The sequence below is a fragment of the Pseudomonas sp. MG-9 genome, from assembly GCF_018729515.1.
Taxonomy (GTDB): Bacteria; Pseudomonadota; Gammaproteobacteria; order Pseudomonadales; family Pseudomonadaceae; genus Aquipseudomonas; species Aquipseudomonas serboccidentalis.
On sequence record NZ_JAHHZH010000012.1, the window covers coordinates 115,343 to 204,752 of the forward strand.

An 89,410-nucleotide genomic window follows, 5' to 3' on the forward strand; every position below is an offset into this window, starting at 1 on the left:
GATACCCAGGGCTTCGAGGTTGAACTCGATCTGACCGAGTGCGTGGGCGCCGTCGAGGATGATGTCCACGCCATGTTGTTTCGCCAGCGCGGCGATGGCCTGCACCGGCATCACCAGCCCGGTACGGTGGGTCACATGGGTCAGAGCCATCAGCTTGAGTTTCGGGTAGCGGATGAAGGCTTCGCGGTAGGTGTCCAGCAGGCTGTCGAAACTGGCCGGGTGGGTGTGGCTGATCTCGATCACGTCCACGCCACGATGCCGCGCCAGCCAGCGCATGGCGCCTTTGACCGTGTCGTATTCGAGGTCGCAGATCAGCACCTGATCGCCCGGTTGCAGGCGGTTGTAATTGCGGATCAGCGACTGCAGGGCGTCACTGGCGTTACGGGTGAAGGCCAGGCTCTGGGCGCGCACGCCGATCGTCTCGGCCAGTTGCGCACGAATGTCGAGGCTGTCGTGCTGCTCGAAACGCTGGCGCACATACACCGAGTTGCTGGTGTTGATCAGCTCGATGTTGCGCTGGTAGTCCTCGATCACCGTGCGCGACATGCGTCCGAAATAACCGTTCTCCAGGTTCAGCGGGCCGGTTTGCGCTTCGTAGCGATCGGCGAAGGTTTGCCAGAACGCTTCGTCACGGGCACGGCGGGTGTTGTCAGGCATGGTCGATTCGGCTCAAGAGAGGAGGGCGCTTCAGTGGCGCGGGGCAGGTTTGCCGTGTTTGGCGCGTAACGGCTCGAGCAGGTCCGACAGACCGTTATGGTCGATTTCCTGCATCAGCGCCAGCAGTCCACCGAGTTCGCCATGCGGGAAGCCTTCGCGGGCGAACCAGTTCAGATAGGGCCCCGGCAGGTCGGCAATGATCCGGCCCTTGTACTTGCCGAAGGGCATTTCACGGGTGATCAACAGTTCAAGCTTTTCGGGATTCATCAATGGCAATCATCTGGATTCAAAACACTCTGGAAAATACAGGCATTCTGCATGCAGGCCAAATGACAGATCATGCAAATAACCGTGATACAGATGGTTCATTTATTTTTAAGTCATTGATAAATAACTAAAATAATCTGTTTGGAAAGCTGGCACGCACACTGCAATAACCCTTGCATCTTCAACCAACCGCAAGGAATTGAAAAATGACTGACATGAATAAAGAAGCCATCTCTGTACTCAACGACCTGATCGAAACCAGCAAGGACGGTCAGGAAGGGTTCAAGACTTGCGCCGAAGACATCAAGCATCCGGAACTCAAGGCGCTGTTCGCCAAGCGCTCGGCCGATTGCGCCACCGCCGCTGCCGAACTGCAAGCCACCGTGCGTTCGATGGGCGGTGATCCGGAAACCTCCACCAGCGTCAGCGGTGACCTGCACCGTCGCTGGGTCGACGTCAAAGCCATGTTCACCGGCAAGGACGAAGAGGCTGTGCTCAACGAAGCCGAGCGCGGTGAAGACCACGCCCTGAAGGCTTATCGCGAAGCCATCGAGAAAATCAACAAGCACAGCCTGGTCGGTATTCGTGACCTGGTTGAGCGCCAGTACCATGGCGTGCAACGCAATCACGATCAGGTGAAAGCTCTGCGTAACCAGGCTCGTGCCCGTTCGTAAGGGTTCGCAGGTTACAAAAAACGCCAGCTAGTCTGGCGTTTTTTTATGCGTGAGGGAAAAGCCAAAGATCGCAGCCTGCGGCAGCTCCTACCTTGGAATGCGTTCCCCTGTAGGAGCTGCCGAAGGCTGCGATCTTTTCAATCAGCCGATGCTGATCGCCGGCAGCGTCGGCAATGTCACAGTCTGCTGCTTGCGCGGCGCGAGGATCTCAGCCTCGCCATCCACGACCAGTTCATCACGCTGGTTGAACACGCGAGTGGCGATGCGAACGCGAAACTTCGGCAGCTTCTCGAGAATTTCCAGGCGCACGGTCAGGGTGTCACCAATTTTCACCGGCTTCTGAAAACTCATCTGCTGACCGATGTAGATGGTGCCCGGCCCAGGCAGCTCGCACGCGACCGCGGCGCTGATCAGTGCACCGCTGAACATGCCGTGGGCGATGCGCTCCTTGAACATGCTGGCCGCAGCGAACTCGGCGTCCAGGTGCACCGGGTTGTGGTCGCCCGACATCGCGGCGAACAGCTGAATGTCGCGCTCTTCGACGGTCTTGCTGTAGCTGGCGGTCTGGCCGACTTCGAGGGCTTCGTAAGGGATATTGGTAACCTGGGTCATCGGTCTTGATTCCTGTGACGAATTAAAGTGAATCCACAAAAAATTATTCGCTGCGGTGAGGGCGCCGATGGCGCAGGGCCTGGTCGATCCAGGTCAGCACATCGGCAATCACTTCGTCGCGATTGGTTTCATTGAACAATTCGTGCCGCGCCTGCGGGTAGATCTTCAGTTGCAGGTTCTGGCTGCCGGCCGTGCGCAAGGCATTGGCCAGATCTGTCAGACGCTTGCCTTCGCTCACCGGATCACATTCACCGCCGATCACCAGCAGCGGCAGGCCCGGGTCGATCTGGGCGAGATTGGACGCTTTGCTGATCTGCTGCAAGCCACCGAGCAGATCGATCCACAATTGATTGGTGCAGCGAAAGCCGCATAACGGGTCGTTGGCATACCGATCGACCTCGACCGGGTCGCGGCTCAGCCAGTCGAACGGCGTGCGTGCCGGTTTGAATTGCTTGTTGAACGAGCCGAACGACAACCACTCGATCAACGCGCTGCGCCCCTTGCCGCCCTGACGCAGTTTCTCGAAACGGGCGATCTGTCGCGCTGCGCCGTAGAGCGCCACTGGCTGGAAATTCGAACCGCTGAGAATCGCCCCGTGCAGGCTGGCGCTGTGATGCAGCAGATAGCCCTGGGCGAGGTAGCTGCCCATGCTGTGCCCGAGCAGGATGATTGGCACATCGGGGTGCTGCTGGCCAATGTGCTGATTGAGGCTGGCCAGATCGCCGATCACCTTGCACCAGCCATCGTCATCGGCGAAATGCCCGAGCGTGCCGTTATCAGCCGTCCTGCCATGGCCGCGCAGGTCCGGGGCGTACACCCCGTAACCTTGTGCGCAAAACGCTTGCGCCAGGCGCTCGTAGCGCGCGCTGTGTTCGGCCATGCCGTGGGCCAGCAGGATCACCGCTTTCAAGGGTGCGGCCGGCAGCCACTGGTTGACGAAGAGGCGGCTGCGGTCACTCGCGTCCAGCCAGAAGGCGTGGTGGATCATGGCAATTCCTTTTTATCGAGCGGTAACGGCCCGCAGTCGTAGCATTGTATAGCGCGTCCGATCAGCTCACGCCACGGCAGGAAGATTCATACGATCAATGTCGCCATCGCCCATATTTGCCTCAATGGCCATAACTGCTAGTGTCCGTGAAGCTCCGCTTTTTGCTTTTTGCTTTTAAGGGATAACAGCGAAAGAGCAGAAAAGCGGCTCCCGGATCGATTCAGGTAAAGAGGACAAGAACAATGCAACCTGATTTCTGGAATGACAAACGCCCCGCTGGCGTACCGCTGGACATCGACATGGGCGAGTTCAAGTCGGTGATCGAGGTGTTTGAGCGTTCCTGCAAGAAGTTCGCGGACCGTCCGGCCTTCAGCAACATGGGCGTGACCCTGACCTACGCTGAGCTGGAGCGCTACAGCGCGGCGTTCGCCGGTTACCTGCAAGCCCACACCGATCTGGTGCCGGGGGATCGCATCGCGGTGCAGATGCCCAATGTGCTGCAATATCCGATTGCCGTGTTCGGCGCCTTGCGCGCCGGGCTGATCGTGGTCAACACCAACCCGCTGTACACCGCGCGCGAGATGCGCCACCAGTTCAAGGACTCGGGTGCGCGGGCGCTGGTGTACCTGAACATGTTCGGGCAGAAGGTCCAGGAAGTGCTGCCCGACATGGACCTGCAATACCTGATCGAAGCAAAGATGGGCGACTTGATGCCCACCGCCAAGGGCTGGCTGATCAACACCGTGTTCAGCAAAGTGAAAAAAATGGTCCCGGCGTATTCGCTGCCGCAGGCCATTTCCTTCAAGAGTGCGCTGCGCCTGGGTCGCGGCCTGGGCATCAAGCCGTTGAAAGTCGGCCTCGACGACATCGCCGTGTTGCAATACACCGGCGGCACCACCGGCCTGGCCAAAGGCGCCATGCTGACCCACGGCAACCTCGTGGCGAACATGCAGCAGGTGCGCGCGTGTCTGGCGCAGTTGGGGCCTGACGGCCAACCTTTGTTGCGCGAAGGGCAGGAGGTGATGGTGGCGCCGCTGCCGCTGTATCACATCTATGCTTTCACCGCGAATTGCATGTGCATGATGGTGTCCGGCAATCACAACGTGCTGATCACCAATCCGCGAGACATCGCAGGCTTCATCAAGGAGCTGAAGAACTGGCGCTTTTCGGCGTTGCTGGGGCTCAACACCCTGTTTGTCGCGCTGATGGATCACCCGGACTTCAAGACCCTGGATTTCTCCAGCCTCAAGCTGACCAACTCCGGTGGCACCGCGCTGGTCAAGGCTACCGCCGAGCGCTGGGAGCAGATCACCGGTTGCCGCATCACCGAAGGTTATGGCCTTACCGAAACGTCGCCAGTGGCCTGCACCAACCCGTATGGCGACAAATCGCGCCTGGGCACAGTCGGCCTGCCGGTGCCGGGCACGTTGTTGAAAGTCATCAATGACGAGGGTGTCGAGCAGCCGATGGGCGAGCGTGGCGAGTTGTGCATCAAAGGCCCGCAGATCATGAAAGGCTACTGGCACAAGCCCGAAGCCACCGCCGAAGTGCTGGATGCCGAAGGCTGGTTCAAGTCCGGTGACGTCGCGGTGATCGACCCGGACGGCTTCGTGCGCATCGTCGACCGCAAGAAGGACATGATCATCGTCTCCGGTTTCAACGTGTACCCCAACGAGATCGAAGACGTGGTCATGGCCCACCCGAAAGTCGCCAACTGCGCGGTGATCGGTGTGCCGGACGAACGTTCGGGGGAGGCGGTGAAGCTGTTTGTGGTGGCGCGGGAAAGCGGGGTCAGCCTCGAGGAGCTCAAGGCGTACTGCAAAGAGAATTTCACCGCCTACAAGGTGCCGAAACACATCGTGCTGCGTGAGTCATTGCCGATGACGCCGGTCGGCAAGATTCTGCGGCGGGAGTTGCGCGATATCGCATAGAAAACCCGGAAGCGAAAAGATCGCAGCCTTCGGCAGCTCCTACATTGGAATGCGTTCCCTGTAGGAACTGCCGAAGGCTGCGATCTTTTGCTTTGAAGTCCCCTGAATCCGGGGCTTTCAGGGTGTTATAGGATTTTTGCTCTAAAATGACCGTTAGAAAGTCTTGAGTCATTAAAGTGACCATGAAGGCCGCTTTTGGCTCTAGTCGGCCCTTGCCAAAGCTGCTACTCTCGGCGCGCTTTGTGACTTCTCGGCCTGTATAAAAGCCAGATTCACCAATACAAAACACACACCAATAATAATCGCATCAAATGCGGTGAAGAATTCGCGTTGCTGAGGAGTGGGCTTCCATGATCGAAGACTTTTGGAAGGATAAATACCCGGCTGGAATTGCTGCCGACATCAATCCAGACGAGTACCCGAATATTCAGGCAGTGTTGAAGCAATCCTGCCAACGCTTCGCCAACAAACCGGCTTTCAGCAACCTGGGCAAGACAATCACCTACGGTGAACTGTACGAGTTGTCCGGTGCGTTTGCCGCGTATCTGCAACAGCATACCGACTTGCAGCCCGGTGATCGAATCGCCGTGCAACTGCCCAACGTTCTGCAGTACCCGGTCGCCGTCTTCGGTGCGATCCGCGCCGGGCTGATCGTGGTCAACACCAACCCGCTGTACACCGCGCGGGAAATGGAACACCAATTCAACGACTCCGGCGCCAAAGCCCTGGTTTGCCTGGCGAACATGGCGCACCTGGCCGAAGCCGTAGTGCCGAAAACCGGGGTCAAGCACGTTATCGTCACCGAAGTCGCCGACCTGCTGCCGCCGGTCAAGCGCCTGCTGATCAACAGCGTGATCAAGTACGTGAAGAAGATGGTGCCGGCGTATCACCTGCCCAAGGCCGTCAAGTTTAACGACGTGTTGAGCAAGGGCCACGGCCAGCCTGTGGCCGAAGCCAATCCGCACAGCAGCGATGTCGCGGTGCTGCAATACACCGGCGGCACCACCGGCGTGGCCAAGGGCGCGATGCTCACTCATCGCAACCTCGTCGCCAACATGCTGCAGTGCAAGGCGCTGATGGGCTCCAACCTCAACGAAGGTTGCGAGATCCTGATCACGCCGCTGCCGCTGTACCACATCTATGCGTTCACCTTTCATTGCATGGCGATGATGCTGATCGGCAACCACAACATCCTGATCAGCAACCCGCGCGATCTGCCGGCGATGGTCAAGGAACTGTCGAAGTGGAAGTTCAGCGGTTTTGTCGGCCTGAACACACTGTTCGTGGCGCTGTGCAACAACGAAGGCTTCCGCAAGCTGGATTTCTCCAACCTGAAAGTCACCCTGTCCGGCGGCATGGCCCTGCAACTGGCCGCCGCCGAGCGTTGGAAAGCGGTGACCGGTTGCTCGATCTGCGAAGGTTACGGCATGACCGAAACCAGCCCGGTGGCCACGGTCAACCCGATTCAGAACATCCAGATCGGCACCATCGGCATTCCGGTGCCGTCGACCCTGTGCAAAGTCATCGACGATGCCGGTGTCGAGCAGCCCATGGGCGAAATCGGCGAACTGTGCGTCAAGGGCCCGCAGGTGATGAAGGGCTACTGGCAGCGTCAGGAAGCCACCGACGAGATCCTCGACAGTGAAGGCTGGCTGAAGACCGGTGACATCGCGCTGATCCAGCCCGATGGCTACATGCGCATCGTCGATCGCAAGAAAGACATGATTCTGGTCTCTGGTTTCAACGTCTATCCGAATGAGCTGGAAGATGTGCTGGCGACTTTGCCGGGCGTGTTGCAGTGCGCCGCCATCGGTGTGCCGGACGAGAAATCGGGCGAGGCGATCAAGATTTTCATCGTCGCCAAGCCGGGCGTGACCCTGACCAAGGAAACCGTGATGGAGCACATGCGCGCCAACGTCACCGGCTACAAGGTGCCGCGTTCGGTGGAGTTCCGCGATGCACTGCCGACCACCAACGTCGGCAAGATCCTGCGCCGCGAGTTGCGTGACGAAGAGCTGAAAAAGATCAAGGCGAAGAACGCCGCGTAAAACAAAAAGCCCCGCAGATGCGGTAATGCTGCTCACTTAAGAAATTTTGCGTTCAATTGAAACCCGTGGCGAGGGAGCTTGCTCCCGCTGGGTCGCGAAGCGGCCCCAAAAGAGGGACTGCTACGCAGCCCAGCGGGAGCAAGCTCCCTCGCCACAGTCACAGTGTCGGGCTTAAGTGAACAGCATTACGCAGATGCGGGGCTTTTCTTTGTAAAAAAAGATCAAAAGATCGCAGCCTTCGGCAGCTCCTGCAGCGTTCAGTGCAGGAGCTGCCGAAGGCTGCGATCTTTTGCTGTTACTGGCGGAACGGCGCGAAGTTCACGTTGGTCCCCGCCGGACGCATGTCCTGCAGGTACGAATCCTTGTCTGCACTCAATTCCAGGCTCAACGCTGCCTTGCGCTTGCCTTCGTTGCGAATCACCAGGCCTTCGAGCTTTTCACGCAGGAACACCGTTGGCACTTTCAGGTGCAGCAGTTCGTCGGTGGCCGGGGTGTGCATCAGCAGGTGAATCCACTCGTACTGACCGATCGCCAGGCGCGACACCGGCAGGTCGAACCACCAGATGTTGCGGTTGCGGTTCAGTTCGGCGAAGTGGCAGTTGTTGGTGCCGAGCACAGCACCGCCCAGTTCCTGGTTGCGACGGGCAATGGCCTGCTTTTTATCGAGTTTCATAACATTCCTGCGGGATCTGATCGTTGGCGCACGGCGCCCATAGGTGCGCATTCTCGGGGCTTGAGGGGCAAACATAAAGCCCAACCTGCGTTGTACGACGAAATGAAGGGCGAAAATAAATGAAACTCGTGGCAAACCCGCCCGGTCAACCTTTACGTACTGACTTTTCCCCTTCAATGCACCCAGGAGAAACACCATGAGTAGCACAGGCGATAAAGTAAAAGGCATGGCCAACGAAGCCGTCGGCAACGTCAAGCAAGGCGTCGGTAAAGCCACCGACAACACCAGACTGCAAGCCGAAGGCAAGCTGCAAGAGAAAAAAGGCGAGGCCCAGCAAGCGGTGGGCAAAGCCAAGGACGCCATCAAGAAAGGCGTCGACAAGGCGTAATCGAGCCTTGCTTGAACGAATGACAGGAACGGCCATCCAAGGATGGCCGTTTTTGTGTCAAAACCAGACGATCATCCACGAAGGTCGCCAAGTAGGCTACCGTGATGTAAAAAACGGCCCCTGAGTCGCCACGACTTCAACCTGTATTGCGGCGAAAGGAGACGCGAATGATTTTTCCGGACATGAAAGGTCTGCCCCTGCACCGGGTGATGGTGCGCACGGTCACCGAATTCATCGACGACGAGATGTCGACCTACGCCTCGGCACTGGCCTACCAGATGCTGTTTTCGCTGTTCCCGTTCATTTTGTTCCTGATTGCCCTGATCGGTTTCCTGCACCTGCCGGACTTTTTCAGCTGGTTGCGCCTGCAATCGGAACTGGTGCTGCCACCGCAGGCGCTGGAGCAGGTCAACCCGGTGATCGATCAGTTGCAGCAGTCCAAGGGCGGCTTGCTCTCGGTCGGTATCGTCATCGCCCTGTACACCGCGTCTGCCGGCGTGCGCCTGATGATGAGCGCGATGAACGCCGCCTACGATGTGGTCGAAGGCCGGCCGATCTGGAAGCGCTTTCCGCTGTCGGTGTTCTACACCATCGGTATTGCCGGCATGTTGCTGGCGGCGGCGGCGCTGATGGTGCTCGGGCCGCAGGTGATGGGCTGGATTGCCGCGCAGGTGGGGCTGGAAGACTTCATCGTCACCGTGTGGACGATTGCGCGCTGGCCGGTGATCGTGATTCTGATGATGGTCGCCGTGGCGCTGATCTACTATGTGATGCCCGACGTCAAACAGGAATTCCGCTTCATCACCCCAGGCTCGGTGCTGGCCGTGGTGGTGTGGATCATCGCCTCGCTGGGGTTTGCGTTCTACGTCAAAACCTTCGCCAACTACAACGCGATGTATGGCAGCATCGGGGCGATCATCGTGTTGTTGCTGTATTTCTATATTTCGTCGGCGGTGCTGCTGCTCGGGGCCGAGATGAATGCGGTGATCGAACACTTGTCCAGCGAGGGCAAGAACTCGGGAGAGAAAGTCCCGGGCGAACTCGATGAACATCCCAAACAACATGTCTCGGGCCTGGGGCGCGATCATTCGCTCAAGCCGGACACTGACGAAGCCTGATCATGATTCGTGAAATCCTCAAAATGGGCGACGAACGTCTGCTGCGCATCGCCCCGCCGGTGCCGGCCGCGATGTTCGACAGCCCTGAGCTGTGGCAACTGATCGACGATATGTTCCAGACCATGGAAAGTGTCGGTGGCGTTGGCCTGGCTGCGCCGCAGATCGGCGTCGACCTGCAACTGGTGATCTTCGGTTTCGAGCACAGCGAACGCTACCCCGACGCTGAAGCGGTGCCGCAGACGATCCTGATCAATCCGCTGATCACGCCGTTGAGCCCGCTGACCGAAGAGGGCTTCGAAGGCTGCCTGTCGGTGCCCGGTCTACGCGGCGCGGTGGATCGTTATCAGCAGATTCGCTACGAAGGCTTTGATCCCAAGGGTGAACCGATCGTGCGCGTGGCATCGGGCTTTCATGCGCGGGTGGTGCAGCATGAGTGCGATCACCTGATCGGCCGCTTGTATCCGTCGCGCATCACCGATTTCAGCAAGTTCGGTTTTACCGAAGTGATGTTCCCGGATCTCGATCCCACAGCTGACGATTAAGCAAAATCAAAAGATCGCAGCCTGCGGCAGCTCCTACAGAGATTGGTGTAGGAGCTGCCGCAGGCTGCGATCTTTTGATCTTCAAACAAGCCCCATCGCAATCATCGGCTTGCTCCGCGCATACCGGCTCAACCGCTCGGCCAGCGCGTAGGGCAGGATGGGGTCGAAGCTGAAGCCGCGGCGCTCATAGAACCCGCGCAAATCCGGATGGCAGAACAGCCACACCGGCTCCTGCAAGTCCTTCACCGCAGCAGCGATCAACTGCGCGGCAATTCCCTGTTCACGGCAGCCCGGATCGACAAACAACCCGGTCAACCAATACCCGCCCGCCACCGACCGCAAGCACAACGCGGCGACGATCTCCTCGCGCCGTGCCACCCACAGTTGCGCATCGCGCACGGCCTTCATCGACGATTGGTGGCTGCGGTAGAACTTGTTCATCAACGGCCATAGGGAGGCGTCTAGCAGACTGTACTGGGTATCGGGCATGGGATCGGACTGGCGGCGGGCAAAGCGCCGATTATAAAAGAACGGGCGACGCTGGATAGGTGTATACCTGAGCCTACATCCCTATGAGTGGAGTACGCATCATGTCCAAAGGTATGGATTCAAAGAAAGCCGCGAAGAAGAAGCCGGCCAAGACCGCCATTGAAAAACGTGCAGAGAAGAAGGCCAAGAAGGTCGATATTTTCGGTCATTGATCACGTCCCTCGGGAGCCTGGTTTTCGGGCTCCCGCCTCAGCGAAAAGTTCTGCAAGATGGCGCAGCATCGTTGCACAGAAGGGGAAGATCCCCGTTCCGAGCAATGCCATGTCCCATTATTTCGACGCCGATCATCGGCAACAGATCGAAACCCTGCGCCAACGCTTCACCGCCCGCACCGAATGGCCGACCTGGTTGCTGCTGATCGGCGTGTACAGCGGCTGGTTCGCCATCATGCTCAACAGCCATTGGCTCGGCCGTGGCTTTAGCACGCTTCCGCGGCCAACGCCGCCATCACCGTCGGCCGCTGCTCAACCCGTGCCTGAAACCGCGCCAACGCCGGCCACTGCGCCAGTTCAATGTCAAACAATCCCGCCCAGCGCAGCACCACAAACAGCAATGCATCCGCCACGCTGAAGCCGCTCGGCAGCAAATAGTCCTGCTGCTCCAGCACCGCAACCAACACCGCAAAGCGCCTGAACAATTTCTCCTTGATCACCTCGCCCGGCAGACGTTCGTCAAACAGTGCACCGAGGCCACCATGGATCTCGCTCGAAACGAAGTTCAGCCACTCCTGCAAGCGCACCCGTTCGAAACTGCCGGGCGCCGGTGCCAGCCCCGATTGCGGCTGCAGATCCGCCAGGTATTGCAGGATCGCCGGGCCTTCGCTCAGCACCGCGCCGTTGTCCAGTTGCAGGGCTGCGACGTAACCCTTGGGATTGATCGCGAGGAAGTCTTCGCCGCTGGCGGTGCGCTTGCTGCGATTGTCGACGCGGATCAGCACGAAGGGCAGTTTCAGTTCGCGCAACACAATATGCGGCGCCAGCGAACAGGCTTGCGGGGCGTAATACAGCTTCATCGGCAGCTCTCTGGTGGGGATCTGACGCCAGTGTCATAGTGCCGCGTACCCTCGGTAAAATTAATCTTTCAGAAAGCAGCCATAAGGACAGCTACTGGCATGATGAACCTGATGCATTGGCGGCTGGTGGTCGCCGTGGCCGATCACGGCAACATCACGCGCGCGGCCGAACGGGTCGGCATGACGCAGTCCGGCGCCAGCCAGGCCCTGGCATTGATGGAAGAAACCCTCGGCGTGCAGTTGTTCAGCCGCGAAAACCGCAAGACCTTGCCCACCGCGATTGGTCTACCGGTGATCGAACAGGCGCGGCTGATGCTCGGCGCGCTGGAAACCATTCGCCAGACCGTCGACAGCGTGCGGCCGATGCTGCGCGGGACGATCCGTCTGGCGAGTTTTCCCATGGTGCTGGCGAGTTTTCTTCCGCCGCTGCTGCGCCAGTTCAATCGCCTGTACCCGGGCATCGAAGTGGTGGCGCTGGAGGTCAGCGACGACGAGGTGGAGACCTTGCTCGCGGCCGGTCTGGTGGACGTCGGCGTAGTGCTCAACCCGGCGCCCGAGCGCAATGCCGGGCCGTTGGGTCGCGACGCCTGGGTGGCGGTGGTGCCGGCGGGGCATCCACTCGCGCTGCGAGGCGCCGAGCAAGGCGTCAGCCTGCAAGAACTGGTGGCATTGCCGTTTGTGCTGGCCACCGGTGGTTGCTCGACCAACGCCCGCAGCCTCGCCGTCGCCGCGGGGTTGCAGTTGCAAGATGTGCGGGTCGAGGTGCGCGAGTGGAACAGCGCCTTCACCCTGGTCCGGGAACACCTCGGCGTGACCCTGGTGCCGGAAATGACCTTGCCGGCTGACCGGCAGGGGTTGCGGATCCTTGCCCTGACGCCACGCATCGAACGAGTGTTTTCGCTGGTGCTGCCTGCGGGGCAGACGCCTTCACCGGCGGTGCAGGCCTTGCTGGATCTGGTGGCAGATACGGCTCGCGCGACGATGCGCTGAACCGTTTCTTGTGCAAAAAGTGCCAGATACTGGCCGACTAGTGGCCTTGCGCACCGCATGGCGCTGGCTATGCTAGCTGTAACTAACTATGTCGACCGTCATGTTAGCCATGATTCAACGCTGCCAGAGTGCGCATTCAAAGGCACCGGACACTGAACCAACAAGGAACCTGTTTTTACATGGAAGTTCTTCTGCACGTTAGGGCTGGCCCGCTCGCGGGCTATCAAGAGAAGGATGTCTTGATGAGAGCGTCGTTGCATGGATGCTCGGATTAAACATCATTTATCACCTGACAACTTCCTCCAGTGGAGGAATGCGTGTGCCTGTTCTGTGGAACGTAGTGGTGGATTCTGAAAGACCTGAACTTTCATCAAATCAAAAGACCGCGCGGAAGGTGAAACAACCATGTTCAACCTACATCACAAGGCTGACCTGCAGGAAATCGAGCGTTTCAGCGGTGCCTTGACCGAAGCCAATGCCAAACTCGAAGCGATCAGCCGCTCGATGGCGATGATCGAATTTACCCCCGAAGGCATTGTTCTGGATGCCAACGACAACTTCTGCAAGACCATGGGTTACAGCGCCGAGGAAGTGCGTGGCAAACATCACCGGGTGTTTTGTGAAGAAGCGTTTTACCGCAGCGAGGAATACGCCAGATTATGGCGCGACCTGGCCCGGGGAGAGCCGATCAGCGGGACGTTTCTGCGCTTGAACAAAAGCGGCAAGGAGATTTGGCTCGAAGCCAGTTACATGCCGGTGCACGGCCCGGACAAACAAGTCAAAAGTGTGATCAAAGTGGCGGCGGACATCACCGCACGGGTCAACAAAGAGCACGAAGAAGAAAGCATGCTGGCGGCGATCAGTCGTGCGATGGCAGTGATCGAGTTCACCCCGGAAGGCAACGTGATTACCGCCAACGACAACTTTCTCAGAACGATGCAGTACTCGCTCAATGAAATCGTTGGCCACCACCACAGCCTGTTTTGTCATCGCTCGGAATCTGAGTCGGCGCAATACAAGGCATTCTGGGCGTCGCTCAATCGCGGCGAATATCACTCGCACCGTTTCGAACGCAAGAACAAATCCGGGCAGATGGTTTACCTCGAAGCCTCGTACAACCCGCTGTTCGACGCCAAGGGCCGCCTGTACAAAGTCGTGAAGTTCGCCAGCGACATCACCCAGCAGATGACTACGCTGCAGAACGCCGCGGAATCGGCCCACAGCACCTCGGTACAAAACGACGCCTGTGCACAAAAAGGCTCACAAGTCGTGCAGCAGACAGTGCAGATCATTCAGGACATTTCCCGCGACCTCAACGAAGCGGCGCTGAGCATCGACGCGGTCAGCAAGCAATCGGACATCATCGGCACCATCGTCCAGACCATTCGCGGGATTGCCGATCAGACCAATCTGCTGGCGCTCAACGCCGCCATCGAAGCGGCCCGGGCCGGTGAGCATGGGCGCGGGTTTGCGGTGGTGGCGGATGAAGTGCGAAGTCTTGCGGCGCGCACCAGTCAGGCGACGCTGGAGATTGTCGAGGTGGTGCGCAAAAACCATGACCTGTCACTGAGTGCGGTGTCGAGTATGCAGTCCAGTCTGAGCCGCACCGGGTTGGGTGTGGAGCTGGCGAACGAGGCTGGGGAGGTGATCCTGGAGATTCAGCAGGGATCGCGGCATGTGGTGGATGCGATCGGGCAGTTCAATGAGACGCTGCAACTGAACTGACAACCCAAAAACGACTGTAGGCGCTGCGGCACGCTGCGATCTTTTGATCTTGATTTTAAAGTTCAAAAGATCGCAGCGTGCCGCAGCTCCTGCATGGGTTTCTATGCCGCTTTGAAATCAAAGCGCCGCAAGAAACTTGTCCGCCATTTTGTCGCTGTCCTTGACGTCATTGACGTTCTCTTTCTCCGACTGAGCCAGTTGCATCTTGTCCTGCAGGCGCTGGGCGATCTCTTTGCCGATGGCCAGTTGTTTCTCCGGCGGCATGGCCTGGATGTCTTCCTCGCTAATGCCCATGTCCTTGAGAATGCTGTCGCGCAGACGCTGTTCCGGCGATTTGCTCATGTAGTCCTTGAACGCGTCGGTGGCCGAGGTGCCGGCGGTGCTGCTGGCGCCCGTGGCATCGGTGGTTTGCAGACCGACGCGGGTCTTGGCGAACGCCTCGTCGACGTTGTCGCTGATGCGCGTGGCGGCGGCCACCTGTTGGGTGGCGATCTGCGTGGCCGAGTCCTGGACCCTGGAGGTCGCGTCGGTGGCTTGCGATCGGGTCTGGTTCTGCAGCGATTGCAGCATGGCGCCGTGCAGGCCGCTTTGCAGACCGGCAGCGGCGGTCGTGGTCGCGTCTTCCGCCAGCCGCTTGGGCAAGTGGATGAGTTGCTGCTGTTTGGCACTGACCAACATCATGATGGGGACCTATGAATAATTGCTGACGAGCGTATCCGAGCAATTACCGTGCCTTTCATGAAAATCCTTTTATTTCAATGACTTGATTATTATTCGTGTGAAGTGCGGCGGTCATCCCTTGCCGTCAGGCGGCAGAGGATGACCGCGCGGTGATCAGCGATGGGCAATGTTTTCCAGTGCCAGGTTGCGCGTGCGCGGGCCGAAATAGCCGATGGTCAGCATCACGATCAGCATGCTGCTGACGATGAACGCCAGCACCCCGGGCGTGCCGAAGTTATCCAGGAACAGCCCGATCAGCAGGCTGCTGAATACCGTCGACAGGCGACTGAACGAATAGCAGAACCCCACCGCCCGGGCGCGGATGTTGGTCGGGAACAATTCGCTCTGGTACGAGTGATAACTGAAGCTCAGCCAAGCGTTGCAGAAGGTGATCATCACCCCGCAGAAAATCAGGCCGAAGGCGCTGGTCTGCAACGCGAACAAGGTACCGAAAGTCATGGAGCCGAGGGCCGAACCGACGATCTGCCACTTGTTCTCGAAACGGTTGGCGAACTTCACGAACAGCAGCGGCCCGAGCGGGTAGGCGAGGGTGATGATGAACGCGTACATCAGGCTGTGGGTGACGCTGACGCCTTGGCCCGACAGAAGCGCCGGCAGCCAGTTGCCGAAGCCGAAGAAACCGATCGCCTGAAACACGTGAAAGACGATCAGCATCAACGCCCGGCGGCGATACGGCGGTTGCCAGATATCGGCGAAACGGCCCTTGCCCTCGACGTCGACGGGCACCGCTTCGGGGGCGTCCAGCGGTTGGCGGTGATCCTTCTCGCAGCGTACTTCGATGTCATCGAGAATCCGGTTCGCTTCATCGAATCGACCATGTTGTGCCAGCCAGCGCGGCGACTCCGGCAGACGCTTGCGCAGCCACCAGATGAACAGCGCGAACACCGCACTTGCCAGCACCACCCAACGCCAGCCTGACACCCCGAACGGCGCCTGCGGCACCAGCCACCACGACATCAGCGCCACCGCCGGCACCGACAGAAACTGCACGAAAAAGGCGAAGGCAAACGCTGAGCTGCGCATGCGTTTGGGCACCAGTTCCGAGAGGTAGGCGTCGATGGTCACCAGCTCGATACCCAGACCGATGCCCACCAGAAAGCGCATGCAGATGATCCCCAGCGCCGAGCTTTGAATGCCCATCAGCACCGTGGCGACCGTGTACCAGACCAGCGCAAAGGTGAAGATTGCGCGGCGGCCGAAACGATCAGCCAACGGGCTGAGCAGGCTGGCGCCAAGGAACAGACCAAGAAACGTCGCCGAAGCAAACGCCGCCTGATCGGAGAAACCGAACACACCCTGATTGCCAGTGGCGAAGATCCCGTCGCGGATCAGCCCGGGGCTGATGTAGGCGGTCTGGAACAAGTCATAGAGTTCGAAGAAACCGCCGATCGACAACAGTGCCACCAGCCGCCAGATCGTGGCGACGGCAGGGAGGCGGTCGATGCGGGCGGAAATCTCGGCGGCGCGTATCGGGTCAATGCCATCGCGTTGCGCGGCGGCGGGGGTGTGAGCAGTCATGGGCTGATCCATTTTTTATTGATGGAAAAGCTTAGCCTGCTATCGGAGTTTACGGATTGTGAATATCGGCGGTTTGCCCCTAAAAGCCGCCGATTTCTTGCAATAACTGTTTGCCAATTAACGATTTATGCCGCAGCGGCGGAATCGGGCAGCGCCGACGCCGGCAAGCCGAAGATGCGATCGAACAGCCAGTTGAAGGCGAACGTGTAGCACGGGATGAAGATGATCAGCGCCAGGTCCAGCAGGAACGCCTGCACCAGGCTGATGTTCATCCACCACGCGATCAGCGGGATCAGGAACACGATTAACGTCAGTTGGAAACCGACCGCGTGGGCGATGCGCCGTTTGACCGTGCGCGTGCGCGACTTCTGGCGGCTTTCCCAATGTTCGAACAGCGAGGTGTAGATGAAGTTCCAGGTCACGGCGATGGTGGTGATGATCACCGCCAACGGCCCGGTGCTGCCCGGCGAGGTGCCGGACAACAGCGCCAGGCCGAGGGCGGAGAAGGTCATGCCGATCACTTCGTAGAGCGACACATAGACCAGTTTGCGTTTGACACCTTGCATGCGGATTTGCCTCTGTTTGCAATCGATGGCCAGCGGAACTGGCGGAGGCGGCAAAAGATAGCTTCAATAGTGGTGACAGAAAAAGTCAGTAGCTTTCAGTTTTGATGATAGGTGGTGGTGTGAATTTCAACAGCGACAGCATCGAATTGTTTCTCGCGGTGATCGAACGCGGCTCGTTCTCCGCCGCTGCCCGGGCGCTGGGCCGGGTGCCGTCGGCGGTCAGCATGGGCATCGGCAATCTGGAAGCGGAACTTGGCTATTCATTATTCGACCGTAGTCATCGCGAACCGCAGCCAACAGCGATGGCGCTGTCACTGGTGCCCCATGCGCGGTTGATTGCCGAGCAGCTCAAGCAACTGCAAGTGCATGCGGTGGAGTTGTCGCTGGGGCTGGAGAGCAAGTTGTCGATCGGTGTGGTTGCGGACATCGATCGTCGCCGCTTGCTTGCCGCGATCAAAGTGATTGCCGAGCGCCATCCGCTCCTCGACATCGAAGTGCTGACCGCGCCGCAGGACGATGTGCTGGCGATGCTGCACAGTGGCCGCGTCAGCGTGTGTCTGGCGTTTGCCGGGTTGAGCATGAACGTGCTGGAGCGTTTTCAGTTTGTCGGCAGCGAACGAATGATCGCCACGCTGGCGGCGGACAGTCCGTTGTTGCAGGGGCAGGATCTGTTTCTTGAAGACCTGGTGCACGTGCGGCAGATCTTCGTCGCCAGCCGCGACCTGCCGATCAGCGAAACCCGGCCACTGGTGGCCGAATCCCACTGGCGCACCGACACTCTGGAGGCGGCGCTGGAGATGGTCGAGGCGGGACTGGGCTGGGGCAATTTCCCGTTGTCGGTGGTGCAGCCGTGGCTGGACAGCGGGCGCTTGAAGCGGCTGAACTTCCGCAACATCGAAAACGGCCTGGTGCTGCCGGTGCACGCGGTGTGGCTCAAGAGCCAGCCGTTGCAGAAGGGCGCGTTGGCTCTCGTCGAACTGCTCGGTCACTGAACCCAACACCTGTTTACTGTAGGAGTGAGCCTGCTCGCGATAGCGGTGTGTCAGTCAATTAACCTGTCACTGCAAAACCGCAATCGCGAGCAGGCTCACTCCTACAGGATTTTGCAGCGTGCAGGCGATCCTTGTAGGCGTTGTCAGGTACTCTCGCGAATCTTCAGTTCAAAGCCCATGTCTTGCACCGGCCGCGCCACGCTGTTGCCGGCCATCAACGTCAGCATCTGCTCCGCCGCGCGCCGGCCAATCGCCTCGCGCGGGGTGTTGATGCTGCTCAGGCGCGGCACCATGTGCTCGGACATCGGCAAGTCGTTGAAACCGAGAATCGCCACCTGCTCGGGAATCTTGATCCCGTTGCGCAGTGCTTCGAGCAAGGCACCCTGCGCGAGGTCGTCGTTGCCAAAGAAAATCGCATCAACGTCCGGATGCGCCGCCAGCAATTGCAGAAACAACTCACCGCCCAGGCCCACCGACGAGGAGCGCGGGGTCAGCACTTCCAGGTCGGGGTCATAACGCCCGGCCTTCTGCAGAGCTTTGCGGAAACCCTCGCCGCGCAACAACGTGCGCTGATCGAGTTGCGCGCCGATGTAGGCCAGGCGCTTGCGGCCGCGAGAGAGCAAATGCTCGGCCGCCGTTTCGCCGGCGCTGAGCTGGGAGAACCCCACGCAGTTCACCCCGGCGGCGCTGTCCAGTTCCATCATGTACACGCAGGGAATGTTGCTGCTCTCAATCATCCGCCGCGAACTTTCCGTGCGATCAAACCCGGTCAGCAGAAAGCCACGGGGCTGATAAGCCATGTAGTTGCGCAGCAGGTTTTCTTCTTCATCGCGCGAATAGTGGAAGTTGCCGATCAGCACTTCGAAGCCCTTGGGCGTCAAAACCCGATGAATGGCTTCCAGCGTATCGATGAACAACAGGTTGGACAGCGACGGCACCAACACCACCACCGAATGGCTCTGCGCCGAGGCCAGGGCGCGGGCGGCAGGGTTGACCACGTAGTTGAGTTCGAGTGCGGCTTTCTGGACTTTTTCCACCAGTTCGGTGGCCACGGTACTGACCCCGCGCAAGGCACGGGAGGCGGTAATCGGGCTCACGCCGGCGAGGCGGGCAACTTCATTGAGGGTGGGACGGCCGGTGGTGCGCGTGTTTTTATCGTTTTTGGGGGTGGTCATCGGGCGGCTTGCCAAACAAAAATCAAGGCACTAAGGTAGCGCTGTCCTGATGCAGCTGCAAATGCGTAAGCGAGGTCCTGCCTGATCTTCGCTTTTTGGCGTTGGGCGCAAACCTGCTGCAACCCAAAAAAACGACAAGAAGGCGTCGGCAACTTCTGCCTGTGCACTAGAGTCATAGCTAGCAAAGGTAGCGCTGTCTGCGCGCTGAGGTGTTATATGAGTCATCCCATCACCGCCCTGGTCATCATGGGCGTTGCCGGTTGCGGCAAGACGTGCGTCAGCGAGGCCCTGTGCCAATTGAGCGGCGCCACTGCCATTGAAGGCGATACTTTTCATCCGGCCGCCAACATCGAAAAGATGAGCGCGGGGATCCCCCTGAACGACGACGACCGCGCCGGCTGGCTCGACAGCCTGTGCGATGAGTTGCGCCGTGTCGATGCACAAGGCCAACGCCCGGTGCTGACCTGCTCGGCCCTTAAACACAGTTATCGCGAAGTGTTGCGCAGTGCCTTGCCGGGCCTGGGCTTCGTGTTTCTTGAATTGACCCCGGAAGTCGCCGCCGACCGTGTATCCCACCGGCCGGGCCACTTCATGCCGGCGACGTTGATCGAAAGCCAGTTCGCCACCCTCGAGTCGCCCAAGGGCGAGCCGTTGACCCTGGCGTTGAATGCTTCGATTCATAGCGTTGAAGAACTGGCAGCACAGGCTCACGTCTGGTGGCAGGCCCACGGTCTGAAACAGGCGGTATGAGTGTGTTGAAAGAGATAGCGCTGTCCTCACGACTTCTGTTTAACCCGCTTTAATAACAACAACAATCCAGGAGACACCCCCAATGTTTGGCATGTCCCACGACGCCTACCTGCTGCTCGATGCAGTGGTCACGGTAATCGGCCTGATTATCCTGATCACCAAATTCAAGCTTCACCCGTTCATTTCCCTGACCATCGCTGCGGCGTTCCTCGGTCTGACCTCCGGGATGCCGATCGGCACCATCATCAAGGCGTTCCAGGACGGCTTCGGTGGTGTGCTCGGTTTCGTCGGCATCATCCTCGCGCTGGGCACCATGCTCGGCAAAATGATGGCCGAATCCGGCGGGGCCGATCAGATCGCCCAAACCCTGATCCGCGCTTTCGGCAAGGACAAGGTTCAGTGGGCGATGATGTTCGCCGCGTTCCTGGTGGGCATTCCACTGTTCTTCGAAATCGGCTTCGTGCTGCTGATTCCGCTGGTGTTCATCGTCGCCCGGCGTACCGGTGTGTCGATCATCAAGATCGGTATCCCGCTGCTCGCCGGCCTGTCCGCCGTACACGGTCTGGTGCCACCGCACCCGGGGCCGCTGCTGGCCATCGGCGTGTTCGGCGCCGACATCGGCAAGACCATTCTCTACGGTCTGATCGTTGCACTGCCGACCGCCATCATTGCCGGTCCGATCTTCGGTACGTTCATTGCCAAGCACATCCCCGGCCACCCGAATCAGGAACTGGTCGATCAACTGGCCCGTGAAAACGATGACTCGGCGACACTGCCGAGCTTCAGCATCACCCTGATCACCGTGCTGCTGCCGGTGTTCCTGATGCTGCTGAAAACCTTCGCGGACGTGGCGCTGCCTGACGGTCACTTCTTCCGCACCTGGATGGACATGATCGGTCACCCGATCTCGGCACTGCTGCTGGCGTTGCTGCTGTCGCTGTACACCTTCGGCCACAAGCAGGGCATCGGCTCCCAGCAGATGCTCAAGTGGCTGGACGCGAGCCTCGCACCGACCGCCGCGATCATTCTGATCATCGGTGCCGGTGGTGGCTTCAAGCAGATGCTGGTGACCAGCGGCGTGGGCGACGTGATCGGCCACATGGCGGTCAGCGCGCAGATCTCGCCGATCCTGCTGGCGTGGCTGGTAGCGGCGGTGATTCGTATCGCCACCGGTTCGGCGACGGTAGCGACCATCACTGGCGCGGGTATCGTGGTGCCGGTGGTAGGCATGATTCCGGGCGTCAACCGTGAGCTGCTGGTACTGGCTACCGGTGCCGGTTCGTTGATTCTGTCTCACGTGAACGACGCCGGTTTCTGGCTGGTGAAGCAGTACTTCAACATGACCGTGGCCGAAACCTTCAAGACCTGGACGGCGATGGAAACCATCCTGTCGGTGGTTGCGTTGGGCTTTATCCTGCTGTTGTCGCTGTTCGTGTAAGCAGCTTCTTGCAGGCACAAAAAAACCGCAGCGATGCGGTTTTTTTGTGCCCGAAATCTCAAGGTTGAACACATTCCCCTGTAGGAGCTGTCGAGTGAAACGAGGCGGCGATCTTTTGATCTTTGAAAATCAACAGCAAAAGATCGCAGCCTTCGGCAGCTCCTACAGGAGATCTACGTTAGTTGCCGGTTTTCGGGGCCAGCCCATCCGCCCGGAACATCCCGCGAATCCCGCGCACGGCCTGACGAATCCGGTCCTGGTTTTCGATCAGCGCGAAGCGCACATGGTCGTCGCCGTACTCACCAAAACCAACCCCCGGCGAGACGCAGACCTTGGCCTCGGCCAGCAGTTTCTTGGCGAATTCCAGCGAGCCGAGGTGTGCATAAGCCTCGGGAATCTTCGCCCAGACGTACATCGAAGCCTTCGGGTTCTCGACCATCCACCCCAGCTCGTGCAGGCCTTTGACCAGCACGTTGCGGCGCTGGCGGTACTGCTCGGCGATGTCGCGCACGCACTGCTGATCGCCTTCCAGCGCGGCAATCGCCGCCACTTGCAGCGGGGTGAACGTGCCGTAGTCGTGGTAGCTCTTGATCCGCGCCAGCGCGTTGACCAGCTCCGGGTTGCCAACCATGAAACCGATGCGCCAGCCGGCCATGTTGTAGCTCTTGGACAGGGTGAAAAACTCCACCGCGATGTCCTTGGCGCCCGGCACCTGCATGATCGACGGGGCTTTCCAACCGTCGTAGACGATGTCGGCGTAAGCCAGGTCGTGAATGACCAACACGTCGTACTGTTTGGCGAGGGCGATCACCCGTTCGAAGAAATCCAGCTCCACGCACTGCGCGGTGGGGTTGGACGGGAAGCCGAGGATCATCATCTTCGGCTTCGGGATCGATCCGCGAATCGCGCGTTCCAGTTCAGCGAAGAAGTCCACGCCCGGCACCAGCGGCACCGAACGTACCTGGGCGCCGGCAATCACTGCACCGTAGATGTGAATTGGGTAGCTCGGGTTCGGCACCAGTACGGTGTCGCCCTGATCCAGGGTCGCCAGCATCAGGTGCGCCAGGCCTTCCTTGGAGCCGATGGTGACAATGGCTTCGCTCTCCGGGTCGATGTCGACCGCGTAGCGCTCCTTGTACCAGTTGGAAATGGCCCGACGCAGGCGCGGAATGCCCTTGGACGTGGAGTAACCGTGGGTGTCTTCGCGCTGCGCGACCTGCACGAGTTTTTCGACAATGTGCGGCGGCGTGGCCCCGTCGGGGTTGCCCATGCTCAAGTCGATGATGTCTTCACCACGACGCCTGGCGGCCATCTTCAGCTCGGCGGTGATGTTGAAAACGTAAGGGGGGAGTCGATCAATGCGCGCAAAGCGGCGCGGCGAACCTTGTTCAGCCATTGTTGCCTCGGATAACGTAAGCGCCCGGAACCGTCCGAGCGACGCTGGTCACTGCGGTGACCTGTTGGCGAAGATAAGGGCAGTGATGGCAGACTGTCCAGCCTGTATGTAAACAATTTTTTCCCAAGGAAATCGGTAGATGGAATTCACCAGCGGCTTCTTGCTGAGCCTCTCGCTGTGCCTGGACATCGGCGTGGCCAACATCGCGATGATCACCCTGGCGATGCAGCGCGGTTACTTTCAGGGTTTCGCGTTGGGCCTCGGCACCTGCGTCGGTGACTTGATCTACGCGGTGCTGGCGCTGGCCGGGATGACCGTGCTGCTGCAGTACGAAAGCGTGCGCTGGGTGCTGTGGATCGGCGGTTCGGCACTGCTGATCTATTTCGCGGCGAAGATGATCTATTCAGCGATTCACCACGAGGCGCAACTGGCGGCGACTGCAGAGGTAGGGCAGAACTCGCACCGCAAAGAGTTCTTTCGCGGGATCTTCCTCGCCATGTCCTCGCCGAGTGCGATTCTGTGGTTCGCCGCTGTCGGCGGCACCTTGATCGCCCGCTCCGGTGGCGGTGGTCCGGTGAGCTCGGCGCTGTTCCTCGGTGGTTTCCTTTGCGCCGGGCTGCTGTGGTCGGCCGGTCTGTGCTTTGCCGCGAGCCACGGCGGCAAGCTGCTGGGCGACAAGCTGCTGCGCTACTCGTACATGGCATCGGCAGCGATCTTCTGCTATTTCGCTGTTTACGTGATCGTATCCGGTTATAACGAGTTCGTTGGCTCCGGGGCCGCCGACCAGTTGCACGCCTTGTAACATTGCGATTCGGGTTTGGCTTCTATACTCACCAGCCGAACCCCTATTTTTTGTTCCAGGAGTCGAGTCATGGATGAGCAAAAACGCGTCGAAGTGGCTGAACCTCGCTTCGAACATGGACACTTCCTGCTGATTGCAGGATTTCGTGGTCGATTTACCCAGGACAGCGCCAAGGACATTCCCGCGCTGTGGGAAAAGTTCTTGCCGCACTTGGGAAAGATACAGGGACAAAAGAACGAAGTGACCTACGGCGTCTGCAGCAATTTCGACGGCCAGGGTGGCTTCGATTACATCGCCGGGGTGGAAATCAGCAAGCTCGATGACCTGGACCAGAAGGTCTACCAGTGGATCGAAGTGCTGCCCCGCCAATACGCCGTGTTCGAGCACAAGGGACCGCTCGAACAATTGCCGCAGACCCTGCAATACATCTACAAGACCTGGTTGCCGACCTCCCACTATGTGGAGCTCAACGCCCCGGAGCTGGAGCGTTACAGCGCCGATTTCAATCCGCGGCTGCACACCGGCAAACTGGAAATCTGCGTGCCGGTCGATACCAAGGCCTGAGCCACAACCCGAGGCGGATCACTGATCCGCCTCAGGTTGTTCAACCGCGTTTACCCTTGCCCACCCGTCGCGCCCGCAACAGGTCGATGCCCAGGGTGATAAAGCCGAACGTACTGATGCCCAACACCATCAACAGGCCGATTTCAACGCTGCTCATAAGCGGTTTCCCCCAAGGGTGATCAGAGACACACCTCAGAAATAGCCCGCCACCAGCACGAAGAAAAGCGCTTATACGCAGGCTTTACGCCGCCCATGCGGATCGATATGAACACCTTATTCCTTTATGCTTTGTGCACTTTTCTCCGCTGATTTTCGAGCCGCCATGAACACCGTCATCCGTAATGTCACCGCCGCCGACCTGGATCGCTGCTACGCCATCGAAACCGTTGCCTACGAAGGCGATGAGGCCGCCACCCGCGAGAAGATCGCCACGCGCATCGCCACCTGGCCGGACGGCTTCATCGTGGCGGAAGTGGACGGGGTGGTCGCCGGTTTCATCAACTCGGGCGCGGCGTTTGATGTGCAGATGTCGGACGAGGCGTTCAAGGAACTGATCGGCCACGATCCGAAAGGGCCGAATGTGGTGATCATGTCGGTGGTGGTGCACCCGGACTATCAAGGCCAGGGCCTGGCCAAGCGGCTGATGGCCGAGTTCATCGAGCGCATGCGCGGGATGGACAAGGCGACGATTCATTTGATGTGCAAGGAACAGCACATCCCGCTGTACGCCGGGTTCGGCTTTGCCTACATCAAACCGTCGGAGTCCGACCATGGCGGGATGGCGTGGCACGAGATGATCCTGACCCTGTAAACACGTCCCCTGTAGGAGCTGCCGAAGGCTGCGATCTTTTGATCTTGATCTTGATCTTGAAAAACCAAAATCAAAAGATCGCAGCCTTCGGCAGCTCCTACCGGGGACCGTGGTGGGTCAGTAGAGGCTGTCGTGCACCCGCTTCGGCGCTTCGCGATCGTAGGTTTCGGCATCGAACTGGCCGTCATTCAGGCGCTTGTGGAAAGCGCCGGCAGAGGGCAGGGCGGAGCGCGGCAGGTGGGTTTGCAGGTTCCACGCATCGGAACGGACGAAGGCTTTCGAGCAATGGAAAAACGCCGCTTCCACCGTCACCCGCAACACCGTTTTCGCCGGTTTGCCGTTCACCGCGAAGCTTTCCAGCAGCTCTGGATCGGCGCTGATCGTCGCGGTGCCATTGACCCGCAACGTCTCGCCAATCCCCGGAATGATGAACAGCAGCGACACCCTTGGATCGTGCAGCACATTGCGCAGGGTATCGATGCGGTTGTTGCCCGGGCGATCCGGCAGGGCCAGGGTGTTTTGATCAATGATCCGCACAAACCCCGGCGCATCACCGCGCGGCGAATTGTCGAGGCCGTCGGCGCCCAGCGAGCTGATCATCACCAGCGGCGACAGGCGCACCATCGCCTGATAGTCCTCGTTGAGAAAACCGATCTGCTTGCGTACCGCGCGCTCGTGGGGCAATCCGTAAATGGCTTCCAGCGCTTCGATTGAATCGATCATCGTGCATCCCTCGATGACTCAGAAAAACAGGCCCATGCGCCGCTCGTAACCGATTCGCCCCTTGTACGCTTCGCCGCTGTCGACGAAACCGTGTTTGGCATACAGCGCGATGGCGGCGTCGTTATCGGCGTCCACCGACAGCTCCAGGCCCTTGATTTCCGGCCATGCCTCACGCGCAATCTGCGGCAACGCTTGCAGGCAGGCCTTGCCGTAACCCTTGCCTTGTGCCCGATGATCGACCTGCAAGGCGTGCAAGGTGGCGCTGTGTTCATCGGCCCAGGCCGGCAACACGGGTGGGCGCTTGAGCAGCAGGAAGGCCATCGGCACTTGATCCGCCAGCAGCGCGAAGCCCTTCACGCCGGGGCCGGGTCTGGACAGCAGCGTGTGCAGCGCGCCGTGGATGTCGCCGGAAAACTTGATCTGCTCGGGATGGATTTCAATCGCCTCGACTTGCTGACGCTGCAGGGCGTTCAGGCTGTCGTACGGCACGAGTTGGGCTGACACGGGAATTTCCTTTTTCCTACAAAGATGAGCCTCGGATTCTAGCGATTTTGTGTTCGGCGGAATTTTTTTTGTTTTGTCTGTCGATCGACTCGATTGCCGAACGACTAAGGGTGTCTTCACAACAAAAACACGGAGAACACCATGAGCGCACAAACTGACATCCAGACCCTGATCAACACTTACCGCGAAGCGGTCATGACCAAGAACGTCGAGAAAGTCATGGCGCTGTACGCCGACGACATCGTCTCGTTCGACGCGATCAAGGCCCTGCAATTCAAGGGCAAGGCGGCCTACCGCAAGCACTGGGAAGCCTGTATGGAGATGTGCCCCGGCCCGCACGTTTTCGAGTTCCACGAGATCGCCATCGAAACCGCCGACAACCTCGCCTTCGCCCATTGGGTAGCCAACTGCGGCGGGACCAACGACAAGGGTGAAACCCAGAGCTGCTGGATGCGCGCCACCGCGTGCTATCGGCAGGTGGGCGGGACGTGGAAGATCGTCCACGAGCACTGGTCGGCACCGTTCGATCCGATGAGCGGCGCCACGCTGTTCGATGTGCAGCCCTGATCTTCAGCCATAGTTGATCCGTTCGAATCAGGAGAAAGCCATGAAGTATCTATGCCTGGTCTACAGCGATGAGCGCCTGCTGCACACGCTGCCCGACAGCCCGGAAGACGCCGAATGCTGGGCCTACGCCGAGTCGATTCAGGGCTGCGGGCGGATGGTCGCGGCCGAAGCGCTGGAATCGGTGCAGACTGCCACCACGGTGCGCATGCGCAACGGCAAGCTGTCGATCACCGATGGCCCGTTTGCTGAAACCAAAGAGCAACTGGCCGGTTTCTACCTGATCGACGCCAAGGACCTCAACGAAGCGATTCAGGTCGCCGGGCACATTCCGGCGGCCCGGGTCGGCAGCGTCGAAGTGCGCCCGGTGCGGCAGTTGAATGTCTGAGGTTCGGGCGCGGGTCGAGCAGGTCTATCGCGAAGACTCGCGGCGGATCCTTGCGACGCTGATTCGCCTGCTCGGTGATTTCGACCTCGCCGAAGAAGCCTTGCACGAGGCGTTCTTCGTCGCGGTCGAGCGCTGGCAGCGCGACGGCGTGCCCGACAACCCGCGCACCTGGCTGGTGTCCACCGGGCGCTTCAAGGCGATCGATGTGTTGCGCCGGCGCGCCCGCTTCAAGGCCTCGCAACCGCTGTTGCTCGCGCAACTCGAAGAACTGGAACAGGCCGACTGGAGTGGCGAAGACGTGGAAGACGACCGCCTGCGGCTGATCTTCACCTGCTGTCACCCGGCGCTGGCGGCGGATGCGCAGGTACCGCTGACCCTGCGTGAAGTCTGCGACCTGACCACTGAAGAAATCGCCCGCGCGTTTCTTTCGGCACCGGCAGCGATTGCCCAGCGCATCGTGCGGGCCAAGGCCAAGATCCGCGATGCGAAAATCCCTTATCAAGTCCCCAGCCTCAACGAGTTGTCCGAGCGCCTCGACAGCGTGTTGCGGGTGATTTATCTGGTGTTCAACGAAGGGTATTCGGCGTCGATGGGCGCTGAGCTGACCCGTGAAGACCTGACGCGCGAGGCGATTCGGCTGGGGCGGTTGCTGATGGAGTTGCTGCCGGAGCCGGAGGTCATGGGCTTGCTGGCGCTGATGCTGCTGCACGAGTCGCGGCGGCCGGCGCGCACCTCGCCCAGCGGGGAATTGGTCCTGCTGGACGATCAGGACCGTTCGCGCTGGGATGCCGGGCTGATTGCCGAAGGCTGTGCGCTGGTGGAACGTGCGCTGACCACCCGGCGCTTCGGGCCGTATTGCCTGCAAGCGGCGATTGCAGCGGTGCACGCCGAGGCGCCTTCAGCGGCTGAAACGGATTGGGAGCAGATCGTCGGGCTGTATGACGTGCTGTTGCGCGCGGTGCCGTCGCCGGTGATCGAATTGAATCGTGCGGTGGCGGTGGCCAAGCGTGATGGGGCGTTGGCCGGGTTGAATTTGATTGAAGGGATTCTGGGGCGGGGCGAGTTGCAGGATTATCACCTGGCGCATTCGGCACGGGCGGAGTTTTGTCGGCAGTTGGGAAGGGGGGAGGAGGCGCGGGCGGCGTATCGGCGAGCATTGGAGTTGACGCGGCAGGAGCCGGAGCGGCGGTTTATCCAAGGGCGGCTGAGCGAACTGGATTGATCCGCGATCTTCATTGGCAGCGCCGGCCTCAAATCATCAGGGTTGCTGCCGGTGATCGAAGCGGCTTGAAGATCAAAAGATCGCAGCCTTCGGCAACTCCTACAGAAGAATGCATTCCTATGTAGGAGTTGCCGAAGGCTGCGATCTTTTGATCTATTCCAGCATTTTGCTCAATAGCCAGCTCCCCGCCGGCCCCGGCGGATAAATCCGCGACCACAACGCATCGACATACACCGGCCGCGGCCAGCCGCGCACCGTCAATTCCACCAGCGAGCCATTACCGAAGCGCCCCACCAGCCAGCGCGGCAGCGCCGCCCAGCCGAAGCCCATTTCCGCCATTTCCATCAGCATCAGGTAACTCGGCGCCGACCACACCCGACCTTTCGCCCGGCTGTCGTAGGGATTGACGATGGTCGCCAGCCGCAACTCCCGATGCTGTTCCAGCACTTGCTGATCGATACGTTCGATATGGGTCAGCACATGATCACGTTTGACGAACAGCGCCAGGTCAGTGCGCTCGGCAACCGTTGACGTCACCAGATCCGGCGGATAGCTATCGCGCATCTCGGCGAACGCCAGGTGCGCGCGGCCACGCTGAACGAGTTCGATCAGGTCGTCGCACTCGGCGATCAGGCATTCCAGTTCCAGGTCCGGATAACGCTGTTCGAAGTCGACCAGTGCCGCTTCGAAACGCGCCGATTGGTAGGTGTCGGAAATCGCCACGGTCAGTTTCGGCTCGACGCCTTGCGTCAGTTGTCGGGCGGTCATTTCCAGACGGCTGGTGGCCGCCAGAATCGCCTCGGCCCGTTGCAGCATCACGTGGCCGGCCGGGGTCAGGGTCGGTTTGCGGCTGCTGCGGTCGAACAGGATCAGGTCCAGATCAATCTCCAGACTCGCGACGGCGGCACTGATGGTCGACTGACTGCGCCCCAGTTTGCGCGCCGCTGCCGAGAACGAACCCTGAGTGGCGGCTTGAACAAACGCCAACAGCACTTCCTGCGAGGCCATGAACTATCGCCTTGGTCGATGGTTATTGGTTATGAAGTATCGGTGTGAGGATGGATCATGGCAACCATCTTCACTCAAGGAGTCAGGCCATGACGGCTAACAAGTCCATCACTGAACGTATCTTCCAGGCCATTGGTTTCGAGTTTCTGGCGATTCTTATCTGCACGCCGTTGCTGGCGTGGATCATGAACAAGCCGCTGCTCGACATGGGCGCGGTGACCGTGCTGATCGCCGTGTTGGCGCTGGCGTGGAACGTGGTGTTCAACGGTTTCTTCGACCGGACGCTCAAGCGCCTGAACGTTGGGCACAACGCCTGGACGCGGGTGGTCCATGCGCTGCTGTTTGAAGGCGGCTTGATCGTGATGGGCGTGCCGCTGATTGCCTGGTGGCTGTCGGTCAGCCTGTGGCAGGCGTTTTTGCTCGATATCGGCGTGCTGCTGTTCTTCCTGCCGTACACCTACGTGTATCACTGGGGCTATGACGTGGTGCGTGCGCGGTTCATGCAGCGCAGCGCCTGTCAGGGTTAACCCAATCCCACTGTAGGAGCTGCCGCAGGCTGCGATCTTTTGACTTTGATTTTTTAAAAACAAGATCAAAAGATCGCAGCCTGCGGCAGCTCCTACAGGGACGGTGTTTGAAGTTAGAGAAACATCCCGCCCGACGCCTCGACCCGCTGCCCGTTGATCCACTGTGCCCCCGGCGCCAGCAACATCGACAGCGCACCACCAATGTCATCCGGCTGCCCGGCACGGCCCAGGGCGGTGTTGCTGGCGACCATCGCGTTCAACGCCGCGTTGTCGCGCACGGCGCCGCCACCAAAGTCGGTCTCGATCGCACCTGGCGCCAGAATGTTCACGCCGATCTGCCGCGCGCCCAGCTCCTTGGCCTGATAGCGAGTCAGCACTTCCATCGCCCCTTTCATCGCTGCATAGGCGGCATACCCCGGCAGGCTGAAGCGGGTCAGGCCACTGGAGATGTTGATGATGCGCCCGCCATCGTTGATCAGCGGCAGCAGTTGCTGAGTCAGGAAGAACGGCCCTTTGAGCTGGATGTTCATCAGCAGGTCGAACTGCTCTGGTGTGGTTTCGGCGAATGCCGCGTGCACACCGATCCCGGCGTTGTTGATCAGAAAGTCGAAGCGCGGACGCTCCAGTTGCTGCAGCGCTTGCTCAACCCGCGCAGCGAAATCAGCGAAGCTGTCGCTGCGGCCCACGTCCAGTTGCAGCATCACGGCTTTGGCGCCGCGTTGTTCCAGTTCAGCCACCAGGGCTTGAGCTTCATCGGCGTGGCTGTTGTAGGTGCCGATGATGTCCACACCTTCGGCGGCGAGGTGCAGGGCGGCGTTCTTGCCCAGGCCACGGCTGGCGCCGGTGATCAATGCGATTTTGCGGCTCATGTGAAGTCCTCGATTGCGGTGAGTGGTGATGAGCAAAGTTTATTTATCCGCCAGGGGGTGATAAACAGACTGAAACCGGAATCACTGGTCGATTAAGCCGAACAATCAAGGGGTGTCCTCATGAACAAACTGGAACTGCTGCGCACCTTCGTCCGGGTCAGCGAACTGTCGAGTTTCACCCTCGCCGGCGAGAGTCTGGGGCTGCCGCGCTCGACGGTGTCCGAGCATGTGCAGTCGCTGGAAACCCTGCTCGGCACGCGCCTGCTGCAACGCACCACGCGCAAGGTGCAGGCGACGCAGGACGGCCTGGTGCTGTACGAACGCAGCAAGGATCTGCTGTCGCACATGGACGAGATCGAGGGCCTGTTTCGTCAGGATCCGGCCTCGCTGACCGGACGGATTCGCGTCGACATGCCGAACATTCTGTCGCGCCGCCTGATCATGCCGCTGCTGCCTGAGTTCATGGCGCGCCACCCGAATCTGGAGCTGGAGATCAGCAGCACCGACCGCCGCGTCGATTTGCTCAGCGAGGGCTTCGATTGCGTGGTGCGCATTGGCGCGCAGCCGGATCAGTCAGTGGTAGCGCGGCATTTGGGCGATTTCCCGATGATCAATTGCGCGAGCCCGGCGTACCTTGAACGCTACGGTGTGCCGCGGACGCTGGAGGATCTGGCGCAGCATCGGCTGGTGCATTACGTCGGTGTGCTGGGCTCGCGCTCGGAAGGGTTTGTGTATGAACAGGACGGTCAGGTGCGGCGTCTGCCAATGGTAGGCAGCGTTACGGTCAACAGCACTGACGCTTACGAGTCGGCCTGCCTGGGCGGCTTCGGTCTGGTTCAGGTGCCGCGTACCGGCATGCAGCCGCATCTGGACACCGGCGAACTGGTGACCGTACTGCCGCAGTTCACGGCGCCGGCGATGGGGATTTCAATCCTGTATGCGCGGCAACGGCACTTGCCGCTGCGGGTGCGGGTGTTCATGGATTGGTTGGGCGAGGTCATCCGTTCGACGCTCTGACCAACACCACTTCCCCCTGTAGGAGCTGCGGCACGCTGCGATCTTTTGATCTTGTTTCTATAGAAGCAAAATCAAAAGATCGCAGCGTGCCGCAGCTCCCACAGGGGATTTGTGGGGTTAGAAGATCTGGGTGAACAGCCAATAGAGGCTGCCCGATAGCAGAATCGCCGCCGGCAATGTCAGCACCCACGCCATCAGCAGATTGCGGATGGTCTTCATCTGCAAGCCGCCGCCATTGGCGACCATGGTCCCGGCCACGCCCGATGACAACACGTGGGTGGTCGACACCGGCAAACCGAACATGTCCGCCGCGCCGATGGTCAGCATCGCCACGGTTTCCGCCGAGGCGCCCTGGGCGTAGGTCAGGTGGGTCTTGCCGATCTTCTCGCCGACCGTCACCACAATCCGTTTCCAGCCGACCATGGTCCCCAGTCCCAGGGCGATGGCCACGGCGATCTTCACCCACAGCGGAATGAACCGCGTGGCGTTGTCGATCTGCTGCTTGAACAATTGCAGCTTGTTGTGGGTGTCGGCGTCGAAGTTGCCGACCTTGTTCTTGTCCATCAGGCGAATTGATTCGCTGGCCAGGTACATGTCGTTACGCACGTTGCCCATGGCTTCAGCCGGGACTTTCGACAGCGAGCCATAGCCTTTCACCTCTTCGCCAATATGCCCGGTGAGGGCGGCGAGGGCGGGGATCAGTTGCGGGGTGGCTTCCTTGTTGCGCACGTAATCGGAGAGCACCGGACGTGGATCGGCGGGGGCCGGCAGCGGGGTATTTTTCACCAGTGCTTGCTGAGTGACTTCGGCGACAGCGGCAAACTGCAACGCCTGATCGGCCGGCATGGTGCGGTTCAACGCATAAGCCATTGGCAGGGTGCCGACCAGAATCAGCATGATCAGGCCCATGCCTTTCTGCCCGTCGTTGGAGCCGTGAGCGAAGGACACGCCGGTGCAGGTGATAATCAGCAAACCACGGATCCACCACGGTGGCGGGGTGTTGCCTTGCGGTGCTTTGTACAGCGCACGGTTTTTCACGAACGCACGCAACGCCAGCAGCAACAGCGCCGCGCAGCCGAAACCCACCAGTGGCGACAGCAGCAAGGCGTAACCGATCTTGGTCGCTTGCGCCCAGTCCACGCCGCTGGTGCCGTCGCGCCCGTGCATCAAGGCATTGGCCACGCCGACGCCGATGATCGAGCCGATCAGGGTGTGCGACGAGGAGGCCGGCAGGCCCAGCCACCAGGTGCCGAGGTTCCACAGGATCGCTGCGATCAGCAGAGCGAAGATCATCGCGAACCCGGCGGACGAACCGACCTGCAGAATCAGCTCCACCGGCAGCAGGGCGATGATGCCGAACGCTACAGCGCCGCTGGACAGCAGCACCCCGAGGAAGTTGAAGAAACCCGACCAGACCACGGCCACATTCGGCGGCAGCGAGTGGGTGTAGATCACTGTCGCGACCGCGTTGGCGGTGTCGTGGAAACCGTTGACGAACTCAAAGCCCAGCGCAATCAGGAGCGCCACGCCGAGCAGCAGGAACGGGGTCCAGGTGGTGACGGTGGTGCCCAGCTCGTGCATGTCGTGCATCAGGCTGTAGGCCGTGAACAGCATCCCCATTGCCAGCACGGCAAAAAACACCACGTAAGTGAAGGGGCCGGGTTTTTTATCAAGTGCAGGCCGGCCGCCGTGGACGGACGTGGGGCGGGCGGCGGTCAGGGAGGGAGTAGCCATGAGCGGACAGTCCTGAGCGAGGGAAGGAGTGTCGGCCATGATCGTTGCTAAATATTACAGAGAGACTGCGGCAGGTCAGTGTTTGGCGGATTAGTCTGACCATTGATCAGAAGGGAAATGAACAACCCCTGTAGGAGTGAGCCTGCTCGCGATGACGTTGGTACATTCAAAACAGAGGTGTCTGACACACCGCTATCGCGAGCAGGCTCACTCCTACAAGGGATCTGTGGTGGGGCACAGTAATTATTGGGGTTAGTAATCCCCGCGTTTACGAAACGCCCAGCGCCCGGCAATCACGGTAAACGTCGCCACCAACGCGACCAATATCCAGAACCCCTCCGGATCCGTTGCCAGCGGCACGCCGCCGACGTTCATGCCGAAGAAACCGGCAATGATGTTGATCGGCAGCGCCAGCACCGTGACCACGGTCAGGGTGAACAGCGTGCGGTTGCTCTGTTCGTTGAGGTTGGCGGCGATCTCTTCCTGGAGCAGTTTGATCCGTTCGCCGAGGGCGGTGAGGTCGTTGATGATCAGCGCGAACTCCTCGGTGGACTTGCGCAGCTCCTTGACGTCCTCCTTCTGCAGCCATGGCGGCGGACGGTTGAGCAGGCGCAGCAGCGAACCCGGTTCCAGCGCCAACAGCCGTTGCAGGCGCACCAGCACGCGGCGGTTGGCGCCGAGTTCGGCGCGGTTGGTCGACAGGCGCGAGGAGAGCAATTCGTCCTCGACCTGATCGACGCTCATGCTGGTCTTGCGCACGATCTGCGTCAGCACTTCACCCTGATCGCGCAGCAGGTGCACGAGCAGTTCCGACGGCGAGCGAAAGCATTCGCCGGCCTTCACCGACGAGCGCAGCTTGTCCACCGAGTGCAGCGGTTGCAGGCGTGCGCTGACGATCAATTTGCTGCGCACGCAAACCCACAGCGTCGAGACATCCGAAGAGACCATGCTGCTGAGGTTGAACACCACATCGTTGACCACCGCCAGTAATGCTGAGTCAACGTGTTCGATGCGCGTCGAGCGCGAACCTTCGTGCAGCGCTTCGAAAAATTCTTCGGGCAATTGCAGATGGCTTTTCATCCAGCGCTCGCACGCGGCGTGGGCCAGGTTCAGGTGCAGCCAGAGGAATTCATCACTGTCGCTGTCGTCTTGCAGGCAGCGCAGGGCGGTCGCCGAATCGACTTCGCGGCCACGTTCACCCGGGCGGAAACGGAAGCCGTAAAGCAAACCGAACAAATCAGGATCGCGATGACTGATATCGAGGCTGTGGTTCATGGAGGCTCGCTGCGAGGAGGCGGACGTCGGTCGCGGAATGGCAGGTTCACTGAGCCGCATCATCGCAACCGAATGTGACACTTGCGTGACGATAAAGTGACGCCAGATCAATGTCTTACCGGCGGTCGGAATTTCTTCAAGAAGCGCTCTGGCACGCCGATCACGCTTAGGTTACGTTGCGCGCGCTTGGCCATGAGCCAAGGCGCGCCGACACGGATGTCCGGCAAAATCTCACGCCTTATCGGGCGTGCCTCATCCCTGTCCTGAGTATCTTGCGATGCTGCAAAAATCCCTGAGAGCGCAAATTCTCGCCCTGCTGAGCGGCAGCCTGCTGGCGACGCTGTTGATCGCGCTGGCCTGCTTTCATTTCCTGTCCAATGGCGTGCAGAACTACAGCCAGTTGATCGCCGGCCCGTTGCACACCTCACAACTGATCGACGAGGCCAACCTGCAATTCAAGGTGCAGGTGCAGGAATGGAAAAACGTCCTGCTGCGCGGCAAGCAACCGGCGGATCTGGCCAAATACTGGAGCCAGTTCGAAGATCGCCAGCGCGATGTACAAAATATTCTCGGTGAACTGGCCAGCCAGAAAGGCATCGAGCCGGCACTCAAAACCCGCATCGAACGCCTGCGTGAAGAACACCGCCTGCTCGGCGCCGCGTACCAGAAAGGTCGCGATGCCTACGTGGCGGCCGGTGCCGATCCAACCGCTGGCGATGCCGCCGTCAAAGGCGTGGATCGCGCCGCCAGCGACCAGATGAGCGAGCTGGTGGCCGAGCTGCGCAAGCAAGGCAGCGAGCAGTCGGCGCAGATCAGCGCCAGTGCCGACAGCACCGTGTTGCTGGGGATTCTGGTGATGCTCGGCTCGGGTCTGTTGATCGGTCTGTTGAGCCTGTGGCTGGTCAACCGCAATCTGATCGAACCGATCCGCAAGCTGATCGATTACGTCACCCAATTGAGCCGTGGGCGCCTCGCTGAACGTGTCGCCAACGACCGTCACGACGAGTTGGGCAACCTTGCGGCGGCCGCCAATACCCTGCGTGATTTCCTCGCTGAGACGTTCACCCACCTGCAACGCAGCGCCAGTGATCTGGACAGCGCCAGCGGCGAGCTGAACGCGATTGCCACGACCATGGCCGGCGGCACCAACGAGCAGTTCAACCGCACCGATCAGGTGGCGACGGCGATGAACGAAATGTCCGCCACCGCCCAGGAAGTCGCCCGTCATGCGGCGGACGCGGCGCGCGCGGCCGACGATGCCGACCAGTCCGCTCAACAGGGCGAAAAGGTCATGCAGAGCACCATCCATTCCATCACCCAGATGCGCAGCGAAATCGCTAACACCGCCACGGTGATCCGCCGTCTGGAAGCGGACAGCGGCCGGATCGGCAAGGTGCTGGAAGTGATTCGCGGCATCGCCGAACAGACCAACCTGCTGGCACTCAACGCGGCGATTGAAGCGGCGCGGGCCGGTGAGGCCGGGCGTGGTTTTGCCGTGGTGGCCGATGAAGTGCGCAACCTGGCGCAACGCACGGCGGAGTCGATCATCGAGATCAACCAGATCATTCAGAGCGTGCAGACCGGCGCAGTCGATGCAGCCCAAGCCATCGATAGCGGTCAGTCACGCAGCGATGAAAGCGTCGAGCAAGTGACCCAGGCCGGCGCCATGCTCGAGCGCATCACCCACGCGGTGGAAGCGATTCGCGACATGAACCGCCAGATCGCCACCGCCGCCGAAGAGCAGACCTCGGTGGCCGAAGACATCTCGCGCAACCTCACCGAGATCACCTCGATCGCCAGCACCAACCTCAACAGCGTGCAGCGCACCGAAAGCGCCAGCCAGAACCTGCATGGCCTGTCCGGGCAACTCAATGAAGTCACCGCGCGCCTGAGCGCCTGATCGAGCCTGGGTGTACCGATTCGGCTACCGAGTCGGTACACCGTCGATCTCTAATCAGTGCGCGTGCCGCCGTAGGGCGGGCATGAAAAAGCCGCACGATCTTTCAATCGTGCGGCTTTTGATGAGCGGTGTATCAAGTGTCTTGCTTGTTGCTCAGCACCTTGCCGGTGGTGGCGTCAAAGTCCACGTCGAACTCTTTGCCATCGGCGGTTTTCAGCTCGACTTCGTACTCGTAACCGTTGAAGTGGTTGTCCAGGTCGGTGTCGGTGATGGTCGCACCCGGGTGCAGTTTCAGCGCCTCGGCGTTCATCGACTCCAGCGACTTGATCTTGCCTTCCTTCACCAGTTGCGGGATCTGGTCGACGCGGACGTCAGCCTGGGCCAGGCCAGCGGTGAGAGTCAGGGCAGCGGCGGTAAACAGGGCAGTCAAAGTTTTCATCGGTTCGATCCTTGGTTTGCTTAAGTGCGTGTTCTGTTGAAGTGGGTTCAGATTAACCACCGCAACTTAATTCACCCTTAAAAGCCCTGAATGCCAAGCGGGCAAGCCGCACCCTGCACAGAACCTGTGGGAGCGTGGCTTGCCCGCGATGAAGGCGCCTCGGTTATCGATCAGAAACCGTTGTTCTTCAACACCTCATCAACACTGGCTGCCGCCGGACGCTTGTAGAACTTCAACAGTTCGCTGGCGCGGTTGGTGAAGATGCCGTCGACGCCGGATGCCATGACTTTCTTGAAGTCCACCGGCTCATCGACGGTATACACGTGCACCAGCATGCCCTGATCGTGGGTGTACTGGTTCATCCACGGTTGCACCAGATCCGAATAGCTCTGATCGCCGCCCTGGGTCAGCTTGGCCGAAGGGCCGGTGCCGATGGCGCCCTGAGCCTTGGCGAAATCCACCCACTGCTTGAATTCAGCTTCGGATTTCGGTTCCTGCTTGCCGTAGAAAGCGTTCTTGTCCTTCTCGCCGGATTCGGCAAAGGTCACTGTCGATTTCGGCTCGATGCTGCCTTCACCGACCCACAGCAAGAGGATCTTCGGCACTTGTGGCATTTCCTTTTGCAGCAGTTCGAGGCTGTTTTTCTCGAAGGTCTGCAGGATCACCTTGCCTTTGCCCTGGCCGACGCCCAGCTCGCTTTTCGCCAGTTTCGAACCGGCCGGGCTCAACCAGCCACGGTCCTGCAGCTTCTCTTTGAGGTCATGCTCGATCCCGGGGAACAGTTGTGGCTCCTTGGTTTCGATGTACAGACCCGGCTTGTGTTTCGGGTTGGCCTGGGCGATGTCGATGATTTCGTCCAGGGTCAGGATTTTCAGCCTGGCGTAGGACGGGCGCGCGCGATCCGGGTAAGCCTTGTTGTACCAACTGCCGGCGTCGAGGGTTTTCAGTTCGGCCATGGTGAAGGCATTGGCCGGGCTGTCCTTGCGGTCCGGAAACTTGGTCGCGACGTCGGTGGTGCGTTGCAGGTTGTTGTCGTGCAGGGCGAACAACACGCCGTCCTTGCTGCGCTGCAAATCCATTTCCAGGTAGTCGGCGCCGAGGTCGCGGGCCAGTTTGTAGGAGGCGGCGGTGGATTCCGGTGCATCGAAGGACGCGCCACGGTGAGCGATCACGGCTGGATGCGGGATGCCATGGGCGGCGGCAAGCGCGTTAACGTCAGTCTGGGCGGCATGGGCCTGGCCGAGACCGAGCAGCAGGCTCAGCATGAGGGCGCTTCTGGTGAAAGTGGCGGGCATGTTCGAGTTCCTTTCGCAGGGCATTTTCAAAGACGTACCTTTTAGCAACTGAAGCGATTACGTGCTATCGCCAGACCGACATAAACGTATTAAAAGCGATTTTTCCTGCACTTTTGTGGCGCTGTTTGCAGTACGCTTGCCGGTGGCAGACGCCCCGGCAGAGGGCGCGCCGATTCCTGTGCCCTGCGTGTAAACCATCGATGATTTTTCGTGAGGTTTACCATGCGCATCACTTCCCAACTCATCTGCCAGGCCACCGACGACCTCAAAGGCTTTGTCGGCCTCAACCGCAAGACCGGTCAGTACATCGTGCGTTTCAGCGAAGATTCGTTCGGCATGGACGTGGCCGATGACGGCATCATTCCCACCAGCGAATTTGTCTGGGTGGCGGTCTCCGATACGACCATGACCTTGAAGCGCGAGTTGATTCAGTTGCTGCTGGATCAGAACATCGACGACCGGATCAACATCACCGAGCCGTTGCGGGTGTACATGAGCAAGGTTGAGGTGCCGGAGATTGTGGCGGTGCGCAGTCTGGTGAAGGGCTGAGATTTTGCGCTGACTGTGTAGGCCTCTTCGCGAGCAAGCTCGCTCCACAAGGTATGCGTTGTGCTGAAGATCACACTGGCTTGCCAGTGATGAGGCCTGTGATAGCAGCACCCAACTCACTGCCCAAACGCTGTACCTGTGGGAGCGAGCTTGCTCGCGAAGGGGCCAATCAGTGCGCCGCTGCACTCACTGCCCAAACCGATACTCCCGCTCCACCCGACACACTCGCGTCTGAAACTTCGAATACCACTGCGCGCGTCCTCGCGCCTGAATCACCCGGTGCTCGGGATGCTCGCGCCAGGCCAGAATCGCCGCCTCGCTCGCCCAGTACGAAATGGTGATCCCGACCCCGTCCTCGCCCCGGATCGAATCCACGCCGAGGAACCCCGGCTGCTGCACAACCAGCTCCATCATCCGCTCGGATGCCGCCGCGTAGCCGTTGTCACCCTCGGTGCGGGTCGAGGTGAAAATCACCGCGAAGCAAGGCTCGTTCGGCTTCATTGGCGTTGCTCCGCACACGCTTCGACGAACGCCCGCACCAGCGGCGGAACCAGCCCCTTGAGCGCCGCTCGTTCCGGTTGAAACAGCGTCGCGACAAAGAACACATGGTCGTTCAATTCGATCGCGCGTAAATCGCCTGCCGAATCATGACCCACGGCGTGTAGCCGATGGGTCAGTAACTCTCGCTCGAACTGCGGATTCACACCGAAGCGGCAGCGATAGGCTTCGTGAATCTCGGACGTTTCGTACGCCTTGGCGATCAACGAGCCTGCGACCAGATGAATGCTGTCCACGGCTTCCACCAACGAACAGGTCAGCGGCGTGAGCACCGCTCGCTGCGAATCGGGTGATGTCTCGCCATGTTCGGCATCGGCCCAGCCCAGCACGTTGCGGGAAAATTCCAGCACCGCATGCTGAAAACCGCCGCAGGTGCCGAGGAAAGGTCGCTGTTGTTCGCGGGCAAAACGAATGGCGCGCAAGGCACCCGCTTCGCTTTTGTAGGGGCTGGCCGGTACGCACCAGAAACCGTCGAAATCTTGCAGGGGGGTATCGACGTGGATTCTCTCGGTGGGCAGCCATTGGAATTGCACATCGTGGCCGCTGTGCTCGGCGATCATGCCGAGGGCAACGGGGATCGCTTGGTGCGCGGTGACTTGGGGGTCGTAATCGCCGATCAGGGCGATGCGGATGGCGCGGTTTTCCATGAGTGTTCTCTGCGCTTGTTGATTGATGGGGCTCACTATAGATTGGCGTTCACGCACTCAATATTGGCGTTTCCCCAAGTGATCAATGCAGTGACGCACTATCGACTCGACTACCCGGATCTGGCGCTGATTCTCGCTCTGGTGCGCGGAGGCTCTCTGGCTCGGGCTTCGCAGTTGCTCAGGGTAGACGTGTCGACGGTGTTTCGCGCCGTGCGTCGTCTGGAGGCGGCGCTGGGTCAGCAACTGTTCGAAAAGAGCCGCGCGGGTTACCTGCCAACCACACTTGCGCAGTCTCTCGCCGAGCAGGCCGAACGCGCCGAGCAGGCGCTGGAAGCAGCGCGGATCGGTGTCGAGCAGGGTGGGGAAGTGGTCAGCGGCACAGTGCGCCTGACCTGTACTGATTCGGTATTGCAGGGCTTGCTGTTGCCGGCGCTGGCGCAGTTCATGCCCAACTACCCGGCGCTGACCATCGAGCTGAGCACCTCCAACGATTTCGCCAACCTCAGTCGACGTGACGCCGACATCGCCTTGCGCCTGACACGTACACCGCCGGAGCATCTGGTCGGACGGCAACTGGCGAAGATTTCCTACCGCGTCTGTGCCAGTACGCGTTATCTGCAAAACGTTGATGCGACGGATCTGGCGGCGCTGACCTGGATTGCCCCGGACGAGTTTCTGCCGGATCACCCGACCGTCGCCTGGCGGCGCCAGCAGTTGCCCGGCGTAACCCCGGGTTATCGCTGCAACAGCATGCTTTCGGTGACTGAGCTGGTGCGTGCGGGACTCGGGGTGGCGGCGTTGCCGGACTTTTTGATCACCGAAGGGTTGCAGGCTCTCAGCGAACCGTTGCACGGCTACGATACCGCGCTGTGGCTGCTGACCCGCCCGGACTGCCGGGCGTTGCGCTCGGTGGTCACCCTGTTCGATGAACTGGGACGGGCGCTGCGTTTGCCGTGATCAGCGTTGCGGGTTCTGGCAGATGTGCGCATGCAGCTCGCGGGTCAGGCCTTCAATGCGTTCCGTCAGGTCCTTGGTCATTTCAGTGAGGCGGGTGTTCTGCTCCAGCAGTTCGAGCAGTTGCGCGGTGGTCTGCGCGGCCTGAGCCTGGCGCTCGCTGTTGGCCACCGCCAGCGCTTCACGGTGCTGTGCGTCGGCGTCCGATTGCGCCTTGTCCCGCGCGGCCTGACGGGTTTGTGCCAGCAGAATCAACGGCGCAGCGTAGGCGGCCTGGAGGCTGAACGCCAGGTTCAACAGGATGAACGGGTAGACGTCGAATTGCGTCACGCCCGCCACGTTGAGGCCGATCCACACGGCGACGATCACGGTTTGCGCGCCGAGAAACAGCGGCGTGCCGAAGAACCGCGCGAAGGCCTCGGCACGCAGGGCAAACTTGTCGTTGCCGAACGTGGTGTTGAGGTGGGCGTGGGGGCGATGGAAGCGCAGGTGATCGACGGGGCCGGTGGCGGGGGAGGCAGGTTTTTCGGTGGTCATGATGGGCTCGGCAGGGCTTGGGACTGAAGTCACTATAGTCCTGCCGAGCCCATCATGGCCCTTTCGCGAGCAAGCTCGCTCCCATATTGGAATGCGTTTCCCTGTGGGAGCGTGCTTGCTCGCGAAGGCTGCAACGCGGTCTAACGGCCGGATACATCCATTAGCCCGGCGCCCGCTCATTGGCAAACATGCTCACCGCCTGCACCGCTTCACTGGCGCCATCACGAATCTGCAGAATCACGCTGCCGGCCTGATCGGCCAATTCGACGCCTTGCGCCGCTCGGCCACGGGTGCCTTCCATGCTCTTGATCGCCTGGCGGGTTTCGCTCTGGATCAGACCAATCATGTTGGAAATCTCCGCTGTCGAGCCGCTGGTGCGCGCCGCCAGCTGCCGCACTTCATCCGCCACCACCGCAAACCCGCGGCCCTGATCCCCGGCGCGCGCTGCTTCAATGGCGGCATTGAGTGCCAGCAGATTGGTCTGGTCGGCAATCGCGCGGATGGTGTTGACGATTGTCGTGATCTGCTCCGAGCGTTCGCCAAGCTGTGCGATCAAGGTCGAGGACTGCGCGATGTCGTCTGCGATTTCGCGCATTTCGCTGGCGGCTTGCTGGATCACCTGGGTGCCTTGCTCGGCGACTTTCCGAGTTGCCACGGAAATGTGATAAGCCGCGCTGGCGCTGCGTGCATCCTGCTCGTGCTGTTCGACACGGGCGCTGACGTCCGTGGCGAATTTCACTACTTTGCACAAGCGCCCGGAGGCGTTGTACACCGGGTTGTAGTTGGCCTCCAGCCACACGGTCTGCCCGCGCTTGTCGACGCGCTCGAACTGGCCTTGAAACAACTCACCCTGATTCAGCCGCCGCCAGAAATCCTCGTAGGCACTGCTGTTGACCAACTCCGGCCGGCAGAACAAGCGGTGATGTTTACCCTTGAGCTCCGCGAGCGTGTAACCCATGCGCGTCAGAAAATTCTGGTTGGCCGTGAGAATACCGCCGTCGAGATCGAATTCGATCACTGCCATTGCCCGGTCGATCGCCTGCAGCTTGGCGCTGGCCTCGCTTTCCTGCTGGACCTTGGTCGTCACGTCCAGGGCGTACTTGACCACTTTCACCACACGCCCCGACGCATCCTTGATCGGGTTGTAACTGGCCTCCAGCCAAATTGGCTGGCCCTGGCTGTTGACCCGTTCGAAGGTGCCGGACTGGAACTGGCCGTTTTTCAGGCGCGACCACAGCTCGGTGTATTGCTCGCTGCGACCAAATTCTGCGGGGCAGAAACGCCGATGGGGCTGGCCAATCACCTGTTCAGCGCGGTAGCCCGTGGTTTTGAGGAAATTGTCGTTGGCACTCAGCACCACACCGTCGAGGTCGAACTCGATCACGGCCATGGAGCGGTTGATGGCCTCGAGCAGGCCATTCTGTTGGGAGATGGTGTGTTGAAGGTCGTTGAGGGCGGACTGGTGGCGATTGAAAAACATGTGAGCAGTACCTGGAAGTAGGGAAAGACGAAGTTTGTGTCCCTGTTTCCGCGCTGGCAGAGCAAATGCTGGATGAGCATTTGCCATTGACTGCAAAGTGCCAGCATCCAGGCTGGCGGACTGATCTTATACAAACTATTTTTAGTTGTACAAGAAAATGCGAGTCAGCAGGGTTGCCGGTTTTCAAAGGGTGATTGAGAGGGTGTCGTTGCACCTCGGACGGTTTAGCGCCACGCCCGGATTTATCCCTGAAATACTTTGCAGTATTTTTTTCAGGGCGACCGTCCGTCGGCTCTTTGTCGGACGTTGTCATTTATTCCAACGGGAATAATCAGCGTCACTTAAGCGTGGCAGGCGCGAAAGAGGGGCGGTTTAGAGCTGGTAACGCGCCAGAAACATCTCCACTGCCGATTCGGCCACGGCTTTTTGGGTTGCCGCGTCCAGTGGTGGCTGGCCCATGGAAATCTGCGGCCAGAAACCGAACGACTTCAACAGCCCTTGCACCTGCTGTGCGGCGAAATCCGCCTCCACAGCTTTTAGCCGGCCATCCGCCTGAGCCGCGCGAATCCACACCGTCAGGCCTTCTTCGCGCTCGCCCATACGCGCCACCATGTCTTGCGCGCGCTCCGGGGAATGGATGGTGGCAGCAATCGCCACCCGAGCCAGACCGAGAAAGTTGTCATCGGCCATCATCTGCAGCTTAGCCAAAAGCATCTGCTGCAATTGCTCGCGCAGTGGCTGATCCGCGCGATAGGCCACGGCCTGTTCGGCGGTGATGCGTGCCCAGAGTTGATTGAGAATTTCGGCGAACAGCTCTTCCTTGCTGGGGAAGTGGTTGTACACCGTGCGCTTCGACACCCCGGCGGTGGCCGCGATCTTGTCCATGCTGGTGATCTCGAAACCGTTGGCACGGAATTCGGCAATCGCCGCCTGAATAATGGCTTCGCGTTTGCGGTCGGTGAGGCGCTTTGGAGCTGTCATAAGTACGCTTCGGCAGGAAAAAGGTGAAATTACACTTGGAAGTTTACTTGTCATCACGTTTCATGCAACCTAGAAACTACACCGTCCAGTGTAATGTTGCGTTAATCCGCGCAACCTAAAAAACAGTCGTTCGGCCTATGCGTGCAGCTTTGGCCATTTATCGTCCCACCGTGAAAAACCGCGAATTGCGCGGTTTTTCTGGAGTCATTCAGTCATGGCCAATCCAGAGTTCTCTGCGGATCAAACTTCCACGCCTGAAGCCTCTCGCCAGGATCAAGGGCTGTTTCGTAACCATGCGCCGGTGCAGCGCGAAGGCTTTCGCAAAATGCTGCGAATCATGTGGAACATGATCTTCCACAAACCGCGCAATACGCGTCCGACCGCCGCGATCCCGGTACAACCGCTGACGCAGGAAGACCTGCTGGCAGCGCCTGATCACAGCGTCTACCGTCTCGGTCACTCGACCCTGCTGCTGAAGATGCGTGACAAGTTCTGGATTACCGATCCGGTCTTCGCCGAGCGCGCCTCGCCCGTGCAATGGGCCGGCCCGAAACGCTTCCACCAGCCGCCGATCAGCATCGACCAGTTGCCACCGATCGAAGCGGTGATCCTGTCGCACAACCACTACGACCACCTCGATTACGAAGCGGTGCTGAAACTGGCGGCCAAGACCAACTACTTCCTGACCCCGCTGGGCGTCGGCGACACCCTGATCAAATGGGGCATCGACGCCAGCAAAGTCCGCCAATACGACTGGTGGGAGGGCGCCGAAATCGCCGGCATCCGCTTCGTCGCCACCCCGTCGCAGCACTTCTCCGGCCGTGGCCTGTTCGACGGCAACAGCACGCTGTGGGCCTCGTGGGTGATGATCAACGACGACACGCGGATCTTCTTCAGCGGCGACAGCGGCTATTTCGACGGCTTCAAACGCATCGGCGAGCAGTACGGCCCCTTCGACCTGACCCTGATGGAAACCGGCGCCTACAACGTCGAATGGCCACACGTGCACATGCAACCGGAAGAAACATTGCAGGCCCACATCGACCTTAAGGGCCGTTGGCTATTCCCAATCCACAACGGCACGTTCGACCTGGCGATGCATGCCTGGCATGAACCGTTTGACCGGATTCTGGCACTGGCTTGGGAACGCAGCGTTTCGATTACCACGCCGCAGATGGGCGAGGCGTTTAATTTGGCCCAGCCCAAGCGTGGACAGACGTGGTGGCTTAATTTGGAACATGAAGTGTCGGAAAATTCCTCTTCTGCCTGTAGCGGCTACAAGTCAGGATGACTTTTCCTACCATTTGAGGGGTATGGGGCTGACAGCTGTTTCCTTCGTTCTCGGTAGGCTTGGTCGCGAGTGAATGACTCACTCGTGACTAGCCTAAACAAGGACGATAAATATGAAGTACCGCATTAAACAACGAGCGAATTTGCTGGCCCGAGCCATTGTGATTGCGCTGGTGGCGCCAAACATTGCTGGCGCAGCCGATGCGCTTGAATACACGAGCGCCAGTGAACTCAGCAGAATGATGACCAGCAACGAACTGACCGCGGTCACGCTGGTCGAGCATTTGACGGCTCGTATTGCGATGCTGGACAAGCAAGGGCCATCCCTTAACGCAATCATTGAGCTGAACCCTGATGCGATCGAAATCGCGACGGCTCTGGACAGGGAGCGCGCTTCAGGCCAGATCCGCGGTCCGTTGCACGGTATTCCTGTCTTGCTCAAGGACAATGTCGATACGGCTGACAAGATGCAAACCAGCGCTGGCTCTTTGGCCATGGTGGGGCAGTCAGCGGCGAAAGATGCGTTTATCGTTAAACAACTGCGCGCAGCCGGTGCAATCGTGTTGGGCAAAACCAACATGAGCGAATGGGCCAATGTGCGTGACATGACGCTGCCCCATGGCTGGAGCGGACGTGGCGGCCAAAGTAAAAATCCTCATGTGCTGAGCGCCGGGGTCTGTGGCTCCAGCGCGGGGTCGGCGGTTGCCGTTGCGGCGGGTTTTGCGCCACTCACGATCGGTACCGAAACCAACGGCTCGATTACATGCCCGGCAACGGCCAATGGTGTGGTGGGTGTCAAACCGACGCTAGGATTGTTCAGCCGATCGGGCGTGGTGCCCATTACTCGTCTGCAAGATACACCCGGTACGTTAACCCGCACGGTGATGGACGCCGCGCTGATGTTCAACGCGCTTCAAGGTGTCGATGTTGCCGATGCCGCCACCACAGACGCGCCTGCCGGTATCGATTACACCGCATTACTTGCCAGGGATGCCTTGAACGGCAAGCGCATTGGATACCCTGTCGCCTACGCGGGAACCTACGGCGTGCCGCTGACCCCCAGCTTTGAATTCCTGATGGCAATGGCCAACATGCAGGAGCAGGGTGCGACCCTGGTTCCGTTGACGATTCGCATGCCCGACATGGATGGCTACTTTGACGCACTGATGGGCGGCATGAAGCATGAACTGCCGGAATACTTCGCCAGCCGCACTGGCTTGCCTGTTCAGTCGTTGCAGTCGTTGATTGAATTCAACCGGATTAATCCCGGCCATGAAGGCTACGGCCAGGCAATGCTCGAAGCGATAGAGGCTTCGACCACGACAGCGCAGGAAGCGGCCGCGATCATCGAAACCCTCCGCGCAAATTTCAAAGAGGCCATCGACGAGCAACTGCGTGAACACAATCTCGACGCGCTGGTTTCCGAGGACGACGGCTATTCGCAGTTTTCTGCCGCCGTCGCGGGTTATCCAGCGATCACCTTGCCATCGGGCATGAGGGCTGACGGCATGCCGACCTCGGTTTTCTTTTTCGGCACACGCTGGAGCGATCCGCAATTGCTGGCCATGGCTTACAGCTATGAGCAAGAATCGGCCGAGCTCAAGCACCCGGCATTCAAATAACGCTACTGCCATAGAACGGCGTCGCTCTCACGGGCGATGCCGTTCTGTCAAACGCGTGATGATTCAATCGGCCATCGCGAAATCTTCGCGATCCACCCGGTGTGGCGTAACCCCTTGCACATTCATGCCACGCCCCGGCGCAAACCCCGGAAAAAACACCAGCCCCTGCGCCTCAAGCCGATAAGCCAACGCCAACCGCGCCGCATCCGTCACCTCTTGCTGCGCCTCGAAGCGTTGGATGTCGTCTACCGCCACCTCCGCCTCGCGTGACAGCTGTTCCACGCTCCAGCCAAGCATCGCTCGGGCCTGGACGCAGTGCGTCGGGGTGAACTGGAAAAGGGCAATGCGTTCGAGGATGTGGTTCATCGCAAGAGAGGCCATGGTGTGCTCCGGGCTCAAGAGTGCTGATTGAAAATGTACTGTGTTTTTGTACAGTTGTTTTCGGCCGGGATCAAACGCATTTTTTGATTTGCCCTAGTTCGCCGCCTCCAACCAGACGGACGGTGCCTGTCCGAGGATGCGCCGGAACATCGTCGAGAACGCCGCGGGGCTCTCATAACCGAAGTCCAGGGCGATCCGCGTCACCGCTTCACCGGCCGCCAGCCGTGCCAGTGCCAGCACCACGCAGGCCTGTTGCCGCCATTGGCTGAAGCTCAGCCCCGTTTGCTGGCGAAACAGTCTGTTGAAGGTGCGCAAGCTTATGTGCAACTGCCCGGCCCAGTGTTGCGGCGACTGATGGGCGTTCGGTTGATGCAGAAAGCTCTGACACAAAGCCAGGAGCTTTCCGTCAGTCGGCAGTGGAATGTGCAAGGGCAGGGGCACGCTGCCCGCCAGTTCATGCAGCAACAGCTCGATCAGCACACCATCGCGTCCGTTGAGGTCATAGGCCTGCGGCACTTCCACAGCCTCCATCAACAAGTGCCGCATCAACGACGAAACGCTGATCACCTGGCAGCGCTGCCCCAAGTCCACCGTCCCCGGCTCGATGTACAAGCTGCGCGTGCTCACCCCCAGCATCAACACCTCATGCGCCACCCCCGGCGGAATCCACACCGCCCGTTGCGGCGGCACCACCCAGTTGCCGTCATGGGTGCGGACCTGCATCACTCCGGTCGCGCCGTACAACAGCTGCGCCCGCCGATGCGTATGAAATGGCAACAGATGGCCGTGGGAATAATCCGTACCGATCGCCACCACCGGGCGTGGCGTGTCATCCAGCAGATTGATCGAAACATTGCGCATCGAGCGTTTCCCGGTAGTTGGCGTAAACGCAAACATTATTGGCTGAGTTGCTGAAGCAGGCCAAGTCGCGCCGCTCTATCGTCGACTGCTCCCCATCACCGGAAGACGTGCCATGTTTTACCTATTACTGACCCTCTTCGGCTGCCTGACCGGCGTCACCGCCGTGCTCTTCGGCTTCGGCGGCGGCTTCGTCGTCGTGCCGCTGCTCTACCGCCTGCTCACCGCCAGCCACGGCGCCGACGACCCCATCGGCCAATCGGCAATGCACATCGCCGTCGCCACCTCGACCTGCGTAATGATCGTCAACGCCCTGATCGCCACCGACAAACACCGCCGCGCCGGCAACCTGATCCGCCATTACCTATGGCCACTCGGAGGCTTCATCGCCCTCGGCGCGATCATTGGCGCGATAGCCGCGGTGTGGGTCAGTGGCGACGTCATTCGCTACGCCTTCATCACCTACCTCGGCGTGACTATCATCGACTGCCTGCTCAGACGCGGCTTTCTCACTCGCACCGAAGGCGTCATCCCACGCCGACTCAGCAGTACAGAAACGTATGGCGGCGGTGTAGGCATCGGCGCCATCGCCACGTTCCTCGGCGTAGGAGGAAGCGTCATGACCGTGCCGCTGTTGCGTCGGTGCGGGCTGAGCATGTCGCAAGCCACGTCCATGGCTAACCCATTGAGCGTGCCGGTGGCAGTGGCCGGAACGTTGACCTACATGGCACTGGCCGGTTTCAGCGAAACGGATCTGGGCGCGTGGTTTGTCGGTTATGTGGATCTGCTGGCGTTTGCGGTGTTGACGCTGGGGTCGTTGCTGGGGATTCGAATGGCCACGCCGTGGATCGGGCGGATACCGGATCGGGTGCATGCTTGGGTGTACATCGCGCTGCTGATCATCGTGATGCTAGGCATGCTGCTCAAGTAGAGCCTCGATTCCTGCGCGCATCCTCTGCATACTCCGCAGCCTCATTCATTCAGGGATCGATCCATGTTCAAGGGACTGTTGCGTCTGGCGCCATACGCCGCGGCGCTGTTCACACTGATTTCCGCTGCCCATGCCGAAGATGGCCGCCGCGTGTTCACCGGCACGCTGGGCAAGATGCCGATTGTGGTTGAGCTCAACACCACGCAGCAGGACGAAGTCACCGGTCGCTACTTCTATGAGAAGTATCACCGCGACCTGGAACTTAGCGGTTCGCTGCAAGACAGCACGTTGAGCCTTGTTGAAGGCAACAACCGCTATGGCGACGACAAACCGCTGCCGACTCTGAAGCTGGAAGAGACTGCCAATGGCTGGCAGGGTGAATGGCAAAGTCCGCAGGGAAAGAAACTGCCGGTTAAACTCGCCGAGGCCAAACTTCCCGCGCCAACGTCAGCAACTTTGCCGTTCATTGCCGCGCTGCCAAACGGCGAGCCTTACGAGTATCTGCGCCTGCAGGGGCTCAAGCTCAAGCCGGAGAAGAAAGAAAACTTCATGGGCTACGACCTGCAATGGTGGACGGAGCCTGAGACAAAGATCTCACTGTTCAGCGTGGAGTCCGGATTGTCGAAAGATGATCAGCAGCGGGTAAACCAGCAGTTGCTCGGGCGACTCTGGAATGAAGTCATCAGTTACCATAGCTGCCAGTTGCGGGGTGGAGAAAACGTCGAATTCATGCAGCAGGCAGAGCCGAAAATGATCTCGCCAGCCGTGGTCAGCCTGAACATCTCCACCAGCTATTACTGCGGCGGCGCGCATCCGGATTTCGGTGATTCCCCGCTCAACATCGACGTGAAAACCGGTCACCCACTGTCGCTTGAAGATGTGTTGTGGGTCGGTGAAGGCAAACCATTGCTACACGCCGAGCGCGACAGCCTTGGCGACAAACCGCTGAGCGAGGCCGAAAGTGACGTGCGTTATCGGTATGTCAGCAAAGAGCTGGTGCCTTGGGTCATCAAGCAATTCACCGCCCTGTACCCCACGGAAATGAAGAAACCGGCGCAAGATGACGACTGTGATTTCACAGATGAAAGCATCTGGGGAACTTCACCGTGGTACTTCACTGATAAGGGCCTGTACCTGGGTGCTTACTTCGCTCGAGTACAACGCTCTTGCGACAGGCCCGACTGGTCGATCCTGCCGTACGCCGTCGTCAAACAACACCCCGGTGCCGTCAAACTGCAATTGCCCAAAGACTAACCGTCACGCCAACCCTGGTGCTTCCCGCACAATGAAGTGATCCAGGTTCTCGATGTTGGCACTGAACACCCCGAACGTCTGTTCGGGGTTCTTCTTGCTCGGCACCTGCTTCAACTCCGGCGTCACGCCATAGAAGAAACAGAACAACTCCTTATCGCTGTCGATCGCGTGCTTGATCTCTTCCAGAAACGCCTTGCGCTTGCGGTAGTTGTCGATCAACTTCTTGCTCAAGTAAACGTTCACCGAATACGGCTTCTTCTTCGCCTCATCCGCCTGCTTGAACCAGACCTTCTGCTCGAAATCGATGCGAAAACTCTGGGTGTAATCCTTGATCTCCTTGATCTTGCCCCAGTAAATCAGCCCCTTGTTGTCCGTCAGATACTCAATCTTCTTGAAGAACGACCCATAAGGCGCCGTGTGCTCACCGATCTTCAACGGCATGCGCTTGAGCAACTCCTTGTCGGCGAAGTTAGACACAAAACACTCCACCGGATGCGCAAACACACTGGTCTTGTCCGGCGCCGTCTCACGCCCCGGCGACTCTTTCGAACTCACCTGCGCCACCCGCACCGGATCATCCCGCAACACATCCGCCACCCCCGCGGGCGCAGCAGGCTTGCGCGCATACTCACGGCGGGTCAGCAACAACTCTGATGGGAAATGTTCTTCACGACCGTCATCCGCCTCGCCATCCGCCGTCTCAACGCCAGACGCTGAAGCCCTCAAACTCACATATGGACAACCCACCACATGTTGCGTACCGGGCAAGTTCTTGAAGTGCGGCGTGCGCACGTAATTCACATTCTTGGCGTTGAACGTGCCCAGTTCATTCGACGCATCAAACGCCAAACGACAGGTATCGTTGGGGCACTGGAAATGCTCCTTGGCCGAATCGAACGCCACCGTCTCATCGAAATTGAGATCGCGAACGTCATAGATCGACAACTTGTCGTCGAGGCTGAGGCAGTAGGCGAGATCGAATTTCATGGTGAGGGCTCGGATCCTTGAGGAGAAGATGGAGAGTTAACGAGTTAGGGGAGCACGTCGCTATTTAAATGTAACGCCTATAAATAGTGGCTCTTTGCTCTGTCATGTATTGAAACCCTTTTGGAGTTTGGAGACTATAGGAATTTTCCTACAGCCATTAACTACAAAAGGCGGCACTCGTGGTGATCAAGGCGGTCTCGAAGGAACGAATAGGCAGCGCGATGCTGGAGTTTGATCATAAATTTCGGAGTAGGTCTGAGTGGCGAGACTGGGAAAACAACCAAGCTCATCGTTATGCCATTAACGCTGGAGGTGAGCTGTACCCAGTGAAGAAAATCATCTCTCTGGCGACTGGTATTTCCGTAGGCGAGTTTTCGGGCGGGCATCCTGCCAACAGTTACCTTAAGAAGCGAGGCTTCACTGTTGTGGAGTTGCCGCGCGGAGAGGGTGAGCTAGTGTTACAGTTCACGCCGGAGGCTATTTACGATCGAAAAACTGAAATCAATGGTCCGTTCGGCGGTAGTCGGCAGAGCGGCATTGCAGCATCAGCTATCTATCCAGTGATTTTTTTGTTCACTGGCGATAGCGGTGAACAATACGGTTATGCAGATCGTTGGGACGACGGCGCCTACCTTTACACGGGCGAAGGGCAGCGAGGTACGATGACTTTGACTCGTGGCAACCGCGCTATTGCTGAGCATGCCGTGGATGGCCGAGCACTGCATTTGTTTAAGTCACTCGGCAAAGGAAAAGGCTGCGCTTATGTGGGTGAGTTTTCTTGTGCTGATATGTTCACGCGGACTCAACCGGATGTAACTGGCCAGGATCGTGCGGCTATTGTTTTTCGACTAGTCCCTGTTGGTATTTCTGGCGGAACGATTGAGGTTGGTAAAGAGGACGAGGATAAGGCTGACCTTCCTGAGTCTCTGGCTGCTGCGCGGCTGGTAGCGTTGGCTGCATGTAAGCTTGCCAGTGATGGAATCGTGCAATCCGCCCCGCGTAAGATTTATGAGCGTAGTCGGAAGGTCTCGTACTACGTATTGATGCGTGCTCAGGGAATATGTGAAAGCTGTGAGATGCCAGCTCCGTTCTTGAAGAAAGATGGCACACCCTATTTAGAGCCGCATCATGTGAATAGACTCTCCGATGGCGGTTTAGACCACCCACGGTTTGTGGCTGCTGTATGTCCAAGTTGTCACCGGGAAATTCACTCTGGGGTGCATGGCGCATTGGTGAATCAGAGATTGAAGCTTCGCTTGGAAGCAATTGAAGGTTGAGTATGCCCATCACGGGTTTTCTTTTTCGTACACATATGTACGCCGAGGGGGCAAACCCTCGGTCGATATTGATTGGTTGCCATGAACTCCTTACGAAGAGTCGGTATGGGGCTCGCAAGTGCTCCTATAAACACGTCACCTAACCCATTGAGCGCTTCGAAGATTGGAGCGCCTGAGCAACTCGTCGCCACCAAGGTCGAATCGTAGTGATTCTTCGCTGAGTCTGATCCCGCAACAGATAAGGCATATCCCGCAGCCGAATCCAGCCCTCATCCTGCCAATGCAGCAGACTCAACGACATCTCTGGCCAATCCAACAAGCTCAGCATTGGCCGATTTGAATCTCCCGAATCTGCTGCGTCGCGCAAGGTCGGCACTACCTCATTGGTCAGCCACTCACGCAACAACCGATTCCCCGGAACATAGTGATAGACCAACAGCGCGTACACCCCAGATTCACTGAGCATCAACTGCTGTTCTGGTTCTCGAAAGTACTCAATCCACAAGACGCGGCGTTGATCGCTATCTAGCTTGTTGACCACCCGCTCATTCAGATGGAAACCCATCAAACGGCCGACATCTCGGGCGGAGAACCATGGCTGGTTTTCGAGTAAAAGGGCATGTAGAGAAAGATTGTGGCGAGAGAACACTATTACCGGGAGCGGATCAGACATATCTATGACCTCTACGTTTTAGATTTTGGGAGGCCTGACCCCAACGTAGAGTGGACTTAAGAAATCCCAACGAGCAGAGCAGTTGCCACCGACGAATTACACGTCTGTGTCACTGACCAAGCTTTCTACGTTGGGCGTTTCTTAGGCACCTGTGATGGAGCTTAGTAGTGCTCGTGGCAGGCTTCAATGGGAAGCGACTGTAAGTGCTGTAGGAGATTGAACGCTGTGACGTAGGCATAAAAAGGATTACCGATCGCCCATAAAAAAAGCCCCGATCATATCGGGGCTTTTTTGCTTTCTCGATTCACCGACTCAGGCAGCAATCGTCAAATCGTGCCAAGCGAGACCATTAGTCCCAGCTCAGAGCGCCACCAGTTTGGTATTCGATCACTCTCGTCTCAAAGAAATTCTTCTCTTTCTTCAAGTCCATAATCTCGCTCATCCAAGGGAACGGGTTAGTCGTCCCTGGGTATTCCTCTTTCAAACCAATCTGCGACAAACGACGGTTAGCGATGAACTTCAGGTAGTCCTCCATCATCGCCGCGTTCATGCCCAGTACGCCGCGAGGCATGGTGTCACGTGCGTATTCAATCTCCAGCTGAGTCCCTTGCAGAATCATCTGGGTCGCTTCTTCCTTCATTTCGGCATCCCACAGGTGTGGGTTTTCGATTTTGATCTGGTTGATCACGTCGATGCCGAAGTTCAGGTGCATGGATTCGTCGCGCAGGATGTACTGGAACTGCTCGGCGACGCCGGTCATTTTGTTGCGGCGGCCCATGGAGAGGATTTGGGTGAAGCCGCAGTAGAAGAAGATGCCTTCCAGCACGCAGTAGTAGGCGATCAGGTTGCGCAGCAGTTCTTTGTCGGTTTCCGGGGTGCCGGTTTCGAACTTCGGATCGGAGATCGAACGGGTGTACTTCAGGCCCCAGGCTGCCTTTTTGGCGACCGACGGGATCTCGTGGTACATGTTGAAGATTTCGCCTTCATCCATGGCCAGCGATTCGATGCAGTACTGGTAGGCGTGGGTGTGGATCGCTTCTTCGAAAGCCTGGCGCAGGATGTACTGGCGGCATTCCGGGTTGGTGATCAGGCGGTACACGGCCAGGACCAGGTTGTTGGCAACCAGGGAGTCGGCGGTGGAGAAGAAGCCGAGGTTGCGCATCACGATGCGGCGCTCGTCGTCGGTCAGGCCTTCCGGGTTTTTCCAGAGGGCGATGTCGGCGGTCATGTTGACTTCTTGCGGCATCCAGTGGTTTGCGCAACCGTCCAGGTACTTCTGCCAGGCCCAGTCGTACTTGAATGGCACGAGTTGGTTGAGGTCGGCGCGGCAGTTGATCATGCGCTTTTCGTCAACGGCGACACGGGCGGAAGCGCCTTCGAGTTCGGCGAGGCCTTCGGCGACGTCGAGGGAGTTCAGTGCAGCCTTGGCGCGGGCCACGGCGGCCGAGTCGTCGGCGGTCACGGCGCGGGCTTCGAGCGCGGCGGCGCCGCCGGCGTTGTCGAGGCGGTCCATGTTGGCTTCAGAAGCGTGGCCGGCGTTGGCGCCTTTCACTGCTGCTACTTCACTGTCTTCTTTGTCGAATTCGTCCCAGCTCAGCATGACGTGTCGTCTCCTGCGTGAGGGCCTGTCGCCCCGTGTGAAACCTGATGGTTGGGTGGTTCACACGGTCGTACAGACCGCGTTGGATCTTAAGGAATCGTTTTTTGCAGCAGCTAAGGCAGGCAATAAAACAGAATTTTGTACGGGTTTCCGAGAGCCTCTGACGGGCGCAGATCAGCGTTGACGCTGCTGCGGGGCTTCAGAATGGCTTTGATCCCTGTAAGGGAATATTGCTGACCCGATTAGGGCGGCATTATAGGGAAAAAAACACGGCTGTGCTGAGGCGAATCCGCGCATGGAGCGGTCGAGGAGGGTGGTTTTTCGATGAGAGTGCGGGTTTACAGGGCTTTGCCGGGGATAGATTTTTTTTCGTAAAAATCTCGCCGTTGTGGATTTGCTCAAAAAACGAACAAAAAAACGCGTTTTTCACTACATCTAGTGTTTTGCAAGCATTTTTGACGACTCCAGACACAACTGAGCCCGACCGAAGCCGGGCTGGAATCGACCCTCAATGACGCGCTGAGAGATCCAATTCGGTGCAGTCTTGATCAGCCATTGGAGCAGCCGTTGCCCATCACGCTGTAGCGCAGGATGTGACGCTGGCCTTTGGAGTCGTCGTACTCCATTTTCATCGGTACCACTTCGCAGACATTCGGAACTTCGCTCATCGATACAACTTTGGCGATGTCCAGGTGAGTGGAGTAAGTGTATTCCTCGATCACCGGTTGTTGCTGTGCGACATCAGTCGGGACCTCGTCTGCCATGGCGGTTGCGCACAGACTGCTGAGGGCCAGAACCAATAAAGCTTTCATTTCAGATTTACCTTCTTGAGGTCGAGTGGGGTCACGCAACCTTTTTAGGGTTGCGTGTGGAACTTCATCGTTTGCACTTATTACTTGAGAGCTGGATTAACGGCCTTCGTGGGGGCTGTAACGTTGTTAATCGGTTTGCCTTGTCGGCGAGGTGGATTTTAGGGAGGTGGGGTGAGGGTAAACAGGTGGGGTTTTGATAAACACTTTTGGCAGATTTGGTAACAATCCCCGCAAAACACCGCGCAACCCTTGTAGGAGCTGCCGAAGGCTGCGATCTTTCGCCTTTGATTTTGCCAAGCAAGATCAAAAGATCGCAGCCTGCGGCAGCTCCTACAACCATCGTCGAATGGTTCTATGGGGCCGGCCCGGCTACAACGGAGTCATACAAAAACAACTATTCCACCGAGGTAAGAAAGATGAGTGCGGCTTCTCTGTATCCCGTTCGTCCCGAGGTTCTGGCCAATACGCTGACTGACGAGGCGACCTACAAAGCCATGTACCAGCAGTCGGTCGTCAACCCTGACGGCTTCTGGCGCGAGCAAGCCAAGCGCCTCGACTGGATCAAGCCTTTCACCACGGTGAAGCAGACGTCCTTCGATGATCACCATGTCGATATCAAATGGTTCGCCGACGGCACCCTGAACGTTTCCTACAACTGCCTCGACCGTCATCTGGCCGAGCGCGGCGATCAGATCGCAATCATCTGGGAAGGCGACGATCCTTCCGAAAGCCGCAACATCACCTACCGCGAACTGCACGAACAAGTCTGCAAGCTGGCCAACGCCCTGCGTGGTCAGGACGTACACCGCGGCGACGTGGTGACTATTTATATGCCGATGATCCCCGAAGCCGTGGTCGCCATGCTGGCCTGTACCCGGATCGGCGCGATTCACTCGGTGGTGTTCGGCGGCTTCTCGCCGGAAGCCCTGGCGGGGCGGATCATCGACTGCAAATCCAAAGTGGTGATCACCGCTGATGAAGGCATTCGTGCCGGCAAGAAGATCCCGCTGAAGGCCAACGTCGACGACGCGCTGACCAACCCGGAAACCAGCAGCATCCAGAAAGTCATCGTGTGCAAGCGCACCGGCGGCGACATCAAGTGGAACCAGCATCGCGACATCTGGTACGAAGACCTGATGAAAGTGGCGGGCACCGTGTGCGCGCCGAAAGAGATGGGCGCTGAAGAGGCGCTGTTCATCCTTTATACCTCCGGCTCCACCGGCAAGCCGAAGGGCGTGCAGCACACCACCGGCGGTTATCTGCTGTATGCGGCGATGACCCACGAGCGCGTGTTCGACTACCGCCCGGGCGAAATCTACTGGTGCACCGCCGACGTCGGCTGGGTCACCGGCCACACTTATATCGTCTACGGCCCGCTGGCCAATGGCGCGACCACCGTGCTGTTCGAAGGCGTGCCGAACTACCCGGACATCACCCGGGTGGCGAAGATCGTCGACAAGCACAAGGTCAACATCCTCTACACCGCACCGACCGCGATCCGCGCGATGATGGCCTCCGGTACCGCTGCTGTTGAAGGCGCTGACGGCAGCAGCCTGCGTCTGCTCGGTTCGGTGGGCGAGCCGATCAACCCGGAAGCCTGGGACTGGTACTACAAGAACGTCGGTCAGTCCCGTTGCCCGATCGTCGACACCTGGTGGCAGACCGAAACCGGCGCCACCCTGATGAGCCCGCTGCCGGGCGCCCATGCTCTGAAACCGGGTTCGGCGGCGCGTCCGTTCTTCGGCGTGGTGCCGGCGCTGGTCGACAACCTCGGCAACATCATCGAGGGCGAGGCCGAGGGCAATCTGGTGATTCTCGATTCGTGGCCAGGCCAGGCGCGTACGCTGTATGGCGACCACGATCGTTTCGTCGACACCTACTTCAAGACCTTCCGTGGCATGTACTTCACCGGTGACGGTGCACGTCGTGACGCCGATGGTTACTACTGGATCACCGGGCGTGTGGACGACGTGCTCAACGTCTCCGGCCACCGCATGGGGACTGCCGAGATCGAAAGCGCGATGGTCGCCCACCCGAAAGTCGCCGAAGCGGCGGTGGTCGGTGTGCCGCACGACATCAAGGGGCAGGGCATTTATGTCTACGTGACCCTGAAAAACGGCGAGGAGCCGAGCGAGCAATTGCGCCTGGAGCTGAAGAACTGGGTGCGTAAGGAGATCGGCCCGATTGCTTCGCCGGACGTGATCCAGTGGGCGCCGGGGCTGCCGAAGACCCGTTCGGGCAAGATCATGCGCCGGATCCTGCGCAAGATTGCGACCGGTGAATATGATGGGTTGGGGGATATCTCGACCCTGGCGGATCCGGCGGTGGTGCAGCATTTGATTGATACGCACAAGACGATGAATGTGGCGTAAGCCTGTCTGATGCATTGAAGAGCCCTGTCCGGTGATTGCCGGGCGGGGCTTTTTTGTGTCTGGGGGTTTTGTGGTGGCTGTGCTGGCCTCTTCGCGAGCAAGCTCGCTCCCACAGGTTGATGGTGTTCTGCCTGAAAGAACGTAATCCTATTCTGTCTTGGGTTTTGTGGTGGCTGTGTTGGCCTCTTCGCGAGCAGGCTCGCTCCTACAGTTGATCGGGTTTCTTCAGGTGGAGCGCGATCCACTGTAGGAGTGAGCCTGCTCGCGATAGCCATCTGTCAGACACCGGTGCACTCCGCTGTCGGAACCCAAACCCGTCAACCAATAATTATCGATTTCTCGCACAAGCCCCTTCCCGCTGTTACCCACACCCACCCGAGTAACCAAATGTGTAACCGCCCGCCCCGCAGCGGGGCGAAGGGAAACGCATCGCCCCGTTCTAGAGCCTCAAAACCCCCAATGAAAAATAAGACACAACGCTGCGCTTGCCGGATTAGAAGGGTTTGCGAATAATAGGCCCGCAATTTGCAGCATAGATCGGTTCACTGTCTTTCGCTCTTGCATGAATTTGCAAGGCTGTCAATGCGCTCAAGCGGGTTTCTCTGTGCATCTGTAATTAGTTGTCGCATTGAAGAAATATCGGCTTCGGGCCTGTCGTTAGAATGCCGATCACTCGCTCATCGTGGCTGACGTTGAAACCCCTGGTGGTTTCAATGGGAAATTTCCCACCGATGCTGCGCCGCTTTTCCGATTCACCCATTCGCATATTGGGCTGTCGCTCACTCTGCCGTTTTTGCCCTTTACCGATGGAGTCCCAAGATGAAGAAACTTGTGCTGCTTGGCGCCCTGGCACTGTCCGTGCTGTCGCTGAATTCCTTCGCTGATGAAAAACCTCTGAAGATCGGTATCGAAGCGGCTTACCCTCCGTTCGCTTCCAAAGCGCCGGACGGCAGCATCGTTGGTTTCGACTACGACATCGGCAACGCCCTGTGCGAGCAGATGCAGGTCAAGTGCGTGTGGGTCGAGCAAGAGTTCGACGGTCTGATCCCGGCACTCAAAGTGCGCAAGATCGACGCGATCCTGTCGTCCATGTCGATCACTGAAGACCGCAAGAAGTCCGTGGACTTCACCAACAAGTACTACAACACTCCGGCGCGTCTGGTCATGAAGCAGGGCACCGTTGTCAGCGACAACCTGTCTGAGCTCAAGGGCAAGAACATCGGCGTGCAACGTGGTTCGATCCACGAGCGTTTCGCCCGCGAAGTCCTGGCCCCGCTGGGTGCCGAGATCAAGCCATACGGCTCGCAGAACGAAATCTACCTCGACGTGGCCGCCGGTCGCCTCGACGGTACCGTGGCTGACGCCACCCTGCTGCAGGACGGCTTCCTGAACACCGATTCCGGCAAAGGCTTCGCCTTCGTTGGCCCGCAGTTCACCGACGTCAAATACTTCGGCGACGGCGTGGGCATCGCTGTGCGCAAAGGCGACGCGCTGAAAGACAAGATCAACTCCGCCATCGCGGCCATCCGCGAAAACGGCAAATACAAAGCCATCCAGGACAAATACTTCGCCTTCGATATCTACGGCAAGTAACACGTCTCTGCGACAAGTCAGAAATGGCGCAAGCAACAGGTCTCTGCGGTTTGCGCCATTTTTTCATCCCAACTTTCGAGGACCTGAATCATGTTGAAAGGCTACGGGGCTGTCATCCTCGATGGCGCATGGCTGACGCTTCAGCTCGCCTTGTCGTCCATGGCCCTGGCCATCGTTCTCGGGCTGATCGGGGTCGCGTTGCGCCTGTCGCCGATTCGTTGGCTGGCGTGGCTGGGCGATCTGTATTCCACGGTGATCCGCGGGATCCCCGATCTGGTGCTGATCCTGCTGATCTTCTACGGCGGTCAGGACCTGCTCAACCGTGTCGCCCCGATGCTCGGCTATGACGACTACATCGACCTGAACCCGCTGGCCGCCGGTATCGGCACCCTCGGTTTCATCTTCGGTGCGTACCTGTCGGAAACCTTCCGTGGCGCGTTCATGGCGATCCCCAAGGGCCAGGCCGAAGCCGGTATGGCGTATGGCATGAGCAGTTTTCAGGTGTTCTTCCGGGTGATGGTGCCGCAGATGATTCGCCTGGCGATTCCCGGCTTCACCAACAACTGGCTGGTGCTGACCAAGGCGACCGCGCTGATTTCGGTGGTCGGTCTGCAAGACATGATGTTCAAGGCCAAGCAGGCGGCGGATGCCACTCGCGAGCCTTTCACCTTCTTCCTCGCAGTGGCGGCGATGTACCTGGTGATCACCAGTGTCTCGTTGCTGGCGCTGCGTCACCTTGAGAAGCGCTACTCGGTAGGCGTAAGGGCGGCTGATCTATGATCTTCGACTACAACGTCATTTGGGAGGCCATGCCGCTGTACCTCGGCGGGCTGCTGACCACCCTCAAACTGCTCGCGCTGTCGCTGTTGTTCGGTCTGCTGGCGGCATTGCCGCTGGGCCTGATGCGCGTTTCCAAGAACGCAGCGGTCAACGGCATCGCGTGGCTCTTCACCTATGTGATCCGCGGCACACCGATGCTGGTGCAGCTGTTTTTGATCTACTACGGTCTGGCCCAGTTCGAAGCGGTGCGTGAAAGCTTCCTCTGGCCGTGGTTGTCCAGCGCGACGTTCTGTGCGTGCCTGGCGTTCGCGATCAACACCAGCGCCTACACCGCCGAAATCATCGCCGGCAGCCTGAAGGCCACGCCGAACGGCGAGATCGAAGCCGCCAAGGCCATGGGCATGTCGCGCTTCAAGATGTACAAGCGCATCCTGTTGCCATCGGCCCTGCGCCGGGCGCTGCCGCAGTACAGCAACGAAGTGATCATGATGCTGCAGACCACCAGTCTGGCGTCCATCGTGACCCTGATCGACATCACCGGTGCGGCCCGTACCGTCAACGCGCAGTACTACTTGCCGTTCGAGGCGTACATCACCGCCGGCCTGTTCTACCTGTGCCTGACCTTCATTCTGGTGAAGCTGTTCAAGCTGGCCGAGCGTCGCTGGTTGAGCTACCTGGCCCCGCGGAAGCACTGATATGGAACGCATCGACCACGTATTGCCGTGGAGCCACCTGGGCAGCGAGCGCAAGATTTCCGTGTTCCGTTTCGGACAAGGCGAGCGCAAGGCCTACATCCAGGCCAGCCTGCACGCTGACGAATTGCCGGGCATGCGCACCGCCTGGGAGCTGAAAAAGCGTCTCGGCGAACTCGAAGCCCAAGGCTTGCTCAACGGTGTGATCGAGCTGGTGCCGGTCGCCAACCCGCTGGGCCTCGGCCAATTGCTGCAAGGCAATCATCAGGGGCGTTTCGAGGCGGGCAGCGGCAAGAATTTCAACCGTGATTTCGTCGAGCTGAGTGCGCCGGTTGCGGCGGCGCTGGCCGACAGCCTCGGTGACGATCCGCACGCCAACATTCGCCTGATCCGTCAGGCGATGGCTGATCATCTGGCGGCATTACCCGAGGCGAGCAGCCAGTTGCAAGGCATGCAGCGCGTTTTGCTGAGCCATGCCTGCACCGCTGACGTGGTGCTGGACTTGCACTGCGACACTGAAGCCGCGCTGCACATGTATGCGCTGCCGCAGCATTGGCCGCAGTGGCGTTCTCTGGCGGCGCATTTGAATGTGAAGGTGGGTTTGCTCGCGGAAGACTCCGGCGGCAGCTCGTTCGATGAAGCGTGCTCGTTGCCATGGCTGCGCCTGTCGCGGCAGTTCCCGGACGCGCAGATTCCGCTGGCGTGCCTGGCGACCACCGTCGAACTGGGCGGTCAGGCCAATACCGACCGCGCTGATGCGGTGGCGTGGGCCGAAGGCATTCTGGCGTTCCTCGCCGAGCAGGGCCTGATCACCGGTGAGTGGCCGAAACCGGCGCACGAAGCCTGTGAAGGCATGCCGTTCGAAGGCACTCAATTGTTGTTGGCACCGCACCCTGGTGTGGTGAGCTTTTTGCGTAAACCCGGCGAGTGGGTCGAAGCCGGGGATGAGATTTTCGAAGTGATCGATCCTGTGTCCGATCGGGTCAGCACGGTGTGTGCTGGTACCTCCGGGGTGCTGTTTGCCATTGAACGGCTGCGCTATGCCCAACCCGGTTTCTGGCTGGCCAAGGTGGCGGGGCGCGAAGCGCTGCGTCACGGGCGCTTGCTCAACGACTGACTGACTGTTTTTGTGAGAACCGACCGCATGTACAAACTTGAAGTCCAAGACCTGCATAAACGCTATGGCAGTCACGAAGTGCTCAAGGGCGTGTCCCTGAAAGCGGCAGCCGGCGATGTGATCAGCATCATCGGCTCCAGTGGCTCCGGCAAAAGTACTTTCCTGCGCTGCATCAACCTGCTCGAGCAGCCGCACGCGGGCAGGATCCTGCTCAACAACGAAGAGCTGAAACTGGTGGCGAACAAGGACGGCGCGCTGAAAGCCGCTGATCCGAAGCAGCTGCAGCGCATGCGTTCGCGCCTGTCGATGGTGTTCCAGCACTTCAACCTGTGGTCGCACATGACTGCGCTGGAAAACATCATGGAAGCGCCGGTCCACGTGCTGGGCGTGTCCAAGGCCGAAGCGCGCGAGAAGGCCGAGCACTACCTGAACAAGGTCGGCGTGGCCCATCGCAAAGACGCGTTCCCGGGGCACATGTCCGGTGGCGAGCAGCAGCGCGTGGCAATCGCCCGTGCCCTGGCGATGGAACCGGAAGTAATGCTGTTCGACGAACCGACTTCGGCCCTCGACCCGGAACTGGTTGGCGACGTGCTCAAAGTCATGCAGGCCCTCGCTCAGGAAGGCCGCACCATGGTGGTGGTGACCCACGAAATGGGCTTCGCCCGTGAAGTGTCGAACCAGTTGGTGTTCCTGCACAAAGGTGTCGTGGAAGAGAGCGGCAACCCACGTGAAGTGCTGGTTAATCCGCAATCGGAGCGTTTGCAGCAGTTCCTGTCGGGTAGCTTGAAATAATCAGAACTGCCGATATGCACCGGAATAGTGCATGCTTCGCAGCCTGAAGGTTGGCTCCGATCCCCTGTAGGAGCTGCCGAAGGCTGCGATCTTTTGCTCTTGTTTTTGAAGATCAAAAGATCGCAGCCTCGTTTCACTCGACAGCTCCTACAGTGGGCGCTGCGCAGGTTTCGAGATTTGCGTTCATTTACGGGCTAGCATTGGCCCATGCCTTCATCACCGTTCTTCGTTTCGGATTGCCCGCCCATGACTGCCCATCGAATTGGTTTCCTGATTTGGCCCAGCACTAAAGCGTTGACGCTGGCGCTGGCGGAGGAGGCCTTGCGTGTTGCTCAGCGGGTGCACCCGGAGGTGGTTTACGAACTGGCGTTCCTGCAGGCCGAAGCTGTTACAGAAACTGCGGCCGAAGGCGCCTGGCAACTGCCGGGCGAGGCGTGGACCGGCAAGCTCGAAAACTTCCAGAAACTGTTCCTGCTCGCTGACGAGCCGCCGACCACCCTGGCCCCGGCGCTCAGCAGCGCGCTCAAGCAGCTGGTGCGTGCCGGTTGTGTGATCGGTGGTCTGTCGGCCGGTGTGTATCCGCTGGCGCAGCTCGGTCTGCTCGACGGTTACCGCGCCGCCGTGCACTGGCGCTGGCAGGACGATTTCGCCGAACGTTTCCCGAAAGTCATCGCCACCAGTCATCTGTTCGACTGGGATCGCGATCGCCTGACCGCATGCGGCGGCATGTCGGTACTCGACCTGCTGCTGGCGGTGCTGGCCCGTGATCACGGTGCGGAACTGGCCGGTGCGGTTTCCGAAGAGCTGGTGGTCGAGCGCATTCGCGAGGGCGGCGAGCGTCAGCGCATCCCGCTGCAGAATCGTCTCGGCTCCAGCCATCCGAAGCTCACCCAGGCGGTGCTGCTGATGGAAGCCAACATCGAAGAACCACTGACCACCGACGAAATCGCCCAGCACGTGTGCGTGTCCCGTCGGCAACTGGAGCGGATCTTCAAGCAATACCTCAACCGCGTACCGAGCCAGTACTACCTGGAGCTGCGCCTGAACAAGGCCCGGCAGATGTTGATGCAAACCAGCAAGTCGATCATCCAGATCGGCCTGTCCTGCGGTTTCTCTTCGGGACCGCATTTCTCCAGCGCCTACCGCAACTTCTTCGGTGCCACGCCGCGGGAAGATCGCAACCAGCGGCGCAGCAGCAGTCCGTTCGAGCTCTCGTCGGTGCCGCCCGAGCGCGGCTGAACACGGTCACTCGTCGACGGCGGAATCACCTGAAGACGATACTTCCAGTTCCGCATTCTCGATCACCGCATCGATACCAAAATCGACGCTGGTCAGCCTGAAGTAGCTGATCAGCAGTTGCAGGCTCGCCCGTGAAAAGGGGTTGCCTTGCAGGTCGATGTTTTCGCTGAACTCCTGTGGCCATTCCAGAATGTCATGGGGCACGTCGACGATCGCGTTGTTACCCAAGTCCACCATCTCCAGATGCTTGAGCTGCCGTAAACCCGCTGGCAGTTCGCTGATGCCGGTGCTGTCGAGCAACAGGGTTGTCAACTGTGGCATCTGGCTGACATCGGGTGCGAGGATCAGTGGGTTGTTGCTCAGGTCGATGAACTCCAACTGACTCATTTGGGCCAGTTCCAGTGCGGTGTTCTGCGACAGGCTGATCGTGCACTCGGCCAGGTTCAGTGAGCGTAACTTGCCCATGGTGAAAATCGCCGAAGGCAAGTGGTCGAGGTCGAATTGATGGAGGGTCAGGGCCTTCAGATTCGGGAAACTTTCCAGAAATCCCGGCACGCCACCGGTAAGGCCGTGGCTGCTTTCCAGGAACATCAGCGATACATGCTTGAAGTCGGCTTTCACCCTGGGCAGGTTGCCGGTCACCTGGGTGTCCAGAGTCAGCTGGAAGCCTGGGTGCATCAAGTCACTGAAATCATCCGACTCGACCTCCCGGCGCCAGCAGCGCAATAGCTGCTGCCTGAACTCGTCTCGGCTCAAGTGTTCAATTTGCAGCTGCTGGGCGGTGAACGGTTGCTGACTGCGCGGGTGAAGCGCCGGGACGTCGGCTGTCCAGGCTGCCAGTTCGCTTTCAAGGGTGGCGAGCTCGGCTTCCAGACGTGTCAGCGCCTCGCGTCCTTCGGCCAGGTCGCCCGGCAACAGATAAATAAAATGGCTGGCTTCCTCTCGATCCATCAGTGGATACAGCGTTTGTACCCGTTGAATGTCGGTATCGGCGGCAGAGACGCCAAAGTCTCCCAGGGTGTGGAGAAAGTGTTGTTTGATGCGCTCAAGGTCAGTGGTGTCGAGCGGGTTGTTTCCCAGATCGATCCCGTCCTGAATGACCGACGGCAGTTCAAGAAGCTCGGCGGGCAATTGAGCGATTGTATTGCCATTGAGCAAGGCGGTACGCAGGAGTGGTCGGGTCAGCAACCCGTCGGGAAAGCTGGAAATCCCGGTTTGCGACACGTCGATGTAGTTCAGAGCCGGCATGTTTTCGACGCTGGGCACCAGTTCCAGAGGATTTTTATAGAGGTCCAGCGTGGTCAGCCGCGTCAGGTTCGCAAGCACGACGTGGCTTTGTGGTGTGAGGGTGATGGCGCATTCGCTCAGGATCAGCTCCTGAATCTGCGAGGTCTGCGCGAGGTTGTCCGGCAAGCGTCCCAGATTGAAATTGCGTAATGCCATGCGCTGCATTCCGGTAAAGCTGCGCAGGAATTCATGCACGCCGCGTGTGGCAGGGTGCCCTTCCAGAGTGAGTTGCCTGACGCAGGAAAATTCGGTGTCGAGCACCGGCAACTCGCCAATGATGGGCTGGATAAAGCGGAAGTCGACGAAATACTCCTCAGCGTCCGGAATCGTTTCCTGCATGCGCCAGAGATTGATCAGGTCGTGCATGAAGCGCAGGCGAATGGCGCGCTGGACGACGATCTGTTCATGGGTGAGCGCGATCCCGGTGTTCGGGAATTGTTGCGGGATCGCATCGCCCCAGGCACTCAGGGTGCTGTGCAGTTGCGTGTATTGATTCATCATCCGGGTCAGCTCCGCCCGGGGGCCGGTGGGGTGGCGTTGCAATCGTTCGACGAACGATTCGAGCTGGCCGGGTGAGAGCTGGGGAAACAACACGCCGGCTCGCTCCGACAGGCTCGGGGTATTGCGCGGCATGTGGTTGTAGCCGTCGGTGCCACCCAGCAGGCGCATGACAGTGGGGTCATAAGTGGGTTTGTATTTTGGCTGTTGTGCCAGAAGCGAACGCAGAGCATCGCGAGCCAAGGCGTGATCTCTGATCGACAACCTGAGTTTCTCGCCTTCGCCGATGCGCAGATTCAAGGCTGCGCGTTCGCTGTCAGGCATGGCGCGCAGCAGGCAATCGTAAAACGGTTCACCGCCGCTGAGCTCGTCGCCGGTATCGTCAAAGGCCTGATGGTCGCCCTCGGCGCGCAGAACCATGATTTTGCGTGTCGGTGCATCGGCAGCCCCGACGCTGTCGATCAGTGAGCCGTCGGGGGAGTAGTGGCGCACTTCGAGTCGCAGTCGTCCCGACCAGCCGGGCAACTGCTCCAGGGTGTGCAGTGCGAGCATTTGCGTATCGGCGTTGTTGGCGTTCGATTGCAGTTCAAGGCCTTCGTAGGCACGCGTCAGGCGTACCTGCAGTCCGGCTTCCCAGGCCTGCTCGGTCAGGCGCGGTGACAACGTTCCGCGCTTGAGTTGCTGGAGCTCGGTGTCGGTCGCGCCGTCGAGCAACGCCTGGGCGACGCTGCGTGGCAGTGAATCGGCGTCCATGATCTTTTGCGTCAGGGCGTCGGCGCCCTGTTCCAGGCGGCGATAGCGCTGATCGAACAAGTGTTGCCGTTTGTCTCGCGCCAGTTGTGACAGCGTCTGCCTCAGACGCCGGGTTCGAGCTTCCAGGCGCGGAGCCGCGGCGCCGAACGGTTCGCCCATCAAGGCCTTGGTTTCGCTGTCCGGCAACATCATCAACAGAGTTTTCAGCAGGTCACCGCCCTCAAGTTTTGTCACCACCAATTCCAGCGCGGGCAGGTCGCGAAGGTTGCTTTGCCAGAGTGGGGTGCCAACGTCATCGCTCAGGCGCAAGCCCCTGCCTCTGGGCCAGTGGCGGCTCTCTTGCAGCAGTTCGAGTTGGGTCAGAAGGTCGGCTTGCAGGTAGTCGTCGGGGTGGTCGCTGTTCATCTGGTCGATGAAGGTCTGAATGTCCTCGTCAATGTTGAACCGCTTGAGGGTGTCGGCGAACAGGGGCGGCAGGCGCTCCTGGTTGACGTGCGCCTTGCGCAGGGCGTTTTCATCGCAGTCGCTGATCAGCAGCAACCGATCGCGCTGGGTCGCAGGCACGCGCTGGACATCTGGCCCGCTACGGCGCAGCAGGGTGGCTTGATTCCAGGTCTGGGGTTGATCCAGTTCGGTTTGCCACGCTCCAGCGTCGTTGTGTTGCAGGCGCGGCTGATAGGCCTCGGGGCGGCTCGGATGTTCGATGCGGTATTGACCGTTGCGGCTGTCCTGGGTGACGGCATAGCACGTGTCATCGAGGGGCAGCAGTGTTTTGCCCTGGTGCTGATGCAGGCCCGAGGCCTCGGGTGTTGACTGGGCAGGAGGCTTGATCGACTGTTCGTAGGGCTTGAGGTCAGGCAGCCAATAGCGGGTATCGCCGTTGGGGCGCTTCACGGGATTGAAGCGTTCGAAGAAGCGGCGGCTGGCGTTTGGCAGGCGTGCGCTGAGCTCGCCGACAACAAGGGTTCCGCCCACCGCGAAGGTGCCCAGTTGTACTGCCGATTCAACCACCCCGATGAAATGTCCGATGGCTTCCCGGCCCTGGCCTTCGGCCCAGTCGATGACGCCTTCGAAGGTGTCGTCGAGCAGTTGGTAGGCGGTGTACGCCAGCATCAGCTCACCCAGAAACGGTACGAAGGGCAGCGCAATGAACGCAGCGATGTTCAGCAATGTCGAGGCTATTTCAGTGAAGGAGTCCCACAGCGCCCAGCGTGCTTGCTGATCGACGGTTGCGGTAGCGACCGCGAGAACCCGCGCATCGTTAAGTATCTTGTCGAGTTTGCGTTGATAGAGATGCGTCTGCAGGTTGCCCTGAATAACGGTGGCGTTGATTCGCAGCGACGGGCGCGGATTGGGCTGTTCCCGCCAGGACGGACGCGAGTCCCCCCGCTGTGTGGGATGCCAGGTCAGCGGTGCGAGCTGGTTGTTCAACTGCGCAAAAAACTGCCCGCGGTCGGCATAGTCAATGAAGCGACTGAAAAACGTCTGGTAGTCCGGCTCGCGCAAACGTCGGGTCAGCTCCTCGGCGAATGCGGCGGACGAGGCATATTCCTTGATCGGGTGTGCCGGGTCATCGGGCAGGTAGACCACGACTTTTTGCACGTCCCTTGTGCGCTCCAGGTCCGGGGCGAACAACAGGATGCCGGTGAGACGGGCATTCAGCAGGGTCAGATCGTGGCCGTGCAGGTCGGGGGCGGCTCTAGCGTCGAGCAGGTCGAGAATCTGCCGATGACTGTCGACACTCAGCAGTTTTTGCATCTGCGCCATGTGCAGGGCGGCAGTCAGTGCAGCGCTCTGACTCTCGTGGGCTTTTGATCGGAGGAGCGCGGCCGCTACCGGATTGCTGATGCCCAGATTGTCTTCCAGGTACTCGCGGTATTGCCGGCCGATGTCCAGCTCGCGGCACAGTTGGGTAAACGCCGTGATCGGCATCTTGTCCGCAATGTGCGTCAGCGTGCTGAACTGTTCGTTTGGACCCGGCGCCGAGATGTAGCTTGAAGCGGGTTCAAAGGCTTGTGGCCCGGTTTCGGAGGCTTCGAAGTTGTGCAGTGCACCCTCCTGCAACGACACGGTCCAGGTGCGCGCGGCCCCCGATTTCATGCGTAGCCAGGGCAGGTGATCCGGAATGTAGAGGCGCAGCCAGATATTGCGAACATCGAGCGTCAGCCCGAAGCGCTTCTGGATCGCGGTTTCAAGCAAGGGCGCGGCGAAATCGTCAGGGTTCTGCAGGCGGCTCAGCGCCTCGTCCAGCCGGTTCTGACTGGCGGCGTGTCGGGCGATGAGCGATTTCATCTTGGCGTGCTGATCCGCCGTTGCGCCTTTGAGCGATGCCGGCAGCAGCGCTGCGCTGTTACGCAGTGCCGAGCGTCTGTGGGGCGCGGCCTGGCGCACCCAGAGCGGAATGGCATTGATCAGCGGCTGGTAGTGAGTGTCCGGTTTTATGACGTGGAAAGTGTCGGAGTCGATTGCTTCGGTGTTCATTCGCAAGCTGCCGTCGAATTTGAAAGTCTCCTAGGAGAACCCGAGAAAGTCGACCGCGTGCGGTACATATATACCGCACCTGATAAATCGTCTTGAGTTACAAAGAAGCAGGTCTGCCGCAATCCCTTGCCGCCAGTTAAACTGCGCCTTTGCGACGCTATATGTCGCATTGCCGTAAACCCGGGAAAATCCGGGGTTTGCGCTATAAGAAGTTGTCGCTTGGCGACAAGGCCGGGCTGAAAACTGTCCTTACAATCCCCCCATCGCTCGCCAGTTTCAGGCGGGTGTTCCTCTTCAGGAGACTCCGATGTCCGTTGAGCACGCTGCGGTAGAACGCGCCGATTTCGACCAGGTAATGGTTCCCAACTACGCGCCTGCCGCTTTCATTCCGGTGCGTGGCGCCGGTTCCCGCGTCTGGGACCAGAGCGGCCGCGAGCTGATCGACTTCGCCGGCGGGATTGCCGTTAACGTATTGGGCCACGCGCATCCGGCGCTGGTCGGTGCGCTGACCGAACAGGCGAACAAGCTGTGGCACGTGTCCAACGTGTTCACCAACGAGCCGGCCCTGCGTCTGGCGCACAAGCTGATCGACGCGACCTTTGCCGAGCGCGTGTTCTTCTGCAACTCCGGCGCCGAAGCCAACGAGGCCGCGTTCAAGCTGGCCCGTCGCGTGGCGTTCGACCGTTTCGGCAGCGAGAAGTACGAAATCATCGCCGCTCTCAACAGCTTCCACGGCCGCACCCTGTTCACCGTCAACGTCGGTGGCCAGTCGAAGTACTCCGACGGTTTCGGTCCGAAAATCACCGGCATCACCCACGTGCCTTATAACGACCTGGCGGCGCTGAAAGCTGCCGTTTCCGACAAGACCTGCGCGGTCGTGCTGGAGCCGATCCAGGGCGAGGGCGGTGTGCTGCCGGCCGAACTGGCTTACCTGCAAGGCGCCCGTGAACTGTGCGACGCGCACAACGCGCTGCTGGTGTTCGACGAAGTGCAAACCGGCATGGGCCGTACCGGCCACCTGTTCGCCTACCAGCATTACGGCGTGACGCCGGACATCCTGACCAGCGCCAAGAGCCTGGGCGGTGGTTTCCCTATCGCGGCGATGCTGACCACCGAAGCGCTGGCCAAACATCTGGTCGTCGGCACCCACGGCACCACTTACGGCGGCAACCCGCTGGCGTGCGCGGTGGCTGAAGCAGTGATCGACGTGATCAACACCCCTGAGGTGCTGAGCGGCGTCAATGCCAAGCACGACAAGTTCAAGACCCGTCTGGAGCAGATCGGCGAGAAGTACGGCCTGTTCACTCAGGTGCGTGGCCTCGGTCTGTTGATCGGTTGTGTGCTGAGCGATGCCTGGAAAGGCAAGGCCAAGGACATCTTCAACGCCGCTGAAAAAGAAGGCCTGATGATTCTGCAGGCTGGCCCGGACGTGATCCGTTTCGCCCCGAGCCTGGTGGTGGAAGATGCCGATATCGACGCTGGCCTGGACCGCTTCGAACGCGCTGCAGCAACACTGACGCAAGCCTGATAGACCCTTCGACGCCTGAGGATTTCGGGCGTCGATCAAAATTTCAATGCCGGACCCGATCAAATGTAGGAGTGAGCCTGCTCGCGATTGCGGTATGTCAGTCGACTCATTGGTTTCTGACAGACCGCAATCGCGAGCAGGCTCACTCCTACAAGGTCCGGTGTTTTTTCTGTGAATTGATAAGAGAAAAGGAGTGACACCATGCTGGTGATGCGCCCTGCGCAAATGGCTGATCTGGGCGAGGTACAGCGTCTGGCTGCGGACAGTCCGATTGGTGTCACTTCCTTGCCGGATGACGTGGAACGTCTGAGCGACAAGATCGCCGCAAGCGAAGCCTCGTTTGCCGCCGAAGTGAGCTTCAATGGCGAGGAGAGCTACTTCTTCGTCCTCGAAGACACCACTACCGGCAAACTGGTGGGCTGCTCGGCCATCGTCGCCTCGGCCGGTTATTCGGAGCCGTTCTACAGCTTCCGCAACGAGACTTTCGTTCACGCTTCCCGCGAGCTGAAGATCCACAACAAGATCCACGTGCTTTCGCAATGCCACGACCTGACCGGCAACAGCTTGCTGACCAGTTTCTACGTGCAGCGCGAGCTGGTGGGGTCGCCGTGGGCTGAACTCAACTCCCGTGGCCGCTTGCTGTTCGTCGCCAGCCACCCGGAGCGTTTCGCTGATTCGGTGGTGACCGAGATCGTCGGCTACAGCGACGAGAACGGTGATTCGCCGTTCTGGGATGCGATCGGTCGCAACTTCTTCGACCTCAACTACGCCGAGGCCGAGCGCCTGTGTGGCCTGAAGAGCCGTACGTTCCTCGCCGAGCTGATGCCGCATTACCCGATCTACGTGCCGCTGCTGCCGGATTCCGCTCAAGAAGCGATGGGCCAGGTGCACCCGCGTGCGCAGATCACGTTCGACATCCTGATGCGCGAAGGCTTCGAGACCGATCACTACATCGACATTTTCGACGGTGGTCCGACCCTGCATGCGCGTGTTTCGGGGATCCGTTCGATCGCCCAGAGCCGTGTGGTGCCGGTGAAGATCGGCGAGCCGGTCAAAGGTGTCGGGCGCCAGTACCTGGTGGCCAACGCGCAGTTGCAGGATTACCGCGCGGTGCTGCTGGAGCTGGATTACGCGCCGGGCAAACCGGTGACCCTGGATCTGGAAGCAGCCGAAGCCTTGGGCGTCGGTGAAGGTGCCAGCGTGCGCCTGGTGGCGGTTTAACGCCTTAGCGAGTTTCACGGGTGGCGAAGGCGGCCCGTTTGAGGAGATAGCATGATTGTTCGTCCCGTACGCAGCAGCGATTTATCCGCGCTGATCGACCTGGCCCGCAGCACCGGCACCGGCCTGACGACTTTGCCGGCCAACGAAGAGCGCCTGACCCATCGGGTCGGCTGGGCCGAGAAGACCTTTCGCGGCGAAGCCGGCCGTGGCGATGCGGACTACCTGTTTGTGCTTGAAGACGACAACGGCCGCGTGGTGGGGATTTCCGCCATCGCCGGCGCGGTCGGTCTGCGCGAGCCCTGGTACAACTTCCGCGTCGGCCTGACCGTCAGCGCCTCGCAGGAGCTGAACATCTATCGCGAGATCCCGACGCTGTTCCTCGCCAATGACCTGACCGGCAACTCCGAGCTGTGCTCGCTGTTCCTGCACGCCGATTACCGCACCGGCCTCAACGGTCGCATGCTGTCCAAGGCGCGCATGCTGTTCATCGCCGAGTTCCCTGAACTGTTCGGCAACAAGATTATTGCCGAGATGCGTGGCGTGTCCGACGAAGCCGGGCGTTCGCCATTCTGGGAAAGCCTCGGTCGGCACTTCTTCAAGATGGAGTTCAGCCAGGCCGACTACCTGACTGGCGTGGGCAACAAGGCGTTCATCGCCGAACTGATGCCGAAATTCCCGCTGTACACCTGCTTCCTCTCGCCCGATGCGCGCAACGTCATCGGCCAGGTGCACCCGGACACCGAGCCGGCGCTGGCGATGCTCAAGAGCGAAGGTTTCAGCTATCAGGGCTACGTCGACATCTTCGATGCCGGCCCGGCCATCGAGTGCGAAACCAGCAAGATCCGCGCAGTGCGCGACAGCGAAGCGCTGGTGCTGGCGATCGGTACGCCGGGCGACGACGCCACGCCGTTCATCATCCATAACCGCAAGCGCGAAGATTGCCGCATCACGGCTGCCCCGGCCCGTCTGGCCGCCGGCACGCTGGTGGTCGATCCGCTGACCGCCAAACGTCTTCAACTCAACGCTGGCGATCAAGTGCGCGCCGTAGCGTTGTCTGCTGCTCGGGAGTCGAAATAATGAATTCGCTATACATCGCAGGTGAATGGCTGGCCGGTCAGGGCGAAGCGTTCCAGTCGCTGAACCCGGTGACCCAGCAAGTGCTGTGGTCGGGGGAGGGCGCTACCGCCGCTCAGGTCGAGTCTGCCGTGCAGGCTGCGCGTCAGGCATTCCCGGCATGGGCGCGTCGCACGCTGGACGAGCGCATCAGCGTGCTCGAAGCCTTTGCTGCCGCCCTGAAAAACCACAGTGATGAACTGGCCCGCACCATCGGTGAGGAAACCGGCAAGCCACTGTGGGAAGCCGCGACCGAAGTCACCAGCATGGTCAACAAGGTTGCGATTTCGGTGCAGAGCTACCGCGAACGTACCGGCGAGAAGAGCGGCCCGCTGGGCGACGCCACCGCCGTGCTGCGCCACAAGCCACACGGTGTGGTCGCGGTGTTCGGCCCTTACAACTTCCCCGGTCACCTGCCGAACGGGCACATCGTTCCGGCGCTGCTGGCCGGTAACAGCGTGCTGTTCAAACCGAGCGAACTGACCCCGAAAGTCGCCGAGCTGACGGTCAAGTGCTGGATCGAAGCCGGTCTGCCGGCCGGCGTGTTGAACCTGTTGCAAGGCGCTCGCGAAACCGGCATCGCGCTGGCGGCGAACCCGGGCATCGACGGCCTGTTCTTCACCGGTTCCAGCCGCACTGGCAACCATCTGCATCAGCAGTTCGCCGGGCGTCCGGACAAGATCCTCGCGCTGGAAATGGGCGGCAATAACCCGCTGGTGGTCGATCAGGTCGCTGATCTGGACGCAGCGGTGTACACGATCATTCAGTCAGCGTTCATTTCCGCCGGCCAGCGCTGCACCTGCGCACGCCGCCTGCTGGTGCCGCAAGGTGCGTGGGGCGACAGCCTGCTCAAGCGTCTGGTTGAAGTCAGCTCGACCATTGAAGTCGGTGCGTTCGATCAACAACCGGCGCCGTTCATGGGCTCGGTGATTTCCCTTGGCGCGGCCAAAGCGCTGATGGATGCCCAGCAACATCTGCTGGCCAATGGCGCGGTGTCGCTGCTGGCAATGACTCAGCCACAGGCGCAGTCGGCCTTGCTGACGCCGGGCATTCTCGATGTGACCGCCGTGGCCGAGCGTCCGGACGAAGAACTGTTCGGCCCGTTGCTGCAGGTGATCCGTTACGCCGATTTTGCCGAGGCGATCAGCGAGGCCAACGACACCGCTTATGGCCTGGCGGCGGGTCTGCTGTCGGATTCCGAAGCGCGTTACCAGCAGTTCTGGCTGGAAAGCCGCGCCGGTATCGTCAACTGGAACAAACAGCTGACCGGTGCTGCGAGCAGCGCGCCGTTTGGCGGTGTTGGTGCTTCGGGCAACCATCGCGCCAGCGCCTACTACGCGGCGGATTACTGCGCGTACCCGGTGGCCTCGCTGGAAACCCCGAGTCTGACGTTGCCGGTGGCCCTGACACCCGGCGTGAAGATGGCGTAACGGCCATCGCGAGCAGGCTCACTCCTACAGGAATTGTGTCGCACACAACATCTGTGTTCACCGCTAAAACTGTAGGAGTGAGCCTGCTCGCGATAGCCGCGACGCGGTCTGACTGAATTGTTACTTGAAGCCTATAACAACAGATTCTCGTGGAGCCTCGCTGATGAAATCCTATGAAGTCAATTTTGACGGTCTAGTGGGGCCGACCCATAACTACGGTGGTCTGTCCTACGGCAACGTTGCGTCCCAGAGCAACAGCCAGCAATCCTCGAACCCGAAGGAAGCGGCGCTGCAAGGCCTGGCGAAAATGAAAGCGCTGATGGAAATGGGCTTTCAGCAAGGCGTACTGGCGCCGCAGGAACGTCCGGACGTGGCCGCGTTGCGCCGTCTGGGTTTCAGTGGCACCGACGCGCAAGTGATCGAGCGCGCCGCCAAGGAAGCCATGCCGCTGCTGGTTGCCAGTTGCTCGGCGTCAAGCATGTGGGTAGCCAACGCTGCCACCGTCAGCCCGAGTGCCGACACCGCTGACGGTCGCGTGCATTTCACCGCCGCCAACCTCAACTGCAAATACCACCGCAGCATCGAACACCCGACCACCAGCCGTGTACTGGGGGCAATGTTCGCTGATCAACAGCACTTCGCCCACCACGCCGCATTGCCGGCAGTGGCACAGTTCGGTGACGAAGGTGCGGCCAACCACACGCGTTTCTGCCGTGAGTACGGCGAGGCCGGTGTCGAGTTTTTCGTGTTCGGGCGCAGTGCGTTCGACACCCGTTACCCGGCGCCGCAGAAGTACCCGGCGCGCCAGACTCTGGAAGCCTCGCAAGCCGTTGCGCGTCTGCACGGTCTGCGTGACGAGGGCGTGGTTTACGCCCAGCAGAACCCGGCGGTGATCGATCAGGGTGTGTTCCACAACGACGTGATCGCGGTGGGTAACGGCGAGGCGCTGTTCTATCACGAGGATGCGTTCCTCGACACCGAGCAGATGCTGGCTGAGCTGCAAGGCAAGCTGGCCAGGGTCGGCGGCAAGTTCCAGTCGATCTGCGTGCCGCGTTCGGCGGTCACCGTGGACGACGCGGTGCGCTCCTACCTGTTCAACAGCCAGTTGCTGTCGCGTCCTGACGGCTCGATGCTGTTGATCGTGCCGCAAGAGTGCCAGGCCAACGAGCGCGTGTGGAACTACCTGCAAGGCCTGACCAGTTCCGGCGGCCTGATCCGCGAAGTGAAAGTCTTCGACCTCAAGCAAAGCATGCAGAACGGCGGTGGCCCGGCGTGCCTGCGACTGCGCGTCGCGCTTAACGAAACCGAGCTGGCGGCCGTCAACCCAGGGGTTATCATGACCGCACCGTTGTACGGTTCGTTGACCGCATGGGTTGAAAAGCACTACCGCGACCGCCTGAGCGAAAACGATCTGGCGGACCCGAAGTTGCTGCTTGAATGCCGGACGGCACTGGATGAACTGACGCAAATCCTTAAACTGGGCTCGGTTTATCCATTCCAGATCAATTGATGGCCGGCGCGCCGCCTGAACGCGGCGCGCGGCTTGTCTCCCCAAGAGAGTAAAAACATGAGCGATTCCCTGCAGCTGATCCTTGAAGACACCGACGGCACGCAACTGCAAACCTCGTGCACCCGCGTCGCGGTCATGTGGCAAGGCAAAGAGCTGTGGATCCAGCAGGACGGCCGTGGCCAGCTGCTGATCGGCGTGGACGTCGAGGAGGGTGACGAAGAGTACGCCAACCTGCTGCTGCGCCCATTGGCAACGAATCTGGTCAGCCTGCAACTGGAAATGGAGCCGGCTGAGGTCGGCGACGAAGACCATGTGCACGGCCCGGATTGCAACCACGATCACTAAGGAAACCGCGCTATGCTCGCCCTCGGCAAACTGCTTGAACTGACCCTCGCCGGCCGCGAACCGGCGGAGAAGACTCAACTGACTGTCGAAGGCGTGCGCATGCGCTGGTTGAGCGAGGGGGCGCTGGAAGTCCGGCCGCCCGAAGCGCGTGACAATGGCCTGGACCTGCTGCTGTCGGCAGGTATCCACGGCAATGAAACAGCGCCGATCGAGTTGCTTGATCGGTTGCTGCATGACATCGCTCGCGGCGATCTGAAGCCGCGCGCACGCATTCTGTTCCTGTTCGGCAACCCCGAGGCGATTCGCAAGGGCGAGCGCTTCGTCGAGCAGGACGTCAATCGGCTGTTCAACGGCCGTCATGAACAAACCAGCGGCTCTGAAGCCATCCGCGCCTGTGAGCTGGAGCGACTGGCAGCGAGCTTCTTCAGTCTGGCGGACCGTCAGCGTCTGCACTACGACCTGCACACGGCGATTCGTGGCTCGAAGATCGAGCAGTTCGCTCTGTACCCGTGGAAGGAAGGTCGCCAGCATTCGCGTCGCGAACTGGCGCGCCTGCGTGCCGCCGGCATGGAAGCGGTCTTGCTGCAGAACAAGCCATCGATCGTGTTCAGCTCGTACACCTACGACAAACTCGGTGCCGAGTCTTTCACCCTGGAACTGGGCAAGGCGCGGCCATTCGGGCAGAACGAAGGGGTTAACGTCTCGCTGCTGGAAACCCGGCTGAAGCAGATCATCGAAGGCAATGAGCCTGATCTGGCCGAGGAAGGCCTGGACGGTTTGCAGCTGTTCAGCGTGGCGCGGGAGATCATCAAGCACAGCGATGCGTTCCGCCTGAACCTGCCGGCGGACATCGAGAACTTTTCTGAATTAGACGTGGGTTATCTGCTGGCCGAAGATCTGGCCAATACTCGCTGGGTCATCGAGGAAGAGGGCGCTCGGATCATCTTCCCTAATCCGAAGGTCAAGAATGGCTTGCGCGCGGGCATTCTGATCGTGCCAAGCGGCGACGAAAATCTCGCCTGACGCAATTTTGGCCTGACACAAAATCCTGTAGGAGCTGCCGAAGGCTGCGATCTTTTGATCTTGTTTTTAGACGATCAAAAGATCGCAGCCTCGTTTCACTCGACAGCTCCTACAGGGAGCGTTGTGGTCAGACGGCGAGTGCACGCGGCTCACTGCGGCGCAGCGCACGAACCTTTTGCAACGTATCGGCGCAAGTTCTGGCCGCTTCCTGACCCTTGTGCACGAAGTGCTCGAAGAAGAACTTCTGGTGCTCTTCACCGGCGTGGAAGTGATGCGGGGTCAGAGACACCGAGAACACCGGTACTTCCGTTTCCAGCTGCACCTGCATCAGGCCGCTGACCACCGATTGGGCGACGAACTCGTGACGGTAGATGCCGCCGTCCACGACCAGAGCAGCCGCAACGATGCCGGCATAACGACCGGTCTTGGCCAGCAACTTGGCGTGCAGGGGCATTTCAAAGGCGCCGCCGACTTCGAAGAAATCGATGTCCGATTCCTGATAACCCTGGGCAAGCATTTCGGCGACGAAGCCTTTGCGGCTCTGGTCGACGATTTCCTTGTGCCAGCAGGCCTGGATGAACGCGACGCGCTCGCCGTGTGGGTGTTTGGTTTTGCTGTCGATAGCGGTGGGTTGCATGTTCTGACTCCTGTTTGTGTGAAAAACAGGGCGTTATGAATCGAAAGGGATTCGAGGGTACGCACGAGCACACAAGCGCGCGGGCGGCCCTTTGGTGTCAATCCCGTTCTCTCTTCATCCGGACTATGACCGTCGGCCCCGGAATCACACCGGGTCTGCTGACCTTGCCGAAGTGCACCGCCAATGCCGTGTCCGTCGCCAAGCGCTCGCGGGCTATGCGCGTTGCGCGCAATTACCGCCGGTGGGGAATTGCACCCCGCCCTGAGAACGTTTTTGCCGCCCTTTCTCGGGCGGCGCAGCGTTTTTATCACAGATTGGCGAGCGGTGCATTGCGCCTTTGTGATGATTGTCATCGGTTTTTTTGAAGGCTCGTGTGGCGTTTTCCTGCGCCAAGGGTTGATTAATCTGCGCGATGACCGCAGTAATTCACCTTCGTAAAGGGATTTCCCCTGCTGACTTTGAGGCCAGGTTCATGAGCGTTATCGATCTTCGCAGCGACACCGTCACCCAACCGACCCCCGCCATGCTGGATGCCATGACTGGCGCCGCCACCGGTGATGATGTGTATGGCGAAGATCCGACGGTCAATCGTCTGGAAGCGGAACTGGCAAAACGTCTGGGTTTTTCCGCAGCGCTGTTCGTGCCGACCGGTACCATGAGCAACCTGTTGGGCCTGATGGCGCATTGCGAGCGCGGCGACGAATACATCGTCGGCCAGCAGGCGCACACATACAAGTACGAGGGTGGTGGCGCAGCGGTGCTCGGCTCGATCCAGCCGCAGCCGCTGGACGTGCAGGCCGACGGCTCGCTGGATCTGGATCAGGTGGCCGCAGCGATCAAACCGGACGATTTCCACTTCGCCCGCACGCGTCTGCTGGCGCTGGAAAACACCATGCAGGGCAAGGTGCTGCCGCTGGAGTACCTGGCCCGGGCGCGCAAATTCACTCAGGATCATGGCCTGGCGCTGCACCTGGACGGCGCGCGCCTGTACAACGCGGCGGTCAAGCTCGGGGTGGATGCCCGGGAAATCACCCGGCATTTCGATTCGGTCTCGGTGTGCCTGTCCAAGGGCCTCGGCGCGCCAGTGGGCTCGGTGCTGTGCGGCTCGGCTGAACTGATCGGCAAAGCGCGCCGCCTGCGCAAGATGGTCGGCGGCGGCATGCGTCAGGCCGGATTGCTGGCGGCGGCGGGGCTGTACGCGCTGGAGCACAACGTTCAACGCCTGGCGGATGACCATGCCAACGCGCAGTTTCTGGCCGAAGGCTTGCGCGAGGCCGGGTTCAGCGTCGAGCCGGTGCAGACCAACATGGTTTACGTGCAAATGGGCGAACAGGCCGAAGCGCTCAAGGCGTTTGCCGCCGAGCGCGGGATCACGTTGAGCGCTGCGGCGCGCTTGCGCATGGTCACGCACATGGATGTCAATCGCTCGCAAATCGAGCAAGTGATCGCGACATTCGTCGAGTTTTCGCGCAAGTGATAGCGTTAGCCGTCCAATTGACCGTTTCTATCGTATAAACACGCTGTACCCCGCGCGCAGGGCCGATATAATGCGGCCCTTTGCCGTCGCTTCGTCTGTTGACGTTTCGAACAGGCCTTTGGCCGCAGCCTCCGTGGAAGAACCTAATGAAAAGCGCAGAAATCCGTGAAGCCTTCCTTCGCTTCTTCGAAGAGCAAGGCCACACCCGTGTAGCCTCCAGCTCTTTGATTCCGGGCAACGACCCAACCCTGCTGTTCACCAACGCGGGGATGAACCAGTTCAAGGACTGCTTCCTGGGCCAGGAAAAGCGCGCGTACACCCGCGCAACCAGCAGCCAGAAATGCGTGCGTGCCGGTGGCAAGAACAGCGACCTGGAAAACGTCGGTTATACCGCTCGTCACCACACTTTCTTCGAAATGCTCGGTAACTTCAGTTTCGGTGACTATTTCAAGCACGACGCGATTACTTTCGCCTGGACCTTCCTGACCGGTGTTCTGAAACTGCCGAAGGAAAAACTCTGGGTCACCGTCTACGCCTCCGACGATGAAGCGTATGACATCTGGACCAAAGAAATCGGCGTGCCGGTCGAGCGCATGATCCGCATCGGCGACAACAAAGGCGCGCCTTACGCGTCCGACAACTTCTGGACCATGGGCGATACCGGCCCGTGCGGCCCGTGCACCGAGATTTTCTACGATCACGGCGACCACATCTGGGGCGGCCCACCGGGTTCGCCGGAAGAAGACGGCGACCGTTACATCGAGATCTGGAACAACGTGTTCATGCAGTTCAACCGCACCGCCGATGGCGTGTTGCATCCGTTGCCAGCGCCGTCGGTGGATACCGGCATGGGCCTGGAACGGATCAGTGCGGTGATGCAGCACGTCAATTCCAACTACGACATCGACCTGTTCAAGAATCTGCTCAAAGCCTCGGCCGAAGCCATCGGCTGCGAAAATGGTGATCAGTCGTCGCTGAAAGTGGTGTCCGACCACATCCGTTCGTGCGGTTTCCTGATTGCCGACGGCGTGCTGCCGTCCAACGAAGGTCGCGGCTACGTGCTGCGCCGCATCATTCGTCGCGCCTGCCGTCACGGCAACAAACTGGGCGCCACCGGCAGCTTCTTCTACAAGATCGTCGCTGCGCTGGTCGCCGAGATGGGCGAAGCCTTCCCGGAACTGAAGACGCAGCAGAGCAACATCGAGCGCGTACTCAAGGCCGAAGAAGAGCAGTTCTCCAAGACCCTGGAGCACGGCCTGAAGATTCTCGAGCAGGATCTGCTGGAACTCAAAGGCACCGTGGTGCCGGGCGACGTGGTGTTCAAACTCTACGACACCTACGGTTTCCCGATGGACCTGACGGCTGACATCGCTCGCGAGCGCGGCCTGACCGTCGATGAAGTCGGCTTCGAACGTGAAATGGAAGCCCAGCGTGTTCGTGCGCGTTCGGCCAGCTCGTTCGGTCTGGACTACAACACGCTGGTCAAGGTTGATGTGGCCACCGAGTTCACCGGCTACACCGACACCCGCGGTTCGGCAAAAATTGTCGCTATCTATAAAGATGGCCAGTCGGTCGACGTCTTGAGTGAAGGCGAAGAGGCGGTGATCGTTCTGAATCAGACGCCGTTCTACGCTGAATCCGGCGGCCAGATTGGCGACTGCGGTTTCCTTCAGGCGGGTAACGCGCGTTTCGACGTTCGTGACACCACCAAGACCGGCGGCGCGTTCCTGCACCACGGCGTGCTGGATTCGGGCAGCCTGACCATCGGCGCACCAGTGGAAACCCACGTCGATGCCGAGGTGCGTCACGCGACCTCGCTGAACCACTCCGCCACGCACTTGCTGCACGCCGCATTGCGTCAGGTGTTGGGCGAGCACGTTCAACAGAAAGGCTCGTTGGTCGACAGTCAGCGTCTGCGCTTTGACTTCAGCCACTTTGAAGCGATCAAGCCTGAGCAAATCAAGGCGCTGGAAGACATCGTCAACGCCGAGATCCGCAAGAACTCTGCGGTTGAAACCGAAGAAACCGACATCGAAACCGCCAAGCAGAAAGGTGCGATGGCGCTGTTCGGCGAGAAGTACGGCGACAACGTGCGCGTGCTGAGCATGGGCGGCGATTTCTCTGTCGAGCTGTGCGGTGGTATCCACGCCAACCGTACCGGCGACATCGGCCTGCTGAAAATTATCAGCGAAGGCGGTGTGGCATCGGGCGTGCGTCGTATCGAGGCTGTCACCGGTGCTGCGGCACTGGCCTACTTGAACGCCGCTGAAGAACAACTCAAGGAAGCGGCCACTCTGGTCAAGGGCAGCCGCGACAACCTGATCGACAAGCTGTCGGCAGTGCTGGAGCGCAACCGCGCGCTGGAAAAGCAACTCGAGCAGTTGCAAGCCAAGGCTGCCAGCGCTGCGGGCGACGATCTGTCGAACTCGGCAGTGGACGTCAAAGGCGTGAAGGTTCTGGCCGCACGTCTGGATGGTCAGGACGGCAAGGCGCTGCTGGCGCTGGTCGATCAACTGAAAAACAAACTCGGCCGCGCAGTGATCCTGCTCGGCAGTGTCCATGAGGAAAAGGTCGTACTGGTTGCCGGTGTAACCAAGGACCTGACTGGCCAACTCAAAGCCGGTGATTTGATGAAACAGGCTGCTGCGGCAGTGGGCGGGAAGGGCGGTGGTCGTCCGGACATGGCGCAGGGCGGCGGTGTCGACGCCGGCGCACTGGATGGCGCGCTGGCGCTGACCGTTCCATTCGTCGAGCAGGGTTTATAAGACGGCCCGTCGGGCCCGTAGTCTAGTGGCGGGTCCGACGGCTGTTCGAGTGATTATTGGGCGCCCTTCATGGGCAGAGGCGGCTTTGAAATGGCTTTGATCGTACAGAAATTTGGAGGCACCTCGGTCGGCACTGTCGAGAGAATCGAGCAGGTCGCCGACAAGGTTAAGAAATTCCGCGATGCCGGCGATGACCTGGTGGTTGTGCTGTCTGCAATGAGCGGCGAAACCAACCGTCTGATCGATCTGGCCAAGCAAATCAGTGGCGACGTGCAACCGGTTCCGCGTGAACTGGACGTGATCGTTTCTACCGGTGAACAGGTGACGATTGCCCTGTTGGCCATGGCGCTGATCAAGCGCGGTGTGCCAGCGGTGTCGTACACCGGTAATCAGGTGCGGATCCTGACGGACAGTGCGCACAATAAAGCGCGTATCTTGCAGATTGATGACCAGAAGATTCGCGGTGATCTGAAAGCAGGTCGCGTGGTCGTTGTCGCCGGTTTCCAGGGCGTCGACGAGCACGGCAACATCACCACCCTCGGTCGTGGCGGTTCCGACACCACGGGCGTGGCACTGGCGGCTGCATTGAAGGCTGATGAGTGCCAGATCTACACCGACGTCGATGGTGTCTACACCACTGACCCGCGTGTGGTGCCGGTTGCTCAGCGTCTGGACAAGATCACCTTCGAAGAGATGCTGGAAATGGCCAGCCTCGGTTCCAAGGTGTTGCAGATCCGCGCGGTGGAATTCGCCGGCAAGTACAACGTTCCGCTGCGCGTACTGCACAGCTTCAAGGAGGGTCCGGGTACCCTCATTACTATTGATGAAGAGGAAACCATGGAACAGCCGATCATTTCCGGCATCGCTTTCAACCGCGATGAAGCCAAGCTGACCATCCGTGGCGTGCCAGACACCCCGGGCGTGGCGTTCAAGATTCTCGGCCCGATCAGTGCCGCGAACATCGAAGTCGACATGATCGTGCAGAACGTTGCGCACGATAACACCACCGACTTCACCTTCACCGTGCACCGCAACGACTACCAGTCCGCACAGACCGTGCTGGAAAACACCGCTCGCGAGATCGGTGCCCGGGAAGTGGTGGGCGACACCAAGATTGCCAAGGTCTCGATCGTTGGCGTCGGCATGCGCTCCCACGCAGGTGTGGCCAGCCGCATGTTCGAATCCCTGGCGAAAGAAAGCATCAACATCCAGATGATCTCGACTTCGGAAATCAAGGTTTCCGTGGTGATTGAAGAGAAGTACCTGGAACTGGCTGTGCGCGCCCTGCACACGGCTTTCGAACTGGACGCGCCAGCCCGTCAGGGCGAGTAATCCGGTCACCTGAAGGGCGCGGTCTGACCGCGCCCTTTATTTTTTGAATGGCGTGAGCCCCTGAACTGTTCTTTTGCTCGCGCTGGTCAATACTCAGGCATGTAGGGCTACGATCGCTCCGGTTGTAGGTCGGGTGCCTTTTTTTTGCAGACTGTTGTCCCTGAAATGAAATGCGTGAGGAGAAAGGTATGCTGATTCTGACTCGTCGGTGCGCAGAAAGCCTGATTATCGGTGATGGCGAAATCACCGTGACCGTGCTCGGCGTTAAAGGAAACCAAGTGCGTATCGGTGTCAACGCCCCGAAAGAGGTTGCCGTGCACCGTGAGGAAATTTACCTGCGTATAAAGAAAGAGAAGGACGAAGAACCAAGCCATTAATTTTTATCGATTTTTATGTTTGCAAACGGGGAAGAAGGTGGTTAATATACGCCCCGTGTTGCGGAGAGCTGGCCGAGTGGCCGAAGGCGCTCCCCTGCTAAGGGAGTACACCTCAAAAGGGTGTCGGGGGTTCGAATCCCCCGTTCTCCGCCATTATTTGCTTAGTACGTTGTAATCTGGCTTTTTCTGTAAGTTGTTGAATTTATTAGAAAAAGTGGTTGGAATAGAGATTAGACGGGCTATAATGCGGCGCAACAAATGCACTCGTAGCTCAGCTGGATAGAGTACTCGGCTACGAACCGAGCGGTCACAGGTTCGAATCCTGTCGAGTGCACCATTTAAGAGAAGCTTGCAGCAATGCAGGTAACTCGGCTTCAACCAGTTGTGGTCTGGTTTAAAAACACAAATGCACTCGTAGCTCAGCTGGATAGAGTACTCGGCTACGAACCGAGCGGTCACAGGTTCGAATCCTGTCGAGTGCACCATTTAAGAGTTAGTTGCAGCAATGCAGGTAACTTGGCTTCAGCCAGTTGTGGTCTGGTTTAAAAACACAAATGCACTCGTAGCTCAGCTGGATAGAGTACTCGGCTACGAACCGAGCGGTCACAGGTTCGAATCCTGTCGAGTGCACCATATACCGAAAAGCCCGCGTTTAACGCGGGCTTTTTGCTGTCTGCGATTTGGTTTTTCCTTTCACGCATCCTCTCTCATCAAAATCGACTTGAGCGCTGCGGCCTCGTTTCAGGTCGTAGCGATAGCTCGTCGTCGATGTACGAATATTCACTTTGTCCGGTTTGCCAAGAGCGCTTTCAACATCCCGTTGGCTCATGCCGGCAATCACCCGTTGATTGATGATCGCTTCACGGCGCTGCCGGGCATCGATCAGGTTTCCGCACTTGTCCTCCATGCGACCAACAATGCCCGGTTCACGTCCCCTGATTGTCATACCGGATATTTCTTCGTGGTTGTGTTCCGGCATGATCGGCACGACGGAGCCGGGCGAGTAGGGGTGAACCTGCTGCACGGAAAGCTGCTCATCGCTCGCACAGCTCAGGCTGGTGAAGGTGATGCGGCCATCGGGCGCTTCGCAGCGGTGAAGGGTGCTGGCGGCTCCTGTGGGCGGCAGGCAGAGCAGGGTGGCGAGTACAAGGCGGGATATTCCAGAGCGCATTTGACGTCCTCCATGACGGTCTACGCTCAAGGGTAGTCGCTACATTTTTCACCGGCGGTGTGTTTTCTTTTCAGGATAAGTCGTCGCATTTGCAAGGATCAGGACAGCGCTCAGGTTTGTTTCGCAAGCGCTTGTTTCGGCCGCGATTTTTTAACGTTTAAAACCGTCAGCCGGTGTATCATTGCGCCCGTCAGCCCCGCCGGGGCTTATGGAAAACCTCCATGGACTTACCCAGTAGTTACTCAGTAACCCGTTTCACCAATCATGAATTGACTGATTGATCCTTCCGGCGTGCCCCGCTGCTGGGAGTGGAGTTCGCCTATGTCCGAAATCGAAGTAAAGAAAACACAGGAAAGCCTGCAGGATCGTCTGGCTCAGGTCGTTGAGCTGCTGCAGCGCCAAAAGGTCGTCGAAGACCTGACTCATCGCCAGGAAGGCGCGCATCACGACCGGGTCGAGAACCTGGTTCACCGGCAGAATCTCGTCGAGCTGCAACGCAAACTCGATGATCTGCACTCCGCTGACGTTGCTTACATTCTTGAAGCCCTGCCGCTGGACGACCGTCTGACGCTCTGGCAACTGGTCAAGGCTGATCGCGACGGCGACATTCTTCTCGAAGTATCCGATTCCGTTCGGGAAACGCTGATCGCCGACATGGACGATCACGAGCTCCTGGCTGCTGCCAAGGACATGGATGCCGACGAACTTGCTGACCTGGCCTCCGAGCTGCCGCGAGACGTCGTCCATGAGCTGATGGAGACGCTCGATCAGCAGCAACGCGAGCGTGTGCGCTCGGCCTTGTCCTATGACGAGGAGCAGGTCGGTGCGCTGATGGACTTCGAGATGGTGACCATCCGTGAGGACGTCAGCCTCGAAGTGGTTCTGCGTTACCTGCGTCGTCTCAAAGAGCTGCCGGGCCACACCGACAAACTGTTCGTGGTCGATTACGACGGCGTGCTCAAGGGCGTGCTGCCGATCAAGCGTTTGCTGGTCAACGATCCCGAAAAACAGGTTGCTGAAGTCATGGCCAGCGATCCGGTGAGTTTTCACCCGGACGAAGACGCCTATGACGCTGCTCAAGCGTTCGAACGTTACGACTTGATCTCGGCCCCGGTGGTCGACAAGAACGGCAAGCTGATCGGCCGTCTGACCATCGACGAAATGGTCGACCTGATTCGTGAGGAGAGCGAAAGCGAAGTCCTCAACATGGCCGGTCTGCGCGAAGAAGAAGACATCTTCGCCTCGGTCTGGAAATCCCTGCGTAACCGTTGGGCGTGGCTGGCAATCAACCTGATCACCGCGTTTGTCGCTTCGCGGGTGATCGGCCTGTTCGAAGGTTCGATCGAGAAACTGGTGGCGCTGGCAGCGCTGATGCCGATCGTGGCGGGTATCGGCGGTAACTCCGGTAACCAGACGATCACCATGATCGTGCGCGCCATGGCGCTTGACCAGGTCAGCACCGGCAATACCTCGCGCCTGATGCGCAAGGAGCTGGCGGTGGGATTGATCAACGGTCTGGTCTGGGGCGGGGTGATCGGTGTGGTCGCTTACCTGCTCTATGGCAGTTGGTCGCTGGGTGTGGTGATGACGGCGGCGATGACCCTCAACCTGCTGCTCGCGGCGCTGATGGGGGTGTTGATCCCGATGACGCTGGCGAAGATGGGGCGTGACCCGGCGATGGGCGCCAGTGTAATGATCACGGCCATGACCGACAGCGGCGGCTTCTTCATCTTCCTGGGGCTGGCGACGATCTTCCTGCTCTGATTCGCTGCAATGCAAAAGCCCGCCGATTGGCGGGCTTTTTTGTGCCTGCAAAAAAGCGCAGGTCAGATTTCAGGCGAAAAAAAAGCCAGCATGTAGGCTGGCTTGAGATGTTCGGTGTAGCTCAGGACGCGTCTGCGGCCATCTCGGCGTCGTGAGCGATCAGCGACACCAGAGCGTTCTGTTGACGGTGAGACAGCTGACGGAAGCGTTGCAGCAGCTCACGCTCGTGCAGCGAGAGCTCCGGGCTGTCCAGGCGCATGCTCAACTCTTCGCCCAGTGCGCCTTCCTGAATAAGACTCTGCTCAAGGCGCGCAATGATCTCGGAGTTCATGCTGCGATGATGATTGCGAGCCACCTCGGCAATGCGTTCACGCATTCCGTCTGGCAGACGTACGACGAACTTGTCAGCCGTACGGCTGGAATAAATTGCCTGTTTCAATGGGCGCATATATTTAACCGGTTAGTTCAGGGGAGCGGTTCTCGGGATTGGCCGCAGGATGTGTGGTAGGACAAGCATCCGCGCCAAATGGTTCAACCTGAATTGTTAAGAGGCCCGCATCATGCCTCAAAATTGCCAGATCATTGGCGTCAATTCTGTGACAAATATTGAGCTGGGTAAAGGCGTAATGCCAGCACCAATTATCAGAAATGCGGACTGGTTTGAAAACTTTGCCTCGGCCCGCATCACTGCCCGCTTCCTGATGCACATCTGTTGATGTCCAAAGACCTCAGAACGTGCATGCTATGCGGCTTTCAATCCTTGTTCCTTACCTGTACAGGATAGTGGCAATTTGCCGATTTACTAGGGCAAACACCCGTTGGAGGGCGTTTTCAGGATGGATGGCAGGCTTATTTATCTGATGGGGCCTTCCGGTTCGGGCAAGGACAGCCTGATCGAGGCTGCGCGTGAGCCATTGCGGGCGCTGAACTGCGAAATCATCCGCCGGGTGATCACTCGATCAGCGGAATCGGTCGGTGAAGATGCCATCGGCGTCACGCTCGAAGAGTTCGATCGACGTCAACGCGCAGGCGATTTTGCCCTGGCCTGGCAGGCCAATGGCCTCGCCTATGGCATCCCGTCAGAAATCGACGAACGGTTGAGCGCCGGACGGCATGTGCTGGTGAACGGTTCGCGCGCCAACCTGCGTCAGGCACAGGAACGCTATCCGACGCTGCTGCCGTTTCTGCTGACGGTCAAGGATGAGGTGTTGCGTGAACGCCTGCTCGGGCGTGGCCGAGAGACGCCTGAGCAAATCGACGCCAGGCTGGCGCGCAATGCGTTGTTCAGGGACCGCAGGTCCAGTGATTTGCCCGTGTACCTGATCGACAACTCGGGCGCCCTGCAGGACGCGGTCAACCAACTGCTGGCATTGATTCGGCTTAACGCAGCACCGGATCGAACTTGATCTTGCGCCCGGCCACCAGCGCCAGCACAAACAACACAGCAAACACGCCGCAACCAATCAGGGGCAGGGTGGCTTCGGTTTCCTCGAACAGCGAAAAATGCACAACGCCACTCAATAAGGCGAGGATCAGAAATCCTGCGGCTGATTTGGACATGCTGTACTCCTGAAGATATTTCAAAAAACCAGACGTTCGGTAGCGCGCGTCGGCAGTGCTTGCTCAGGCTCACTGACTGCCTGTGCAGCGAAGTCGCTGTGATCGCTCAGTACCGCCCACTGCGGCGCCTTCTGCACCTGCAGGTAATGCGGCATGCGCTGGGCCACCGGTTCAGCACCCTCTGGGGCAAAATGAAAGCCCACCAAAACCGCCAGGGCGATTGCGTTTGCAAGCAAGAGCGTGCTGTTCATGGGGCGAACTCCGTTTGTTCTGTTATGGAAACAGACAAAGCAGCCGTCGTGCCAACAGTCTAACCGCTGTGAAGTCCTTTAAAAACAAGCATTTGGAAGGGTTTTTCCCAAGTCGCGGATTGCAATCTGCAATGATGGCTTTTTGGGGGAGTGCAAATTGCACGGTAAATGATCCCGCAGCATAGCAAGGCGCCTGCCTACACTTAAAAAGCCCACGGACGACATGACAAATCAAGGGCTGGCCGTTAACATGCACGCCGTCCGTCGCGCCGTGTCCGGCCGTGACAACTCAGTGTCTCAGTAGCTCAATTGGATAGAGCATCCCCCTCCTAAGGGGAAGGTTGGCAGTTCGAACCTGCCCTGGGACACCATCATTCAGAACCGCGCCAAGGTGTCTAGTCCTGAAATAGGTTTACACCTGTTTCACCCTAACGCCCGATGCACCGCATCGGGCGTTTTGTATTTTAAAGAGAGGTGCGGCCGCTCCTGGTTGTAGATCGTGACGGCCTCTCGCACCAT

General features: G+C 59.5%; 84 protein-coding genes, 5 tRNA genes, 4 pseudogenes and 1 riboswitch (1 of these 94 only partly in view). Of the genes and pseudogenes, 54 read left to right on the plus strand and 39 right to left on the minus strand.

The genetic code is table 11. From position 1 onward, the window contains the following. Together KKQ10_RS26360 and KKQ10_RS26365 are read right to left on the minus strand one after the other, a co-directional pair. Positions 1-657 carry the 5' portion of an aminotransferase class V-fold PLP-dependent enzyme gene (locus tag KKQ10_RS26360; protein ID WP_127651293.1) on the minus strand. It extends 525 nt beyond the left edge of the window, so only the first 657 of its 1,182 coding nucleotides appear in the window; its start codon is at positions 655-657; the stop codon falls past the left edge of the window. A 30-nt stretch (positions 658-687) separates the two neighbouring features. Then, a complete protein-coding gene (locus tag KKQ10_RS26365) occupies positions 688-924 on the minus strand; it encodes a DUF3820 family protein (protein ID WP_003227425.1) in 237 nt (78 codons plus the stop codon). A 206-nt stretch (positions 925-1,130) separates the two neighbouring features. Here KKQ10_RS26365 and KKQ10_RS26370 point away from each other — a divergent pair, with 206 nt between their 5' ends. After that, complete coding sequence (locus KKQ10_RS26370) at positions 1,131-1,598, plus strand: ferritin-like domain-containing protein (protein ID WP_127651294.1); 468 nt, start codon at positions 1,131-1,133, stop codon at positions 1,596-1,598. 141 nt (positions 1,599-1,739) lie between these two features. Here the strand turns inward: KKQ10_RS26370 and KKQ10_RS26375 are convergent, their stop codons facing one another. Beyond that, positions 1,740-2,210, minus strand: a complete 471-nt coding sequence (locus tag KKQ10_RS26375) for a MaoC family dehydratase (RefSeq protein WP_003227420.1) — start codon at positions 2,208-2,210, stop codon at positions 1,740-1,742. A 43-nt stretch (positions 2,211-2,253) separates the two neighbouring features. Further along, a complete protein-coding gene (locus KKQ10_RS26380) occupies positions 2,254-3,198 on the minus strand; it encodes an alpha/beta hydrolase (protein ID WP_215502763.1) in 945 nt (314 codons plus the stop codon). A 242-nt stretch (positions 3,199-3,440) separates the two neighbouring features. On the opposite strand from KKQ10_RS26380, the gene fadD2 reads away from it, so the two are divergent. Next, the gene (gene fadD2, locus KKQ10_RS26385) at positions 3,441-5,129 is read left to right on the plus strand and encodes a long-chain-fatty-acid--CoA ligase FadD2 (protein ID WP_215502764.1); all 1,689 of its coding nucleotides are present in this window, start codon (positions 3,441-3,443) and stop codon (positions 5,127-5,129) included. A 350-nt stretch (positions 5,130-5,479) separates the two neighbouring features. Continuing rightward, positions 5,480-7,177, plus strand: a complete 1,698-nt coding sequence (gene fadD1 / locus KKQ10_RS26390; RefSeq protein ID WP_127651297.1) for a long-chain-fatty-acid--CoA ligase FadD1 — start codon at positions 5,480-5,482, stop codon at positions 7,175-7,177. Between the two features lie 295 nt (positions 7,178-7,472). Here the strand turns inward: fadD1 and KKQ10_RS26395 are convergent, their stop codons facing one another. After that, positions 7,473-7,850 carry a hypothetical protein gene (locus tag KKQ10_RS26395; RefSeq protein ID WP_007951149.1) on the minus strand — a complete coding sequence of 126 codons (378 nt, stop codon included), beginning with the start codon at positions 7,848-7,850 and terminating at the stop codon, positions 7,473-7,475. A gap of 196 nt (positions 7,851-8,046) precedes the next feature. Between KKQ10_RS26395 and KKQ10_RS26400 the strand changes: the two genes are divergently transcribed. From KKQ10_RS26400 to def, 3 genes are all read left to right on the plus strand, one after another. Then, positions 8,047-8,238, plus strand: a complete 192-nt coding sequence (locus tag KKQ10_RS26400; protein WP_065259333.1) for a CsbD family protein — start codon at positions 8,047-8,049, stop codon at positions 8,236-8,238. A 167-nt stretch (positions 8,239-8,405) separates the two neighbouring features. Beyond that, positions 8,406-9,356 (plus strand): YihY/virulence factor BrkB family protein, encoded by a 951-nt coding sequence (locus KKQ10_RS26405; protein WP_127651298.1) that lies wholly within the window; start codon positions 8,406-8,408, stop codon positions 9,354-9,356. Positions 9,357-9,358: 2 nt separating this feature from the next. Further along, positions 9,359-9,898, plus strand: coding sequence for a peptide deformylase (gene def, locus KKQ10_RS26410; RefSeq protein WP_127651299.1), 540 nt, complete (start codon positions 9,359-9,361; stop codon positions 9,896-9,898). Positions 9,899-9,979: 81 nt separating this feature from the next. Here def and KKQ10_RS26415 read toward each other — a convergent pair whose 3' ends face one another. Continuing rightward, positions 9,980-10,387, minus strand: coding sequence for a GNAT family N-acetyltransferase (locus KKQ10_RS26415; RefSeq protein WP_215502765.1), 408 nt, complete (start codon positions 10,385-10,387; stop codon positions 9,980-9,982). A gap of 321 nt (positions 10,388-10,708) precedes the next feature. On the opposite strand from KKQ10_RS26415, the pseudogene KKQ10_RS26420 reads away from it, so the two are divergent. Further along, positions 10,709-10,876: pseudogene (locus tag KKQ10_RS26420) on the plus strand (fatty acid desaturase); the annotation flags it as partial. Here the strand turns inward: KKQ10_RS26420 and gstA are convergent. Next, positions 10,866-11,459 (minus strand): glutathione transferase GstA, encoded by a 594-nt coding sequence (gene gstA / locus KKQ10_RS26425; RefSeq protein WP_215502766.1) that lies wholly within the window; start codon positions 11,457-11,459, stop codon positions 10,866-10,868. The pseudogene KKQ10_RS26420 and the gene gstA sit on opposite strands and share 11 nt — an antisense overlap. A gap of 99 nt (positions 11,460-11,558) precedes the next feature. Between gstA and KKQ10_RS26430 the strand changes: the two genes are divergently transcribed. The 3 genes and pseudogenes from KKQ10_RS26430 to KKQ10_RS28895 form a co-directional block, all read left to right on the plus strand. Then, on the plus strand, positions 11,559-12,449 hold the full coding sequence (locus tag KKQ10_RS26430) for a LysR family transcriptional regulator (protein WP_215502767.1): 891 nt from the start codon (positions 11,559-11,561) through the stop codon (positions 12,447-12,449). A 405-nt stretch (positions 12,450-12,854) separates the two neighbouring features. Continuing rightward, positions 12,855-13,631, plus strand: a pseudogene (locus KKQ10_RS28890) (PAS domain-containing protein); the annotation flags it as partial. A gap of 111 nt (positions 13,632-13,742) precedes the next feature. After that, a pseudogene (locus KKQ10_RS28895) lies at positions 13,743-14,174 on the plus strand (methyl-accepting chemotaxis protein); the annotation flags it as partial. Positions 14,175-14,291: 117 nt separating this feature from the next. Here the strand turns inward: KKQ10_RS28895 and KKQ10_RS26440 are convergent. The 3 genes from KKQ10_RS26440 to KKQ10_RS26450 form a co-directional block, all read right to left on the minus strand. Beyond that, a complete protein-coding gene (locus tag KKQ10_RS26440; protein WP_215502815.1) occupies positions 14,292-14,852 on the minus strand; it encodes a hypothetical protein in 561 nt (186 codons plus the stop codon). 156 nt (positions 14,853-15,008) lie between these two features. Continuing rightward, on the minus strand, positions 15,009-16,433 hold the full coding sequence (locus tag KKQ10_RS26445; RefSeq protein WP_215502769.1) for an MFS transporter: 1,425 nt from the start codon (positions 16,431-16,433) through the stop codon (positions 15,009-15,011). Between the two features lie 125 nt (positions 16,434-16,558). Beyond that, on the minus strand, positions 16,559-16,999 hold the full coding sequence (locus KKQ10_RS26450; protein ID WP_108589278.1) for a PACE efflux transporter: 441 nt from the start codon (positions 16,997-16,999) through the stop codon (positions 16,559-16,561). Positions 17,000-17,118: 119 nt separating this feature from the next. On the opposite strand from KKQ10_RS26450, the gene KKQ10_RS26455 reads away from it, so the two are divergent. Then, a complete protein-coding gene (locus KKQ10_RS26455) occupies positions 17,119-17,991 on the plus strand; it encodes a LysR family transcriptional regulator (protein ID WP_215502770.1) in 873 nt (290 codons plus the stop codon). A 143-nt stretch (positions 17,992-18,134) separates the two neighbouring features. On the opposite strand, the gene gntR is transcribed toward KKQ10_RS26455, so the two are convergent. Further along, positions 18,135-19,166 carry an HTH-type transcriptional regulator GntR gene (gene gntR / locus KKQ10_RS26460; RefSeq protein WP_127651306.1) on the minus strand — a complete coding sequence of 344 codons (1,032 nt, stop codon included), beginning with the start codon at positions 19,164-19,166 and terminating at the stop codon, positions 18,135-18,137. Positions 19,167-19,382: 216 nt separating this feature from the next. Between gntR and KKQ10_RS26465 the strand changes: the two genes are divergently transcribed. Both KKQ10_RS26465 and KKQ10_RS26470 read left to right on the plus strand, forming a co-directional pair. Beyond that, positions 19,383-19,916, plus strand: coding sequence for a gluconokinase (locus KKQ10_RS26465; protein ID WP_215502771.1), 534 nt, complete (start codon positions 19,383-19,385; stop codon positions 19,914-19,916). An 82-nt stretch (positions 19,917-19,998) separates the two neighbouring features. Next, positions 19,999-21,354, plus strand: coding sequence for a GntP family permease (locus KKQ10_RS26470; protein WP_127651308.1), 1,356 nt, complete (start codon positions 19,999-20,001; stop codon positions 21,352-21,354). Positions 21,355-21,532: 178 nt separating this feature from the next. Here the strand turns inward: KKQ10_RS26470 and alaC are convergent, their stop codons facing one another. After that, positions 21,533-22,750 (minus strand): alanine transaminase, encoded by a 1,218-nt coding sequence (alaC, locus tag KKQ10_RS26475; protein ID WP_215502772.1) that lies wholly within the window; start codon positions 22,748-22,750, stop codon positions 21,533-21,535. 139 nt (positions 22,751-22,889) lie between these two features. On the opposite strand from alaC, the gene KKQ10_RS26480 reads away from it, so the two are divergent. The 3 genes from KKQ10_RS26480 (at position 22,890) to KKQ10_RS26490 (ending at position 24,927) form a co-directional block, all read left to right on the plus strand. Then, positions 22,890-23,552 (plus strand): LysE family translocator, encoded by a 663-nt coding sequence (locus tag KKQ10_RS26480; RefSeq protein WP_095137081.1) that lies wholly within the window; start codon positions 22,890-22,892, stop codon positions 23,550-23,552. A gap of 69 nt (positions 23,553-23,621) precedes the next feature. Continuing rightward, positions 23,622-24,116, plus strand: coding sequence for a GyrI-like domain-containing protein (locus KKQ10_RS26485; protein ID WP_127651310.1), 495 nt, complete (start codon positions 23,622-23,624; stop codon positions 24,114-24,116). 322 nt (positions 24,117-24,438) lie between these two features. After that, positions 24,439-24,927: a GNAT family N-acetyltransferase gene (locus KKQ10_RS26490; protein ID WP_215502773.1), complete on the plus strand. Its 489-nt coding sequence runs from the start codon at positions 24,439-24,441 to the stop codon at positions 24,925-24,927. Between the two features lie 117 nt (positions 24,928-25,044). Here the strand turns inward: KKQ10_RS26490 and KKQ10_RS26495 are convergent, their stop codons facing one another. After that, complete coding sequence (locus KKQ10_RS26495; RefSeq protein ID WP_215502774.1) at positions 25,045-25,650, minus strand: pyridoxamine 5'-phosphate oxidase family protein; 606 nt, start codon at positions 25,648-25,650, stop codon at positions 25,045-25,047. An 18-nt stretch (positions 25,651-25,668) separates the two neighbouring features. Further along, complete coding sequence (locus KKQ10_RS26500; protein WP_215502775.1) at positions 25,669-26,154, minus strand: GNAT family N-acetyltransferase; 486 nt, start codon at positions 26,152-26,154, stop codon at positions 25,669-25,671. A 141-nt stretch (positions 26,155-26,295) separates the two neighbouring features. Between KKQ10_RS26500 and KKQ10_RS26505 the strand changes: the two genes are divergently transcribed. Genes KKQ10_RS26505 through KKQ10_RS26515 form a run of 3 tightly spaced genes read left to right on the plus strand, consistent with a single transcriptional unit; the run spans position 26,296 to position 28,328 of the window. After that, the gene (locus KKQ10_RS26505; protein WP_215502776.1) at positions 26,296-26,721 is read left to right on the plus strand and encodes a YybH family protein; all 426 of its coding nucleotides are present in this window, start codon (positions 26,296-26,298) and stop codon (positions 26,719-26,721) included. A 40-nt stretch (positions 26,722-26,761) separates the two neighbouring features. Next, complete coding sequence (locus KKQ10_RS26510) at positions 26,762-27,106, plus strand: YciI family protein (RefSeq protein WP_215502778.1); 345 nt, start codon at positions 26,762-26,764, stop codon at positions 27,104-27,106. Continuing rightward, the gene (locus tag KKQ10_RS26515; RefSeq protein WP_215502779.1) at positions 27,099-28,328 is read left to right on the plus strand and encodes an RNA polymerase sigma factor; all 1,230 of its coding nucleotides are present in this window, start codon (positions 27,099-27,101) and stop codon (positions 28,326-28,328) included. The genes KKQ10_RS26510 and KKQ10_RS26515 overlap by 8 nt, the downstream gene beginning before the upstream one ends. Before the next feature lie 153 nt (positions 28,329-28,481). Here KKQ10_RS26515 and KKQ10_RS26520 read toward each other — a convergent pair whose 3' ends face one another. Beyond that, positions 28,482-29,336 (minus strand): LysR family transcriptional regulator, encoded by an 855-nt coding sequence (locus KKQ10_RS26520; protein WP_215502781.1) that lies wholly within the window; start codon positions 29,334-29,336, stop codon positions 28,482-28,484. An 89-nt stretch (positions 29,337-29,425) separates the two neighbouring features. Here KKQ10_RS26520 and KKQ10_RS26525 point away from each other — a divergent pair, with 89 nt between their 5' ends. Next, entirely contained in the window at positions 29,426-29,863 is a 438-nt protein-coding gene (locus tag KKQ10_RS26525; protein ID WP_127651318.1) for a multidrug/biocide efflux PACE transporter, read from the plus strand. Between the two features lie 113 nt (positions 29,864-29,976). Here KKQ10_RS26525 and KKQ10_RS26530 read toward each other — a convergent pair whose 3' ends face one another. Next, the gene (locus tag KKQ10_RS26530) at positions 29,977-30,732 is read right to left on the minus strand and encodes an SDR family NAD(P)-dependent oxidoreductase (RefSeq protein ID WP_215502782.1); all 756 of its coding nucleotides are present in this window, start codon (positions 30,730-30,732) and stop codon (positions 29,977-29,979) included. 120 nt (positions 30,733-30,852) lie between these two features. Here KKQ10_RS26530 and KKQ10_RS26535 point away from each other — a divergent pair, with 120 nt between their 5' ends. Then, positions 30,853-31,749, plus strand: coding sequence for a LysR family transcriptional regulator (locus KKQ10_RS26535; RefSeq protein ID WP_215502784.1), 897 nt, complete (start codon positions 30,853-30,855; stop codon positions 31,747-31,749). 117 nt (positions 31,750-31,866) lie between these two features. On the opposite strand, the gene KKQ10_RS26540 is transcribed toward KKQ10_RS26535, so the two are convergent. Continuing rightward, positions 31,867-33,483, minus strand: a complete 1,617-nt coding sequence (locus KKQ10_RS26540; RefSeq protein ID WP_127651321.1) for an inorganic phosphate transporter — start codon at positions 33,481-33,483, stop codon at positions 31,867-31,869. 252 nt (positions 33,484-33,735) lie between these two features. Further along, positions 33,736-34,758, minus strand: coding sequence for a transporter (locus tag KKQ10_RS26545; RefSeq protein ID WP_047599633.1), 1,023 nt, complete (start codon positions 34,756-34,758; stop codon positions 33,736-33,738). A 277-nt stretch (positions 34,759-35,035) separates the two neighbouring features. Between KKQ10_RS26545 and KKQ10_RS26550 the strand changes: the two genes are divergently transcribed. Further along, on the plus strand, positions 35,036-36,658 hold the full coding sequence (locus tag KKQ10_RS26550) for a methyl-accepting chemotaxis protein (protein WP_215502785.1): 1,623 nt from the start codon (positions 35,036-35,038) through the stop codon (positions 36,656-36,658). Positions 36,659-36,791: 133 nt separating this feature from the next. Here KKQ10_RS26550 and KKQ10_RS26555 read toward each other — a convergent pair whose 3' ends face one another. Together KKQ10_RS26555 and KKQ10_RS26560 are read right to left on the minus strand one after the other, a co-directional pair. Further along, positions 36,792-37,097 carry a PepSY domain-containing protein gene (locus KKQ10_RS26555; RefSeq protein ID WP_007963131.1) on the minus strand — a complete coding sequence of 102 codons (306 nt, stop codon included), beginning with the start codon at positions 37,095-37,097 and terminating at the stop codon, positions 36,792-36,794. Between the two features lie 170 nt (positions 37,098-37,267). Next, a complete protein-coding gene (locus KKQ10_RS26560; RefSeq protein WP_215502786.1) occupies positions 37,268-38,392 on the minus strand; it encodes a glycerophosphodiester phosphodiesterase in 1,125 nt (374 codons plus the stop codon). Positions 38,393-38,614: 222 nt separating this feature from the next. On the opposite strand from KKQ10_RS26560, the gene KKQ10_RS26565 reads away from it, so the two are divergent. Further along, the gene (locus KKQ10_RS26565; RefSeq protein WP_215502787.1) at positions 38,615-38,941 is read left to right on the plus strand and encodes a DUF2025 family protein; all 327 of its coding nucleotides are present in this window, start codon (positions 38,615-38,617) and stop codon (positions 38,939-38,941) included. A 186-nt stretch (positions 38,942-39,127) separates the two neighbouring features. Here KKQ10_RS26565 and KKQ10_RS26570 read toward each other — a convergent pair whose 3' ends face one another. Next, complete coding sequence (locus tag KKQ10_RS26570) at positions 39,128-39,442, minus strand: antibiotic biosynthesis monooxygenase family protein (protein WP_215502788.1); 315 nt, start codon at positions 39,440-39,442, stop codon at positions 39,128-39,130. Further along, positions 39,439-40,146, minus strand: a complete 708-nt coding sequence (locus KKQ10_RS26575; RefSeq protein WP_215502789.1) for a CTP synthase C-terminal region-related (seleno)protein — start codon at positions 40,144-40,146, stop codon at positions 39,439-39,441. The genes KKQ10_RS26570 and KKQ10_RS26575 overlap by 4 nt, the downstream gene beginning before the upstream one ends. A 15-nt stretch (positions 40,147-40,161) precedes the next feature. On the opposite strand from KKQ10_RS26575, the gene KKQ10_RS26580 reads away from it, so the two are divergent. Continuing rightward, the gene (locus KKQ10_RS26580) at positions 40,162-41,103 is read left to right on the plus strand and encodes a LysR family transcriptional regulator (protein ID WP_215502790.1); all 942 of its coding nucleotides are present in this window, start codon (positions 40,162-40,164) and stop codon (positions 41,101-41,103) included. Here the strand turns inward: KKQ10_RS26580 and KKQ10_RS26585 are convergent, their stop codons facing one another. The 4 genes and pseudogenes from KKQ10_RS26585 to KKQ10_RS26595 form a co-directional block, all read right to left on the minus strand. Continuing rightward, a complete protein-coding gene (locus KKQ10_RS26585; protein ID WP_215502791.1) occupies positions 41,104-41,637 on the minus strand; it encodes a DUF1003 domain-containing protein in 534 nt (177 codons plus the stop codon). Positions 41,638-41,797: 160 nt separating this feature from the next. Beyond that, the gene (locus KKQ10_RS28900; RefSeq protein WP_438819876.1) at positions 41,798-42,292 is read right to left on the minus strand and encodes a methyl-accepting chemotaxis protein; all 495 of its coding nucleotides are present in this window, start codon (positions 42,290-42,292) and stop codon (positions 41,798-41,800) included. Positions 42,293-42,343: 51 nt separating this feature from the next. Continuing rightward, positions 42,344-43,204 (minus strand): annotated as a pseudogene (locus tag KKQ10_RS28905) (PAS domain-containing protein); the annotation flags it as partial. Between the two features lie 285 nt (positions 43,205-43,489). Further along, positions 43,490-44,098 (minus strand): TetR/AcrR family transcriptional regulator, encoded by a 609-nt coding sequence (locus KKQ10_RS26595; protein ID WP_127651329.1) that lies wholly within the window; start codon positions 44,096-44,098, stop codon positions 43,490-43,492. 214 nt (positions 44,099-44,312) lie between these two features. Here KKQ10_RS26595 and KKQ10_RS26600 point away from each other — a divergent pair, with 214 nt between their 5' ends. Together KKQ10_RS26600 and KKQ10_RS26605 are read left to right on the plus strand one after the other, a co-directional pair. Further along, positions 44,313-45,389, plus strand: a complete 1,077-nt coding sequence (locus tag KKQ10_RS26600) for an MBL fold metallo-hydrolase (RefSeq protein WP_215502793.1) — start codon at positions 44,313-44,315, stop codon at positions 45,387-45,389. 112 nt (positions 45,390-45,501) lie between these two features. After that, complete coding sequence (locus KKQ10_RS26605) at positions 45,502-47,010, plus strand: amidase family protein (protein ID WP_215502794.1); 1,509 nt, start codon at positions 45,502-45,504, stop codon at positions 47,008-47,010. A 63-nt stretch (positions 47,011-47,073) separates the two neighbouring features. Here KKQ10_RS26605 and KKQ10_RS26610 read toward each other — a convergent pair whose 3' ends face one another. Together KKQ10_RS26610 and KKQ10_RS26615 are read right to left on the minus strand one after the other, a co-directional pair. Next, positions 47,074-47,391 (minus strand): helix-turn-helix domain-containing protein, encoded by a 318-nt coding sequence (locus KKQ10_RS26610; protein ID WP_215502795.1) that lies wholly within the window; start codon positions 47,389-47,391, stop codon positions 47,074-47,076. 93 nt (positions 47,392-47,484) lie between these two features. Further along, a complete protein-coding gene (locus KKQ10_RS26615; RefSeq protein ID WP_215502796.1) occupies positions 47,485-48,252 on the minus strand; it encodes an AraC family transcriptional regulator in 768 nt (255 codons plus the stop codon). Positions 48,253-48,364: 112 nt separating this feature from the next. Here KKQ10_RS26615 and KKQ10_RS26620 point away from each other — a divergent pair, with 112 nt between their 5' ends. Both KKQ10_RS26620 and KKQ10_RS26625 read left to right on the plus strand, forming a co-directional pair. Next, the gene (locus KKQ10_RS26620; RefSeq protein ID WP_215502797.1) at positions 48,365-49,180 is read left to right on the plus strand and encodes a sulfite exporter TauE/SafE family protein; all 816 of its coding nucleotides are present in this window, start codon (positions 48,365-48,367) and stop codon (positions 49,178-49,180) included. A 63-nt stretch (positions 49,181-49,243) separates the two neighbouring features. Further along, positions 49,244-50,434: a hypothetical protein gene (locus tag KKQ10_RS26625; RefSeq protein ID WP_215502798.1), complete on the plus strand. Its 1,191-nt coding sequence runs from the start codon at positions 49,244-49,246 to the stop codon at positions 50,432-50,434. 3 nt (positions 50,435-50,437) lie between these two features. Here the strand turns inward: KKQ10_RS26625 and KKQ10_RS26630 are convergent, their stop codons facing one another. Further along, on the minus strand, positions 50,438-51,421 hold the full coding sequence (locus tag KKQ10_RS26630) for a hypothetical protein (RefSeq protein WP_215502799.1): 984 nt from the start codon (positions 51,419-51,421) through the stop codon (positions 50,438-50,440). A 221-nt stretch (positions 51,422-51,642) separates the two neighbouring features. On the opposite strand from KKQ10_RS26630, the gene KKQ10_RS26635 reads away from it, so the two are divergent. After that, on the plus strand, positions 51,643-52,698 hold the full coding sequence (locus KKQ10_RS26635) for an HNH endonuclease (RefSeq protein WP_252191770.1): 1,056 nt from the start codon (positions 51,643-51,645) through the stop codon (positions 52,696-52,698). Between the two features lie 139 nt (positions 52,699-52,837). Here KKQ10_RS26635 and KKQ10_RS26640 read toward each other — a convergent pair whose 3' ends face one another. The 3 genes from KKQ10_RS26640 to KKQ10_RS26650 form a co-directional block, all read right to left on the minus strand. Continuing rightward, positions 52,838-53,371, minus strand: coding sequence for a BRO-N domain-containing protein (locus KKQ10_RS26640; RefSeq protein ID WP_215502801.1), 534 nt, complete (start codon positions 53,369-53,371; stop codon positions 52,838-52,840). Positions 53,372-53,720: 349 nt separating this feature from the next. Next, positions 53,721-54,971 (minus strand): ribonucleotide-diphosphate reductase subunit beta, encoded by a 1,251-nt coding sequence (locus tag KKQ10_RS26645; protein WP_127651343.1) that lies wholly within the window; start codon positions 54,969-54,971, stop codon positions 53,721-53,723. 548 nt (positions 54,972-55,519) lie between these two features. Further along, positions 55,520-55,783 carry a DUF2790 domain-containing protein gene (locus KKQ10_RS26650; protein ID WP_085578243.1) on the minus strand — a complete coding sequence of 88 codons (264 nt, stop codon included), beginning with the start codon at positions 55,781-55,783 and terminating at the stop codon, positions 55,520-55,522. Positions 55,784-56,199: 416 nt separating this feature from the next. On the opposite strand from KKQ10_RS26650, the gene acs reads away from it, so the two are divergent. The 7 genes from acs (at position 56,200) to argR (ending at position 64,368) form a co-directional block, all read left to right on the plus strand. Continuing rightward, a complete protein-coding gene (gene acs, locus KKQ10_RS26655) occupies positions 56,200-58,155 on the plus strand; it encodes an acetate--CoA ligase (protein WP_215502802.1) in 1,956 nt (651 codons plus the stop codon). 819 nt (positions 58,156-58,974) lie between these two features. Further along, positions 58,975-59,748, plus strand: coding sequence for an L-arginine-binding protein AotJ (aotJ, locus tag KKQ10_RS26660; protein ID WP_025112900.1), 774 nt, complete (start codon positions 58,975-58,977; stop codon positions 59,746-59,748). Between the two features lie 90 nt (positions 59,749-59,838). Continuing rightward, on the plus strand, positions 59,839-60,528 hold the full coding sequence (locus tag KKQ10_RS26665) for an ABC transporter permease (RefSeq protein ID WP_003227287.1): 690 nt from the start codon (positions 59,839-59,841) through the stop codon (positions 60,526-60,528). Next, the gene (locus tag KKQ10_RS26670; protein WP_127651346.1) at positions 60,525-61,223 is read left to right on the plus strand and encodes an ABC transporter permease; all 699 of its coding nucleotides are present in this window, start codon (positions 60,525-60,527) and stop codon (positions 61,221-61,223) included. Before KKQ10_RS26665 ends, KKQ10_RS26670 begins: the two co-directional genes overlap by 4 nt. A 1-nt stretch (position 61,224) precedes the next feature. Next, a complete protein-coding gene (locus KKQ10_RS26675; protein WP_215502803.1) occupies positions 61,225-62,337 on the plus strand; it encodes a M14 family metallopeptidase in 1,113 nt (370 codons plus the stop codon). A 27-nt stretch (positions 62,338-62,364) separates the two neighbouring features. Further along, positions 62,365-63,129 carry an ABC transporter ATP-binding protein gene (locus KKQ10_RS26680; RefSeq protein WP_042607206.1) on the plus strand — a complete coding sequence of 255 codons (765 nt, stop codon included), beginning with the start codon at positions 62,365-62,367 and terminating at the stop codon, positions 63,127-63,129. Between the two features lie 246 nt (positions 63,130-63,375). Continuing rightward, positions 63,376-64,368, plus strand: coding sequence for a transcriptional regulator ArgR (gene argR / locus KKQ10_RS26685; RefSeq protein WP_164747887.1), 993 nt, complete (start codon positions 63,376-63,378; stop codon positions 64,366-64,368). A 6-nt stretch (positions 64,369-64,374) separates the two neighbouring features. Here argR and KKQ10_RS26690 read toward each other — a convergent pair whose 3' ends face one another. After that, positions 64,375-69,387 carry a dermonecrotic toxin domain-containing protein gene (locus KKQ10_RS26690; protein ID WP_215502804.1) on the minus strand — a complete coding sequence of 1,671 codons (5,013 nt, stop codon included), beginning with the start codon at positions 69,385-69,387 and terminating at the stop codon, positions 64,375-64,377. A 307-nt stretch (positions 69,388-69,694) separates the two neighbouring features. On the opposite strand from KKQ10_RS26690, the gene KKQ10_RS26695 reads away from it, so the two are divergent. From KKQ10_RS26695 to astE, 7 genes are all read left to right on the plus strand, one after another. Then, complete coding sequence (locus KKQ10_RS26695; RefSeq protein ID WP_127651350.1) at positions 69,695-70,915, plus strand: aspartate aminotransferase family protein; 1,221 nt, start codon at positions 69,695-69,697, stop codon at positions 70,913-70,915. A gap of 201 nt (positions 70,916-71,116) precedes the next feature. Beyond that, entirely contained in the window at positions 71,117-72,136 is a 1,020-nt protein-coding gene (aruF, locus tag KKQ10_RS26700) for an arginine/ornithine succinyltransferase subunit alpha (RefSeq protein WP_215502805.1), read from the plus strand. 51 nt (positions 72,137-72,187) lie between these two features. After that, the gene (gene astA, locus KKQ10_RS26705; protein ID WP_027612638.1) at positions 72,188-73,213 is read left to right on the plus strand and encodes an arginine N-succinyltransferase; all 1,026 of its coding nucleotides are present in this window, start codon (positions 72,188-72,190) and stop codon (positions 73,211-73,213) included. Then, entirely contained in the window at positions 73,210-74,679 is a 1,470-nt protein-coding gene (gene astD / locus KKQ10_RS26710) for a succinylglutamate-semialdehyde dehydrogenase (protein WP_215502816.1), read from the plus strand. Before astA ends, astD begins: the two co-directional genes overlap by 4 nt. Positions 74,680-74,842: 163 nt before the next feature. Beyond that, complete coding sequence (astB, locus tag KKQ10_RS26715) at positions 74,843-76,189, plus strand: N-succinylarginine dihydrolase (RefSeq protein ID WP_215502806.1); 1,347 nt, start codon at positions 74,843-74,845, stop codon at positions 76,187-76,189. 57 nt (positions 76,190-76,246) lie between these two features. Then, positions 76,247-76,534 (plus strand): hypothetical protein, encoded by a 288-nt coding sequence (locus KKQ10_RS26720; RefSeq protein ID WP_007963090.1) that lies wholly within the window; start codon positions 76,247-76,249, stop codon positions 76,532-76,534. A 12-nt stretch (positions 76,535-76,546) separates the two neighbouring features. Then, positions 76,547-77,557, plus strand: a complete 1,011-nt coding sequence (gene astE / locus KKQ10_RS26725) for a succinylglutamate desuccinylase (protein ID WP_215502807.1) — start codon at positions 76,547-76,549, stop codon at positions 77,555-77,557. A gap of 127 nt (positions 77,558-77,684) precedes the next feature. Here the strand turns inward: astE and KKQ10_RS26730 are convergent, their stop codons facing one another. Further along, positions 77,685-78,194: a 6,7-dimethyl-8-ribityllumazine synthase gene (locus KKQ10_RS26730; RefSeq protein WP_215502808.1), complete on the minus strand. Its 510-nt coding sequence runs from the start codon at positions 78,192-78,194 to the stop codon at positions 77,685-77,687. A 101-nt stretch (positions 78,195-78,295) separates the two neighbouring features. Beyond that, positions 78,296-78,467, minus strand: a riboswitch (FMN riboswitch). A gap of 199 nt (positions 78,468-78,666) precedes the next feature. Between KKQ10_RS26730 and ltaE the strand changes: the two genes are divergently transcribed. The 8 genes from ltaE (at position 78,667) to KKQ10_RS26770 (ending at position 84,778) form a co-directional block, all read left to right on the plus strand. After that, positions 78,667-79,671 (plus strand): low-specificity L-threonine aldolase, encoded by a 1,005-nt coding sequence (gene ltaE / locus KKQ10_RS26735; RefSeq protein WP_215502809.1) that lies wholly within the window; start codon positions 78,667-78,669, stop codon positions 79,669-79,671. A gap of 146 nt (positions 79,672-79,817) precedes the next feature. Further along, positions 79,818-82,436 (plus strand): alanine--tRNA ligase, encoded by a 2,619-nt coding sequence (alaS, locus tag KKQ10_RS26740; RefSeq protein ID WP_215502810.1) that lies wholly within the window; start codon positions 79,818-79,820, stop codon positions 82,434-82,436. Positions 82,437-82,526: 90 nt separating this feature from the next. Then, positions 82,527-83,768 (plus strand): aspartate kinase, encoded by a 1,242-nt coding sequence (locus KKQ10_RS26745; RefSeq protein ID WP_127651358.1) that lies wholly within the window; start codon positions 82,527-82,529, stop codon positions 83,766-83,768. 188 nt (positions 83,769-83,956) lie between these two features. Further along, complete coding sequence (gene csrA / locus KKQ10_RS26750) at positions 83,957-84,145, plus strand: carbon storage regulator CsrA (protein ID WP_002554426.1); 189 nt, start codon at positions 83,957-83,959, stop codon at positions 84,143-84,145. A gap of 62 nt (positions 84,146-84,207) precedes the next feature. Next, positions 84,208-84,298 (plus strand) — tRNA-Ser (locus tag KKQ10_RS26755). Positions 84,299-84,405: 107 nt separating this feature from the next. Beyond that, positions 84,406-84,482, plus strand: a tRNA-Arg gene (locus KKQ10_RS26760). Positions 84,483-84,553: 71 nt separating this feature from the next. Further along, positions 84,554-84,630: transfer RNA gene (locus KKQ10_RS26765), tRNA-Arg, on the plus strand. 71 nt (positions 84,631-84,701) lie between these two features. After that, positions 84,702-84,778: transfer RNA gene (locus tag KKQ10_RS26770), tRNA-Arg, on the plus strand. Between the two features lie 19 nt (positions 84,779-84,797). Here KKQ10_RS26770 and KKQ10_RS26775 read toward each other — a convergent pair. Beyond that, entirely contained in the window at positions 84,798-85,316 is a 519-nt protein-coding gene (locus KKQ10_RS26775; protein WP_215502811.1) for a cell envelope protein SmpA, read from the minus strand. A gap of 321 nt (positions 85,317-85,637) precedes the next feature. Here KKQ10_RS26775 and mgtE point away from each other — a divergent pair, with 321 nt between their 5' ends. Continuing rightward, complete coding sequence (mgtE, locus tag KKQ10_RS26780) at positions 85,638-87,080, plus strand: magnesium transporter (RefSeq protein ID WP_215502812.1); 1,443 nt, start codon at positions 85,638-85,640, stop codon at positions 87,078-87,080. A 121-nt stretch (positions 87,081-87,201) separates the two neighbouring features. On the opposite strand, the gene KKQ10_RS26785 is transcribed toward mgtE, so the two are convergent. Beyond that, positions 87,202-87,528 (minus strand): Arc family DNA-binding protein, encoded by a 327-nt coding sequence (locus KKQ10_RS26785; RefSeq protein ID WP_003178899.1) that lies wholly within the window; start codon positions 87,526-87,528, stop codon positions 87,202-87,204. A 388-nt stretch (positions 87,529-87,916) separates the two neighbouring features. Here KKQ10_RS26785 and phnN point away from each other — a divergent pair, with 388 nt between their 5' ends. Continuing rightward, positions 87,917-88,486 (plus strand): phosphonate metabolism protein/1,5-bisphosphokinase (PRPP-forming) PhnN, encoded by a 570-nt coding sequence (phnN, locus tag KKQ10_RS26790; protein ID WP_215502813.1) that lies wholly within the window; start codon positions 87,917-87,919, stop codon positions 88,484-88,486. Here the strand turns inward: phnN and KKQ10_RS26795 are convergent. Together KKQ10_RS26795 and KKQ10_RS26800 are read right to left on the minus strand one after the other, a co-directional pair. Further along, a complete protein-coding gene (locus KKQ10_RS26795) occupies positions 88,461-88,640 on the minus strand; it encodes a PA3371 family protein (RefSeq protein WP_127651362.1) in 180 nt (59 codons plus the stop codon). The two genes, phnN and KKQ10_RS26795, sit on opposite strands and share 26 nt — an antisense overlap. A gap of 20 nt (positions 88,641-88,660) precedes the next feature. Continuing rightward, on the minus strand, positions 88,661-88,891 hold the full coding sequence (locus KKQ10_RS26800; RefSeq protein WP_215502814.1) for a hypothetical protein: 231 nt from the start codon (positions 88,889-88,891) through the stop codon (positions 88,661-88,663). Positions 88,892-89,185: 294 nt separating this feature from the next. On the opposite strand from KKQ10_RS26800, the gene KKQ10_RS26805 reads away from it, so the two are divergent. Further along, positions 89,186-89,262, plus strand: a tRNA-Arg gene (locus KKQ10_RS26805). Positions 89,263-89,314: 52 nt separating this feature from the next. Here the strand turns inward: KKQ10_RS26805 and KKQ10_RS26810 are convergent. Next, a partial coding sequence (locus tag KKQ10_RS26810) for an integrase core domain-containing protein (protein WP_139315762.1) occupies positions 89,315-89,410 on the minus strand: 96 nt, incomplete at its 5' end.

Excerpts from the sequence above, each read along its gene's own strand:
- KKQ10_RS26365 (WP_003227425.1), bottom strand. The coding sequence starts at position 924 with ATGAATCCCGAAAAGCTTGAACTGTTGATCACCCGTGAAATGCCCTTC.
- KKQ10_RS26370 (WP_127651294.1), top strand. The coding sequence starts at position 1,131 with ATGACTGACATGAATAAAGAAGCCATCTCTGTACTCAACGACCTGATC.
- KKQ10_RS26375 (WP_003227420.1), bottom strand. The coding sequence starts at position 2,210 with ATGACCCAGGTTACCAATATCCCTTACGAAGCCCTCGAAGTCGGCCAG.
- KKQ10_RS26380 (WP_215502763.1), bottom strand. The coding sequence starts at position 3,198 with ATGATCCACCACGCCTTCTGGCTGGACGCGAGTGACCGCAGCCGCCTC.
- fadD2 (WP_215502764.1), top strand. The coding sequence starts at position 3,441 with ATGCAACCTGATTTCTGGAATGACAAACGCCCCGCTGGCGTACCGCTG.
- fadD1 (WP_127651297.1), top strand. The coding sequence starts at position 5,480 with ATGATCGAAGACTTTTGGAAGGATAAATACCCGGCTGGAATTGCTGCC.
- KKQ10_RS26395 (WP_007951149.1), bottom strand. The coding sequence starts at position 7,850 with ATGAAACTCGATAAAAAGCAGGCCATTGCCCGTCGCAACCAGGAACTG.
- KKQ10_RS26400 (WP_065259333.1), top strand. The coding sequence starts at position 8,047 with ATGAGTAGCACAGGCGATAAAGTAAAAGGCATGGCCAACGAAGCCGTC.
- KKQ10_RS26405 (WP_127651298.1), top strand. The coding sequence starts at position 8,406 with ATGATTTTTCCGGACATGAAAGGTCTGCCCCTGCACCGGGTGATGGTG.
- def (WP_127651299.1), top strand. The coding sequence starts at position 9,359 with ATGATTCGTGAAATCCTCAAAATGGGCGACGAACGTCTGCTGCGCATC.
- KKQ10_RS26415 (WP_215502765.1), bottom strand. The coding sequence starts at position 10,387 with ATGCCCGATACCCAGTACAGTCTGCTAGACGCCTCCCTATGGCCGTTG.
- gstA (WP_215502766.1), bottom strand. The coding sequence starts at position 11,459 with ATGAAGCTGTATTACGCCCCGCAAGCCTGTTCGCTGGCGCCGCATATT.
- KKQ10_RS26430 (WP_215502767.1), top strand. The coding sequence starts at position 11,559 with ATGATGAACCTGATGCATTGGCGGCTGGTGGTCGCCGTGGCCGATCAC.
- KKQ10_RS26440 (WP_215502815.1), bottom strand. The coding sequence starts at position 14,852 with ATGTTGGTCAGTGCCAAACAGCAGCAACTCATCCACTTGCCCAAGCGG.
- KKQ10_RS26445 (WP_215502769.1), bottom strand. The coding sequence starts at position 16,433 with ATGACTGCTCACACCCCCGCCGCCGCGCAACGCGATGGCATTGACCCG.
- KKQ10_RS26450 (WP_108589278.1), bottom strand. The coding sequence starts at position 16,999 with ATGCAAGGTGTCAAACGCAAACTGGTCTATGTGTCGCTCTACGAAGTG.
- gntR (WP_127651306.1), bottom strand. The coding sequence starts at position 19,166 with ATGACCACCCCCAAAAACGATAAAAACACGCGCACCACCGGCCGTCCC.
- KKQ10_RS26465 (WP_215502771.1), top strand. The coding sequence starts at position 19,383 with ATGAGTCATCCCATCACCGCCCTGGTCATCATGGGCGTTGCCGGTTGC.
- KKQ10_RS26470 (WP_127651308.1), top strand. The coding sequence starts at position 19,999 with ATGTTTGGCATGTCCCACGACGCCTACCTGCTGCTCGATGCAGTGGTC.
- alaC (WP_215502772.1), bottom strand. The coding sequence starts at position 22,750 with ATGGCTGAACAAGGTTCGCCGCGCCGCTTTGCGCGCATTGATCGACTC.
- KKQ10_RS26480 (WP_095137081.1), top strand. The coding sequence starts at position 22,890 with ATGGAATTCACCAGCGGCTTCTTGCTGAGCCTCTCGCTGTGCCTGGAC.
- KKQ10_RS26485 (WP_127651310.1), top strand. The coding sequence starts at position 23,622 with ATGGATGAGCAAAAACGCGTCGAAGTGGCTGAACCTCGCTTCGAACAT.
- KKQ10_RS26490 (WP_215502773.1), top strand. The coding sequence starts at position 24,439 with ATGAACACCGTCATCCGTAATGTCACCGCCGCCGACCTGGATCGCTGC.
- KKQ10_RS26495 (WP_215502774.1), bottom strand. The coding sequence starts at position 25,650 with ATGATCGATTCAATCGAAGCGCTGGAAGCCATTTACGGATTGCCCCAC.
- KKQ10_RS26505 (WP_215502776.1), top strand. The coding sequence starts at position 26,296 with ATGAGCGCACAAACTGACATCCAGACCCTGATCAACACTTACCGCGAA.
- KKQ10_RS26510 (WP_215502778.1), top strand. The coding sequence starts at position 26,762 with ATGAAGTATCTATGCCTGGTCTACAGCGATGAGCGCCTGCTGCACACG.
- KKQ10_RS26515 (WP_215502779.1), top strand. The coding sequence starts at position 27,099 with ATGTCTGAGGTTCGGGCGCGGGTCGAGCAGGTCTATCGCGAAGACTCG.
- KKQ10_RS26520 (WP_215502781.1), bottom strand. The coding sequence starts at position 29,336 with ATGGCCTCGCAGGAAGTGCTGTTGGCGTTTGTTCAAGCCGCCACTCAG.
- KKQ10_RS26525 (WP_127651318.1), top strand. The coding sequence starts at position 29,426 with ATGACGGCTAACAAGTCCATCACTGAACGTATCTTCCAGGCCATTGGT.
- KKQ10_RS26530 (WP_215502782.1), bottom strand. The coding sequence starts at position 30,732 with ATGAGCCGCAAAATCGCATTGATCACCGGCGCCAGCCGTGGCCTGGGC.
- KKQ10_RS26535 (WP_215502784.1), top strand. The coding sequence starts at position 30,853 with ATGAACAAACTGGAACTGCTGCGCACCTTCGTCCGGGTCAGCGAACTG.
- KKQ10_RS26540 (WP_127651321.1), bottom strand. The coding sequence starts at position 33,483 with ATGGCTACTCCCTCCCTGACCGCCGCCCGCCCCACGTCCGTCCACGGC.
- KKQ10_RS26545 (WP_047599633.1), bottom strand. The coding sequence starts at position 34,758 with ATGAACCACAGCCTCGATATCAGTCATCGCGATCCTGATTTGTTCGGT.
- KKQ10_RS26550 (WP_215502785.1), top strand. The coding sequence starts at position 35,036 with ATGCTGCAAAAATCCCTGAGAGCGCAAATTCTCGCCCTGCTGAGCGGC.
- KKQ10_RS26555 (WP_007963131.1), bottom strand. The coding sequence starts at position 37,097 with ATGAAAACTTTGACTGCCCTGTTTACCGCCGCTGCCCTGACTCTCACC.
- KKQ10_RS26560 (WP_215502786.1), bottom strand. The coding sequence starts at position 38,392 with ATGCCCGCCACTTTCACCAGAAGCGCCCTCATGCTGAGCCTGCTGCTC.
- KKQ10_RS26565 (WP_215502787.1), top strand. The coding sequence starts at position 38,615 with ATGCGCATCACTTCCCAACTCATCTGCCAGGCCACCGACGACCTCAAA.
- KKQ10_RS26570 (WP_215502788.1), bottom strand. The coding sequence starts at position 39,442 with ATGAAGCCGAACGAGCCTTGCTTCGCGGTGATTTTCACCTCGACCCGC.
- KKQ10_RS26575 (WP_215502789.1), bottom strand. The coding sequence starts at position 40,146 with ATGGAAAACCGCGCCATCCGCATCGCCCTGATCGGCGATTACGACCCC.
- KKQ10_RS26585 (WP_215502791.1), bottom strand. The coding sequence starts at position 41,637 with ATGACCACCGAAAAACCTGCCTCCCCCGCCACCGGCCCCGTCGATCAC.
- KKQ10_RS26595 (WP_127651329.1), bottom strand. The coding sequence starts at position 44,098 with ATGACAGCTCCAAAGCGCCTCACCGACCGCAAACGCGAAGCCATTATT.
- KKQ10_RS26600 (WP_215502793.1), top strand. The coding sequence starts at position 44,313 with ATGGCCAATCCAGAGTTCTCTGCGGATCAAACTTCCACGCCTGAAGCC.
- KKQ10_RS26605 (WP_215502794.1), top strand. The coding sequence starts at position 45,502 with ATGAAGTACCGCATTAAACAACGAGCGAATTTGCTGGCCCGAGCCATT.
- KKQ10_RS26610 (WP_215502795.1), bottom strand. The coding sequence starts at position 47,391 with ATGGCCTCTCTTGCGATGAACCACATCCTCGAACGCATTGCCCTTTTC.
- KKQ10_RS26615 (WP_215502796.1), bottom strand. The coding sequence starts at position 48,252 with ATGCGCAATGTTTCGATCAATCTGCTGGATGACACGCCACGCCCGGTG.
- KKQ10_RS26620 (WP_215502797.1), top strand. The coding sequence starts at position 48,365 with ATGTTTTACCTATTACTGACCCTCTTCGGCTGCCTGACCGGCGTCACC.
- KKQ10_RS26625 (WP_215502798.1), top strand. The coding sequence starts at position 49,244 with ATGTTCAAGGGACTGTTGCGTCTGGCGCCATACGCCGCGGCGCTGTTC.
- KKQ10_RS26630 (WP_215502799.1), bottom strand. The coding sequence starts at position 51,421 with ATGAAATTCGATCTCGCCTACTGCCTCAGCCTCGACGACAAGTTGTCG.
- KKQ10_RS26635 (WP_252191770.1), top strand. The coding sequence starts at position 51,643 with ATGCTGGAGTTTGATCATAAATTTCGGAGTAGGTCTGAGTGGCGAGAC.
- KKQ10_RS26640 (WP_215502801.1), bottom strand. The coding sequence starts at position 53,371 with ATGTCTGATCCGCTCCCGGTAATAGTGTTCTCTCGCCACAATCTTTCT.
- KKQ10_RS26645 (WP_127651343.1), bottom strand. The coding sequence starts at position 54,971 with ATGCTGAGCTGGGACGAATTCGACAAAGAAGACAGTGAAGTAGCAGCA.
- KKQ10_RS26650 (WP_085578243.1), bottom strand. The coding sequence starts at position 55,783 with ATGAAAGCTTTATTGGTTCTGGCCCTCAGCAGTCTGTGCGCAACCGCC.
- acs (WP_215502802.1), top strand. The coding sequence starts at position 56,200 with ATGAGTGCGGCTTCTCTGTATCCCGTTCGTCCCGAGGTTCTGGCCAAT.
- aotJ (WP_025112900.1), top strand. The coding sequence starts at position 58,975 with ATGAAGAAACTTGTGCTGCTTGGCGCCCTGGCACTGTCCGTGCTGTCG.
- KKQ10_RS26665 (WP_003227287.1), top strand. The coding sequence starts at position 59,839 with ATGTTGAAAGGCTACGGGGCTGTCATCCTCGATGGCGCATGGCTGACG.
- KKQ10_RS26670 (WP_127651346.1), top strand. The coding sequence starts at position 60,525 with ATGATCTTCGACTACAACGTCATTTGGGAGGCCATGCCGCTGTACCTC.
- KKQ10_RS26675 (WP_215502803.1), top strand. The coding sequence starts at position 61,225 with ATGGAACGCATCGACCACGTATTGCCGTGGAGCCACCTGGGCAGCGAG.
- KKQ10_RS26680 (WP_042607206.1), top strand. The coding sequence starts at position 62,365 with ATGTACAAACTTGAAGTCCAAGACCTGCATAAACGCTATGGCAGTCAC.
- argR (WP_164747887.1), top strand. The coding sequence starts at position 63,376 with ATGACTGCCCATCGAATTGGTTTCCTGATTTGGCCCAGCACTAAAGCG.
- KKQ10_RS26690 (WP_215502804.1), bottom strand. The coding sequence starts at position 69,387 with ATGAACACCGAAGCAATCGACTCCGACACTTTCCACGTCATAAAACCG.
- KKQ10_RS26695 (WP_127651350.1), top strand. The coding sequence starts at position 69,695 with ATGTCCGTTGAGCACGCTGCGGTAGAACGCGCCGATTTCGACCAGGTA.
- aruF (WP_215502805.1), top strand. The coding sequence starts at position 71,117 with ATGCTGGTGATGCGCCCTGCGCAAATGGCTGATCTGGGCGAGGTACAG.
- astA (WP_027612638.1), top strand. The coding sequence starts at position 72,188 with ATGATTGTTCGTCCCGTACGCAGCAGCGATTTATCCGCGCTGATCGAC.
- astB (WP_215502806.1), top strand. The coding sequence starts at position 74,843 with ATGAAATCCTATGAAGTCAATTTTGACGGTCTAGTGGGGCCGACCCAT.
- KKQ10_RS26720 (WP_007963090.1), top strand. The coding sequence starts at position 76,247 with ATGAGCGATTCCCTGCAGCTGATCCTTGAAGACACCGACGGCACGCAA.
- astE (WP_215502807.1), top strand. The coding sequence starts at position 76,547 with ATGCTCGCCCTCGGCAAACTGCTTGAACTGACCCTCGCCGGCCGCGAA.
- KKQ10_RS26730 (WP_215502808.1), bottom strand. The coding sequence starts at position 78,194 with ATGCAACCCACCGCTATCGACAGCAAAACCAAACACCCACACGGCGAG.
- ltaE (WP_215502809.1), top strand. The coding sequence starts at position 78,667 with ATGAGCGTTATCGATCTTCGCAGCGACACCGTCACCCAACCGACCCCC.
- alaS (WP_215502810.1), top strand. The coding sequence starts at position 79,818 with ATGAAAAGCGCAGAAATCCGTGAAGCCTTCCTTCGCTTCTTCGAAGAG.
- KKQ10_RS26745 (WP_127651358.1), top strand. The coding sequence starts at position 82,527 with ATGGCTTTGATCGTACAGAAATTTGGAGGCACCTCGGTCGGCACTGTC.
- csrA (WP_002554426.1), top strand. The coding sequence starts at position 83,957 with ATGCTGATTCTGACTCGTCGGTGCGCAGAAAGCCTGATTATCGGTGAT.
- KKQ10_RS26775 (WP_215502811.1), bottom strand. The coding sequence starts at position 85,316 with ATGCGCTCTGGAATATCCCGCCTTGTACTCGCCACCCTGCTCTGCCTG.
- mgtE (WP_215502812.1), top strand. The coding sequence starts at position 85,638 with ATGTCCGAAATCGAAGTAAAGAAAACACAGGAAAGCCTGCAGGATCGT.
- KKQ10_RS26785 (WP_003178899.1), bottom strand. The coding sequence starts at position 87,528 with ATGCGCCCATTGAAACAGGCAATTTATTCCAGCCGTACGGCTGACAAG.
- phnN (WP_215502813.1), top strand. The coding sequence starts at position 87,917 with ATGGATGGCAGGCTTATTTATCTGATGGGGCCTTCCGGTTCGGGCAAG.
- KKQ10_RS26795 (WP_127651362.1), bottom strand. The coding sequence starts at position 88,640 with ATGTCCAAATCAGCCGCAGGATTTCTGATCCTCGCCTTATTGAGTGGC.
- KKQ10_RS26800 (WP_215502814.1), bottom strand. The coding sequence starts at position 88,891 with ATGAACAGCACGCTCTTGCTTGCAAACGCAATCGCCCTGGCGGTTTTG.